This window comes from Glutamicibacter sp. NPDC087831 (assembly GCF_044742845.1).
Classification (GTDB): domain Bacteria; phylum Actinomycetota; class Actinomycetes; order Actinomycetales; family Micrococcaceae; genus Glutamicibacter.
Window position 1 is genome coordinate 339,448 of sequence record NZ_JBIUVH010000002.1, and the last position, 114,209, is coordinate 453,656.

Annotated in this window: 102 protein-coding genes and 3 pseudogenes (2 of these 105 only partly in view); 67 read left to right on the forward strand and 38 right to left on the reverse strand. The window is 61.5% G+C overall.

What is annotated here, in order from left to right; genetic code table 11:
* From ACIOJF_RS08065 to ACIOJF_RS08095, 7 genes and pseudogenes are all read left to right on the forward strand, one after another.
* On the forward strand, nt 1-505 hold the 3' portion of the coding sequence (locus ACIOJF_RS08065; RefSeq protein ID WP_286134069.1) for a 2-hydroxy-3-oxopropionate reductase. Its footprint begins 407 nt before the window's first position; 505 of the gene's 912 nt are visible here — the last part of the coding sequence; its start codon lies off the left edge, out of view; it ends in the stop codon at nt 503-505.
* A gap of 267 nt (nt 506-772) precedes the next feature.
* On the forward strand, nt 773-2,566 hold the full coding sequence (gcl, locus tag ACIOJF_RS08070; protein ID WP_105656403.1) for a glyoxylate carboligase: 1,794 nt from the start codon (nt 773-775) through the stop codon (nt 2,564-2,566).
* A 151-nt stretch (nt 2,567-2,717) separates the two neighbouring features.
* The gene (allB, locus tag ACIOJF_RS08075) at nt 2,718-4,097 is read left to right on the forward strand and encodes an allantoinase AllB (RefSeq protein WP_105656402.1); all 1,380 of its coding nucleotides are present in this window, start codon (nt 2,718-2,720) and stop codon (nt 4,095-4,097) included.
* Between the two features lie 249 nt (nt 4,098-4,346).
* The gene (locus tag ACIOJF_RS08080) at nt 4,347-4,664 is read left to right on the forward strand and encodes a hypothetical protein (protein WP_105656401.1); all 318 of its coding nucleotides are present in this window, start codon (nt 4,347-4,349) and stop codon (nt 4,662-4,664) included.
* Between the two features lie 426 nt (nt 4,665-5,090).
* Nucleotides 5,091-6,144: pseudogene (locus ACIOJF_RS08085) on the forward strand (IS3 family transposase).
* A gap of 130 nt (nt 6,145-6,274) precedes the next feature.
* Nucleotides 6,275-6,715, forward strand: coding sequence for a hypothetical protein (locus ACIOJF_RS08090; RefSeq protein WP_146112961.1), 441 nt, complete (start codon nt 6,275-6,277; stop codon nt 6,713-6,715).
* Nucleotides 6,716-6,947: 232 nt separating this feature from the next.
* Complete coding sequence (locus ACIOJF_RS08095) at nt 6,948-7,286, forward strand: hypothetical protein (protein WP_146112222.1); 339 nt, start codon at nt 6,948-6,950, stop codon at nt 7,284-7,286.
* A gap of 463 nt (nt 7,287-7,749) precedes the next feature.
* Here the strand turns inward: ACIOJF_RS08095 and ACIOJF_RS08100 are convergent, their stop codons facing one another.
* From ACIOJF_RS08100 to ACIOJF_RS08115, 4 genes are all read right to left on the reverse strand, one after another.
* Complete coding sequence (locus ACIOJF_RS08100) at nt 7,750-7,977, reverse strand: hypothetical protein (RefSeq protein ID WP_105656397.1); 228 nt, start codon at nt 7,975-7,977, stop codon at nt 7,750-7,752.
* Nucleotides 7,978-8,139: 162 nt separating this feature from the next.
* On the reverse strand, nt 8,140-9,090 hold the full coding sequence (locus ACIOJF_RS08105; protein ID WP_286134068.1) for a class C sortase: 951 nt from the start codon (nt 9,088-9,090) through the stop codon (nt 8,140-8,142).
* Between the two features lie 96 nt (nt 9,091-9,186).
* Nucleotides 9,187-10,683, reverse strand: a complete 1,497-nt coding sequence (locus tag ACIOJF_RS08110) for a SpaH/EbpB family LPXTG-anchored major pilin (RefSeq protein WP_181148774.1) — start codon at nt 10,681-10,683, stop codon at nt 9,187-9,189.
* Nucleotides 10,684-10,814: 131 nt separating this feature from the next.
* The gene (locus tag ACIOJF_RS08115; protein ID WP_105656395.1) at nt 10,815-13,043 is read right to left on the reverse strand and encodes a SpaA isopeptide-forming pilin-related protein; all 2,229 of its coding nucleotides are present in this window, start codon (nt 13,041-13,043) and stop codon (nt 10,815-10,817) included.
* Between the two features lie 968 nt (nt 13,044-14,011).
* Between ACIOJF_RS08115 and ACIOJF_RS08120 the strand changes: the two genes are divergently transcribed.
* From ACIOJF_RS08120 to ACIOJF_RS08140, 5 genes and pseudogenes are all read left to right on the forward strand, one after another.
* The gene (locus tag ACIOJF_RS08120; protein ID WP_105662320.1) at nt 14,012-14,293 is read left to right on the forward strand and encodes a hypothetical protein; all 282 of its coding nucleotides are present in this window, start codon (nt 14,012-14,014) and stop codon (nt 14,291-14,293) included.
* Between the two features lie 871 nt (nt 14,294-15,164).
* Nucleotides 15,165-15,848, forward strand: a pseudogene (locus tag ACIOJF_RS08125) (sigma-70 family RNA polymerase sigma factor); the annotation flags it as partial.
* 258 nt (nt 15,849-16,106) lie between these two features.
* Nucleotides 16,107-17,453 (forward strand): hypothetical protein, encoded by a 1,347-nt coding sequence (locus tag ACIOJF_RS08130; RefSeq protein WP_402741647.1) that lies wholly within the window; start codon nt 16,107-16,109, stop codon nt 17,451-17,453.
* Between the two features lie 71 nt (nt 17,454-17,524).
* On the forward strand, nt 17,525-18,055 hold the full coding sequence (locus ACIOJF_RS08135; protein WP_105658909.1) for an ASCH domain-containing protein: 531 nt from the start codon (nt 17,525-17,527) through the stop codon (nt 18,053-18,055).
* Between the two features lie 102 nt (nt 18,056-18,157).
* Nucleotides 18,158-18,454: an antibiotic biosynthesis monooxygenase gene (locus tag ACIOJF_RS08140; protein ID WP_105658910.1), complete on the forward strand. Its 297-nt coding sequence runs from the start codon at nt 18,158-18,160 to the stop codon at nt 18,452-18,454.
* A gap of 73 nt (nt 18,455-18,527) precedes the next feature.
* Here the strand turns inward: ACIOJF_RS08140 and ACIOJF_RS08145 are convergent, their stop codons facing one another.
* The gene (locus ACIOJF_RS08145; protein WP_105658911.1) at nt 18,528-19,925 is read right to left on the reverse strand and encodes an MFS transporter; all 1,398 of its coding nucleotides are present in this window, start codon (nt 19,923-19,925) and stop codon (nt 18,528-18,530) included.
* Complete coding sequence (locus ACIOJF_RS08150) at nt 19,922-20,356, reverse strand: MarR family winged helix-turn-helix transcriptional regulator (RefSeq protein WP_105658912.1); 435 nt, start codon at nt 20,354-20,356, stop codon at nt 19,922-19,924. Before ACIOJF_RS08150 ends, ACIOJF_RS08145 begins: the two co-directional genes overlap by 4 nt.
* A 472-nt stretch (nt 20,357-20,828) precedes the next feature.
* Here ACIOJF_RS08150 and ACIOJF_RS08155 point away from each other — a divergent pair, with 472 nt between their 5' ends.
* From ACIOJF_RS08155 to ACIOJF_RS08165, 3 genes are all read left to right on the forward strand, one after another.
* Nucleotides 20,829-21,479, forward strand: coding sequence for a cyclodeaminase/cyclohydrolase family protein (locus tag ACIOJF_RS08155; protein WP_105658913.1), 651 nt, complete (start codon nt 20,829-20,831; stop codon nt 21,477-21,479).
* A complete protein-coding gene (locus tag ACIOJF_RS08160; RefSeq protein ID WP_105658914.1) occupies nt 21,476-22,363 on the forward strand; it encodes a bifunctional 5,10-methylenetetrahydrofolate dehydrogenase/5,10-methenyltetrahydrofolate cyclohydrolase in 888 nt (295 codons plus the stop codon). Before ACIOJF_RS08155 ends, ACIOJF_RS08160 begins: the two co-directional genes overlap by 4 nt.
* A 487-nt stretch (nt 22,364-22,850) precedes the next feature.
* On the forward strand, nt 22,851-23,567 hold the full coding sequence (locus ACIOJF_RS08165; protein ID WP_105658915.1) for an NADPH-dependent F420 reductase: 717 nt from the start codon (nt 22,851-22,853) through the stop codon (nt 23,565-23,567).
* A 180-nt stretch (nt 23,568-23,747) separates the two neighbouring features.
* Here the strand turns inward: ACIOJF_RS08165 and ACIOJF_RS08170 are convergent, their stop codons facing one another.
* The 3 genes from ACIOJF_RS08170 to ACIOJF_RS08180 are packed head-to-tail and all read right to left on the reverse strand — an operon-like array spanning nt 23,748 to nt 29,003.
* Nucleotides 23,748-26,267, reverse strand: a complete 2,520-nt coding sequence (locus ACIOJF_RS08170) for an FAD-dependent oxidoreductase (protein ID WP_402741436.1) — start codon at nt 26,265-26,267, stop codon at nt 23,748-23,750.
* A 43-nt stretch (nt 26,268-26,310) separates the two neighbouring features.
* Nucleotides 26,311-27,702, reverse strand: coding sequence for a flavin reductase family protein (locus tag ACIOJF_RS08175; RefSeq protein WP_105658917.1), 1,392 nt, complete (start codon nt 27,700-27,702; stop codon nt 26,311-26,313).
* On the reverse strand, nt 27,699-29,003 hold the full coding sequence (locus ACIOJF_RS08180) for an SRPBCC family protein (protein WP_105658918.1): 1,305 nt from the start codon (nt 29,001-29,003) through the stop codon (nt 27,699-27,701). Before ACIOJF_RS08180 ends, ACIOJF_RS08175 begins: the two co-directional genes overlap by 4 nt.
* Nucleotides 29,004-29,154: 151 nt before the next feature.
* Between ACIOJF_RS08180 and ACIOJF_RS08185 the strand changes: the two genes are divergently transcribed.
* The 3 genes from ACIOJF_RS08185 (at nt 29,155) to ACIOJF_RS08195 (ending at nt 33,518) form a co-directional block, all read left to right on the forward strand.
* Complete coding sequence (locus ACIOJF_RS08185; protein WP_402741437.1) at nt 29,155-30,093, forward strand: LysR family transcriptional regulator; 939 nt, start codon at nt 29,155-29,157, stop codon at nt 30,091-30,093.
* A gap of 128 nt (nt 30,094-30,221) precedes the next feature.
* Entirely contained in the window at nt 30,222-31,436 is a 1,215-nt protein-coding gene (gene fdhA, locus ACIOJF_RS08190; protein ID WP_133833949.1) for a formaldehyde dehydrogenase, glutathione-independent, read from the forward strand.
* A 210-nt stretch (nt 31,437-31,646) separates the two neighbouring features.
* Nucleotides 31,647-33,518, forward strand: coding sequence for a BCCT family transporter (locus ACIOJF_RS08195; protein WP_402741438.1), 1,872 nt, complete (start codon nt 31,647-31,649; stop codon nt 33,516-33,518).
* A gap of 27 nt (nt 33,519-33,545) precedes the next feature.
* Here ACIOJF_RS08195 and ACIOJF_RS08200 read toward each other — a convergent pair whose 3' ends face one another.
* Entirely contained in the window at nt 33,546-34,214 is a 669-nt protein-coding gene (locus ACIOJF_RS08200; RefSeq protein ID WP_402735475.1) for a GntR family transcriptional regulator, read from the reverse strand.
* Nucleotides 34,215-34,664: 450 nt separating this feature from the next.
* Here ACIOJF_RS08200 and purU point away from each other — a divergent pair, with 450 nt between their 5' ends.
* From purU to ACIOJF_RS08230, 6 genes are all read left to right on the forward strand, one after another.
* A complete protein-coding gene (gene purU / locus ACIOJF_RS08205) occupies nt 34,665-35,537 on the forward strand; it encodes a formyltetrahydrofolate deformylase (RefSeq protein ID WP_105658923.1) in 873 nt (290 codons plus the stop codon).
* A 295-nt stretch (nt 35,538-35,832) separates the two neighbouring features.
* Nucleotides 35,833-35,961, forward strand: coding sequence for a hypothetical protein (locus ACIOJF_RS08210; protein WP_286134668.1), 129 nt, complete (start codon nt 35,833-35,835; stop codon nt 35,959-35,961).
* Complete coding sequence (locus ACIOJF_RS08215; RefSeq protein WP_402741439.1) at nt 35,958-37,505, forward strand: sodium/proline symporter; 1,548 nt, start codon at nt 35,958-35,960, stop codon at nt 37,503-37,505. Before ACIOJF_RS08210 ends, ACIOJF_RS08215 begins: the two co-directional genes overlap by 4 nt.
* The gene (locus ACIOJF_RS08220) at nt 37,498-37,992 is read left to right on the forward strand and encodes a hypothetical protein (RefSeq protein WP_332488091.1); all 495 of its coding nucleotides are present in this window, start codon (nt 37,498-37,500) and stop codon (nt 37,990-37,992) included. The genes ACIOJF_RS08215 and ACIOJF_RS08220 overlap by 8 nt, the downstream gene beginning before the upstream one ends.
* Before the next feature lie 69 nt (nt 37,993-38,061).
* Complete coding sequence (locus ACIOJF_RS08225; RefSeq protein WP_402741440.1) at nt 38,062-39,138, forward strand: M14 family zinc carboxypeptidase; 1,077 nt, start codon at nt 38,062-38,064, stop codon at nt 39,136-39,138.
* Nucleotides 39,139-39,286: 148 nt separating this feature from the next.
* Nucleotides 39,287-40,510, forward strand: a complete 1,224-nt coding sequence (locus ACIOJF_RS08230; protein ID WP_402741441.1) for an amidohydrolase family protein — start codon at nt 39,287-39,289, stop codon at nt 40,508-40,510.
* A gap of 15 nt (nt 40,511-40,525) precedes the next feature.
* On the opposite strand, the gene ACIOJF_RS08235 is transcribed toward ACIOJF_RS08230, so the two are convergent.
* The gene (locus tag ACIOJF_RS08235; protein ID WP_402741442.1) at nt 40,526-41,017 is read right to left on the reverse strand and encodes an Lrp/AsnC family transcriptional regulator; all 492 of its coding nucleotides are present in this window, start codon (nt 41,015-41,017) and stop codon (nt 40,526-40,528) included.
* A 67-nt stretch (nt 41,018-41,084) separates the two neighbouring features.
* Here ACIOJF_RS08235 and ACIOJF_RS08240 point away from each other — a divergent pair, with 67 nt between their 5' ends.
* Entirely contained in the window at nt 41,085-41,735 is a 651-nt protein-coding gene (locus tag ACIOJF_RS08240) for a LysE family translocator (RefSeq protein WP_105658928.1), read from the forward strand.
* A 52-nt stretch (nt 41,736-41,787) separates the two neighbouring features.
* A complete protein-coding gene (locus ACIOJF_RS08245; RefSeq protein ID WP_402741443.1) occupies nt 41,788-42,720 on the forward strand; it encodes a 2-dehydropantoate 2-reductase in 933 nt (310 codons plus the stop codon).
* A gap of 61 nt (nt 42,721-42,781) precedes the next feature.
* Here ACIOJF_RS08245 and ACIOJF_RS08250 read toward each other — a convergent pair whose 3' ends face one another.
* Genes ACIOJF_RS08250 through ACIOJF_RS08265 form a run of 4 tightly spaced genes read right to left on the reverse strand, consistent with a single transcriptional unit; the run spans nt 42,782 to nt 47,438 of the window.
* Complete coding sequence (locus ACIOJF_RS08250; RefSeq protein ID WP_402741444.1) at nt 42,782-43,609, reverse strand: class II fructose-bisphosphate aldolase; 828 nt, start codon at nt 43,607-43,609, stop codon at nt 42,782-42,784.
* Between the two features lie 20 nt (nt 43,610-43,629).
* On the reverse strand, nt 43,630-45,009 hold the full coding sequence (locus ACIOJF_RS08255; RefSeq protein ID WP_402741445.1) for a GntP family transporter: 1,380 nt from the start codon (nt 45,007-45,009) through the stop codon (nt 43,630-43,632).
* Between the two features lie 58 nt (nt 45,010-45,067).
* The gene (locus ACIOJF_RS08260; RefSeq protein ID WP_105658932.1) at nt 45,068-45,961 is read right to left on the reverse strand and encodes an NAD(P)-dependent oxidoreductase; all 894 of its coding nucleotides are present in this window, start codon (nt 45,959-45,961) and stop codon (nt 45,068-45,070) included.
* A 28-nt stretch (nt 45,962-45,989) separates the two neighbouring features.
* Nucleotides 45,990-47,438: a four-carbon acid sugar kinase family protein gene (locus tag ACIOJF_RS08265; RefSeq protein ID WP_402741446.1), complete on the reverse strand. Its 1,449-nt coding sequence runs from the start codon at nt 47,436-47,438 to the stop codon at nt 45,990-45,992.
* A gap of 168 nt (nt 47,439-47,606) precedes the next feature.
* Here ACIOJF_RS08265 and ACIOJF_RS08270 point away from each other — a divergent pair, with 168 nt between their 5' ends.
* Nucleotides 47,607-48,308, forward strand: a complete 702-nt coding sequence (locus ACIOJF_RS08270) for a FadR/GntR family transcriptional regulator (RefSeq protein ID WP_402741447.1) — start codon at nt 47,607-47,609, stop codon at nt 48,306-48,308.
* A 234-nt stretch (nt 48,309-48,542) separates the two neighbouring features.
* Here ACIOJF_RS08270 and ACIOJF_RS08275 read toward each other — a convergent pair whose 3' ends face one another.
* Nucleotides 48,543-49,460: an LLM class flavin-dependent oxidoreductase gene (locus tag ACIOJF_RS08275; protein WP_402741448.1), complete on the reverse strand. Its 918-nt coding sequence runs from the start codon at nt 49,458-49,460 to the stop codon at nt 48,543-48,545.
* A 282-nt stretch (nt 49,461-49,742) separates the two neighbouring features.
* Here ACIOJF_RS08275 and ACIOJF_RS08280 point away from each other — a divergent pair, with 282 nt between their 5' ends.
* Complete coding sequence (locus ACIOJF_RS08280; RefSeq protein ID WP_105658936.1) at nt 49,743-50,243, forward strand: hypothetical protein; 501 nt, start codon at nt 49,743-49,745, stop codon at nt 50,241-50,243.
* 306 nt (nt 50,244-50,549) lie between these two features.
* Nucleotides 50,550-51,053 (forward strand): DUF3253 domain-containing protein, encoded by a 504-nt coding sequence (locus ACIOJF_RS08285; protein WP_105658963.1) that lies wholly within the window; start codon nt 50,550-50,552, stop codon nt 51,051-51,053.
* Between the two features lie 645 nt (nt 51,054-51,698).
* Here the strand turns inward: ACIOJF_RS08285 and ACIOJF_RS08290 are convergent.
* Together ACIOJF_RS08290 and ACIOJF_RS08295 are read right to left on the reverse strand one after the other, a co-directional pair.
* A complete protein-coding gene (locus ACIOJF_RS08290; RefSeq protein ID WP_105658938.1) occupies nt 51,699-52,181 on the reverse strand; it encodes a hypothetical protein in 483 nt (160 codons plus the stop codon).
* Nucleotides 52,182-52,316: 135 nt separating this feature from the next.
* A complete protein-coding gene (locus ACIOJF_RS08295; RefSeq protein WP_402697681.1) occupies nt 52,317-52,760 on the reverse strand; it encodes a hypothetical protein in 444 nt (147 codons plus the stop codon).
* Nucleotides 52,761-52,967: 207 nt separating this feature from the next.
* On the opposite strand from ACIOJF_RS08295, the gene ACIOJF_RS08300 reads away from it, so the two are divergent.
* Together ACIOJF_RS08300 and ACIOJF_RS08305 are read left to right on the forward strand one after the other, a co-directional pair.
* Complete coding sequence (locus ACIOJF_RS08300) at nt 52,968-53,516, forward strand: MarR family winged helix-turn-helix transcriptional regulator (protein ID WP_105658940.1); 549 nt, start codon at nt 52,968-52,970, stop codon at nt 53,514-53,516.
* Between the two features lie 284 nt (nt 53,517-53,800).
* Nucleotides 53,801-54,100 carry a hypothetical protein gene (locus ACIOJF_RS08305; protein WP_105658941.1) on the forward strand — a complete coding sequence of 100 codons (300 nt, stop codon included), beginning with the start codon at nt 53,801-53,803 and terminating at the stop codon, nt 54,098-54,100.
* A gap of 88 nt (nt 54,101-54,188) precedes the next feature.
* Here the strand turns inward: ACIOJF_RS08305 and ACIOJF_RS08310 are convergent, their stop codons facing one another.
* Complete coding sequence (locus tag ACIOJF_RS08310; RefSeq protein WP_402741449.1) at nt 54,189-54,449, reverse strand: GlsB/YeaQ/YmgE family stress response membrane protein; 261 nt, start codon at nt 54,447-54,449, stop codon at nt 54,189-54,191.
* A 178-nt stretch (nt 54,450-54,627) separates the two neighbouring features.
* Here ACIOJF_RS08310 and ACIOJF_RS08315 point away from each other — a divergent pair, with 178 nt between their 5' ends.
* Entirely contained in the window at nt 54,628-56,514 is a 1,887-nt protein-coding gene (locus ACIOJF_RS08315) for a glycerophosphoryl diester phosphodiesterase membrane domain-containing protein (protein WP_402741450.1), read from the forward strand.
* 10 nt (nt 56,515-56,524) lie between these two features.
* Here the strand turns inward: ACIOJF_RS08315 and ACIOJF_RS08320 are convergent, their stop codons facing one another.
* Nucleotides 56,525-57,757, reverse strand: coding sequence for a glutaminase (locus ACIOJF_RS08320; protein ID WP_402735485.1), 1,233 nt, complete (start codon nt 57,755-57,757; stop codon nt 56,525-56,527).
* A gap of 25 nt (nt 57,758-57,782) precedes the next feature.
* On the opposite strand from ACIOJF_RS08320, the gene ACIOJF_RS08325 reads away from it, so the two are divergent.
* The 3 genes from ACIOJF_RS08325 (at nt 57,783) to ACIOJF_RS08335 (ending at nt 59,607) form a co-directional block, all read left to right on the forward strand.
* On the forward strand, nt 57,783-58,199 hold the full coding sequence (locus tag ACIOJF_RS08325; protein ID WP_388025881.1) for a cold shock domain-containing protein: 417 nt from the start codon (nt 57,783-57,785) through the stop codon (nt 58,197-58,199).
* A 191-nt stretch (nt 58,200-58,390) separates the two neighbouring features.
* On the forward strand, nt 58,391-58,711 hold the full coding sequence (locus tag ACIOJF_RS08330; RefSeq protein WP_105658946.1) for a putative quinol monooxygenase: 321 nt from the start codon (nt 58,391-58,393) through the stop codon (nt 58,709-58,711).
* Between the two features lie 95 nt (nt 58,712-58,806).
* Nucleotides 58,807-59,607 (forward strand): IclR family transcriptional regulator, encoded by an 801-nt coding sequence (locus ACIOJF_RS08335; RefSeq protein ID WP_388025876.1) that lies wholly within the window; start codon nt 58,807-58,809, stop codon nt 59,605-59,607.
* 17 nt (nt 59,608-59,624) lie between these two features.
* Here ACIOJF_RS08335 and ACIOJF_RS08340 read toward each other — a convergent pair whose 3' ends face one another.
* Together ACIOJF_RS08340 and ACIOJF_RS08345 are read right to left on the reverse strand one after the other, a co-directional pair.
* Entirely contained in the window at nt 59,625-61,211 is a 1,587-nt protein-coding gene (locus ACIOJF_RS08340) for a GMC family oxidoreductase (RefSeq protein ID WP_105658948.1), read from the reverse strand.
* Nucleotides 61,208-61,657, reverse strand: a complete 450-nt coding sequence (locus tag ACIOJF_RS08345; protein ID WP_286134671.1) for a hypothetical protein — start codon at nt 61,655-61,657, stop codon at nt 61,208-61,210. The genes ACIOJF_RS08340 and ACIOJF_RS08345 overlap by 4 nt, the downstream gene beginning before the upstream one ends.
* 416 nt (nt 61,658-62,073) lie before the next feature.
* Here ACIOJF_RS08345 and ACIOJF_RS08350 point away from each other — a divergent pair, with 416 nt between their 5' ends.
* From ACIOJF_RS08350 to ACIOJF_RS08360, 3 genes are all read left to right on the forward strand, one after another.
* Nucleotides 62,074-62,862, forward strand: coding sequence for an SDR family NAD(P)-dependent oxidoreductase (locus tag ACIOJF_RS08350; protein ID WP_105662356.1), 789 nt, complete (start codon nt 62,074-62,076; stop codon nt 62,860-62,862).
* A gap of 661 nt (nt 62,863-63,523) precedes the next feature.
* Nucleotides 63,524-64,870, forward strand: coding sequence for a hemolysin family protein (locus ACIOJF_RS08355; RefSeq protein WP_402741451.1), 1,347 nt, complete (start codon nt 63,524-63,526; stop codon nt 64,868-64,870).
* Nucleotides 64,867-65,910 carry a hemolysin family protein gene (locus tag ACIOJF_RS08360; RefSeq protein WP_402741452.1) on the forward strand — a complete coding sequence of 348 codons (1,044 nt, stop codon included), beginning with the start codon at nt 64,867-64,869 and terminating at the stop codon, nt 65,908-65,910. The genes ACIOJF_RS08355 and ACIOJF_RS08360 overlap by 4 nt, the downstream gene beginning before the upstream one ends.
* A 209-nt stretch (nt 65,911-66,119) precedes the next feature.
* Here ACIOJF_RS08360 and ACIOJF_RS08365 read toward each other — a convergent pair whose 3' ends face one another.
* Complete coding sequence (locus ACIOJF_RS08365) at nt 66,120-67,901, reverse strand: ABC transporter ATP-binding protein (RefSeq protein WP_402741453.1); 1,782 nt, start codon at nt 67,899-67,901, stop codon at nt 66,120-66,122.
* The gene (locus ACIOJF_RS08370; protein WP_402741454.1) at nt 67,898-69,643 is read right to left on the reverse strand and encodes an ABC transporter transmembrane domain-containing protein; all 1,746 of its coding nucleotides are present in this window, start codon (nt 69,641-69,643) and stop codon (nt 67,898-67,900) included. The genes ACIOJF_RS08365 and ACIOJF_RS08370 overlap by 4 nt, the downstream gene beginning before the upstream one ends.
* A 133-nt stretch (nt 69,644-69,776) precedes the next feature.
* On the opposite strand from ACIOJF_RS08370, the gene ACIOJF_RS08375 reads away from it, so the two are divergent.
* From ACIOJF_RS08375 to ACIOJF_RS08395, 5 genes are all read left to right on the forward strand, one after another.
* Nucleotides 69,777-70,766 (forward strand): ABC transporter substrate-binding protein, encoded by a 990-nt coding sequence (locus ACIOJF_RS08375; protein WP_402741455.1) that lies wholly within the window; start codon nt 69,777-69,779, stop codon nt 70,764-70,766.
* A 143-nt stretch (nt 70,767-70,909) separates the two neighbouring features.
* Nucleotides 70,910-71,785 carry a siderophore-interacting protein gene (locus ACIOJF_RS08380; RefSeq protein ID WP_105658956.1) on the forward strand — a complete coding sequence of 292 codons (876 nt, stop codon included), beginning with the start codon at nt 70,910-70,912 and terminating at the stop codon, nt 71,783-71,785.
* 5 nt (nt 71,786-71,790) lie between these two features.
* Entirely contained in the window at nt 71,791-72,900 is a 1,110-nt protein-coding gene (locus ACIOJF_RS08385; RefSeq protein ID WP_332595367.1) for an iron chelate uptake ABC transporter family permease subunit, read from the forward strand.
* Nucleotides 72,897-73,997, forward strand: a complete 1,101-nt coding sequence (locus ACIOJF_RS08390; RefSeq protein ID WP_105658957.1) for an iron chelate uptake ABC transporter family permease subunit — start codon at nt 72,897-72,899, stop codon at nt 73,995-73,997. Before ACIOJF_RS08385 ends, ACIOJF_RS08390 begins: the two co-directional genes overlap by 4 nt.
* On the forward strand, nt 73,994-74,881 hold the full coding sequence (locus tag ACIOJF_RS08395; protein ID WP_286134397.1) for an ABC transporter ATP-binding protein: 888 nt from the start codon (nt 73,994-73,996) through the stop codon (nt 74,879-74,881). Before ACIOJF_RS08390 ends, ACIOJF_RS08395 begins: the two co-directional genes overlap by 4 nt.
* A gap of 237 nt (nt 74,882-75,118) precedes the next feature.
* On the opposite strand, the gene ACIOJF_RS08400 is transcribed toward ACIOJF_RS08395, so the two are convergent.
* Nucleotides 75,119-76,348, reverse strand: a complete 1,230-nt coding sequence (locus ACIOJF_RS08400) for a CynX/NimT family MFS transporter (RefSeq protein WP_402741456.1) — start codon at nt 76,346-76,348, stop codon at nt 75,119-75,121.
* Nucleotides 76,349-76,698: 350 nt separating this feature from the next.
* Between ACIOJF_RS08400 and ACIOJF_RS08405 the strand changes: the two genes are divergently transcribed.
* Both ACIOJF_RS08405 and ACIOJF_RS08410 read left to right on the forward strand, forming a co-directional pair.
* Nucleotides 76,699-77,130, forward strand: coding sequence for a transporter substrate-binding domain-containing protein (locus ACIOJF_RS08405; protein ID WP_332727624.1), 432 nt, complete (start codon nt 76,699-76,701; stop codon nt 77,128-77,130).
* Entirely contained in the window at nt 77,127-78,089 is a 963-nt protein-coding gene (locus ACIOJF_RS08410; protein WP_105658959.1) for a cation diffusion facilitator family transporter, read from the forward strand. The genes ACIOJF_RS08405 and ACIOJF_RS08410 overlap by 4 nt, the downstream gene beginning before the upstream one ends.
* 119 nt (nt 78,090-78,208) lie before the next feature.
* On the opposite strand, the gene ACIOJF_RS08415 is transcribed toward ACIOJF_RS08410, so the two are convergent.
* The 4 genes from ACIOJF_RS08415 to ACIOJF_RS08430 all read right to left on the reverse strand — a co-directional run bounded on the left by ACIOJF_RS08415 (nt 78,209) and on the right by ACIOJF_RS08430 (nt 81,500).
* Nucleotides 78,209-78,649, reverse strand: a complete 441-nt coding sequence (locus tag ACIOJF_RS08415) for a hypothetical protein (protein ID WP_105662366.1) — start codon at nt 78,647-78,649, stop codon at nt 78,209-78,211.
* Nucleotides 78,650-79,350: 701 nt separating this feature from the next.
* On the reverse strand, nt 79,351-79,554 hold the full coding sequence (locus tag ACIOJF_RS08420) for a cold-shock protein (protein ID WP_105658961.1): 204 nt from the start codon (nt 79,552-79,554) through the stop codon (nt 79,351-79,353).
* Nucleotides 79,555-80,019: 465 nt separating this feature from the next.
* Nucleotides 80,020-81,117, reverse strand: a complete 1,098-nt coding sequence (locus ACIOJF_RS08425) for a fatty acid desaturase family protein (RefSeq protein ID WP_402741457.1) — start codon at nt 81,115-81,117, stop codon at nt 80,020-80,022.
* Between the two features lie 146 nt (nt 81,118-81,263).
* A complete protein-coding gene (locus ACIOJF_RS08430; RefSeq protein WP_105658704.1) occupies nt 81,264-81,500 on the reverse strand; it encodes a hypothetical protein in 237 nt (78 codons plus the stop codon).
* A 921-nt stretch (nt 81,501-82,421) separates the two neighbouring features.
* Here ACIOJF_RS08430 and ACIOJF_RS08435 point away from each other — a divergent pair.
* Nucleotides 82,422-83,450 carry an iron-containing redox enzyme family protein gene (locus tag ACIOJF_RS08435; RefSeq protein ID WP_181149062.1) on the forward strand — a complete coding sequence of 343 codons (1,029 nt, stop codon included), beginning with the start codon at nt 82,422-82,424 and terminating at the stop codon, nt 83,448-83,450.
* A complete protein-coding gene (locus ACIOJF_RS08440; protein ID WP_402741458.1) occupies nt 83,447-83,662 on the forward strand; it encodes a CDGSH iron-sulfur domain-containing protein in 216 nt (71 codons plus the stop codon). The genes ACIOJF_RS08435 and ACIOJF_RS08440 overlap by 4 nt, the downstream gene beginning before the upstream one ends.
* A 179-nt stretch (nt 83,663-83,841) precedes the next feature.
* Here the strand turns inward: ACIOJF_RS08440 and ACIOJF_RS08445 are convergent, their stop codons facing one another.
* Complete coding sequence (locus ACIOJF_RS08445) at nt 83,842-84,216, reverse strand: ArsR/SmtB family transcription factor (protein ID WP_402741459.1); 375 nt, start codon at nt 84,214-84,216, stop codon at nt 83,842-83,844.
* A 141-nt stretch (nt 84,217-84,357) separates the two neighbouring features.
* On the opposite strand from ACIOJF_RS08445, the gene arsB reads away from it, so the two are divergent.
* Genes arsB through ACIOJF_RS08460 form a run of 3 tightly spaced genes read left to right on the forward strand, consistent with a single transcriptional unit; the run spans nt 84,358 to nt 87,311 of the window.
* On the forward strand, nt 84,358-85,413 hold the full coding sequence (arsB, locus tag ACIOJF_RS08450) for an ACR3 family arsenite efflux transporter (protein WP_402741460.1): 1,056 nt from the start codon (nt 84,358-84,360) through the stop codon (nt 85,411-85,413).
* A gap of 11 nt (nt 85,414-85,424) precedes the next feature.
* Entirely contained in the window at nt 85,425-85,838 is a 414-nt protein-coding gene (locus ACIOJF_RS08455) for an arsenate reductase ArsC (RefSeq protein WP_402741461.1), read from the forward strand.
* A gap of 42 nt (nt 85,839-85,880) precedes the next feature.
* Nucleotides 85,881-87,311 carry an FAD-dependent oxidoreductase gene (locus tag ACIOJF_RS08460; protein ID WP_402741462.1) on the forward strand — a complete coding sequence of 477 codons (1,431 nt, stop codon included), beginning with the start codon at nt 85,881-85,883 and terminating at the stop codon, nt 87,309-87,311.
* Nucleotides 87,312-87,485: 174 nt separating this feature from the next.
* Here ACIOJF_RS08460 and ACIOJF_RS08465 read toward each other — a convergent pair.
* Nucleotides 87,486-87,797, reverse strand: a pseudogene (locus ACIOJF_RS08465) (transposase); the annotation flags it as partial.
* Between ACIOJF_RS08465 and ACIOJF_RS08470 the strand changes: the two are divergent.
* Nucleotides 87,797-88,477 carry a hypothetical protein gene (locus tag ACIOJF_RS08470; RefSeq protein ID WP_402741648.1) on the forward strand — a complete coding sequence of 227 codons (681 nt, stop codon included), beginning with the start codon at nt 87,797-87,799 and terminating at the stop codon, nt 88,475-88,477. The pseudogene ACIOJF_RS08465 and the gene ACIOJF_RS08470 overlap by 1 nt on opposite strands.
* Before the next feature lie 5 nt (nt 88,478-88,482).
* Here ACIOJF_RS08470 and ACIOJF_RS08475 read toward each other — a convergent pair whose 3' ends face one another.
* A complete protein-coding gene (locus tag ACIOJF_RS08475) occupies nt 88,483-89,259 on the reverse strand; it encodes an SDR family NAD(P)-dependent oxidoreductase (RefSeq protein WP_402741463.1) in 777 nt (258 codons plus the stop codon).
* A 218-nt stretch (nt 89,260-89,477) separates the two neighbouring features.
* On the opposite strand from ACIOJF_RS08475, the gene ACIOJF_RS08480 reads away from it, so the two are divergent.
* From ACIOJF_RS08480 to ACIOJF_RS08490, 3 genes are all read left to right on the forward strand, one after another.
* Nucleotides 89,478-91,091: an FAD-binding oxidoreductase gene (locus ACIOJF_RS08480; RefSeq protein ID WP_402741464.1), complete on the forward strand. Its 1,614-nt coding sequence runs from the start codon at nt 89,478-89,480 to the stop codon at nt 91,089-91,091.
* Nucleotides 91,092-91,214: 123 nt separating this feature from the next.
* The gene (locus ACIOJF_RS08485) at nt 91,215-92,585 is read left to right on the forward strand and encodes an MFS transporter (protein WP_402741465.1); all 1,371 of its coding nucleotides are present in this window, start codon (nt 91,215-91,217) and stop codon (nt 92,583-92,585) included.
* 309 nt (nt 92,586-92,894) lie between these two features.
* Nucleotides 92,895-93,830, forward strand: a complete 936-nt coding sequence (locus tag ACIOJF_RS08490) for an MBL fold metallo-hydrolase (RefSeq protein WP_402741466.1) — start codon at nt 92,895-92,897, stop codon at nt 93,828-93,830.
* A gap of 53 nt (nt 93,831-93,883) precedes the next feature.
* On the opposite strand, the gene ACIOJF_RS08495 is transcribed toward ACIOJF_RS08490, so the two are convergent.
* Both ACIOJF_RS08495 and ACIOJF_RS08500 read right to left on the reverse strand, forming a co-directional pair.
* Nucleotides 93,884-94,828 (reverse strand): helix-turn-helix domain-containing protein, encoded by a 945-nt coding sequence (locus ACIOJF_RS08495; protein WP_402741467.1) that lies wholly within the window; start codon nt 94,826-94,828, stop codon nt 93,884-93,886.
* A 165-nt stretch (nt 94,829-94,993) separates the two neighbouring features.
* A complete protein-coding gene (locus ACIOJF_RS08500; protein ID WP_402741468.1) occupies nt 94,994-95,908 on the reverse strand; it encodes a LysR family transcriptional regulator in 915 nt (304 codons plus the stop codon).
* Nucleotides 95,909-96,049: 141 nt separating this feature from the next.
* Between ACIOJF_RS08500 and ACIOJF_RS08505 the strand changes: the two genes are divergently transcribed.
* The 6 genes from ACIOJF_RS08505 to ACIOJF_RS08530 all read left to right on the forward strand — a co-directional run bounded on the left by ACIOJF_RS08505 (nt 96,050) and on the right by ACIOJF_RS08530 (nt 101,516).
* Nucleotides 96,050-97,309: a cytochrome P450 gene (locus ACIOJF_RS08505; RefSeq protein ID WP_402741469.1), complete on the forward strand. Its 1,260-nt coding sequence runs from the start codon at nt 96,050-96,052 to the stop codon at nt 97,307-97,309.
* A 29-nt stretch (nt 97,310-97,338) separates the two neighbouring features.
* Nucleotides 97,339-97,662: a 2Fe-2S iron-sulfur cluster-binding protein gene (locus ACIOJF_RS08510; RefSeq protein ID WP_105658716.1), complete on the forward strand. Its 324-nt coding sequence runs from the start codon at nt 97,339-97,341 to the stop codon at nt 97,660-97,662.
* Nucleotides 97,663-97,664: 2 nt separating this feature from the next.
* Nucleotides 97,665-98,900 carry an NAD(P)/FAD-dependent oxidoreductase gene (locus ACIOJF_RS08515; RefSeq protein WP_402741470.1) on the forward strand — a complete coding sequence of 412 codons (1,236 nt, stop codon included), beginning with the start codon at nt 97,665-97,667 and terminating at the stop codon, nt 98,898-98,900.
* A gap of 126 nt (nt 98,901-99,026) precedes the next feature.
* Complete coding sequence (locus tag ACIOJF_RS08520) at nt 99,027-99,608, forward strand: TetR/AcrR family transcriptional regulator (RefSeq protein ID WP_402741471.1); 582 nt, start codon at nt 99,027-99,029, stop codon at nt 99,606-99,608.
* 265 nt (nt 99,609-99,873) lie between these two features.
* Nucleotides 99,874-101,094 carry an acetyl-CoA C-acyltransferase gene (locus ACIOJF_RS08525; protein WP_402741472.1) on the forward strand — a complete coding sequence of 407 codons (1,221 nt, stop codon included), beginning with the start codon at nt 99,874-99,876 and terminating at the stop codon, nt 101,092-101,094.
* Entirely contained in the window at nt 101,091-101,516 is a 426-nt protein-coding gene (locus ACIOJF_RS08530; protein WP_402741473.1) for a hotdog fold thioesterase, read from the forward strand. Before ACIOJF_RS08525 ends, ACIOJF_RS08530 begins: the two co-directional genes overlap by 4 nt.
* A gap of 128 nt (nt 101,517-101,644) precedes the next feature.
* On the opposite strand, the gene ACIOJF_RS08535 is transcribed toward ACIOJF_RS08530, so the two are convergent.
* Nucleotides 101,645-102,973, reverse strand: a complete 1,329-nt coding sequence (locus ACIOJF_RS08535) for an NADH:flavin oxidoreductase (protein WP_402741474.1) — start codon at nt 102,971-102,973, stop codon at nt 101,645-101,647.
* A gap of 303 nt (nt 102,974-103,276) precedes the next feature.
* On the opposite strand from ACIOJF_RS08535, the gene ACIOJF_RS08540 reads away from it, so the two are divergent.
* From ACIOJF_RS08540 to ACIOJF_RS08560, 5 genes are all read left to right on the forward strand, one after another.
* Nucleotides 103,277-104,254: an ABC transporter substrate-binding protein gene (locus ACIOJF_RS08540; protein ID WP_402741475.1), complete on the forward strand. Its 978-nt coding sequence runs from the start codon at nt 103,277-103,279 to the stop codon at nt 104,252-104,254.
* On the forward strand, nt 104,211-105,065 hold the full coding sequence (locus ACIOJF_RS08545) for an ABC transporter permease (RefSeq protein ID WP_402741476.1): 855 nt from the start codon (nt 104,211-104,213) through the stop codon (nt 105,063-105,065). Before ACIOJF_RS08540 ends, ACIOJF_RS08545 begins: the two co-directional genes overlap by 44 nt.
* On the forward strand, nt 105,062-105,823 hold the full coding sequence (locus ACIOJF_RS08550) for an ABC transporter permease (protein ID WP_402741477.1): 762 nt from the start codon (nt 105,062-105,064) through the stop codon (nt 105,821-105,823). Before ACIOJF_RS08545 ends, ACIOJF_RS08550 begins: the two co-directional genes overlap by 4 nt.
* Nucleotides 105,824-105,837: 14 nt before the next feature.
* Complete coding sequence (locus ACIOJF_RS08555; protein WP_402741478.1) at nt 105,838-106,623, forward strand: ABC transporter ATP-binding protein; 786 nt, start codon at nt 105,838-105,840, stop codon at nt 106,621-106,623.
* 270 nt (nt 106,624-106,893) lie between these two features.
* Complete coding sequence (locus ACIOJF_RS08560; RefSeq protein ID WP_402741479.1) at nt 106,894-108,027, forward strand: MBL fold metallo-hydrolase; 1,134 nt, start codon at nt 106,894-106,896, stop codon at nt 108,025-108,027.
* Between the two features lie 74 nt (nt 108,028-108,101).
* Here ACIOJF_RS08560 and ACIOJF_RS08565 read toward each other — a convergent pair whose 3' ends face one another.
* From ACIOJF_RS08565 to ACIOJF_RS08575, 3 genes are read right to left on the reverse strand one after another with little or no spacing between them, the layout of a single operon-like run.
* A complete protein-coding gene (locus ACIOJF_RS08565) occupies nt 108,102-109,121 on the reverse strand; it encodes an ABC transporter permease (RefSeq protein ID WP_402741480.1) in 1,020 nt (339 codons plus the stop codon).
* Nucleotides 109,118-110,077, reverse strand: a complete 960-nt coding sequence (locus tag ACIOJF_RS08570) for an ABC transporter permease (RefSeq protein ID WP_402741481.1) — start codon at nt 110,075-110,077, stop codon at nt 109,118-109,120. Before ACIOJF_RS08570 ends, ACIOJF_RS08565 begins: the two co-directional genes overlap by 4 nt.
* Nucleotides 110,074-111,585, reverse strand: coding sequence for a sugar ABC transporter ATP-binding protein (locus ACIOJF_RS08575; RefSeq protein ID WP_402741482.1), 1,512 nt, complete (start codon nt 111,583-111,585; stop codon nt 110,074-110,076). The genes ACIOJF_RS08570 and ACIOJF_RS08575 overlap by 4 nt, the downstream gene beginning before the upstream one ends.
* A gap of 329 nt (nt 111,586-111,914) precedes the next feature.
* Here ACIOJF_RS08575 and ACIOJF_RS08580 point away from each other — a divergent pair, with 329 nt between their 5' ends.
* Nucleotides 111,915-112,967 carry a substrate-binding domain-containing protein gene (locus ACIOJF_RS08580; protein ID WP_402741483.1) on the forward strand — a complete coding sequence of 351 codons (1,053 nt, stop codon included), beginning with the start codon at nt 111,915-111,917 and terminating at the stop codon, nt 112,965-112,967.
* A gap of 12 nt (nt 112,968-112,979) precedes the next feature.
* Nucleotides 112,980-114,209, forward strand: the 5' portion of a protein-coding gene (locus tag ACIOJF_RS08585) for an MFS transporter (RefSeq protein WP_402741484.1). The gene runs 132 nt beyond the window's last position; the window shows 1,230 of its 1,362 coding nt (coding positions 1-1,230); it begins with the start codon at nt 112,980-112,982; its stop codon lies beyond the right edge, outside the window.

Genomic DNA, 114,209 nt, shown 5'->3' on the forward strand with positions numbered 1-114,209 from the left:
CGTGCTGTCCATCATGGTCGGCGGCGAGCAGGCCGACTTCGAGGCTGCCGCCCCGGTCCTGGAAGCTATGGGCAAGACCATCGTGCTGGTGGGCCCTTCGGGCTCGGGGCAGACGGTCAAGGCGGCCAACCAGCTGATCGTCGCCGCCAACATCCAGGCCCTGTCCGAAGCCGTGGTCTTCCTCGAAGCCTATGGCGTGGACACCGACGCGGCCATCAAGGTCCTCGGCGGCGGCCTGGCCGGCTCCAAGGTGCTTGACCAGAAGGCCCAGAAGATCCTGGACCGCGAATTCGCCCCGGGCTTCCGCCTGGCCCTGCACAACAAGGACATGGGCATCGTGACCTCCGCGGCCCGCGAAGCAGGCGTCGTGCTGCCCCTGGGAGCATTGGTCGCCCAGCTGGTCACCTCCACCGTGGCTTCCGGCGACGGGGCACTGGACCATTCGGGCCTCTTCCGCGGGGTGCAGCGCCTGGCCGGAAAGATCGACGCCCCGGTCCCTGCCTAGCACCACCAAATCTTCCTACGGCGGGGACAACTAGGTAACCCGCTTCTTCAGCTAGCGGCCGCGCAATACCGGCTACGCTCCGGTGCCGCCGGACCCCTGGTACACGGCAGGGGCCCGACGCGCCGTATCCGCTGCGCAATGGGCTTTGTTCCAGTTCATCGCCGCTAGCTGGTGCTCAAGGAAGCGGCGTTGTGGTGACTCATGCACCTTGGCTTCCCGCCGTAGGTATCCTTCTTTTCTTCTTCTCGTTCCAAAGGACGTATTCCCATGCCTAAGATGCGCGCAATCGACGCCGTCGTCCAGATCCTGGCCAAGGAGGGCGCCACCGAGGCGTTCGGCCTGCCAGGAGCCGCGATCAACCCGCTGTACTCGGCCATGAAGGCTCACGGCGGCATCCGCCACACCCTGCACCGCCACGTCGAGGGGGCCAGCCACGCCGCCGACGGCTACTCGCGGGCCACTGGCAAGATCGGCCTGTGCCTGGGCACCTCCGGTCCTGCCGGCACCGACATGATCACCGGCTTGTACGCCGCGATCGCCGACTCCATCCCGATGCTGTGCATCACCGGGCAGGCCCCGACCAATGTGCTGCACAAGGAGGACTTCCAGGCCGTGGACATCGAGTCCATCGCCAAGCCGGTGACCAAGTACGCCTCGACCGTGCTGGAGCCGGGACTGGTTCCGGGCACCTTCGCCAAGGCTTTCCAGATCATGCGCTCGGGCCGCCCGGGCCCGGCCCTGATCGACCTGCCGATCAACGTGCAAATGGCCGAGATCGACTTCGACATCGATGCCTACGAGCCGTTGCCGGTGGAAAAGCCGAAGGCCACGCGCGGCCAGGCCGAGAAGATCGTGGACCTGCTGCTCTCCGGAAGCAAGCCGATCATCATCGCCGGCGGCGGCGTGATCAACGCCAACGCCAGCGCGCAGCTGGTCGAACTCGCCGAGGAATTGGACATCCCGGTCTCCCCGACCCTGATGGGCTGGGGCGCCATCCCGGATGACCACCGCCTGCAGTCGGGCATGGTCGGCATCCAGACCCACACCAAGTACGGCAACCAGACCTTCCTGGAATCGGATATGGTGCTGGGCCTGGGCAACCGCTGGGCCAACCGCCACACCGGGGATCTGGCCACCTACCGCGCCGGACGCAAATTCATCCACGTGGATATCGAAGGCACGCAGATCGGCCGGGTGTTCTCCCCGGACCTGGGAATCACCTCGGATGCCGGGGCCGCCATCGAAGCCATCCTGGAAGTCGTGCGCGAGCGCAAGGCCGCCGGCACCCTGCCGGACTACTCGGCCTGGGCCAACGAGGCCACGGCCCGCAAGTCCACCGGGCACCGCAAGACCAACTTCGAGAACGTGCCGATCAAGCCGCAGCGCGTCTACCAGGAAATGAACGCCGCCTTCGGCCAGGGCACTACCTACGTGTCCACCATCGGGCTCAGCCAGATCGCCGGTGCGCAGATGCTGCATGTCTACAAGCCGCGCAACTGGATCAACGCCGGACAGGCCGGCCCGCTGGGCTGGACCGGACCGGCCGCCCTGGGCGTCGTGCGCGGCAAGCCGGGGGAAAAGGTCGTGGCCCTCTCCGGAGACTACGATTTCCAGTTCATGATCGAGGAGCTGGCCGTCGGCGCCCAGTTCAAGCTGCCGTACGTGCACGTGGTGGTCAACAACTCCTACCTCGGACTGATCCGCCAATCGCAGCGCGCCTTCGAGATGGATTACCACGTGTCCCTGGGCTTCGATAACATCAACTCCCCGGAAACCAACGGCTACGGCGTGGACCATGTGAAGGTCGCCGAGGGCCTGGGCTGCAAGGCCGTGCGCGTCGAGGATCCGAGCCAGCTGGCTGCCGGATTCGCGCAGGCCAATGCGCTGGCCGAAGAGCACCAGGTGCCAGTTGTGGTGGAAGTGATCCTGGAAAAGGTCACCAACATCGCCATGGGCGCGCAGCTGGATGCCGTCAATGAATTCGAAGACCTGGCCTTGGACGCCGCCGATGCACCAACCGCGTTGGTGCCGATGGCAGCCTCGGCCACCGTGGGTGCGTGAAAGGGCAGTCGTCGCTGACCTGCAACCCGCAAAGTTTGGCGCGGGGCACCGGTTCACCAATACGGGTGTGCCCCGCGCCACAACAACCTAGACTTGGCATAGAGCTGCCGAGCCCCAAGAACACCTAGCAATTAACGAGTAGGAACGCCTCATGAGCATCAACGAAGCTGTTGGCCGCACATCGTCCCAAGCCACCGAAACCACCTATGACCTGGTGCTGCGCGGGCAGCAAGTGCTGGCCGGGCAGGAAATCGCCCCGCGGGAAATCGGTGTGCGCGACGGAAAGATCGTCGCCGTGCAGGAATTGGGTGCTGGACTGGCCGCAGAGCGCGTCATCGAGGTGGCCGCCGACGAGGTCCTGCTGCCCGGACTCGTTGATACCCATGTGCACGTGAACGAGCCAGGCCGCACCGAATGGGAAGGCTTCGAGTCGGCTACCAAGGCCGCCGCTGCCGGCGGGGTGACCACCATCGTGGACATGCCGCTGAACTCCATCCCGCCCACGGTGAACCTCGAAGCGCTGGAAATCAAGCGCGCGGCCGCTTCCAAGAACGCCTATGTCAACGTCGGCTTCTGGGGCGGTGCCATCCCGGGCAACAAGAAGGATCTGCGCGAGCTGCACGAAGCCGGAGTCTTCGGCTTCAAATGCTTCCTGCTGCATTCGGGCGTCGACGAGTTCCCGTCCCTGAGTGTTGGCGAGATGGAAGAGGACATGGCCGAACTGGCGTCCTTCGACTCGCTGATGATCGTGCACGCTGAGGACTCCGATATCATCGGCAACTCCCCGCAACCGGTGGGCGGCAAGTACGCCGGCTTCCTGGACTCGCGCCCGCGCGATGCCGAGAACACCGCCATCGCGCAGGTGATCGAACGCGCCCGCACAACCGGAGTGCGCGCCCACGTGCTGCACCTGTCCAGCTCGGATGCGCTCCAGATGATCCGCGAGGCGAAGGCCGAGGGCGTGCTGCTCACCGTGGAAACCTGCCCGCACTACCTGACCTTGCTGGCCGAGGACATCCCCGACGGCGCCACAGCCTTCAAATGCTGCCCTCCGATCCGCGAGAATGACAACCGCGAGCTGCTGTGGAAGGGCCTGGAGGAAGGCATCATCGACTGCATCGTTTCGGACCATTCCCCGTCCACCATTGACCTCAAGGATGTGGAGAACGGCGACTTCGGCGTGGCCTGGGGCGGGGTGGCCTCGCTGCAGCTGGGCCTGCCCCTGATCTGGAGCGAGGCGAAGAAGCGCGGACTGAAGCTGGAACAGGTCGTGCAGTGGATGGGCCTGAATCCCGCGAAGCTTGCCGGACTGGGCTCCAAGGGCAGCATCGAGGTAGGCAAGGACGCGGACTTCGCGGTCTTCGCTCCGGAGGACACCTTCGAGGTGGACGTCCAGAAGCTGCACCACAAGAACCCGATCTCCCCGTACCAGGGCAAGACCCTGAACGGCGTAGTCCGCCGGTCCATCATTGCCGGGACCGATGTGGATTTCCAGAATCCAACGGGTCAGCTGATCCGCCGCGAGAGCTAGGAACCGGTACCTCGCAAAGCCCCTGTCCGCAGGACGGGGGCTCTGCTGCGCCGTGGGCAATAATAGCCCCGGCGTGCTTTGGCCACCACAGATTCGCAGTGTATTCACCGGTGGTACGCAGGCTATTTCCCTGGCGCATAACAAACAGGTATCGATTGGATGTGGCGTTAAAGGATTGGGCTGCCCAGCTCATAGACTGTCAGCACTATGGGGATAGAGCAGCCGTCACTCTGAATACAGGAAATGGGTATGAACGCGATTACTGCTGCTTCGATAATGAGCAAAGAAGTCGACGATCTGGCGTTGGGCGAAGTGGTCCAGGCGTCGCTGGTCTTCGGCGCAATCCTCATGGCTGTGCTCCTTGCCTTCGGGCTCAAGACCTATGCCCATTGGCGCCGTCATGCCAACGGCACTCCAGCTGATCAGCGTCCGGCCGAGCGTGATGAGGCTCCGAGTCCAGCAAGCGGTACCCGGAAACTTCCAGCACCGCGGATTGAAGTGCTTTCGGCGCTCGGGGACCTGCGCCGGACCGGGGCCTTGAAGCGCGGTTTAGAGGACAGCAGATGAAGACAGGGATTCGGCCGGACGCAACGGGATAGTTAGTCAAAGACGAGATTGGTAGTCTCAAGCCCATGCAGGGCCGCACTTGGCTTGGCCCACGCGATAACGGGCTGGAGGTATAGCGGTGGTTGAAGCAACCCGGGTGCACCCGGCCTTGCCACGCCTCTTGCTGGTGCGCGCAGCGCCCGAAACCGGGCGGATCTGGTTCGCGAAATCCTGGATGGGGACCGGAAGGGTGCCGTCCATGATTTCTCGGAGCGGCCATTCGAGGTGCTGGAAGAACTCGAGAAGATTTCCCTGCTGCTAGCCCGAGACCCGCAACTCCATGCCGCAGTGGTGCTTGCACCGGGGCATACGGTGTGCTGAGGGTTTGGTTGACACTTCGACCGCATGACCAAGCTTTGGTTATGCGCAAACGAAGGAACAAAAGCCATGCCAAGAATCTTCACCGAAGAATTCAAGAAGGCCGCAGTCGCTCTCGTCGAATCAGTGATGTCGCAGAAGCAAGTCGCTGCGGATCTGTGAGTCTCAAAGACAGCACTGCAAACTTGGGTTCGCGATGCCCGCTACCAATCCCACGGATTCGCCCCATCCTCCGATGCTGACGAATGCAAAGAAATGATCCAGGCTCTCAAACGGATCCGGGAGCTCGAATTGGAGAACGAAGTGCCGCGCAAGGCTGCAGCTTACTTATCCCAGCCGCACATCCGTTGCCCAATATATTGGGCCCGTTCGTCCAAGAATTAGTCGCCAGAACAGGCAGTAAACGCATTTCTGTGGCGGTGACGCGCCGGGTCTTGGGATTCAGCACCCAGGCGTATTACAAGTAGCTGAAGAGCCCCGTCTCTGAGCGGCGGGTGTGGAGGCTGTGTCGTGAGGCTGCAATCCGCTTAGTGATCAGTCAACACAAGCGCAAGCACGTTCCGGCAGGCCCTGTGGTGCATGATGACCTTAGTGCAGCGGAACTTCACCGCCGAGCGGCCCAACCAGTTGTGGTTGACCTATATCATCGAGCACCACACGAGTGAGGAAAAGCTATACCTATGCGCGATCAAAGACGTCTTCATCAACCGGATCGTTGGCTATTCAATGGATTCGCGGATTAACGTCCAACTGGCTGTCAACGCCGTGGAAATGGCAGTGGCGCACCGAGGCCATCCGTGTGGGGTCACAGTTCACAGCGACCGTGGCAGCCAATTCCGATCCAGGAAATTCACCCAGGCTCTCGAGCGTCAGGGGCTGGTTGGTTCGATGGGCAGGGTTGGGGCAGCTGGTGACAATGCGGCTATGGAGTCGTTCTTCAACATGCTGCAGAAGAACGTGTTGGACCGTCGCTGGTGGTCCTCCCGCCAGGAACTTCGTCTGGCCATTGTTGGGTACCTGGAGGGGAGGTATAACCGCAAGAGCAGGCGACGAGGTTTTGGGGAAAATGACCGCGAGCCAGTTCGAGGCTACAATGTTCGAGTCTGTCGCTCTGGCAGAATAAACCTTCGTGTCAACCAAACCCTCAGCAGACCCCGCAGCAGGGCTATTCCTCAACCTGCGAAGCCCCTGGTGGTTTCAACTTTGGTGACCTGGAAGCGGATGAATGGGCACACCTCATGCCCAATTCGAGGATGACCTCTCCATTCGGGCCGCGTGCGTGCCCGCTGGCCAGCTGCTGTGGCATGCCTTTCCTGATGATGCAGGAAGGCGTTTACCTGGCAGGATCAGACCCCTACTTCCACGATCCCACGGACATGAAAATCACGTATGCCAGAGTCGGCAAGATCGACAAGCTCTACGACTCCAATGGCAACTACATCGTCGCCCAGTTGACCGAAGCATTGTATTCGGAATTCGAGTTCCACGAAGCCCAAGGTCACTCCCTGCTGGTCAAAACCGGGGATGTGGTGAGAAGGGAAAACCGCTGGGCAAACCGGGTGCTACCGGCAATTCCAGCGGCATCCACGTCCACCTCCAGACCAACAACCCGAAAACTTCAGGTTTCGACCGCCCAGCAATCAACAACGGCAATACCTATGACCCGGTATCGATCCTTCGACAGCAAAAAGTGAACATCCAAAGACCCCCCCAAACTCATGAGCCTCGCCCTGGTGGCGGCACGCGTTACAGAGCTGGCCGGATGCACCAGTGCGGGAACAGACGCCGAACCTATCAGTTTCCCGCCCATGACGGCTATGCGGACACCAACTGCCAGTAGCCCCTCCCTAAGCAGCGGCCCCAAGCACGGGGATGCTGTGGATGATCCCGCCAAAATCGAATTGACCAAGCAAAGCAGCAATGTTCATGACCACCTGGAAACCGAACAAGGATTTCAACCGCACCGCAGCTGAACTGCGCGCCCGCAAGCTCATGACCAGCGAACGGCCCAAAGAGGTCATCGGCTCGGAACGGCCCTCAACCGGTGTTGAATGGTTGACAGCCGCAGAAAAGAAGGCGACCAGCAAGCCCTCGGTGAAGCTGATGGCAGAGCGCCACGAGCCAGACCGTTGCGGTCACCGCCACCTGGCAATGGGTCGCCAAGAACGGAGTATCCTGGGCTGGGGAGGGAATCAGACGTTCTTCTCCACTTTCACCGACACCGCACCGTACAAGGTTCACGACTACGTTTCATTGAGCAAATAAGCAGCCTGGACGGCGCTGCCGATTTGCCTCTTGGAAAAGACAAAGCGACATGAGAACTACAGAAAGATCCTGCGGGCCCGCATTCTCGAGGTTCTATGCGTTACGACATGCACCGCTGGCAGCAAAAATGGTACGGAATCCTCCGCTTATCGTGCGGTCCAGCATGTCGGCAAACCGAAGATACGGATTTACAGCTAGGCTAGTTTCGTTTGCTAGATTTTCAGATCCAACCACTGGGCGGCGAATCGTTTTTTCCCCCAAGAATAACGATTCCCAGTGGGCCCGCTGGTTTTCCCCAAAAACTTGCGGGTTGCTTTCCTTGCCGATGAGAAGACCCCGCGTGCATTGACAGCGGGGGTCTTCTCATCAAGGGACTGATGCTGGTTATGCAGCCACACACCCAAGAAGTGTTCTTCTTCAGCATTACAGGCCGTAGATTCCCAAGCAGACCATTTGCTGGCATTCAGTCTCCCAATACCAGTGTGGCATCACCATTCGGCGATTCTTCCCATGCTTCTTCGACCACCTGGATCAAATGAGTGACGGAACTAAGGATTGCCGGTGATTCCGATGGGCCCGATAACAAACCATCTCTGTATCTTTTCAGCGCTTCATACAAGGCGTAGCTGGAATCATCATCTTCCATCCGGATAGTGAGCGAGTATGGAACGAAATGCTTGTCAGAATCCATGATTCCTGCTTGATTGTCGTGTCGGAGAACTATCCGCGGCGTATTTGATTGGATGGGCGCTCAGCCGAGATACCGAAGACGTATCTCTCGTGAGAGGTTTGGCTGTTATCGGAATACTTCTAACTCTGCATGCTGTTGGAAGCCGTAAACAGCAAATGGTACTCATGTGTTTTCTTCAGCCATGCGCTTCGAGGCGCGGGTATGTCTGTTGGCCTGCGCGTAGCCAGCGCGCCAGACGAATGCAACTGCCGCTAGAAGCACAGCGCTCAGGACTACGGCCCACCACGGAAAGCCAGGTAGTTCGGATTTTTCTGCTGCGGCGAGTTCATCTGCTGGTGGAGTCGGTGTTACTCGCACTGCATTGACGAGAATCCTGTGGCTGTTCAGCCCGAGAGGAGTGCAGGTAACAAGTGTCAGCATGTCGGTATTGGCGACAGGGAGTATAGCTTCGGTTTCGTCTGGGTCAATGACCACCGTTTTTACAACTTCGTAGGTTAAAGTCTGATCGAGCACCGAAACAGTTAGGCGGTCTCCGATCTGTGCCCGATCCAGATGGGTGAATAGCGTAGATTCCGGTAGTCCGCGGTGCGCTGTCAATACAGAACGGGTTTCATTTCCACCGACCGGCAGCGAAGTTCCCTCCAGATGGCCAATGCCGCGTTGCAGTGTTTCGTCACTTGTGCCGTGGTAAATAGGAAGGTCAATGTCGAGAGATTCATATCGAAGGCGCCCCATGAACCCGTTGCCGGTGGTGTCCAGCATTGAATCGTAGTCCAACTTTTCTTCAGCGACGTTGATATCACTGCTGGCGATGTTCTCATTGGCCCGGTATACCGCGCCACTAGCTAAGGCGTCATTGTACTCATGGGCGCGGCTAATCTGTTCTGCCCGATATGCTGCGTCATTGGTCGGAGCTTCTCGCATCTCGTTGAGCGCCATCTCAGTCACGCGGGACTGCTCGCGCTGCGAGAACCATGACGCCGTGCGAGGATACATGAAAGTCATGACTCCTGCGAGGATCAGGATGGCCGCGAGGCTCTCCAGCCAGGGCAGCTTCCAACTCCGATGGCGCCCGCTGTGCGGTGCGTGACGCCTAAGTCTCGATGTACTCACTAGTTTTCCTCATAGGTGGTGAAATAGATTTGGCGGCGGCACATGAATGCACCGCCGCCAAATTCTGGGCCTTTATACGTTCAGGCCAGCTGGAGCTTAGGCATCCTGCTTGTTGTTACGGCGACGGGCTGCGAGGAGGAGTCCTCCGCCTGCCGCAACGATTACCAGTCCGCCTACGGTCAGCAGGATCGTGCCCTGAGCACCGGTCATCGGAAGATCTGGACCTTCAGTCTTGGCGTTCACCACGGTCATCGAATTGACATTGTTCTCACCCGGGGTGATGGTGACAGGATTGTCGATTGGCGTTGCGGTGTGGCCAGCTGGAACCACAGTTTCATAAACGCAGTAGTCCTTGGATGGGGCAGGCGCCGCTGGACCGTTGTCAACGTTGGTGATCCAAAGGCCCAGAGGGCTGCTGGCTGGGGTGGTGTGGCTCCACTGCACAAGACCGTTGGCATCGGAGGTGCCGGTGGCCACGGTGCCATTAGCTGGAGCTTCTGCCGGGCAGGTCTCACCGGTGAGGTTGAAGACCTGGAACTCAGCGCCTGCCAGCTTTAGCGCGTTGGGCTTGGAATCATCGGTCTTCAGAATCGAGAGTTGTCCCCAATAGGTGTAAGGAACTTGTTCGCCTGGAACCGTGGTGCCGTTGAAGGTGCTCTTGTAATCGTCGTTCGGGATAGCCCCGTTGCCGACAGAAATCACGGTGGTGTCGAAGCTAAGAGCGATGCTTTCGCCCATATTCGCATCGAGCACTGCGCGGCCAGCTGCGGTGAAGGTCCACACGGCGTTTCCAGTGACGTTGTAGTGGGTTCCTTGAACAAGTGGCGTACCTCCGACCGTGGCAACTGTCGAGTCAGCTACGTAGCGCAGGCGGGAATCGAGGGCGTCGCGAACGATGGCTTCAGTGAACTTCTCGCCATTGTTAAGGGTAGGTACTGGAACGTTCAGCGTCCAGGTCACATCGCTGCCTACGGTCAGTTCGGACTGTGCAGGATCGATGGTCTTGGTTGGTTCATCCAGGATCTGGTTCTTCGGGTCGGCTACTACGTTGTAGTTCCAGCCGCTGCCTTCGGCACCTTCAGAGGTAGGGATCGAAACATAGAAGTCCGGGACCTTGGAGACGATGTTGTTTTGGCCTGGGTCAGTTTCGCGAACGAAGTAGACACCTAAGTCCAAGTTGAAAACAGTAGAGCCATCCACTGTCGACTGGGCAACATCGGTCCCTGAAATCAAGCAGTACGGCGCGGAAGGAGCAGCTGGTGCTGAGTTGAACAATCCGTTCAAGCCGTTCCAGTCGGTAGCCGCAGACAGATCGATTGGATCACATGAATTCCCTGCGTTGAGCTTACCGACCTGCTGCACGGTGAATTCAACCCCATCAAGCAAGTTTTCGGGGTCAGGAGTTTCCTCAGTACCAACTGGTGAACCCGAATACTTGTTCACCGTCAGGGTGCCGCTAGACGGAGCGCCCGGCTGGTCGGGGCCCACAGCTGCAAAGGCAGGTGAACCAAGAAGCAGCAGCCCGCTAGCTGCGATCGAGATGGCTCCAATGGCGGCGGTTGCGCGCCTTAGGAGCGGATTCTTAACGGTCATTGTTTTTCCGTTTTCCTTTCGTTCCCTCACCGCGCATCGGGTTCGGGTGGACTGATGAATTGTTCTTCGAGTGGATTCGAGATGAGGGATTAGTGTGCGCATGATGCGGGTTTTACAAGGAGGTATTGATGTTATGAAACCCCCTGACGGCGTTTGCGCAGACGGATAAGCCCTGCACCAACAAGACCCGCGGCCAGGATCCCGCCACCGAGCATGCTGTAGAAATCACTGCCTAGCCCGCCAGTCAGTGGTATTGCCGGGCCCTCGCGCCGGGTGTTCTCAATTGGGCCGAGGTCGAGAGTCAGGGTATCGGCAGATACTTCAAACACGAGTGGGTTTTCGAGTGGGTAATAGCCAGCTGGTGCTTTGGTTTCTTCCAACTGGTATTCTCCCCATGGCAATTCAGGTATCTTGAAGCCGCCTGCCCGCGGATCACGGTCTGCACCGGTGCACGAAGAAGCTTCCTGCGCGGTGCAGTCCTGGATTGCTAGCCCCTGCCCGCCATTGAAATTCGATGGCCCGGTGAGCGTCCACTGCGATCCGGAGAGGGCCTTGCCGGCCTCGTCGATCTTTTCCCAGAGAACTGCTCCGCTCTTGGGCTTATTGGTGAAGGTGCATTCAGCAACGTCACCTGGTTTAAGACCTGTCAGGACTGAAGCCGCTGAAGAGAGGCTTTTTTCTGCTTTGGCTCCGCCGGCACTAGTCACCGAGCACACACCGCTGACGAAGTCGTACCCGGTCTGCATGGTCTCGCTGATAGTCACGTTGGCAGTGGCCGTAGGATTGTTCGGAAAATTAATAGCCCATGGTGTCGCGACCTCGCCATCGGCACCAGTCAGCGCGGTTGGCGGGGTGCTGATGCTGGTTCCAGAACTGCTTCCGGCTGCCAGGGTGGCGCCTACGGTCCAGTTGTTGGCTGGTTTAGGGTTCTGTCCCTTGAAATCCTGAAGGTGCTTTCCGATTGATACGCTTGCCGGTTTCAAGCTGTTGACGAACGTGCAGTCAACTACGTCCCCGGGAACGATTCCAGCTGCAGGATTGTTGTCCGGACCGGTCAAAGCGATAGTCGTTTTGGTTCCGTCAAGCTTGGTCACGTCGCATTTTCCGCTAGCGAATTTGTAACCGTCCTGCATGACTTCGCGTACTTTCAGGTCAGCTTTGTGGGTGCTTGCACCGAATTGGAAACGCCATGAGGACGATCCTTCCGCATTCGTCTGCTGCGTAGTTGCTGATGGGCTAGAAGATACGGAGCCGGTTACAGATTGCGCAGCAGCGCCTACAGTCCAGTTCCTTCCTGGCTGAGGGTTCTCACCTTTTGAGTCGGTGACTTGCTTGTGGACGTTCACTTGCGCGATGAGCGGTGAATTGTAGAACCGGCATTCCACTGCTTGGCCGCTGGAAGGAATCGTGATTTTTCCTGCAGTACCTGTGCCTTGAACGGTTTGAACGCCATCGACCAGACAACGGTAGCTAGAGGCGTAGTTGCTTAGGGTTGTGGTTCCTGCGGCGGTTTCCGCGAAATGCAGTTCGACATTGCGTACAGTCGGCAGGGGACCAACACGCTCGGGCTGCTGCCCATTAGCGTTGCCAGTAGTTGTTGCCGTGCCGATGACAGTGCCGCTAGCGCTTCCCTGGCGTAGGGACAAACCGAATTGATCACCTGATGCTACACGTCCACCTTCAACAAACTTCTCAATGGTGATGGTCGGCGGTGATCCGCATGATGCGAGGTCCGTACTTCCGCCGAAATTCGAGCTCACGACGGTTTTCGGATTGCTCCACCCAGGCATGTCATAAGATTGCACAATATCGCCCGAGCTCAGATAACCCTTGCCGTCGGCGTCGAAGGCCACACCGTTGACGTTGGTCGTGGTGTTATTAACCGTGTTACTGACTGACGAAGTGATAATTCCGCCATTCGCAGACGCCAGATTAGCTGCCGTCACAGAGTATATGGTCGCAGTGCTTCCGGAGCCACGGACAACGAAGAGGTTTCCGTTCGCATCGAAACCCATGTCGCCGTTCGCCGCAGCGGTGGATCCAGTATCTGTAGCGATCCGCCCTTTGTAAGAGATCGCATTTGTCGCAGGATTGTATTCCCATAGCTGGAATGACCGTGTGCTATTGCCGGTAGGGGTGTAGCCGCCGATGTAATAGCGACCGGTGCCCAGATCGACTGCTCCTGCAACGAATACTGCCGAACGATTCAGTGTGCTGGAGTTTACCGCAGCGCCGGTGGTGGACCAGGAACCTGTGTTGACGTCGAAACGGTAAACCGTGGCACCTAGCGTGTCCGTGCTGCGGTGGTAAGCGAATACTGTGGATCCGCCGGCACCGATTCCTAGGCCGTTCATCTGCATGTTTGCCTGGTTGACAGCACTGCCCAGGTTTGAAACAGCTCCACCTGGTGCGACGGCACGGATTTGTCCAGCAGAGGTCAGCCCGTAGACATATCCGGGACCACAGATTGGGGAATAGGTTGCCGCAGCTCTAAGAGCTCTGGACTCCACTACGGAAGCACCCGACTCTTTGGCTGTTGGTTCCGAAGAACTTGGCTCTGGCTCCGGGTCAGTGGTTGACTCGACCGACTTCGAGCTGGAGGGGGACGGCGCTGGTGTTTCCGAAGGATTGTTCAGGAGAGCCGAGGGGAGCGATTCGTCGGTTATACCGGACGACTCTTCCAAGGAGGAGCCCGATGGCTGCGCAGATTCGGAAACTTCAGGGCCGGCAGTGGACGCTGGACTCTGGGATGCCATTACTGAAAGTTCGCCAGTGTCGGAAGTGGTGCTGGACAATGGCGTGGCAAATGCGGCCCCGGAGTGCTGAAAACTTAGGCTTCCGATTGCAACGAGAGCTGCGCAGAAAATGAGCCAGTTCCGAGCTCTTCGGTGCTGAAGAACATCCCGGCCTTGGGAGTTTCTTGGCGCTGGCAGGCCGCTAGGCAACTTGGTTCTGCCGTTACTTTTGCGAGTGCGACGATTCTCGTAGTGCTTGCCCAGCATTTATCGTTCCCCAACTGATGAAAGGCGTGGGGAAGAATGTCACTAGGAAAAGGAAACAAAACCAGAGAGAACTCGCATTAAGCGTTTAACGAAAAATCCCCAAGGTAATAAATCCAGGCCCCCACACCTGAATGTATGATTCGGGATCAACCTACCAAGGAGTTGATGAATAGTCATCTTTGGACTTAGTAACATTTCGTAATAAAGTTTGCTCTCATGCATTTCGATGGGTGCATTCGGGGCCGCTATCCTAGGCCCGACCAAGGGCGTCGATGAGTTGTCCGGTGTCCAATTTGGCATAGCCTCCGCCCACGTCGGATTAACTGGTGGATGGACGTTCTCGCAGCTATTTCTACTTCCTGAGAGGGGCATCCTTCCGAAAACTGGCAAGCATTTCGGTGTGGAAAGAGGGTGGGCTTGATACCAGGCTTGTCGAGCTGGTTAGTGAAGTCGTTCGGCGCTATGTGCGCGATGGCATCAACGTCACCGAGCTGATGTTTCCCAGTTGCGCGTTCGGCGATGAGGACTTGGAGAATTTCGCGAAGTTCAGCGAGTGCCCTGATTGGCCGAGGTCGGCTGACGGAACGATCGATTCTATGTCAGATTAAATCTACCTATAGCGGTCAAACCCGGTCACCTCCATCATGAAGAAAGTGGCTGGAACTCTGGACGAAGCCGGTCCGGTGCTCACCATGGATGTGCGATCACCTGCCAACGAAGATCCGAGGGGGACGTCCTGATCCCGGCCAAGATTACGGGCAGCTTCTGAACGTTGTTGACCGCCTGAACATCTGGAATTTTCGGGGCATCGCATCGTCCAATCGGGTTTCGACAGACGAATTGGTGTAGCGGTACATGAAGCAGGAACCTGAAAATTATTCCTTGGAAATCGGGCGTTGGGAAGGCGCAGGCTCCATGCACAGCAGATCCGTGAGCAAGGAACTGCGAAATGCCGAGGGCCATTCGTTGCTGCATGTCTCCGCTACGCCACTTCGTTGATGGACGACAGCGTGGGGTCCGCATTGGAGGGGGCTTCGAGCCAATTTCCTGCTACTCGCCAGGATGCGGACCAGCCGTGGAATCTATACGAACTCCGGCTCGAAGAAAAAATTCCAAATTAATACGGATTCTTGCGTCATGATTCCCTTTTCCGCGTATCTAAGTGGTGTAGGCGCTGAACTGGGCAACAAGGAATTATGAGGTTTCGAGACGTCCAGTTGTCTTATGGGGAAGGTGCTGACGGGTGGGCGAGTTGCAAGTTTGGGGGATGGAACTCGCCCACCTTTCGGGATTTTCAGGTCCATTTCACAGATATATTGGAAAAATCCTGATATGTTCTAGAGGATGAAAGTGGCGCCCAAACTCGGGCGGCATCGTCGACGGGGCGCAGGTTGCCGTTAGTCGGCCCCAGGGGTTGGGGAATCTTTGGGGGGCGGCTGCGAGCACCTGCCTTGTCGCACGAAACGTTATGGGGACGTAGTGACAATTGATTCTGGGGCACGCTTTACTGAAGTCGGCGATGCAGATTTAATTCGTGGTGTTAGGACAGGAAGCCGCGAAGCCCAGGAGCACCTGTATCGACGGCACAAGCAAGTGGCGCTGAATGTAGCGTTCAGGCATACGAACTCTCCTTCCGACGCCGAGGATGTTGTCTCTGAAGCTTTCTTGCGGGTCTTCCGCATCATCGAGCGTGGGGCAGGACCGGATGAGTTCTTCCGCGCCTATTTAATGACTGCGGTATCCCGTGAAGCTTTTTCCAGGAATAAGTCGGCCACGAAGCAAATTGCTGTCGAGGATGTCCAGGAATTCCTTCCAGGCGATGCACACGCGGACGAAGCGATGGAACGCCATGAATCCAACTTTGCCATCGCTGCGTTCAATGCCTTGACCGAACGCTGGAAGACGGTGCTATGGCTCACCGAAGTAGAGGAGCTGCCGCCGAGAGACGTCGCGCCAATTCTAGGAATGACACCCAACGCGGTTTCAGCATTGGCGGTACGGGCGCGCGAGGGATTGCGTGAAGCCTACTTGGCCGCGCACATGAATGGTCGGTCTGGGGTTCCTGCAAATTGCGCCGACATTCGAGAGCATTTGCCTGCCTTTATCCGAGGTACGTTGGGGATCCGGAAGGAGCGTGATGTCAAAGAGCATTTGAAATCGTGCCCGAACTGCGCAGTAGTGTTCGGGGAATTGAACGAAATCGGTGCCACGTTGCGCGCTTATGTCCTTCCTCTGTTTGTTGGCGGGATAACTGCGCTGGGGATTCCTGCCTCGGGAGGTATTGCTGGAATGGGATTTTCAGCTGCCTCAGCAACGGTGTCTGCGGGAGCTACTGCTGGTACAGCATCCGCTGATGCATCGGGCGCCGGATTGAGCATAACGGGAGGAAGCAGCCTGGCCGTCACTTTGGGCATTGGGTTGGTGAGCGTCGCCGTAACCGCGTCCGCTATCGGCCTGATACCGAAACTGATTGTTCAGGAGGAAAGGGAACGGGCCGCACCGTCCAGCGCGGACCAGACCCAGCCGCAGGTGCAAGGTGTTGAAGCCCCGATAGCTGGGGCCCAGCCACCCGTCGTAATGAGTCGTGCCATGTTCTTGCGAGACATGATTGCGCAGACTGTTCCTGATGCGAAGGACGCACCAGCAATCACGAACCAAGTGGAGTCGCCATTCAGTAATCCATTTTCTCCGCTGACACGTGTGCCAGCGGCTATGCCGTCGCCTGAAGAGATCTCTGAATCTACTCTTGATTCGACTCCGGAACCAACTCCGGAACTGACGGTGGAGCCTACTCCGGAACCAACCCTTGAGCCGACGGTGGAGCCGACTCCGGAACCGACCCTTGAACCGACGGTGGAGCCGACGGTGGAGCCTACTCCGGAACCGACCCTTGAACCGACGGTGGAGCCGACGGTGGAGCCTACTCCGGAACCGACGGTGGAGCCGACGGTTGAGCCGACTCCGGAACCGACTCCGGAACCGACCCTTGAACCGACGGTTGAGCCGACTCCGGAACCGACCCTTGAACCGACGGTGGAGCCGACGGTTGAGCCGACTCAGGAACCGACCCTTGAACCGACGGTGGAGCCGACGGTTGAGCCGACTCAGGAACCGACCCCTGAACCAACCCCTGAACCGACGGTGGAGCCGACTCAGGAACCGACCCCTGAACCGACGGTGGAGCCGACGGTGGAGCCTACTCCGGAACCGACCCCTGAACCGACGGTGGAGCCGACGGTTGAGCCGACGGTTGAGCCGACTCAGGAACCAACCCCTGAACCGACGGTGGAGCCGACGGTTGAGCCGACTCAGGAACCAACCCTTGAGCCGACGGTGGAGCCTACTCCGGAACCGACCCCTGAACCAACGGTGGAGCCGACCCCAGAACCATCCCCTGAGCCGACGGTGGAGCCTACGGTTGAGCCGAGCGCTGAGCCGGAAGACGGCCAGGCCGGTTCTGAATTCCAGGTCGCCATGACGCAAGAGGAAGGCGGATTCTTTGCGAATTACACCTTCGATATCAGCGGAGCTTCGGAAAGCGATCCCATAAGTTTCGAGGTGCGGCTCAACTGGCTTTGGCTGGATAACATGACCTACGAGGGGAATTGCATTCCCTCGAACGTAAGAGCCAATTCATTCAGGCTTACCTGCGAAGGCCCAGCAACGTTAAAGTTGAAGCAGTTCTACCTGCTTGGAGACCGGGCTATCGCATTTGAGAGCCGAGGGAACTCGAAGGAGAAGTTCGAATTCAAGATTCCAGGACTCTAGACGCAGTCCAACCGTCCTCCCATAGCCATTCCAGGGCCATGCGGAATGTCCTTCGCGGCTAGGATCGACACATGGCAGAAAATTCCATGCCTGAGCTGCCTCCCGTCGATGCAGAAGCTGCTGAACAGATGTGGTTTGAGTATCTGGCGAGCAAAGGGATTCCGCGGGCCGATGCACCGCACCATGTCGCCGAATCCTTCGGGGACCATCCCGCGCTTGCTGATGAGCTTCTGGATGAAATGCTGCACGGAACCAAGCGAGCGACTTCGTCTCTGGCTAGCGACTACGTTTATTACAACGAACGTGTCCCGCAACCTGAAGACCACTGCATTGTCTGCGATGGCCAAGGGCAGCCGCGAGCAATTTTGCGCGTGCTTTCCGTCGAGCGCTCCACGTTCTTCGAGGTAGGCGCGGAGTTTGCCGCGGCCGAGGGAGAAGGGGATCTCTCGTTGGAATACTGGCGCGCAGAACATAAGAAATTCTGGCGCCGTACGCAGAAATCCATAGGAATCGATTGGAAACCTGAAGACACCGCCAAAGCCGGGGGAGAGTTGGTCTTGGAACGCTTTGAAATTTGCTGGCCAGAGGAGCATGCCGACTAGCCGGTCGAACTTCGTCACGCTGGCCTGCGGTCGAGAATACGCAGGCGTAGGGTGGATGCAGTGGGTTTCCCGTGAACGAAGCCCGGACAAGAAAGGTTGAATATGTCGATTGTCGTCATCAATGCCCTATCGGTTCCCGGCGAAGCTGGACCGGAACTGGAGAAGCGTTTCGCTGCTCGCAAGCATTCGGTGGATTCTTCACCGGGGTTCGAGGGGTTCAAGCTGCTGCGTCCGGTCAACGGTGGAGACCAGTACTTCGTTTACACCCAGTGGGCAACCCGCGAGGACTTCGAGAACTGGCGCACGCAGCGCGCTGACGCGGCGCATGCTGGCAGTGGCGCCAAGAAGCCAGTGGCCAGCGGCGCTGAACTTCTGGAATTCGAGATCGTCGAACTCTAAGTGTTGCAACAGGCGGAAAACGTCTCGATACCATCATGGTATCGGGGCGTTTTCTGCATTCAGGGCTCTTTGCCTACCTGCGTCCCTTGAGCTGGCGTCGTGCGGAATCGGCCAGCAGCGCCGCGCCGAGGGCGATGCAAAGCAGTGCGCCGATCAGGAAGGTCATGTTGATGCCTTCGGGACCAGCCTCGCCGTTGAGCCCCGGGTGGGTGGCGATAATGGCGGCGGAAATCGCCGTGCCGAAGGATGAGCCTACGGTACGCAGCACCTGGTTGAAACTTACCGAGCTGCCTAGCTCCTTGGCCGCCACGCTGCGGGCGATCAACGCCGGCATGGCCGCATAGCTTGCACCCATGCCGATGCCGAAGACCAGCATGCTAAACAGGATCTCCCAGAGCGCCGAGTGGAGCAGCCAGAGCATGGTGCCCGCAGCGGCCATGATGATCGCTCCAAGGGGGAGCATGACCTGGATGCCAACACGTTTTGCCAGTATGCGAACTGTGCGGTTGGCGGCCAAGCTGCCTACCGAGAGCGGGAAGATGACAAATCCTGCCCAGAAGACCGGCAGGCTCAGCCCGTAGCCAGTTGCCGCATCTGCCTGGGCTACCAGTGATGATACGGACATGCCGATATACAGTGCGGCGCCCAGGGCGATGGCCGAGATATTGGCCAAGAGGACTTCGCCCTGCTTGAGCGTGCGCAGATTAATCAGCGGGTGGCCAAGGCTGTTTTCCACCCTCACCCAGATGATCAGCACGATGACCGAGAAAGCGCCCAAAGCAAGCGTTGCAGGTGAAGCCCAGCCCCACTTGGGCCCCTCGGATATGGCCAGCAGCAGGGAGGTGAGCCCCAGGGCCAGCAAGCCGGAGCCGGTGTAGTCGAAGGGACGTTGCTCGGCCTGGGTATCGGGGCCTGCAGGAACAACTTTCCACACCACGCAGATGGTGGCCAGCACGAATAGCGCACCGAACCAGAACGCGTAGGAGTAGTCGAAAATGCCAGCGATGATGCCGGTCAATGGATAGCCGATGCCGATTCCGGAAGCAACCGTCACCGACAAGGTGGAGATGGTGTTCTGCAGGTGCTCGGCCGCTACATAGCGCCTGGCGATGGCGATGGTGACCGGAACAATGCCGTAGGACAATCCCTGGAGCACGCGTCCGGCAAGGAACACGCCAAAGCTCGGTGCGGACGCTGCCATGACAGAGCCTACGAACATGGCCGCCAGCGAGACGAGCAGCAGCCGCTTCTTATGCGGTCCATCGCTGAGGCGTCCCATGATGGGTGTTGCCACGGCGCCGGCCAGCAGATTCACGGTGAGCATCCACTGGGCGGCGGCAATATCGACATTGAACCGCAAGGAAATCGAGGGGACCAGCAGCATGCCCAGCGAGGAGACGATTGCCGTGGCCAGCGCGGCGAAGACCAGCGTGGGCACCAGCGGGCTCTGGTTGGATGCGTTGCGGCTCATGGGCGGACCGCGGTATTGATTTTCTTGAGCGCGGGCAAGGCGGAGCGGATCAGGGAACGGTCCTCCTCGCTCAGGTTCTCGCCCATGGCTTGGAGCAGCGCGGTCCGGCCGAGCAGGATTTCCTGGTCCAGCTTTTGGCGGCCGTCATCGGTGAGCTGGAACCAGAGCTTGCGGCGGTCGGCCTCGTCCCGGTGCCGCTCGATCAGTCCGAGGCCTTCCAATTCCTTGGTCGTCAGCGAGATGGCCTGCTGGCTGACCCCGATGGCCTGGCTCATCCGGGCGGCACTGGCCCGGCCTTCGGTGGCCAAGGTGTGCAGGATTCCCAGTTTGCCCGGGGAGATGGATCGTGCCGTGCGTATCAGGCTCAGCAATGGCGAAAGCACCTCGAGCATTTGCTGGGGAAGGTCTGCGGGCTCGGGATCAATTTCCATAGCTATAGAATACAATTAACTTGTACAAGCTTCTTGTGGAATGCTCGTGAGGCTGCACACTGCCCCGATCCATCGGGCGCGAGAAGGCGGTACTCGCTCGCTTGGCCCCGTGGCTCGCAGGCATGTCGCCGTAGTAAGTGGTTGTCGTTTTGGTGCGCTCCTGATGGATTCCGGCTCGTGCCGCGCACTCCTGGCCCTGCGCCGGGACCGCGTGTGCGCCGCAGGGAAAATGCCTTCCGGACCCTGTTGGCCGGCATGTGCAAGACCTGGATGGGCTAGCGGGGGATCCGGTCGCGTGGCGCTTGGATGCCGGGGGTGTTCCGGGCGGCAGAAAACCCTTGACCGGCGTTCGGTAGGTGCTCTAGGCTTCAAGATAACCTGATATACCAGTCGGATACTAAGGGGTTCCGGCGGCCTGGACCGTGGTCCTGCGCGCCGGAAATCCCGCCGAACGGTGCAGGGATCAACTTCCATGCGTCCCGAACGAGGGGAAACCCCATTGATCTCCAATGAAACTGTCAGCAGCTACCTTGAGCGGCTTGCCTCGGGCGCCCCGACGCCAGGAGGGGGCGCGGCCGCGGGCCTGCATGCGGCGCAGGGCGCGGCATTGGTGTCCATGGTTGCCGAATTCACTTCCGGACCGCGGTACGCGGACGTCCAGGAGCAGGCCCAGCAGATTTCCGAGCATGCCCGGCTGCTGATGCGCCAGGGGCTCTTCGCCGCTCAGGAAGACGAAAGGCTGTTCGGCGCCCTGGGTGCCGCGTACAAGCTGCCCAAGGAAAGCAGCGAGCAGAAGTCGGAGCGCAGCGCGGCAATTCAAAACGCCACCATCGCCGCCGCCGCACCGCTGGTCTCTACCGTCGAGGCCTCCATTGAGGTCATCAAGCTGGGCCAGCGCCTGCTGCCCATTGGCAACCGATCGGTTCTCAGCGACGTGGCCGCCGCGGCCGAAGCTGCCCGGGCGGCCTTGGCTACCGCGCTGGCCACCCTGGAAATGAACATCAGCTCAATCAAGGACATCGCCCAGCGCGACCGGCTGGTCCAGGCGGCCAGCCAGGCCAGCGAGGCGATCGCCCACGCCGAAGAGCTCAGCGCGCACGCCCGTGCGGTGGTGGCAGCATGACGGCACGCAATCTAGCCGGGCAGCCGGTGGCTGAAGCGATCCGCGCCCGCACCGCAGAACTGGTGGTGCGCATGGCCAGCGAGGGCACCAGTGTCCGGATCGCGGTCGTGCTGGCCACCGATAACGAGGCCACCGCCTGGTATGTGCGCTCGATCGAACGGGCCGCCGCGCAGCTCGGGGTGGACTGCCAGGTCGTGGATCTGACCGGGTCCGGCCAGGAGCAGCTGTCCGAAGCGATCACCGCTTTGAACGAGGACAGCTCGGTGCACGGAATCATCTTGCAGACCCCGTTGCCGCCAGGGGTGGATGCCGCGGCGCTGGTGGCGCTGATCGACCCGGCCAAGGACATTGACGGGGCCAATCCGCTGAGCCTGGGACGGCTCAGTGTCGGCCAGCCGGCCTTTGCCCCGGCTACCGCACGCTCGGTCATCGAGATCCTGGAGCACTACCGGATCCCGCTGTCCGGGCAGCATGTCGCGGTGGTCGGACGCTCTGCGGTGGTGGGCAAGCCGTTGGCCCAGCTGCTGCTGCAGCGCGATGCCACGGTGAGCATCTGCCATTCGAGGACCGTCGATCTGGCCCAGTTAACGAAGTCCGCCGCGGTGGTCGTCATGGCCGTGGGCAAGGCGAACCTGCTTACCGGCAGTGAGGTGGATGAAACCTCCGTGGTGATCGATGTCGGAACTAATGTCAACGCTGAAGGCAAGCTGGTGGGGGACGTCCATGCGGCATCGGTGCGCCCGCTGGTGCGGGCCCTGAGCCCGGTTCCGGGGGGCGTGGGCACGGTAACCACAGCGTTGCTGGTCCTTCATGCCGCGCAAGCCGCGGAGGCAAGCCTGCAGGCGGCCCCGGCGAAGGGAGCGCGCATGGCCGGACGCCGGTAGCTGGCTGGCCGGTGTTCCGGGTTCCGCTGCGGGCAAGCCAGCGTGCAGCGGAACCCGGAATGCCGGAACCGCAATTGCCATGGCGAAGCGAATTACGTGCACAGTGCACGCCGGAGGGGAACATGAACTGGGATCTGCCGCCGGCCAGATGCACCACGTGCCGCCGCCGCATCATCGATTGGGAGGTTGATGATGCGGTGGCTTTCTGCTGCCCGCCGGTTTTAGTTCGCCCGGGTTAATGCCGCTGGCCTGGCGATTTCTCCCCGGGCTCCCTTGCGTCTACCTTCGCTCGGAAACGGGCGCCAGGGCGTTCAAGGCCGCCTCGGATGCGGCCCCGCTGGGAGCGTTGCCGCGCAAGCACTGGATAGCTTCGCCAGTATGTCACGTAGGGAATTTTGGTGCCCGGAAGGCAGTTCAACCAAAGGGGATAGCTGCTGCGAAGAGCGGCAGGCACCCGCAATGCCGGACTTTGCTGAAGGGAAATGGAATGCCAACGCTGGGAATCATCGGAAGCGGGAATATCGGATCTGCAATCGCCCGATTGGCCGTTGCCGCGAATGTGAACGTGGTGATTGCGAATTCCCGCGGAGTCCAATCGCTGCAGGAACTCGTGGCCGAGCTGGGGCCGCTGGCCGCAGCCGGCACGGTTCAAGAGGTGGCCGAAGCGGGCGAAGCCGTGGTGCTGTCCATTCCGCTCGCTGCGGTACGTGAGCTGCCAGCCGGGTTGCTGCGCGGCAAGACAGTGCTGGACACCAGCAACTACTATCCATCCAGGGATGCACGCATTGCCGAACTCGACAGCGGGACGATGACGACCAGCGAACTGGTGGCGAGCTGGCTCGATGGTGCTCGCTATGTCAAAGCCTTCGGCAACATCCTGGCCCACCACATTCCGCTGCTGGCCCGTCCCGCCGAGGCTGCTGGCCGCTCTGCGCTTCCCATTGCCTCCGATGATTCCCAAGCGAAGGAGCAAGCAGCGGCAATCATCGAACGCCTCGGCTTCGATACGCTGGACGCGGGCGCGCTCGCGGAAACGTGGAAATTCGAGCCCGAATCCGCCGGATATACGCGCATCTACCTGGCGGATTCCACGACCCCGGATGACCAGCTGCTTTCCTCGATTCCAGCGCCAACACCAGCGGACCAGGTCAAGGCAGCACTGGATTCCGCGGCTCGCGTGAATGTTGCCGAACGCGCCTTCTGAGCGGCCCGTTGCCCTCCAGCGGAAGGCCATCCGCGGCCGCTATCGGCAGGGCACCCCTATTAAGAGGCATGAATGCATGGCGTACCGCCTCGGCGTGCAGGCAGCCACGCAGGTTAACGACGACAGGCCGGGCACCGCTCGCATGAGCGGTGCCCGGCCCCGGGTACGTGCGTCTAGCCGCTAGCTGGCCGAAGTGGCCAGCGAAACTCCGCGCAAGCGGTCCATCTGCGGATCGTACAGCGGATCATCGACCACGGTGGCGGCAATCTGCTTGCCGAAGTACTCGATCGCCACCGGGTCTCCGGTTTCCACCGAGATCGGCAGCCACGCGTAGGCGATCGGCTTGCGGACCGTGTATCCGTAGGCGGCGCTGGTGACGTAGCCGGAAGGCTTGCCATCCACGTAGACCGGTTCCTTGCCCAGGACCATGGACACGCCATCATCCACGGTCAGGCAGCGCAGGCGCTTGGTGGCCGCCGCGGCACGTTCGGCCAGCGCCGACTTGCCCACGAAGTCCGCGGTCTTGGCGGCCTTCACCGCGAAGCCCAAACCGGCCTGTTCCGGTTCGTGCTCGCTGGTCATATCGGTGCCGAAGGAACGGAAGCCCTTCTCCAGCCGCATGGAGTTGAACGCCTCGCGCCCGCCGGCAATGATGCCGTGCTCCTGCCCGGCTTCGAAGATCGCATCCCAGAGCTTGGCGCTGACATCCGCCGAGGCGTAGAGCTCCCAGCCGAATTCGCCCACGTAGGACAGGCGCATCGCGGTGACCGGGATGCCGGCGATGGAGATCTGCTTGGTGCGGAAGTACTTCAGCCCCTCGTTGCCCATATCGTCGTCGCTGATCTTGGCCATGACCTGTGGGGCCAGCGGGCCCCACAGGCCGATGCAGGAAGTCCCGGCGGTGATATCGCGAACTGCCACCCACTGGCCCGGGTTGGCCTCATTGAACTTGCGCGCTTCGCGGTCCAGGTAGGCGACATCCACGTTGGAGTTGATGCCGGCCTGGTAGACCTGTTCGGAGAGCCGGGCCACGGTGATGTCGCTGGTGATGCCGCCGGCATGGTCCAGCAGCAGGGTGTAGCTGACCATGCCCGGGGCACGCAGCATATTCGCCGTGGTCAAGCCCTGGAGCATCGGCCCGGCACCGGGGCCGGTGACTTCCACGCGCTTGAGCGGGGTCATGTCGAACATGGCCACCGCGGTGCGGGTCTTCCAGGCTTCCACCGCGGCAATCGGCGAGTGGAATTTGCTTGACCAGCTGTCGCGCTCCGGGGCCGCCCACTCCGCCGGCAATTCATCGAGCAGCGCGGCGTTGGCCTCGTACCAGTGCGGGCGCTCCCAGCCGGTGCCCTCCAGGAAGAAGGCGCCCAGCTTCTGCTGGCTGGAGTAGAACGGGCTGGTGCGCACGGCGCGGGGCTTGGTGCGCGGTTCCAGCGGGTGGCGGACATCGTAGATTTCCACGAAGTTCTGCTGCGAGGTCTCGCTGACGTACTCCTTGGTGGTTTGCACGTCCTCGAAGCGGTTCAGGTCGCAGTCGCTCAGGTCCGTCGTGGAGGTGCCGGTGGTGATCAGCTCGGCCACGGCCTTGGCGATGCCCGGCGCGTGGGTGACCCACACGGCCTCGGCCGCGAAGAAGCCGTCCACTTCCCTGGACTGGCCTACCAGCGAGCCGCCGTCCGGGGTGAAGGAGAAGATGCCGTTGAAGCCGCGCTGGATCCGGGTATTGCGCAGATCCGGCAGCAGCTCCTGGCTGGCTTCCCATTCGGCGGCGAAGTCCTGCGGGGTGAATTCCAGTGAGGAAGGCATCCGCTCGTGGGTGATCTCTTCCGGGCGGTAGGCCTGCAAGGTGTCCAGGTCCACCGGCATCGGGCGGTGGGCGTAGGAGCCGATGCCGATGCGATCTCCCCACTCGCGGTAGTAGAGGTCGCGGTCCTGGTAGCGCAGGATCGGGCGGCTGGCACCGGCCGGCAGCTCGTTCACTCCGGCCAGCGAGGGCGCCGGGGTGCTCCAGGCGAACTGGTGGCCCAGCGGCAGCAGCGGGATCGAGGTGCCCACCATCTTGCCGATATTCGGTCCCCAGAAGCCCGCGCAGGAGACCACGATGTCCGCCGCGAAGCGCTCCTCGCCGCAGATCACCGCGGCGACCTTGCCGCCGGAGACCTCGATATCGGTGACGATGGTGCGGTCGCGGAACTCGACTCCCGCGGCCTTGGCGCGTTCCATGACCAGCGCGGTGCCCTTGGCGGCCAGGGCCAGCCCGTCGCCCGGGGTGAACAGCCCGCCCAGGACCTTCTCCGGGTTGAGCATCGGGAACTTCGCCAGGCAGGCGGCGGCGTCGATGACTTCGGCGTCGACCCCGTAGGAGCGGTTCCAGCCGGCACGGCGATGCAGGTCAGCCAGGCGCTCATCGGTGGTGGCGATTTCCAGCCCGCCCACCGGAAGGAAGGAGCCGCGCCCGTCGGCGCCCACCAGGCCGGTGAGCTTCTCGATGGTGTACTGCGCGAATTCGGTCATGGACTTGGACGGGTTGGACGAGAAGACCAGGCCCGGGGCGTGCGAGGTGGAGCCGCCGGGAAGATCCAGCGGACCCTGCTCGATGACCAGGGTATTGGTGTGGCCCAGCGCGGCCAGTTCGTCTGCGAGGTTGGCGCCGACGATGCCGGCGCCGATGATGAGGATCCGAGGGGAAAGACGGGACATGGGGACTCCTTGAAAGCTGATGGTGTGGTGGTGGCCGGCGCGGCTAGGCGTCGATGACCAGATCCGATTGGGCGGTGGAGCAGCAGGGCAGGAACTTCCCGGCCGCGATTTCACGGGCGCGGATGCCGCCCTGGTGGTTCATCGCCACCTCGCCTTCGAGCTTGACGACCTTGCACGAGCCGCACATGCCCTCCTGGCAGTTGGCGCCGATGCGCACCCCGGCCCGCTGGGCGACACCCAGGATGTGCTCCTGGGAACTGATCCGGACATTCACCGCGGTGCGCAGGAAGGTCATGGTCAGCTCGCCTTCGCCCACGGTGGGGAAGGAAGCGGTATCCGGCGGGTCCTGCGCGGGAACCAGCGGCGCGGCTGGCGGCAGCGGGGCATTGGAATCGACCGCCACCAGCTTCTGGCCGCTGGCCTCGATGGTGCCGCTCTGGTCGTACTCGGGTTCGTACATCCCCAGCTCCGGCGGCTGGCTCTCGTAGAACTCCTCCACGGATTCGGCCACCTCCTCGGCGATGGACCCGGCCAGAGCGATTTCCTCCTGGTATTCGAGCAGCGTCTTGCGGTCCCCGGAGAAGAACTCCATGAACACCGAGGTGTCATCCACCCCGGCCTCGCGCAGCAGCTGGGTGGCCGAATTCAGGTACCCTTCCGGCCCGCAGGCGAACACCTTGCGGCCATTGGCATCCGGGGCCACCGCGTCGATCATCGCCGTGGTCAGCCGCCCGGCAAAGCCCTTCCAGCTCTTGGGCTTGGCCCGGTCGCCCAGCGAGTAGAACACCTTGATCCGCGAATCGACCTGCGCGATGTATTCCAGCTCGGGCCAGAAGGCGAAGTCCCCGGGCACGGTGCCGTGGCAGAGCACCACCACATCGGCCTGGCCGGGCAGCGAGTGGATGGTGCGCACCATCGACATGATCGGGGTGATCCCGGCTCCGGCCGCAAGGAACAGGTAGCGGGCGCGCCGGTCGGAATCGCCCAGGTGGAAGGCGCCCACCGGGCCGAGCATCTCCAGCACCATGCCCGGACGCAGGTTCTCATGCGCCCAGGAGGAGACCAGGCCCTTGGGATCGCGCTTGATGCTGACATTGAAGGTCCAGGGCACGGTGGGCGCGCTGGAAATCGAGTAGCTGCGGTCCACCGGGTCCTGGTCTTCGCCGTGCACCGGGAAGGCGACGTTCAGGTACTGCCCGGCGCGGAAGGCCAGCGGGGCGCCGTCGGCGCGGCGGAAGACGAAGGTCATCAGCCCGCCGGCTTCCTCGATGGTCTGCACGCATTCGGCCAGGAACTCCTGGGGGTGCCATGGTCCCAGCGCGCGGGCCGCGCTCGCCGGGCCTTCCTGGGAACTGAGGACCCGGTTCCACGGCATTTCCAGCCCGCGGATGCGCTGGGCCGCTACGCTCGATGCCAGCTGGGCGCCTGCGCTCATGCCAGGTGCTCCAGCACGCGCTGGGTGTACCAGTTGATGAACGCCTCGACCTGGTATTCGCTCTTCATGTACGGGCCCGGCTGGTAGGCGGGGCTGGCTGCGCCCTTCTGGCACAGCTCGACGAAGGCCTTGTCCTGCAGGTTGGTCTGCTTCCAGGTGTGGGTGAGCTTCTCCAGATCGTAGTCGTCTCCTTCGACCGCGTCATCGGCCACCAGCCAGGTGGTGCGCACCAGGGTCTGGTGCTCGTTGATCGGGAAGGCGGCGAAGGTGATCACGTGGTCGGACTGGAAGTGGAACCAGCTGTTGGGCTGCAGGTGCATGGAGCAGCGGCCCAGCCGGAAGTCGCGCAGCTCGCCGAGCAGCTTCTTGGACAGGCGGTGCCCGTCGGCGGAGAAGGATTCCCCGTCGCCGTCCAGGGATTCGCGGGAGATGCGGATGCCGGCGATGCGGGTGTCCAGCTGCTCCACGACCTCGTAGGGCAATCCGTAGCGGCGGCAGCGTTCCTCCAGGGCCGCCTGGGCTTGCTGGTTGCGTTCCCATACCTCTTCCAGGTGCGGCGGAACGGTGTCGTCGCTCAGCCCCCAGGTGGGGAACAGCGAGCAGGCCAGCTCGGGGTGCCCGTCGCAGTGGTAGCACTCGCGGTTGTTCTCCATCACCAGCTTCCAGTTGCCCTCCTCGATGATGTCCTGCTGGTAGGCGACCTTGGCGCGGGCGATATCGTGCGGGGCCAGGTAGGGCTCGAAGATGCCGGCGACCTCGTCGAAGTCCGCCGGCGGGTCCTGGGCCAGGGAAACGAAGACCAGCCCGGCATGGACCCGGCCGTGGGCGCGCTTGAGCGCGAAGCAGCTCTTGTCGAACTTGCCTTCGCCCGGGGCGGAGGCGTGGATCAGGTCCCCTTCGGGGGAGTAGGTCCACGAGTGGTAGCCGCAGACCAGGTTCCCGGTGCTGCCCGAAGCTTCGGTGAGCACGCGGGCGCCGCGGTGCCGGCAGACGTTGTGCAGCACGTTGACCCCGCCCTCCTCGGTGCGCAGCACGATCAGCGAATGCGGACCGTAGTCCACGGTCACGTAGTCCCCGGGCTCGGGGATCTCGGCAATGCTCGCGGCGAACAGCCAGTGGGTCCCGAAGATGGCCTGCATTTCGACATCGAATACTGAGGGGTCGGTGTACAGCGGGGCTTCGAGCGAGTAGCCCTTGCGCCGGTTGCGGAAGAGTTCGGTGATCTCGGCGAGCTGTTCTTGGTTCACCGACGTAGCGAGCTTCCCACGCGTAGTGCGCGGTGCGCTTACCGAAGCGGTCATCTGTTACTCCTTGGAACACGACGCGGCTGGCGTCCTCGGGCTGTGGTTGCGCGGGCCGATGTGAGGCCGGTCACCGCATGAATCGAGACTAGGAAGAAATAGTCGGCAAGAAAAGCGCAAGAAATTGAACGGAACCGTGCACAATTGGTGCATGATCGATCCACGCTTCGCCACCCTGCGGGTCTTCTCCTCCACGGGCTCGGTAGCGCGCACCGCGGAACTGACCGGCTACTCGGCTTCGGCGGTCTCCGCGCAGCTGCGCGAACTGCAGCGCACCCTGGGCATCAAGCTGATCACCAAGGAGGGCCGCGGGGTGCGGCTGACCTCCGCGGGCCGGCATTTCGTTGCGGGCCTGGACGGGATTGTGACGCAATGGGAGCTGCTCGCGGCGTCCGCGCGCAACGCCTCCGGGCAGGTGCAGGGGCAGTTCGGCCTGGGCGGTTTCTCCACCGCTGCCGCGCAGCTGCTTGCCCCGCTGGCCGCGAACCTGCGAGCCACTCGGCCCGATACCGAGGTGCAGCTGATCGAAGCGCAGCCGCAGCGCTGCCTGGACTTGCTGCTCGCGGAGCGGATCGACCTGGCCGTGATCGTGGCCAGCCAGACGTCCGGGGGTTCTGCCGCCAGGGACCGGTTCGAGCAGACCGTGCTGCTCGATGACCCGCTGGATGTGGTGCTGCCCGCCACGCACCGGCTGGCGCAGCACAAGTCCGTGGCCCTGGAGGACCTGGCCGATGACCCGTGGATCTCCGAATCCGGGCAGTCGGTCTACCGGGCGCTGTTCGTTGCCGCCTTCACTTCGCTGGGGGTCACCCCGCATATCGCCCACGAGGCGGTGGAGTGGGAAACCATGATCGCGTTCATCGGGGCGGGCCTGGGTGTGGGGCTGCTGCCCCGGCTGGCCACCCTGGGCGATGCGCAGAATGTGGTGCGCCGCCGGATTTCCGGGGCGGCCAAGCCCTCGCGGCGCATCGTGGCGGTGACCCGCAAGGGCAGCCGCGGCTCGCCGCTGATCGAGGAATCCCTGGAAATCCTGCAGCGCACAGCCAAGGACATCATTTTCCTGCGCTCGGCCGAGGAACTGGACGGGTAGCCGGCCGCTGGCGGGCTGCCGGACCCGGCGGATTTCTCGCCGGGCTATTGACATGGATCACATCCAGTGGTCAGACTTGGGCACATCCGATTTGGTATCCAACTGATATTTCAAGGAAGTGGTCCGCTATGGGCAACTTGGCAGTAAGCTACGCCGGGGCAGGCAAGGTCGAGCTGATCGACACCCCGTACCCCGAATTCGAATTGAAGGACGGGCCCGGGGTCCACCCGGCAAACGTCGGGCGGCAGGTGCACCACGGGGTCATCCTGCGGACCATCGCCACCAACATCTGCGGTTCGGACCAGCACATGGTCCGCGGCCGCACCACCGCCCCCGTCGGGTTGGTGCTGGGCCACGAGATCACCGGCGAAGTGGTGGAAGTAGGCCGCGATGTGGAATTCCTCAAGGTCGGCGACGTCGTCTCGGTGCCCTTCAACATCTCCTGCGGCCGCTGCCGCAACTGCAAGGTCGGGCAAACCGGCATCTGCCTGAACGTCAATCCCGACCGCCCCGGCTCCGCCTACGGCTACGTGGACATGGGCGGCTGGGTGGGCGGCCAGGCCGAATACGTGCTGGTGCCCTACGCGGACTGGAACGCCCTGAAATTCCCCGACCGCGACCAGGCCATGGAGAAGATCCTGGACCTGGCCATGCTCTCGGACATCTTCCCGACCGGCTACCACGGAGCCATCGGCGCCGGGGTCACCGTCGGCTCCACCGTCTATGTCGCCGGCGCCGGCCCGGTGGGCCTGGCCGCGGCCACCTCCGCGCAGCTGCTGGGTGCGGCCACCGTGATTGTCGGGGACCTGAACGCCGACCGGCTGGCCCAGGCGCGCAGCTTCGGCTGCGAAACCGTGGACGTCTCGCAGGGCGACCCCGCCGAGCAGATCGCCCAGATCCTGGGCGTGCCCGAGGTCGACTGCGGCATCGACGCGGTGGGCTTCGAAGCGCGCGGGCACGGGCACGACGCTGGCAAGGAGCAGCCTGCCACGGTGCTCAATTCGCTGATGGAAATCACCCGTGCCGGCGGCAGCCTGGGCATCCCGGGGCTCTATGTCACCGGGGATCCGGGCGCCGAGGACGAAGCGGCCAAGGTCGGTTCGCTGTCCATGCGCTTCGGCCTGGGCTTCGCCAAGTCCCACACCTTCGTCACGGGCCAGTGCCCGGTGATGAAGTACCACCGCGGGCTGATGCAGGCGATCCTCTCGGACAAGGTCTCGATTGCCAAGAACGTCAACGCCACGGCCATTGGCTTGGACCGGGCCCCGCAGGGCTACGCGGCCTTCGACGAAGGCGCCGCGCAGAAGTTCGTGCTCGACCCGCACGGGCTGATCAGCGCCTGATCCGCGCTTGACGCGCATTTAACCGCTGCCCGCCGTGCCGGCCGGGAACAATTCCCGGCCTGCACGGCGCACTTCCGGCCGGCTCTTGAGCCCGGCCGATTTGCCGGCCCCGGCCACCACTCACGAGCAACCCCGGGACCCCGGCTGATTCGGCGCGCCCGCATTCCCCTGCCGGCCCGCCACCTATTGCCTTTATTGAAGGAAACCGAAATGAAACGCACTGAGCAACCCGTGAACGACCTGGTCAGCGAGCTGCACTCGGCTCGCCGGCGCCGGCCCAGAAGATACCTGTCCTCCGGCACCGACTACTGGGTCTTCGGCATTGCCGGACTCCTCGCCCTGGCGTTCATCGCCTGGGGCTTCGCTTCGCCCGAAGGGCTGGGCTCCGCGGCCGGGAAGGCCCTGGACTGGGTGATTACGAACACCGGCTGGGTCTTCGTGATCGCCGCGACCGTTTTCACCCTGTTCGTGCTGGTGGTCGCGGCCAAGAGCTTCGGGCGCATCCCGCTGGGCAAGGACGGGGAGAAGCCGCAGTTCAGCACGGTTTCCTGGATCTCGATGATGTTCGCCACCGGCATGGGCATCGGGCTGGTCTTCTACGGGGTGGGCGAACCGCTGTACTTCTACATGTCTCCGCCGCCGGAAACCGTGGGCGGGCAGACCTCGGCCGCGGTGGGCACGGCCATGGGCACCACCATGTTCCACTGGACGCTGTTCCCCTGGGCCATGTACGCGATTGTCGGGCTGGGCATGGCCTACGGCAGCTTCCGGCTGGGCCGCCCGCAGCTGTTCTCCTCGATGTTCACCTCGATCTTCGGAGAAAGGGTCGTCCACGGCTGGGGCGGGAAGACGATCAACATCCTGGCTATCCTGGCCACGCTTTTCGGCTCGGCCTGCTCGCTGGGGCTCGGCGCGCTGCAGATCGGCGGCGGCATCCAGTCCGCCGGGCTGCTGTCCTCGGTGGGTTCGGGGGTCCTGGTACTGATCATTGCGGTGCTCACCGCCTTGTTCGTGGCCTCGGCCGTCTCCGGAATCGAGCGCGGCATCCAGTGGCTGTCCAATATCAACATGGTGCTGGCGGTGATCCTGGCGCTGATCGTGTTCATCGGCGGGCCGACGCTGTTCATCCTGAACGTGATTCCCAATGCGGTGGGCTCCTTCATCGCGGATCTGCCGGAAATGGCATCGCGGACCGCGGCTTCCGGGGATGGCGACATGGCCGCGTGGCTTTCCTCCTGGACCATCTTCTACTGGGCCTGGTGGGTTTCCTGGACCCCGTTCGTTGGCCTGTTCATCGCGAGGATCTCGCGCGGGCGCAGCATCCGCCAGTTCGTCACCGGGGTGCTGCTGGTACCTTCCACCGTCACGCTGTTCTGGTTCGCCATCTTCGGCGGCGGCGCCATCGGCCTGCAGGAGCGGGCCGAGCGCAACGGGGACTTGGGCCAGGCGCTGGCCCAGATGGTGGACGGGGCCCCGGACATCGACTTCAACTCGGTGCTCTTCGAGCTGCTGGGCGCACTGCCATTCCCCGAATGGTTCTCCATTGCGCTGATGGCTCTGGCCGTGGTCCTGATTGCCATCTTCTTCGTCACCGGGGCGGACTCCGCCTCGATCGTGATGGGCGCGCTGAGCGAACGCGGCGCGCAGGAGCCCTCGAAGAAGTCGGTGGTCTTCTGGGGCGTCTCGGTGGGAGCGGTGGCCGCGGTCATGCTGCTGGCCGGCGGGGACCATCCGGCGGCGGCCCTGAACGGGCTGAAGAACATCACCATCGTCTCGGCGCTGCCCTTCGTGCTGGTGATGCTGCTGCTGTGCGTGGCGCTGTGGAAGGACCTGTGCCGTGATCCGCTGGTGCTGCGCGGCAAGGTGGCGATGGAGGTGCTGGAGCAGGCGGTGGATGACGGAATCGACCGCCACGAAGGCGAGCAGTTCAGCCTGATGACCAGGGAGAACTCCATTGTGGCCGCGTCGGGCCTGCCGGCTGGAGACCGGCCGGAGCCGGTGGCCCAGGAGCTGGAAGCCCCGGTGCGCGAACCGCAGCCGCGGCCCGAAACTGATCTGGAACCCGAGGGCGCCGGCCGCTAGCGGCCGGTTCGCGTCCCCGGCATCCAGCTAGGGTGCGCGGCGCAGGGCCTGCTCGAAGTGGGCCACATGCTCGGAGACCAGCCGCGCTGCCAGCTGCGCGTCGCCGTCGAGGATGGCGCGCAGCAGGGCCGAATGCTCGGAAATGTGCTCTGCGATCGGAGGCATCTGGTCGATGACCAGGCACCAGATCCGGGTCACCAGATTATCCAGGCGCACCAGGGTTTCCTCCAGGTACTTGTTGGCCGCCGCATTGTAGATGAGCCGGTGGATGCGCACATCCAGCAGCAGCAGCGAACGCTGGTCCAGGGCGGGATCCAGGGCATCGATCTGCTGCAGGTAACTGGCCAGCTGCTCGCGGATCTGCGGGTCCTTGTTCGCGGCCGCGTTGCGCGCGGCCAGCGGCTCGAGCACCTGGCGCATTTCGGAGATGTAGTTCAGCTCATGGAAATCCACGGCCGTGGCGAAGGTGCCGCGGCGCGGATAGGACACCACCAGATGGTCGGTTTCCAGCCGCTTGAGAGCCTCGCGCATCGGGGTGCGCCCAATGCCCAGTTCTTCGGCCAGCTGCGGCTCGTGGATCGGGTGCGTCGGAGCGATTTCGAGCAGCACCAGCCGGTCGCGCAATGCGTTGTAGGCTCGATCAGCCATCGAGCCTTGCTCGGTGGCGGCGCTGGTCAGTTCGGTGGGCCTTGGCATATCGCTCTCTATCACTGTTCAAAAATCAATTGCCGACACCCAAAGAGTATCGCCCCGGCTTCGATTTGGGCGCTTTTCCTGTGCCGATGCGCTCAACAGCCCTTGGCTTGCCGGCCAGCGGCAGAGCGGAAAACCGTACTGGGGGCGCTGGGAAAGGCGCCAGGAAGAACCGCCGGAAAAGTTGTTGACGCTGTGCTGAAGCACACATAGTATTGTGATCATCAATTGATATATCAGTATCCGGCCAGAGGTTGGCGGGTCTGCCCGCAGCTGCTTCCGAAGGCAGGGGCGGCGCGCAGTTCCGCTGGGAAAACTCAGTCCGGACGGCTTTGAATCCGCGGCGCAGAGCACTGCGCGGAAGCCAGGTGCAACCGCATGAAAATCCCCCGAAAAACCACTACGAGCCATGGCGAAGCTAATGCCATCTCGGCGAAATCAAGGAGCGGCACGATGACCGAACCGAACAACAAGTATGTCCTGACCCTCACCTGCGCCGAGCGCCCGGGCATCGTGCATGCGGTCACCGGGTTGCTGCTCAAGCACCATGGCGACATCCGGGAGCTCAAGCAGCATGACGACCAGCTTTCCGGGACGCTCTTCATGCGCATCGAATTCGAGGTCGCCGCGGCGGAGGATATCCCCGCTGAGATCGCCGAACTCGAGTCGGGTCTCGGCCAACTCGCCGATGAGCACCAGGCGACCTGGGGTTTGCGCCCGGCCGGCAACAAGAAGCGCGTGGTGGTGATGGTCTCCAAGTTCGGCCATTGCCTGCATGACCTGCTGTTCCGCGCCCGGATGGGGGAGCTGCCGGTGGAGATCGCGGCAGTAGTCTCCAACCACCCGGACCACCGGCAGCAGGTCGAGTGGAACGGGATTCCGTTCTTCCATATTCCTGTCACCCCTGAGACCAAGCCCGAAGCCGAGTCCAAGCTGATGGACCTGGTGGAGCGCTTCGAGGTGGATCTGGTGGTGCTGGCCCGCTACATGCAGGTGCTCTCCGATGACCTCACCCGCAAGCTCACCGGCCGGGCCATCAACATCCACCATTCGTTCCTGCCCTCTTTCAAGGGGGCCAAGCCCTACCACCAGGCCTTCGAACGCGGGGTGAAGACCGTGGGCGCCACGGCGCACTACGTGAATTCGGAGTTGGACGAGGGGCCGATCATCACCCAGCGCGTCCAGGAAGTGGACCACAGCTACGCGCCCGAGCACCTGGTGGCCGCCGGACGCGATACCGAGTGCAAAGCCCTGTCCGATGCGGTGCGCTGGCACTGCGAAGACCGGGTCTTCCTCAGCGGCTCGCGCACTGTGGTGCTGCGCTAGCACCCTCCGGGCCAAAGGCCCCGGCGGGGATTCTACGGACATCATATGACGATGCCCGCCGAACCCGGCCGGGGCCTTTGCTGTTGCCCGCCGTTTGGGCCCGGAGGCGCTCGACCGGAGGCGCAAAGGCCGGGAAGACAGTGCGGTCGAATGCAGGGGCACGGAAGTTTTCCCAAGTTAACCTAGGAATTATCCTTGTCTTGGCCACTGGGGCTATGCAAGGCTATGGATCAAGCGGGTGCTTGTGACCCAGCTCATGAAATAAGAACCAGCGGCTCCCAGAAGGAATGTGTCGATGTTTGGACTACCGGCGTTCACGACCATGGTCATCATCGGGGTTCCGGCCCTCTGGGTGATCTACACAGCTGTTTTCCTGTGGCTCAGCCGCGGCTGGAAGCGCGAGGATGCGAAGGAGCAGCAGTGAGCATCGAGATCCTGTTCCTGGTCATCTATTTCATCGCCATGGCCGCCATCGGCTTCTGGGCGATGAAGCGAGGCAAGCAAGATGCCGAAGGGTTCCTGCTCGGCGGACGCAGCCTCGGCCCCGGCGTCACCGCGCTGCGGCTGCAGAGTTCTTCCATGTCCGGCTACATGTTCATGGGTGCCGGATCCATGGGCTACACCCAAGGCTATTTCAGCATGTGGTACGCGCTGGGCGACCTGGGCGGCGGCATCCTGAACCTCTCGGTCCTGGGCCGGCGCATGCGCAAGCTATCCCAGATCCTGGGTTCCATCACCTCCATCGAGTACCTGGAGCACCGCTACCCCTCGAAGTGGATCCGGCTCATCGCCGCTCCCGTTGCGCTGTTCTGCATGTTCTTCTACGTCCTGGCCCAGTTCATCGCCGGCGGCCGCGGATTGGAAATGGTCTCTGGGGTTTCCTTCCCGGTGGCCTTGGCGATCGCCATCGGCGTGATTGTCCTCTATACCTTCCTTGGCGGCTACCTGGCTGTGGCCTACACCGACTTCGTGCAGGCCATCATCATGGTGGTCGGCATGGTCTGGATCCTGGTTGCCACGCTGATGGCCGTGGGCGGTTTCACCAAGGGCAATGAGACTGTGGGCGGGATCAACCCCAACCTGCTGACCATGTGGGGAGCGGATCTGGGCTACCAGGGACAGTGGGGAGTCATTCTCGGTGCGCTGCTGGTCTTCTCCATCGGCTACATGGGCTGGCCGCACGTGGTGGTCAGCCACATGGCCATGAAGAAGCCATCGGTGGCACGCATCGCAGGGGTCTACTCATTGGTATTCAACCTGCTGTTCATCCCCGGCCCCTACCTGGTGGGCCTGTTCGCGCTGATCCTGCTGCCCAACCTGGCCAACCCGGAAACCGCGATCTTCGAGGTCGCCGACGCGGTGCTGCCGACCTTCGCTGTGGGCATCGTCATGGCAGCGATCATGGCAGCCATCATGTCCACCGCCGATGCCCTGCTGCTGCAGGCCGGCACCATCGCCAGCCAGGACATCTACGCCCGGTTCATCAACAAGAAGATGAGCGATGCGCAGATGGTCTGGGTCTCGCGGATCACCGTGCTGGCCCTGGCCATCATCGGCTATGGCATTGCCGCTTTTGATCCTCCCGCGGTGGCCGCCGTGGTGATCTTCTCAACGACCGTGCTGGGCAGCGCCTTTGTCCCTTCCTATATCTGCGCGGTGTGGTGGAAGAAGGCCAATACCGTTGGCGCGATCTCATCGATGGCCGCCGGCACCCTGGTCTCGGTGCTCTGGCAGGTGTCCGGCGCGCCGGATGCCACCGGCATTGATCCGATGGTCACCGGCATCCTGGCATCCACCGCGGCCATGGTCATCGGCAGCCTGGCCAGCCAGAAGTCGCATCCCGTGCCGGAGCATATTGGCCGGGCCCTGGATGAGACTGCGAAGATCGGCCCGATCCCGAAGAAGATGCTCATGGGCCAGGATGCACTGCTGGCCAGCCAGGCGGAAATGGCGGCCCGCGGTGAATGAACTGGTGCTGAAAACCTTGGTCGATGACCAGGACGCGCAACGCATCCTTGCCGCCAAGGCGCCAGGGCTGAGAGTCGAGTCGGCCAAGCTGCGCCATCATCCCTTTGCGGGGTTCATCTTCGAGGTGCCGCAGCTGGCCGGGCGGTCAGGGCAGGCGCACGCCTTGGTGGACTACTACTCGGGCAAGGCCTTCGTCTGCGATCCGTGGCAAGCCGAAGATGCGGAAACCGGCCAAGTGCTGGACCGGGTGGCTGATCCGCAGTGGAACACCATCGATTTCGACACCGCACGCCGGCGGGCCAAGGCCCTGCTGTCCACCGCGGCGCTGCGCCGGGCCCGGCTGGCCTGGCGCGGCGGGGTCCGGGAAAAGAGCAGTGTCGCAAAGGTCTGGAAACCCAACTGGATGATCGAAGCGAGCCTGGAGAAAAAGTCCTACCGCGTCATGGTGGACGGACTGAACGGCGGCTACTTCATCATCGGCAGCTGAGACTGGAAACGCCGGAGGACGGCGCAATGACCAAGATCCATCCCACCACAGGAAGACATCGGAGATTCAATGAAGAATATGCCAAAGCAGTTCCCCGCTCAGTTGCTGAAGAAGGGCTCCTGCATCGTTGTCGGCTCGGCACTGTTCCTCGGCTTGGGGCTTGTCCCGGCCAATGCCGTAGGCAACGGGCCGGACTACACCGGAAATGAAACCATCAACACCTCGATCCTGCATACGCACGAGTCGATGGCCGCCGAACTGCGCAAGCAGGATGCCAAGCAATCGGCGATGGAACTGGAAGTCATCGGCCAATCCGCCAAGGGACGCGATCTGTTCCTGGCCAAGTACCTTTCTAACCCGGAAAATCCCACGATCATGTTCCTCACCCAGCAGCACGGCAACGAGCAGCTGACCACCGAGGGGACCCTGGAAGTGATCAAGCACCTGGGCTCGGGGCGGATGAAGGAGGTGCTCAAGGACGTCAACATCCTGGTGGTGCCGATGCTGAACCCGGATGGCGCCATGGGCGATGTGGACTTCCCGCTCGATGACTACATCGCCTCGGGGGACCGGCACCTGACCCGTTACAACGCCAACAACGTGGACATCAACCGGGACCACGTGGCCAAGACGCAACCGGAAATCCAGGCGCTGCACAACAATGTGCTCTCCGCCTACGGCATCGACTACATGATCGACCTGCACCATCAGGGCACCCGCTCGGCGGTGGACGGCAAGCTGGTGTCCGGCTCGATCCTCTACCCGACGACCCCGGACGTGCCTGAGGAAGTCCGCGAGGGTTCCAAGCGCCTGGGCGCAGTGGTCTACCAGAATGTCGACCGGACCGGCTGGGGCCACTTGGGCAAGTACGTGGGCGGGACCGCCAACACCATTGCGCGCAATGGCATCGCGGCCGAATACGGCATTTCCACCTTGCTCTTCGAAATGCGCGGCATGAGCGATCACAGCAACCCGGATTATGTCCTGGGACAGAAATCCAATGGCTACTTGCGCCAGCAGACCATCCTGACCCTGGAGAGCACCATCAAGGCGGTAGCCGATGGCTCCGTGGAAACCATGGATACCTCCTTCTGGGACAGCCTGCCGGAGCAGTCGACGTTGCCCGGAGAAGAGGCTGACGAATAGCCGATCCAGTTGATGGCGGGCCCGCAAGGGCCCGCCATTGTCCTGCCTGGAGCAGGAGAACCGCGCTCGGCCCGAAGCGCTGCTGGCCCTAGGGGCGCATGCGGTACGTTTCTACTAGCACTGTCCATACCGGCAAGGAAGCTGAACCATGCTCATCCGCAATGCCCGCCCCTGGGGCGGTCCGCCCAGCGACATCCTGATTGGCGACGGCAAGATTTCAGCGATCTCCGTGCACGACCCGCAGCAGGTGCGCAACCTGGCAGATGTCGATGGCCGGGGGCGCATCCTTCTCCCCTCCTTCTCCGACGTGCATGTGCACCTGGATTCCACGCGCATCGGCCTGCCCTTCCGCGAGCACACTGGACGCCCGGGGGTGTGGGGCATGATGAGCAACGACCGCGAAAACTGGCGGGATGCGGAGATCCCGCTGCCCGAGCGCGTGGCCGGAACCCTGGAACGGATGATCGCCCGCGGCACCACGCGGGTGCGTTCCTTCGCCCAGGTGGATGTGGATTCCAAGCTGGAGAAATACGAGGCCGTGGTGGCCGCGAAAAAGAAGTTCGCCAACGAGGCCGAGGTGCAGATCATGGTCTTCCCGCAGGCAGGGATCCTGCGCGAGCCGGGTACCGTCAAGCACCTCGAGGATGCGCTGGAAGCCGGCGCCGATGCCATGGGCGGCATCGACCCCTGCGCACTGGACCGCGACCCGGTCCGCCACCTCGACGTGGTGTTCGGGCTGGCCGATAAATACCAGGTGGACATCGACGTGCACCTGCACGAGCCCGGTGCGCTCGCCGTCTTCTCGGCAGAGCTGATTGCCGAACGCACCCGGGCGCTGGGCATGCAGGGCCGGGTCAACCTGTCCCATGCCTACGAGCTGGGCAGCGTCAGCGAGGCTGCCAGCCGCCGGCTGATCGACACCTTCGCCGAGCTGGACATCTCGCTGACTTCCGTTGCGCCCAGCACCTCCAATCATCTGCCGCTGGTGGACCTGGTTGGAGCCGGGGTGCGCTTCGGCCTGGGCGAGGACGGGCAGCGCGACTACTGGAGCCCCTACGGGAACTGCGATCTGCTGGACCGGACCTGGCAGCTGGCTTTCGTCAACGGGTTCCGCCAGGACGAACTGATCGGGCATGCGCTGGCCGTGGCCACCATGGGCGGTGCCTCGATCATGGACCGCTCGGTGCCGCGCCTGGCTTCGGTGGCCGACCGCCCAGGGGTGGCCGTGGGGGACCGGGCCGACCTGGTGCTGGTGGATGGCGAGAGCATTGCCTCCACCGTGATGGACCGGGGCACCGACCGCACCGTCATCCACGACGGGCGGGTGGTGGCCGAAGGGTTGAAAGTGCTCTCGGTCGAAAAACCGTACTGACGGGACGTGCTACCGCTAGCGGTGGCGCAGCGAAGCCACCCACGGCTCGCCGAAGATCAGCTGGGTGCGGCAGTGCGCCACCTGGGGCAGTGCCAGCAACTTGTCGATGATCAGTGTCTGGAGCTCAGTGCTGTTGGCCACCGCGACATGGACCAGATAGTCCTCGCTGCCGCTGACGTTGTACAGCGCCAGGGTTTCGGGCAAAGCGAGGGCCTTCTGCACGAAGTCGTTGGCGGTGTCGCGGGCGTGCGGACGGATCTGGATTCCCAAAAACGCCTGCTCGCCTTTGCCCAGCAGGCTAGGCAGTACATGGGCGCGGGTAGCCACGATGGTGCCATTGCGGCGCATGCGCCGGATCCGCTCCAGGCAGGTGCTGGGCGCGACCCCCACCTCGGCCGCGATCTGCTTGTTCGGCATCGTGGCATCAACCTGCAGCAATTCCAGTATTGCCCAATCTACCGAATCCAATTCGGGAGATTTGATTGATTTCATTTCTGAGTCACTCATGGACTGATTCTAGCGAATTTGACCCCTAGTCTGAATCTGGAATAGCAGTTGAGGCTGGAGGGATGGCATGGGGATCGAATCATGGGTGGCATTTGCCCTGGCGCTATTGGTGGCGTTGGCAGTGCCCGGCCCCGACCTGGCCCTGGTGGTGCAGGCGGCCACGCGCTCGGTCCAGCAAGGCGTGTCCACGGCTGCAGGAGTAGTCACCGGGCTGATGTTGCATGCGCTGCTGGCGGTGGCCGGGTTGACCGCGCTGCTGATTTCGGCGCCAGGGGCCATGGCCGCCGCCCAGATTCTGGGTGCCGTGGTGCTGCTGTGGATGGGGGCCAGCATGCTGCGCGCCGGATTGCCTCGGGCGGACAGCACCGTGCCGGCCCAGACCCCACAGGCCCGGAGCGGCTACGCCCGCGGGCTGCTCACCAATGCAACCAACCCCAAGGCACTGCTGTTCTTCGCTGCCATCCTGCCGCAGTTCATCGGGCAAGCCGAAGGCGCCTCAGTCCGGACCGCGTTGCTTTGCGCGACGGTGGTCCTCGGGGCCGGTCTGTGGTGGGCCGGGGCCATCACGGTCATCCGGTTCTCCGGAGTGCATCGATCGCCATCCGCCGGCCGCATCGTGACCTTGGCCGGCGGGGTATCCTTGGTGGCAATTGCCCTCGGACTGCTAGCTGCCGCGGTGCTGGGGCTGGCTGATCCGATTGCCGGATGGCACCGGTAAACCACGAAATCGATAGGGCGCTCATCGGCTGCCTGTTGGAAAGGAAGAGCAAATGACCCGCATTCTGATTGCCGGTGCCGGTGCGACCGGCGGCGCGCTGGGAGCACGCCTGCTGGCGGCCGGAAGGGACGTGACTTTTCTGGTGCGCGAACGCCGCCAGGCCCAGCTTGCCGATCATGGGCTGCGCTTCAGCGCCCCGGATTCCCAAGGTACCTGGCCGGTTCGGGCAGTCACCGCTATCGCGGGTGAAGAGCCCTTCGACCTGGTGATCGTCGCGGTCAAAGCCCCGGCGCTGGCCTCGCTGATCCCGGAACTGGCCGGCGCTATGGGAAATCGCACCCGCATCCTGCCGCTGCTCAACGGAATGGCCCATATCGACGCCCTGGAGCAGGCCTTCGGCGGGCGGGTGCTCGGCGGCATTGTGAAGATCGTTGCCACGCTGGATGAGCAGGCAGTCGTCCAGCAGCTGACCGGCCTGTGCCAGCTGGGTCTCGGCGGTCTGCACGGACAGGAGATCCCCGAGCCGATCATCGAGGCTCTTGATGTGGGTGGCATCGAGCTTGGAGTGCTCGACGATGTTCTCGCCCGGCTCTGGGAGAAGTGGGCTTTCATCGCCGCGGCCGGGGTGATCACCTGCCTGTTCCGCGGGAATATCGGCGATATCCTCGCCGCCGGGGGAGAGCCCAAGATCCGCGAAGCCGTCGGCGAATGCGAACGGATCGCGTCCGCGGCCGGCTATCCGGTCAGCGAGGCGGGGCATGAGCAGTCCATCGGGCTGCTGACCGAGCCGGGCAGCTCGTTCACCGCCTCGCTCTACCGCGACCTGGGCCACGGCACTCCTGTCGAGGCCGAGCACATCATCGGGGATCTGGCCGCCCGGGCGCAGCAGCTGGGTGTGGCCGCCCCGCTGCTGGATGCCGTGCTGCTCCAGCTGCGCACCCACCAGCAATCGCTGGACCGTGCCGGCACCTCCGCCACCGGATAGACTGAAGGCCGCGGTGCCGGAACCTGAAAGTCCCTGCGCCGCGGCCTTCGAAGGCAGCAAGCTATGTGGCGCGCAGCGCGACGAACGTCGCCGAAACGACCTCGGTGACCGCGCGCTCCCAGTCGCCGAGCAAGCCCAGCACGTTCTGCCCATCGGAACGGCGGCCTTCCAGCTGCCCAGCCAGTGCGGCCAGCGTCGCGGTGCGCAGCTCGGTGTTCAAATTGACCTTGCCCACCGCGAAGGAAATGGACCGCGAGAGGTCCGCAGGCGCGATGCCCGACGCCCCGTGCAGCACCAGCGGCACCGTTGATTCGGCGTGGATGGCTTCAAGCACATCCCAGTGGATTTTCGGTTCGCCCTTGTACCGGCCATGGACATTGCCGATGGCCACGGCCAGCAGCTGCGCGCCGCTGTCCTGGACGAACCGGGCCACCTGCGCCGGATCGGTCAGCTGGGAGGCGCTCTGCTCAAAGGCCTTGTCCTCGTTGCCCGGCAGGGCACCCAGCTCGGCTTCCAGCACCACCTCAGGGCCGATCAGCGAACGAACCTGCTGGACGAAGGCGGTATTCTCCTCCAGCGTCCCGGCCGAGCCGTCGGCCAGCACCGCGGTGGCGCCGGCTTGCACCGCCCGCACGATCAGCTGCGCGTCGCTGGCGTGGTCCAGCTGGATGGCTATCGGAACGGCGGCCTGCTCGCCCAGGGTGCGCAGGGCGGAGATCAGCCGCAGGCCCGCGGTGGAGCTGGCGGCCTTCGGCGCGACATTCAGGATGACCGCGCGGTCCTGGGCTTCGGCCTCGGCGACCACGGCCAGCGCGGTGGTGAAGTCGTAGCAGGTGAAGGCGGGGACGGCGTGCCCTGCGGCAATGGCCTGGGCGGCCATCTGGTTCATGGGGGTGAGCATCGGGATGATTACACTCCTGCAGCGGTGATGATGGCGTAGGTAATGGCGGTGAGCGCGAACCCGGCCACGCCCAGCACCGTGGTCAGCACGGTCCAGGTGCGCAGGCCCTCGGCCACGGACAGGCCCAGGAAGCGGGTGACAATCCAGAAGCCCGAGTCGTTCACGTGGCTCAGGCCGAAGGCGCCGAAGCCCACAGCGACCAGGATCAGCACCGTCTGCACGGTGGAGAAATCGCCGGCTTCCACGGCTGCGGCCAGCAGGCCGGTGGTGGTGATAATTGCGACCGTTGCAGAGCCCTGCGAGGCGCGAAGGATGGCGGCCAGGATGAAGGCCATCACGATGATCGGCAGGCCGGCCGCAGCCAGGGACTGCGCCAGCACGGTGCCGATGCCCGATTCGGTGAGCACCTTGCCGAACACCCCGCCGGCGCCGGTCACCAGGATCACGATGGCCGCCGGGGCCAGGGCCGAATCCATGACCTTGCCGGTCTGCTCGCTGCTCCAGCCGCTGCGCACGCCCAGCAGGTAGTAGGAAACTAGCACGGTGACCAGCAGCGCGACAGCAGGGGATCCGACAAAGCCCAGGATGTTGGCCGCAGTGGATTCAGCGGCCACCAGGGAACCGCCCACGGTGCCGAGCATGATCATCACGATCGGCAGCAGGATCATGGAAATGACCATGGACGAGGTCGGGGCCTTGGTCTTGGCCAGGGTGGTGCCGGTTCCGGAAGCGCCGAAGGATTCGAACTGCTCTGCGGTTTCCGGAAGCATCGGGATCTCGCGGCGGTTGATGCGCTTGGCCACGAAGTAGCTCAAGACGCCCAGCGGGGCGCAGAACGCCAGGCCCAGGATGGTGGCCCAGCCGATATCGGCGCCGAGGATCTCTGCGCCGCCGACCACACCTGGATGCGGCGGAACCACTACGTGGATGGCCAGCATGATTGCGCCCACCGGCAGGCCGATCTTCACCGGCGGGACGCCCAGGGCCTTGGCGAAGCCGTAGATGATCGGCACCAGCACGATGAAGCCCACGTCGAAGAACACCGGAATGGCCAGCAGGAAGGCCGCGGTGGTCAGCGCGGCGATCACCCGGCGCGGGCCGAAGAGCGCGGTGAAGCGGGTGGAAAGCACCTGGGCTCCGCCGGAAATCTCAATGACCTTGCCGAGCATCGCGCCCAGGCCCACCAGTACGGCGACGCTGCCCAGCGTGCCGCCCATGCCCTCGGTGACCAGGCCGGCCACCTCCTGGATGGGGATGCCCGCGGCCAGGGCCACGAGCATGCTGACCAGCAGCAGGACAATGAAGGCGGGCATCTTGAACTTGATGACGCCGAGCAGCAGCAGGGCCACTCCGGCCACTGCGATCAGTAGCAGCATTAGCGGGCTCATGGGTTGTGTCGTCTCCTTTGACGCGGTGCGCGGGTGTCGAACTCGCGCGCTGATGACTTTACTGGGCAGCCTTCGGGGCTACGACCTTGATGACAGCGGAATCGTCGGCCGCGGCCAGCTCGTGGGCTTCGCCCAGCAAGTAGAGCTGTTCGGCCGCCGAGGCCACCGGGGTGGACAGGTGCAGGGAGCGGGCCGCGGAGGTCACGATGCCCATGTCCTTGACGAAGATGTCCAGGCGCGAGAGCACTTCGGCACCATCCTCGGAGTAGGCCTCGAGCATGCGAGGGCCGCGGTTGCCGAGCATGAAGGAGTTCGCGGCGCCGGCCTGCAGCGCTTCCAGGGTGGTGGCCTGGTCCAGGCCGAGCTTGTCCGCCAGGGCCAGGGCCTCCGCGGCCGCGGCGATGTGCACGCCGCACAGCAGCTGGTTCACCGTCTTCAGGGCCTGGCCATCGCCGGGCTTGTCGCCCACGATGCTCAGGGTGGAGGCCAGCAGCTCCAGCACCGGGCGGACCTTCTCCAGCTGAGCCGGCTCGGCGCCGACCACGATCAGCAGGTCGCCTTCGCCGGCGCGCACCGGGCCGCCGGAGAGCGGCGCGTCCACCAGGCCCAAGCCCAGTTCGGCCAGGCGCTTGGCGGTGGCGGGCACTGCTTCCAGGCCAACGGTGGAGGTCAGGATGACCACTGCGCCGGCTTTGAGCTGCCCGGCCACGCCCTGCTCGCCGAAGAGCACGGCATCCAGCTGCTCGCCGTTGCGTACTGCCAGCAGCAGTGCATCAGCGCCGGTGACCGCTTCGCGGGCGGAAGCGAAGGTAGTGATGCCCGACTGGCTGGCCAGGGCCATGCGTTCGGCCGAGATGTCGAATCCGTTGACTTCCAGCTTGGTGGCCAGGCGGGTTGCCATGGGCAGGCCCATGGCGCCCAGGCCGAGGACTGCAACTTTGGTAGTGCTCATTGGGATCTCCAGGAAATTGTAAAGATGGTTAGAAAGTGGCGCTCAGCTTGGCGGTGACGGCGGTCAGCGAGCTGTCGTCGCCCACGTTGCCGGCGAAGACGATGTAGGGGATGCCGGCGGCAGGTCCGTCCACCGATTCCCAGAGCGAGACAATGCCCGGGAGCATCGGCCCGCGCACGATGGCATGGCGGATTTCCAGGCCATGGGCGGCGACATCCGAGGAGGTGATCCCGCCCTTGGCGATCACGAAGCGCGGGGGAGTGGCGTGCAGGATCAGGTTGACGACCGAAACCACCGCAGCGCTCACGGTGCGGGCGATCTCCAGCGACTGCGCCGCGTCATCGGTTTTCACCAGCTTGCGCGAGGTGTGCACGATGACATCCTGGGTGGCCAGGGCGGCGCTGATCTGCGCGGCCTTGCCCTTCAGGTAGGCCTCGGAGCCGTCGGCGAGGATTTCCGGGACGTCCAGCTCGATCACCGTGGCATTCGAGTGCCGGCTGGTCAGGTCGGCCAGCTGGCGGGTGGTCACGCCCACGTGGGAGCCCACCACGATCAGCCCGCCGGCGGTGCGCCGCTCGGCGCCGTTGCCCGCGTAGATCTCCTCGGCGGACAATGGCTGGCGCTGCTGCTGGCCGATGCGGGCACGCACGAAGGGCGGGCCCACGCGGCACAGCACGCGGGTTCCGGCAGCTTCGGCCTGCTGCAGGCCCTCGGACAAGGCCAGCAGGTCGTTTTCCGTGACGATATCCGCGGTGGCGACCTGTGCGTTGGAAGCTTCGGCCAGGCGAGTGGCGATGGAGGAAGCGCCGGAACGGATGGTGTCCAAGTCCAGGACCATCACGTCCTTGGCCGCGATGCGCCCGGCGGTCTTCTCGGCGACGTAGTCCGGCAGATAGCTGGTGCTGAATCCGAAGGTGGCGTCTTTGGCAAACTCAGTCTCGCTGACCTTGGCGACCTGGCCATCGATGGTGCGCATGTAATGCTCGCCGGCCACGGTGATCCGCCCGGCTTCGCCGAAAGCAGGAACCATCAGCACGGCATCCACCGAGGAATCCGGATCCACGGCCGCTGCGGTGGCGGCCAAGGTGTCGGTTTCCAACGGGAAATGCCCGCGCAGGGTGGAGTCGCTACGGCTGACAAAGGACACCGACAGGCCGGTTTCCGCCGCTGCCTGCAAGGCGGCCCGGGCCACCTGCTCATTGCGCAGTGCGGCGTCGGCGGCGTCCAGGGAGCGGGTGTTGGTGAGCACGTAGACGGCCAGCGGGCGTTCGCCATCCAGCTGCAGGGCGAAGGCCCAGCGGAAGTCCTCGACGTCCCAGCTGGTGAGCACCGGAAGGTTGCTGACCGATTGGGTTCCGGTCGGGTCGTCATCCAGGACCACCAGCACGCTGCCGGTGAAGCGCGCGGCCTCGGCGATTTTCGCGGGCGCGATCTCGCGCTCCGGGAGGTATCCGGCGAGCAACTCGGACTCAAGCATGGTCAAGGACTCCTTTGTCATTGGGCAACGTCTCTGCATCATAGGTAAGATGTCAGACATCTGTCATGACGATTAGTGTTACATGGATCGCGGTCAGCCGCAACTGCCTGCGGGACATAGACTGGACAGGTCTTTGGCGGGATGAATTGTCCCGGGGATGGAGGAAGCATGGCCCGGAAGTCATTGGTCGTAGAGGTCGCCGACAGCGTCTTGGACCGCATAGTCAGCGGTGAACTGTCGGTTGACGAGTTGATTCCTGGCGAGCTGGAACTCTGCGAGACCCTGGAAGTCAGCCGGATGACGGTGCGCGAAGCGATCAAGACACTCGCGGCGCAGAACATCATCCGCGTCGAACGGGGCCGCGGGACCTATGTGAATCCGGTCAACATGTGGAACTCGCTGGAGGCGGTAGTACGCGCCACAACCGCCGGCGTGGGGGCGGCCGCGGCCGCCGTGCAGCTGATCGAGTTGCGCCGCATGCTGGAAACCGGCGCCTGCGAGCTGGCCGCCTCGCGGATCACCGAGGAGCAGCTGGCAGTCATGGGCGAACTGCTCGAAGCCATGCGCGCCGCACACGCGGCCGCCGATCTGGACGGCTTTGTCGAAGCGGACCTGGAATTCCACGACGTGATCCTGCGGGCCTCGGGAAATGTTTTCGTTTCGGCGCTCTACGAGCCGCTGGGCCGAGTGCTCTCCTCACGGCGGCGTGAGACCAGCGCCTTCGCGCAGATCCAGCAGCACGCCATCGCCGAGCATGAGCACATCCTGGTTGCGCTTCAGCGGCACGACAGCTCCCAAGCCCGCCAGGCAATGGACAACCACATGCAGCAGACCCTCGATGACCTGAACACTTTCGTGCTCAATCGATAGCAACCCAGCCAGTTTTCGTTTGGCGCCGCGGAACGGGCAAGCGAGTTGAAGGTGGAGCTGTCCGTGTCGCCGAGCCGGCCAATTAGGAGAATCCTCTGTTCAAGGCGCTAGGCGAAGCAGGCAGAGGCTCGGCACCCTGGCAGGAACGCGGGATCCCGGGATACGGGGTGCATCCCTGCGTGCTGGGCCATGAACAGCTGACCGGGATGCACAGCAATGACGCAGAATCCGAGATCAGGCGTTGAAACTCTCGGCGAGCAGGCGATAGGCATCCAACCTGTCTGCCGGGTCGCAGACCAAGGTATTGAGCATCAGCTCATCGGCGCTGTGCTCTTCTGCCAAGGCCAGCAGCCGGTCGCGGACCTGGTCCGGGGTGCCTACGATCAGCGCTTGGCTGCGCTCCTTGGCACGGGCCCGTTCCTGCGCATTCCACGGGTGGCTCGCCGCTGTTGCCGTCGAGGGGATCGGTCCATCGTGGCCGAGGTCCTTGCGCACGCGCCAGAGCAAGAGCGCATTGGCCAGGGCCTGCGCCTTCTCTTCGGTTGAGGCGGTGGCAAAGCGAACGGCCAGCACGGTGTGGGCGGCGTGACCCGCATTGGCCGAGGCCTCGCGGTAGGCCCGGGTGGCAGGCTCGCCGCCAGCAGGGCGCAGGAAGTGCCCATGGACGTAGCCCGCCCCGAGCATTCCAGGCAAGGGCGCGGTGGAACCGCCAGCGCCCAGTACCCAGACGCGGCCTGCCGGTTCGGTATCCGAGGGCTCATGGACGGCGTCCGAATCATGCACCAGGGCGGCAATCTTCTGCGCGTAATGCGGGTCCGAGAGTGCAGCGCGGCCCACGCCGATGTCCACCCGGTCCGGGTGCACGGCGGCCAGCAGGCCCATGGCTTCGGAGACCTTCTGCGCCTGGTAGTACGGCAGCAAGATGGCACCGGTGCCGACCCGAATGGTCTCCGTGCGTTCCAAAGCCAGCGCGGTCATCATTTCCGGGGCGGCACTGGCGAAGGATTTCGAGTGGTGGTGCTCGGCAAACCAGATGCGGTGGTAGCCCAGCGCTTCCGCATCCTGAGCCAATTGCAGGCCGCTGGACAAGGCCTGGCCTGCGGTGGGGGCATGCTCGGTGAGCGGGACCTGGTCAAGTATGGAAAGCCTCATGCAGGCAGGCCTGCTTTGCGATTCTCCGGGGCAAGCTGCAGCTGCATGATCATGTCCTTTCAACGGCGAGGGTCCAGTCAGTGAGCTTACCGCGTTGCGCAGGGCAGCGGGGCATCCAAGACGCGGCAAGCAGGGGAGCGCTGGCGATCCTTGCCTCCACCCTGAGGGGGGGAGGCGGGGCAACGGATATCATTCCCGGTCGGGAGGACATCGCCGGCGCGCGGAACTAGTGTTGACACGTAGAGAAAGCAGCAGCTGCGTCCACCTGAGAAAAGGAATCCCATGCACGGCACTTCGCGTTCAGCATCCAACCGCACTTCGACCTGGCTGGCGGCCAGTTCCGCAGCGCTTGTCCTCGGCATGGGCCTGACTGGATGCGGCGCCATTGAAAGCTTCGACAAATCGACTGCGGATGCCTGGGCGGTGACCTACGAGATCACCGTGAGCGGGGAAGCCGCCGATGCGCTGAGTGATGTGTCCTACCTGGACTCGCCCAGCCGCGGCGAAGACTCGGCCGAAGTGACCGAGCAAGCGGTGGCCACGACCAGCGGTGCTGGCAAGAACAGCGAATCAATCTGGACTGCGCAGAGCGTCATCACGGCCGAAAAGGATGCAGCCATCGCGGCTACGCCTGCCGCAGGCAGCACCGCCACCTGCCGGATCCTGCTCGACGGGGTAAAGGAGATCGCGGCGCAAACCGGCAAGCCCGGCGAACGCGTGGAATGCGCCGTAACGACCCCTGCCTTCGGGGAAAAATTGAACCCGGCATCAGCCAAACCATGATCGGAGCGGGTATCGGAAGCATTTGATGAGTAGTTGGCGTGCTCCGAAACCAAGTGAGCATCCCCAGAGATCGGGGGAGTGCCAGCGCCTATCTGGCACTAGCCACGAAGATAAAATGCGAAGCCCTGCAGCTATCAAACAGCTGTAACCCTGCGGCAGTCCGCGAATGCAATTGCCCTTCATCAAGTTAATTTTCGACGATTTATAGAAAGCAAATTCTCTAGTAGTTGACTCATTCGCCATATGATGCGATCAGCACGACGGTGCGCTTCGGGAGTCGGACTTTGAATGGAGATGGGGTATAGGATGGCACCTTCAGAGAAGCCAGTACAAACCACCACCGACGGGCGCTACCTGATAATCAAGGGGCGGCGGTGGAGAGCCAGTGATCCCTCGATCCCTGCGAAATTACGACAAGAGCTGGTCAACGAGCTGATGTCAGCCCGCCGGGCAGTCAAGCAAGGCGAAATCGGCGCTAGCAAGCGTGTGAATAATGCCAAGCTCGCACTGGGCGAACGTGGACAGCCGTGGTGGGAGGAGCCGGAATCGGATTCAATGGGAGAGCGAATCCGCGCGACCATTCGCAGCTTGCTGAGCCATAGGGCAAACACGTCAATCTGCCCGAGTGATGTTGCACGCATAGTGGGCGGGCCGGACGAAGGGTGGCGTAAGTACATGGGACAAGTGCGCCAGATTGCCGCGGCATTGGCCGTGCAAGGTGAAGTCGTTGCAACTCAAAATGGCGAGCCCGTGGAAGCTGACGGTGTCAAAGGGCCAATTCGGATTAGACGCCGACACCCAGGCGAATAAAATTGCCCGATCTCTAGGGGAAGAACCGAGAATATGCTGGCACCGAGGTCTTCATGCCCGGTGAAGAGGGAGTGCTTCGGGCAAGGAGCCGACCCTCTAGACGCCGTGCTCGGTGACCATGAGCCGGCTGTGGTCGCTAAGCTATCGACCGTAATGCTGGAGCGCTTTAAAGAGGCAGTAGCTGTCGTCTTCGCGGTCAATATCGAGCATAACTCGGTTGGGGATGAACTTTTTCGCTGAGCTCCTGGAATCCGTCCTTAAATGTTTAACTGCCGAAGTTCCAACGAAAGGAAGCAGTCGACTGAAGTGGACGCTGCGTCCCAGGTAACTTTACGTGCTGATGGTGAGCATTTCTTAATGATTTTCACGAAAAGGCGTCATTGAAAGGGAACTGGCAGACAGAAGATCCCGGTTCGAAGGCTACGAAAGGGGAGCATCATCGCTTCATGGGTAATGCCATCACGCTTTGTGCACTTTGTTGTGGCTTAGTGGCTGTTCTGGATCCTGGTATCCGCAACCCTGGATAGAGGACCAAGGCCAACAACTAGCCCCCAGAAGAAGCCCGGTTCTGGCCCATTAGCGGTCCAACCCAACATGGGTATTGACCAGCCATGAGAATGAGCCAGGACCGCTGGGCTGAAGGGCTTACTGGCTGGCGCCCGCCGCGACGGGCGCTTCTGCGTGGCAGCGTTCCGGGAGAGGATATCGAGCCGGTGAGGTGGTTCGCGACTGCATAGCGGGGCAGGCTGGGATCTTGTGGGCGACGGCAGTATTCTTCCAGAATTTCACACGGAACTCGGCAATGAGCTCGGTCGCCAGGCGTTCGAAGAACTCTTCCATGGTGAGTCGATCAGCGCAGGCCCTGGTGACTTTCAGTGCTGCTTGGGGGACGGTGACATGCATCATGTGCAGTTCTTCGGTTTGCGGATCGAGCATGGCCACCAGCACTGCACGGCCATGGATTGATGCCATGCCCATGGCATCGTTGAGCGATTCGGCAGGCTGCGTCATGACGATCGGCATTCCCTGCGCCCAGCCGTAGTCGGACAGGTGGGACTTGCCTTCACGGGTGGCGAGAAAATCAGCGACTCTGACTGCGGTTCGGGTTCGTGCGATTCGACCTGGCATTTTAGATACTTCCCTTTCGTGCACTGCTCATGAAAAATATCGATGTGGACGTAATTCTCCGCAGTGAGATGCGCTTCGGAAAGGTCCCGTCGTTTTGGTGGTGCCGCTCTTGGCGTGCGGCGGGTGCTGCAGATCCTAGGCCATGCTCAAATCTGCATGGGATCCATCTGATTCACTTCCCAAACTGGTAGGTTCGAACCCTAAACCAGTGGTGGGGGCCAGCGAAGGTGCGGCGGAAGGCTGATCGAGCCAATGGGCTGGGAGTCCAGCTTCGGGCGCGTGCTCTGGTGCTGCGAGCAGGCTCTCCTTGCCGGCGACGGCGAACTGCAGATTCTTCACCTCGAATCGGACACCGAGCGCTGTCTCCATCTGCGGCATGAGGGTGTCGTTGACATATTGCATCAGCGAGGATACGTCCCGTTCACTCTTCGCGGTGCAGGCCAAATTCACGACCAGCTGCTCCGGGGACCCGGTAATGGTGCATATTGCTGAATGCACCGCGTCCCGGCTCCGACATTCTTCAGAGGCGAAGGCGGCGATCTTGTGGATTCGCGTGGTCCACGAATTGGTGTCATGCATCGTTGTTTCTACGGGAACTGCTAAGGATTCTTTCATCTTTCACTCCGGTACTGATAGCTGTTTCGTAGTAGAATATCTTTAGACAAGCTAACTATTAGATAGGTTACATGATTTTTTCTGTGTTGAGCAAGCTGGACCTCGCGAAGAAGGGTATTGGAACCCCAGGGGTTGCGGGCATGGCGTTCGCATCCGGCGGAAGGAGTTTTCATGAGTAGGTATCAAGCCAGTGGGTATTGGTACGGCGAGGGCCGTTCGGTGCCCGAAGCGGTGGATTTGCTGAATCTGATGCGCAAGTACCGTGAGGCGGAGCGCAAGATGCGAGCTGCGACCCGCGGTTCGATGGGAATGAATGAGACCGATATGTCGGCGCTGCGCTTCCTGCTCGCTGCGCACCGTAAGGGGTTGGTTCCCCGCCAGCGGGATTTTGCTGAGGAACTGGGGATCTCCAATGCCTCGGTGTCGGTATTGATCGACCGGTTATGCCGCGATGGGTATGCCGAGCGTATTGTGCATCCTGCAGATCGGCGGTCTGTGGGAATTGTGCCCACTGACTACAGTGATACGGACGTTCGAGGAACGCTGCATCGGATGCATGAGCAGATGATGGATGCCGTATCCACGCTCTCCGAGGCCGAGAGGGTTGCGGTTGCCAAGTTCCTGAAGGCCATGATCCGCAGCGTCGAGATCGAGGACGAGCCAAGCCAGCCTTCCAGGGGGAAATCTCAGATGGCGGAGAGCACCGCGTCTTCCCGGTAGGTGCAGAGCGCATAGCACCGCTTTATCCACGCTGGAAGATCTGACCGATACCTTAGTTAGCAGACCGACCAAGGGATAGTAGCCCGTTTAGTTTCCTTCAGTGATTTTGATTCTCCACGTGCTCCAGTTGAGTGATCGTCTGACGCGCGAGGGGCCTAGTTCCTGTGTTTTTGAAGACAGGTTTCTGAGGAAAACCTTGTGGTAGCTGTCGCAGGCAACTTGGACGCGTAAGTTAGACGAAACCAGAAAGTATTTAGCCTTTCTAACAAGTTAGGATGATGCAAATGCCACGAAAGCACGTTGATGTAAGTGTCAGTCATGCTGAGTTCGAGGATCTGAATAACGCTCTGGAGGACCATCGAGATGGTTTCAAGAAGATGGCCGAAGAAGCGACTAATGGCTTCGGCTTAGAGCCGGCCTACTGGGAAGGGCGGGCCCAGGAAGTCGAGGGTCTACGCGAGACGATTCACGAGCACAGTACTGACGAGCTCGAACAGAGCGAGTCTTCCACCAAGGAAGCGGACACTGGCCCCGAGGTTGATTCGGCTCGGGATCGGGACTTTGAATCCGATTCTCGCCAGTGAGCATCCGGCGCAGGCATGCGAGAGGCACTTCCTCATACGGCAACGGTCCACCACTATTCCGTGGTGGACCGTTGCTTTGCAGGTGCAGTTAGGCACGCTTGCGCGTGAACAATCCCCAAATCACCAATACGATCAGCGACCCGCCGATGGCCAGGAGCCAGCTGGACAGGGACCAGAACTGGTCCACGCCTTCGCCGAAGACTGCTGAGCCGATCCGGCCACCTACGATTGCGCCGACGATGCCCAGCAGCAAAGTAGCGAGCCATCCGCCGCCCTGCTCTCCGGGTTTGATGGCCTTGGCAATAGCACCGGCGATCAGTCCCAAAACGATCCAACTTAAAATATCCATGGGTTCTTCTCGACTAGTTCGTATTGGGTCTTGCCCGTTGGCGGTGACACTCGCCCCTTGTCCAGCAAGCTACCCGCAGCTGCCATCCAGCAGGCGCACAGCGAACGGCACGTGGCGGCGATAGAATTGCAAGGAGCCGCCGAGGTGTACCCGGCGGGCGGGAAGGCAAAGCAAAGCAGTGGACCCAAGGATTTCATCGCGCAAGGACAGGCAGAACTTTCCTGCCGCTGCGCTGCCCTCGGGCCGCGGCCTGCCTGCCCTGAGGCAGATCCTCGGTTTCCTGCTGCGCGTGCTGAAGCTTGGGCACGTGCGCGTTTTCCGCTACCTGGCGGTGATCACCACCTTGCAGGCAGCTAATGGCTTGCTGGTCATCCCTGCGATCAAGTACCTCTTCGGCCTGACGCTGGAAATCAGCAAGCTGAACAACGTCACCGACCGGACCTACACCGTGCTGCTGGCCCATCCGGTCTCGGTGCTGCTCCTGCTGGCCATCGCGGTGCTGGCACTGGGCGCGGTGAGCGTGCAGTTCGTAGCACTGATCGTGATGGTCAACCGCCAGCAATCCGGGAAGCCTCCCAACCTGCGGGCCGAGTGCCGCGAGACCGCCGACTGCCTTGGCCGGATGCTGTCCTACCCCTCGCCGCTGATGATGGTGTACTTTTTCCTCGCCCTGCCGCTGGGCGGCTTGGGCCTGTCTTCGGTGCTGATCCAGGGTGTGGGGATCCCGCCCTTCGTGACCCGCGAGTACCTCAAGGCGCCGCTGAGCACGGGGATCTACCTGCTGATGATCGGGGCGATCATCTACGCCAACCTCCGCCTGGTGCTCACCTTGCCGCTGCTGGCTGTCGGGCCCAAGCGGCCGCTGGCTGCCTTGGGCACCAGCCTGAAGGCCACGCACCGCAACAGCCTGCGCTACCTGCTGCTGATCGGGATCCCGCTGGGAGTTCGCGCCCTGTGCGCCTCGCTGCTGGTCGAGGCGCTGGTATGGACCTCGGATCTGGCCGCCAGCCTGCTCGGCGTGCAGAACTCCGCGCTGGTGGCGACCCTGTGCATCGGCGTGGGACACACGCTCGGTTTCCTGCTGATCGGAGCCGCGACCGTGGTGGCGATCCAGATTGTGGTGGCCCTGAGCCGCGAGCACCTGGCACTGCCCGTCACCCTGCAGGAGCGCTCGCAGCGGCATCGCAGCGCGCAGTCGCGCGCACTGAAGGCCACCGCCGGGACCGCGGCCGCGGCCTTGGTGCTTTCAGCGAGCTTTGCCGCATCCCCTGCCTTGGGGCAGACCGCAACGGGAGCCGGGGACGCGCAGATCCTGGCCCACCGCGGCTACTCGGCGGGCGGGGTGGAAAACACCTTGGGAGCCCTGGAAGCCGCGGCAACGCATCAGGCCGACATCGTCGAGGCCGATTTCCAGGAAACCGCGGACGGGCATTTCGTAGCCAGCCACGATACCAACCTGCTGGTGGTCGCCGGGGTGAACCGGAACATCCACGAGATGACCCTGGCCGAAGTCCGGAAGGTCACCGTGCGCGAAGGCGGCTTCGCCGACCGCATCCCCACCATGCAGGAGTACCTGGAGCACGCCGATGAGCTGGGCATCCCGGTGCTCGTGGAGCTGAAGGTCACCGGCCACGAATCCAAGGGCTACCTGGAGCGCTTCCTGGCGCAGCTGGACGCTACCGGGACCACCACGCAGAACATCTACCATTCGCTCAGCCCCCGGGCAGTCAAGGAAATCAAGGCGCAGCGCCCCGAGCTGCGGGTCGGGCTGACCGTGGCCATGAGCGTGGGCGGGCTGCCGAAGGCGAACGCCGATTTCTACACCCTGGAGCAGGCCTCCTTCACCCGCGAATTCCTGGAGCAGGCCCACGCGCTGGACCGGGAGGTGTATGCCTGGACCGTTAATGACGAGTCCACCATCCGCGAGCTGCTGGGCCTCGGCGTGGACGGCATCGTCACCGACAACGTGGAACTGGCCATCCGGGACCGCTACCTGGTGGCCAACAACCCCGCCACGGAGTACCGGGTGGGTTCCGCGCTGGCGTACCTGGACATCTTCCGCTAGATTCCGGCGCTCAGGGCGTCTCCGGATAGGTGCCATCGCCCAAATCCGGATTTGCCAGCGACTGCAACGGATCATGCAAGAACACCCGACGCCCTTCATTGCGCAGCCGGCGCAGCCCTTCCAAGGTCATTCGCCGGGCCACATCGGTGAAGGAGAAGACCCGGGAAATATCCACATGCACGTCTCCGTCGAAACGCGACTCGGACATGATATCGAGCAGTTCGGCAGCAGCGGTGAACTGCACGTTGCCCTGCAGCGAGAAGGTCTCGCGCGTGCCGCCGCGCTGCACGTCGATGACATCGAGCCGGCCATGGCTCGGGGCCAGCAGGTGCATGCCCATGTCCGTGGACAGCCGCTCGAAGGCCCGCCGCGCCCGCTGGCTGTTGCCGTGCGAATCCAGCCGCGGCGAGAACGCGCCGATGCCCACCTGGTCCGGCAGCACGCCCACCAGCCCGCCGGCCACCCCGCTCTTGGCGGGGATCCCGACGCGGGTCAGCCAGTCGCCGGCCCCGTCGTACATTCCGGCCACCGCCATCACCGACATCACCTGGCGGGCCGTGGCCTCGTCCATGATCCGCTCGTGCGTGCACGGCTGCACCCCGCCATTGGCCAAGGTGGCGGCCATCGCCGACAGATCCGCCACGGTGACCAGGATGGAGCACTGGCGGGTGTAGCCGGTGACCACCTCATGCGGGTCATCGCCGATGATCCCGTGCTTGCGCAGCATGTGGGCCATGGACAGGTTGTGGTCCGCGGTGCCCAGCTCCGAGTTGAAGACCGCTTCGTCGATGCGCAGCCGGCGCCCGGCCAGTGCGGAGAACAAATCCAGTGCCCGGTCAACGCGCTGCTCGCCGGTGGCGTCGGCGCCGACCATCAGGCCGTGGGCGGCGATCGCCCCGGCATTGATCATCGGGTTCTTCGGCCGATTGGTGCCATCCTCCAGCGACAGCTCGTTGAAGGCCTCGCCCGAAGGCTCCACCCCGATATGTTCCAGCACATGCTCCAGCCCGCGGTCCATGATGGCCGCCGCGTAGGCGAAGGGCTTGGAGATGGACTGGATGGTGAACTCGATCCCGGCATCCCCGGCGCTGTAGGTGCTGCCCATGGCGGTGGTCACGGCCAGGGCGAAGAAATCCGGATTGGCGTCGGCCAGTTCGGGAATGTAGCCGGCGCGCTGCCCGGAGGTGTCGTCGCGCAGCGCATCGAGCACTTCGTGGAGGTAATCGGGAATCGGATTCTTCATGGTGCCATTTCCTCTTGGATCTCGGGTGGATTCTGCCATTGTTCCGGTTACGGCCCACCCTATCGGCAAGAGCGCCCTATGCCGTGTACCCATGCTTACGGCCGGTCAGAAAGTGCCTGCAGAAGTTGCTGGAATTCTGGGACGTTCAGCCGCGCAGGGCTTTGCCGTGCGGGGACTTCTATGGGGACAGAAAGCTGGCCCCGATCATAAGGAGAGAGATCATGAAATGCAGGCTGATCATGCGTGCAATTTCGGATTCATCCAGCCTTCTGGCGGATTTGCCGATGCCTTCGCGCATTGCAGTGCAATTCAGAGCTTCGGATTCATGAGCGTCGAAGAAGGCCAATCAGTCGAATACAAGATTGAAGCGGGACCGCCGAAGGATGCCGTGATGGGCGATGAGGATCTGGCCGGCAACCACTCGCTGCTGAGGCTGCTCTGATTTGGATTTCACTGCCACTATCGCGCCTGGAGTCTCGGACAGGATGGCTGCTGCAGGACACTGTTGTCCTCTTGGGATTGCCGCATTCTCGCCTGTCGATAATGCGTATAGGCCCAGCCGCGTGGCACCGGGGAAACTGGCAGTAGGCCCTGTTTCTGCAGGGATGTGCTGCTTACCGAAAGGACGTCATCGTGTACTTTATTGTCGTTAAATTCAAAGTCAAGCCGGATTGCTCAGACCGCTGGCCGGATCTGGTGCGCAGTTTCACCGAGTCAACCCGTGCGGAACCAGGCAACCTTTGGTTTGATTGGTCGCGCAGCCTTGAAGACCCCAACGAATTCGTTCTGGTTGAAGCCTTCCAGGACGACGCAGCTGGAGACCACGTGGGCAGCGACCACTTCAAGCAGGCCATGATCGACATGGCGCCGGCCCTGGTTGAAACTCCGCGCATTGTCAGCCGGCAGATCGAAGGCGATACCTGGGACCGCATGGGCGAATTGGAAATCAGCTAGCAACTTTTGCGATGAACCCTGAAATTGCTGGGGCAAGGCCAGCGGCAGCTGCGACTCATATTGAAGTTCCCAGCTCACCTCGACAAGATGGGGTTATGGGATATAACGATTCACTAGCTGGCCTTGCTTCAGTTCAAAAAGCATTCGCCTTGCTGGACGTGGTGGCCGCGCATAACCGGGGTATGGCTGCCAAGGAGATCGCTGCAGAACTGCAGATGCCCTTGCCTACCGTTTATCGCCTGCTCAAGACCTTGACCGTGTCGGGCCACCTGGTCCACCTGCGCGATGAAGGGCTCTATGCCCTGGGCTACAAGCTTCACGCCCTGGATAACTCGCTGCGCCGGCAGGTAGGCACCCCGCCTTCGGTGGCGCGCTTGATCCGCGAATTGCATGTGCGGGCCGATGCCGCCGCCTACTACGCAGTGCACCGCGGAGAAGATATCGTGGTGGCCCACGTCGTTGAGTCGCCACTGCGCCCGCGCATCACCCCCATGGGCTTCGGGTTCAACAATGGTGCCCATGCGACCGCCTTCGGCAAAGTGCTGTTGGCGGCCATGGATGCCGAACGCTGCCACGCCTACCTGGACAAGCACGGCATGCCCGGGATGACCTCCGCGACCATCTGCGATCCGCAGGTCTTTGCCGCAGAACTGGACGCCGTACGCGAGACCGGCATTGCCATCGAACGCGAAGAATTCATCCGAGGCGCCTCCTGCATGGCCGCCCCGGTAACCACGGGCGCCGGGCAAGTCATCGGATCGGTGGCAGTTTCCATGGACCCGGCCGAATTCCAGACCCGCCACCGAGACGTCTCCGTCCTGCTGCGCGATGTGGCTTCGCGGGTGAGCCGCGCGCTGCGGGGCACCTCGATGCTAGGCGCAGCTTGCGCCGACTAACGAGGTGCCCGGACAGCCTACAACTTGGCCTGGGCCATTTGCTCGACGATGTACTCGGCCTGGCGGATGGCCAGCGCCACGATGGTCAAGGTCGGGTTGGCCGCGGCTCCAGTGGTGAATTGCGAGCCATCGGAGATGAACAGATTCGCAACATCATGGGCCTGGCCGAAAGCGTTGACCACCCCGTCTTCAGGACGCTGGCTCATTCGCGCCGTACCGAGATTATGCGTCGACGGGTACGGGGGAGTGTGGTGCGTGGACCGCGCGCCCACTGCCTCGAAGAGCAGCGAACCCTGCTGGTAGCCGTGCGTTCGCATGGCGAGGTCATTGGAGTGGTCGTCAAAATGGACATTCGGCACCGGCAGGCCCAAGCGGTCGCTCACCGTGTTGTTCAGCGTGATTCGATTGCTTTCCTGCGGCATATCCTCACCGGTAATCCACATGCCCGCAGTGTTCAAGTAGTCGTCCAGCAGCGTAGTGAATTCCGGTCCCCAGCCGCCGGGCTCCACGAAGCTGGCGAGGAACGCCGGCCCCAACGCGATGGTTTCCATGTAATAGCCACCGCAGAATCCGCGATCCGGATCATGGCGGGATTCGTCGGCAATCAGCCCGGCCATCGTCTCGCCCCGGTGCATGTTCACCGGCTGGTCGAACTTGGCATAGACGCTGCCGGTGGTGTGGCGCATGTAGTTGCGGCCCAGCTGGCCCGAGGAGTTCGCCAATCCATCGGGGAACAGCGGCGAAGCTGACAGCATCAGCAAGCGAGGGGTTTCAATGGCGTTGCCGGCCACCGCCACGATGCGTGCTTTTTGGCGCTGCGGGTTCCCTTCGGAATCTATGTAGATGACTCCGTCCACCTTGCCGGCAGCAGTATGGGTAACTTGAACAGCATGCGATTCGGGACGCAAATCCAGCAGGCCGGTGCGCAGCGACTTCGGGATTTCCGAGACCATTGTGGACCATTTGGATTTGTTCTTGTCGCCCTGGAAGTTGAACCCATCCTGGATGGATGCTGGGCGGCCGTCGTAGGGTTCGGCATTGGTTGCGTAGGGCCCGGTGGCATACTGGCGGTAGCCCAGGCGCTGGGCTCCATTGGCAAAAACCTTGTAGTTGTTGTTGGCCGGCAGCGCGGGACGCCCGTGGCGGTGGGTGCTGCCCATCTTCTGCTCGGCACGGTCGTAGTACGGTGCCAAATCGTCCAGGGTGATGGGCCAGTCCAGCAGGTTGGCCCCGTCGACCCGGCCGTAGGTGCTGCGCGCCTTGAACTCATGTGCCTTGAATCGCGGGGTGGCCCCGGACCAGTGGGTGGTGGTGCCTCCGACCGCCTTGACGATCCAGGCCGGCAGATTGGGGAAGTCGCGGGCCACGCGCCATGACCCCGAGGTGGTCCGCGGATCCAGCCAAGCCATCTGGTTGAAGGCGGCCCATTCGTCCTGGTGGTAGTCCTCATTCTTCAGATACGGGCCAGCCTCCAGCATGACCACCTTGACTCCCTTGGAAACCAGCTCATGGGCCAAAGTTCCGCCGCCGGCACCGGAGCCGATGACGACAACTACCGAGTCGTCGTCATGGTCGTGCACTGCCGATTGCTCTTCGGTGCTCATCGGGTTGTCCCTTCCTCGAGGATTCCTGAATCACCCAGGACGTTGTCCACGGGCTTGCTGCTGGTTTCCGGTGCGTAGGCTTTCACGGCGTAGGGAAGCGGGCCCTGGTCTTGTACGGGCTCTCCGCTTTCCTCGATGCGCGGTTCGGGCAACCAATTCAGATCATTGAAACCGCGGTTCACGTAGCCGCCCTTGGAGAAGGATTCGCCTTCGTAGCCCAGGGCCTGATGCACTTCGGGGTCATCGTAGAAATTGAGGACTACGGTGCGGCGGATGAAGGCGAAGAACTCCAGATCCGCGATGCGCTTGAGCACCGCCAGTGCACGGTCATCGGGAAGATCCAGGAAATGCTCTTCGCTGAGCGTATCCAGGGTCATCAAGCCCTGGGTCAAAGCCATGCGGAACCAGCTGGATTCGGCTGAAGCCTCGATGATTTTCTCTGTCATGCGCTCGTAGGGCCCATCCGGGAACTGCGGGTGCGGAAACGAAACCCGAATGATCCGGGTCAAGATCCGCCGAGCCTCATCCGAGAGCTCCAGGGCGTTGAGAGATGAATATTTTGCTGGGAACACCATTGTTGTCACCTCGATTATTAGACGGTTAGGTCAGTTCCTGCGCTGATTCTGCAGGGAAACCGGCAGTGAAGCCTTACTTGGATTATGTAGTGCACGTCACAGTGCTGCCAGCGTCGTTATCGGCTGGTGAGAATGGCCCGGCAACTCGCTCGGCGCCACGTTGCGGGCATTATCGCTCTGCGAGAACGAAGCTATCCCCGGAGCGAGCGCGGGCCCCAAGCTGGGCAGACTCGACGGGCCAAGGGGCCGCTTCAAAGTCCGAGCAGCATCTAACAGGAGGAATCACCATGGCAGGATCCACCGCAGGGGTCGCACTCATCACCGGAGCAGGACGAGGGATTGGAAGGGCCATCGCCGAGCGCCTGGCTGATGATGGGCAGGACATCATCGTTGCCGATGTCCCGGGAGCCCAGGAGAACGTGGATGAGGTCATCGCCGCCGTCCAGCAGCGCGGGCGCCGTGCGGTCGGGGTAGCCGGAGACGTGTCGAACCCCGAAGACGTGGAACGGATGATCAAGGAGGGTACCGAAGTCTTGGGCGACCTGACGGTGTTCGTGGCCAACGCCGGCATTGCGCAGGTTGACGAGATCCTGGACGTGAAACCCGAGGCGTTGGACCGCATGCTCGACGTGAACATCAAAGGCGTCTTCTATTCCTACCAGCTGGCGGCCAAGCGCTTCATTGAGCAGGGCAGCGGCGGGAAAATCATTGGCGCGGCATCCATCGTTGCTTTCCGTCCGTTTCCCATCCTCGCCTCGTATTCGGCCACCAAATGGGCGGTGCGAGGACTGACCCAAGCGGCCGCCATGGAGTTCGCCAAACACAACATCACCGTCAATTCCTATGCGCCGGGCGTGGTGGGAACCGCGATGTGGGATTTGATTGACGAGCGGCTCACGGCGCGTGAAGGAACCCCGAGGGGCAGTGCCCTGCAGGCGCAGGTGGACAACATTCTGGCTGGCCGTGTTTCCGAGCCGGAGGACGTCGCCAAGCTGGTGAGTTATTTGGCAGGGCCGGACTCGGACCACATGACTGGCCAGACTGTCTTGATCGATGGCGGCATCAACTTCTCCTGACGCATGGGCATTGACGAGGTTCGCCATGGAGCACTGTAGCTCCGCGGCGAACCTCTTCGCTGTTGGGTGAGCCGGCAAGCGGCCGGCTCAGTGCCCACCGCCCAGGCATTTGCGCATCTTCAAGCAAGCGGTAGTCAGCCCTTCGACGTCCGCATTCTTGGGAGCCGTGCCTGACGATGACGAAATTCTGCGGGTCTTCGGCCTAGTTGAACTGCGTGTCCAGGTCGTTGGAAGAAGCTAAGAGCAATACGCCAGTGAGCCACGCCCGTCAGGAACCGCCGAAGACGGTAGCGCCCGGAAATAGAGCTTCTCCTTCTTGGGCGCCATGCGCCGGACCAGCGTATTTCGCGGACTTAAAAGAAGCCAATGGATCTGAACCGAAGATACAGGTTTGTTGAATCTCCGGCATAGCCGATCAGCTCGGCTGCCGGTAATCTTGTGAAATCTCTATGCAAGAGCAGGGGATTGGGCAAACAATTGTACGGTTCAACCAATTTGGCGCGCAGCATGCCGGATAATTGATGGAACACAGCAGGCCGGAGGAAGATACTCCGGTCGGAAGGGAATGATGGACGCTTCAGGCGACAGTAGATCTCATAGTTCCAACCCTCTGCCCGGAAGGCATGCCGGCCAGGCTCCGCAGGTCAGGGGGTGCATGTAATTGGAATGGATCTCGCTACTCATAGCGCTTCTCCTCATTCTCGGTTGCGGATTATTCGTTGCCGCTGAATTCGCGCTGATCACGGTTAACCGGAATCAGGTCAAGCAGGCCGCCGCGAACGGCGACCGCCGTGCCTCCGGTGTTCTCAAGGGCATGGAAACATTGTCCACCCAGCTTTCGGGCGCCCAGCTGGGCATCACGCTTACCAACCTCGGCATCGGCTTCCTCGCCGAGCCGGCCATCGCGGCCCTGGTCGTCGGGCCGCTGCAGAACTTCGGCCTCGACGAAACCCTGGCCCGCTCGGTCTCCATTGCCATTGCGCTGATCCTGGCCACCATCTTGACCATGGTCTTCGGCGAATTGGTTCCCAAGAACCTGGCCATTGCCAAGCCTTTCGAAACAGCCAAGGCCGTGGTGGGGTTCCAGCGCGGCTTCAGCGTCGTGACCAAGCCCTTCCTTACATTCTTCAACGGCAACGCCAACTGGATTGTCCGCCGCTTCGGCATCGAGCCGCAAGAAGAGCTGGCCTCGACCCGCTCGGCCGAGGAACTGGTGGCCTTGGTGGGGCACTCGGCCCGCGAGGGACTGCTTCCCTCGGAAACTGCCGAAATGCTGCGCCGGACCGTGGCCTTCGGCAACCGCCGGGCCCATGATGTGATGACCGCCCGATCGCGGATGATCACCGTGACCGCCCAGGAGACGGTGCACGAAGTGCTGGAGCTTGCCGCGCGGACCGGGCATTCCCGCTTCCCGCTGGTGGACGAGGGCGGGCACCGCGTGCTGGGCATGGTGCACATCCGCGCCTTGCTCGCCATCCCCTACGCGCAGCGGCAGCAGTCCGCGGCCGGGGACAGTGCAGAAGATGCCTTCCTGGTCCCGGATACCATCGAGCTCGATGAGCTGATGGACCAGATGCGCAACGGCGGGCTGCAACTGGCGGTACTGATCGACGAGACCGGCGACGTCGCCGGGATGCTCACGCTGGAAGACCTCGTGGAGGAAATCGTCGGCGAAGTGCGCGATGAGCACGACCCGGAGGATTCCACCATCCAGGTGCTCTCCGGGAACTCCTGGCGGCTGGATGCGGCACTGCGGCCGGATGAGGCCAATGAGCTGCTGGGCTGCCAGATCCCCGAGGACTCGGACTACGAGACCTTGGCAGGAATGCTGACCGTGCAGCTGGGCAAGTTCGGCGAGGTGGGCGATGTCGTGCGCCTCGTGGTCCCGGGCGAGCCCGGTGGACCGCATAAGGAACTTGAATTCACCATCCACGCCACCGATGGGCAGCGGATCGCCAGTGTCGATGTGACGGTGTCCGAGCAGGCAGAAGGGGAGGACGCGCGATGAGCGACCTTATGGGAATTCTGGTGACGGTCGCGCTGCTGGCAGCGAACTTCTACTTTGTCGGCGCCGAATTCGCGCTGATCTCCGCACGCCGGAGCATCATCGAGCCCAAGGCCATGGACGGCAGCCGCAGCGCCAAGATGACGCTGTGGGCCATCGAGAACGTTTCGCTGGTCATGGCCGGTGCCCAGCTGGGCATCACGGTCTGCTCGCTGGCGCTGGGCTATGTCACCAAGCCGCTGGTGAAGTACGCGGTGGCCGGGCCCTTCGAAGCCATCGGCGTTCCGGCAGGCATGATCGACGCGCTGTCCTACGCGATTGCGCTGATCGCGGTGACCTACCTGCACGTGGTGCTTGCCGAGATGGTGCCCAAGAACATGGCGTTGGCCGGACCCGAGCGCATGGCGCTGATCCTGGGCCCGAGCATGGTCATCCTGGTCAAGGTGCTGCGCCCGGTGCTGTGGCTGATGAATGCCATGGGCAACCTGGTGCTGCGGATCTTCGGCGTCGTTCCGAAGAACGAAGTGGCCAGCACCTTTACCCGCGACGAGGTCTCTTCCATGGTGGCCGAATCCCGGGAGGGAGGCCTGCTCGATGCGCATGACGAGCAGCTGCTGCTGGGCGCCTTGCACTTCGATGCCCGGAGCATCGAGTCCGTGGCGATCAGCTTCGAGAAGGTGCAGACCTTGCCGGTGGATGCCACGATAGAGCAGATCGAGGCGGCGGCCGCGCATGGCTTCTCGCGCTTCCCGCTGGTGGACGCCGGCGGCACCCCGGTGGGCTATGTCCACGTCAAGGACGTGCTGGGCGCCGACGCGCAAGCCCGGACGCGGCCGCTGCAGCCCAGCGGCATCCGCGAGCTGCCGTCCTTCGGGCAGCAGCAGAGCGTGCGCACCGCGCTGCAGGAAATGCAGCTCTCCGGAGCCCATTTGGCCCTGGTGCGTGATGGCGAATCGGGCAAGGTCACCGGCATGGTGACCTTGGAAGACATGCTCGCAGAGCTGGTCGGCCAGATCAGGGACGAGCACCGCAGCGCAAGCTAGCCGCGCAAGCCGGACAATAAAGCACCGGGCAGGGGCTGGAGGCAGGATGGGACATCTCGGGCCTCCAGCTCTGCTCGTCCAGGGCATCACGGCGCCTTGGCACAGGGGGAATCCTGCGCGAGAGCACCAGCGCCGCCCCGAGCGGTGCGAAGCCCGTAGCCAGCAGCTATTCGACGTCGGACTGAACATGGCTGCCAGGAGAACGTGAACTATCCTTCCCACGCGGCCCAGAGCTGGGCATAGCGCCCACCGGCTGCCAGCAATTCCTCATGGCTGCCATCCTCGATAATCTGACCGTGCTCCATCACAATGATCCGGTGGGCCAAACGCGCTTGGGAGAGACGGTGGGCAATCACCAAGGCGGTGCGCCCGGCAGCCAGCGCGGCGGCGGCCATGTCCAGGGTCCGCGAATTGCTGGATCCGGACTCGGCCGTGGCCTCATCCATCACAATGATGCGCGGGTTGAGCAGTGCAATGCGGACCAACGCCAGGTGCTGTTGTTCGTGGGCCGTCAATTGATGCCCATCGGAGCCGAGCAGGGTATCAAGGCCTTCGGGCAGCGCATTAATCCAGCCAGCGTGACAGGTTTCCAACGCCTGCTGAATCCGGGCATCGGTGCACGGCGCCGTGGATCCCAGCAGCAAGTTCTCCCGGACGGTTCCCGCAAAGACATGGGTCTCCTGCGAAATTAATGCGATGTTGCGGCGCAGGGTCGCGGTGTCCAGGGCGGCCAGCGCGGTTCCATCCAACGCGGCGGTGCCTGAGCTCGGCTCGATGACGCCGGACAAGATCTTGGCTGCTGTGGATTTCCCGGCGCCGGTCGAACCGACCAAGGCGACGCACTGGCCATCGCGCAGATGCAGGTCGAGATTGCCCAGGACCTGCGGGCCGGTCTCAAAACGGTGGCTGACACCACTTAGAATCAGTCCCTCGGCAGGGGAAGAAGCTGAGGGAACCGCGGATCTGGCCAGCGGGGTGCGCCGAGCGGCCAGCAACACTCCGGTCACCCGGCGCAACGCGATCCCCGCTTCCTGGAGCATGTCGAACAAGGTGACCACCTCGGAGATCGGGTCGAACAGCCGATGGTAGAGCAGAGCCGCGGTGGTGACAGCGCCAACCGTCGCTGCATTGGCCTGGACCAGGAAGAACCCCGAGGTCAGCAGCGCGGCCATGGTGATGAATTCGGCCCGGTTGTTGCGTGCGAAGTAGCGGGTCAGCATGCGGAAAACCCGGTCCGCGACGTGGCGTGAATCGTCGCTTGCGTGTTCAAGGGCATCGATTTGCGTTTGCGCCCAGCCTTGCGAATGCAGCATAGCCCGGCCATGGAATGCGTTCAAGAAGGTATTGGTGCGTCGAGCGAGGATCTCGCGTTCTTCGCGGTAGAGCGGTGCGCTGCGTGGCAGGTACCAGCGCAGCGAGAGCAGGTACATCGGGACAGCGATCAGCCCGGTGAGCCCCAGCACCCAGTGCAGGGTGAACAGCCCTGGAACCGACAGCACCAGCAGCGTGCCGGCGGACAACAACGCGGGCAGCAGCCAGGCTACTGCCTGGGAGATCAGGCGCGAGTCATCCGAGACACGCGAGACAAGCTCGCCATCACCGGCGCGCTCCAGGATTCCCGACTCCAGGTGGAGCGCGTGCTCTACCGCGTCCTCGCGCAGCGTGGCCACCGTCGGCTCAGCAATGCGCGCGTACAGCACCCGGGCGTACCAGGTCAGCAGCGCGCCGCCGAGCAAGGAGGCGGCAATGGAGGCCAGGCACCACACCAGGGCGGAGCCCGGTGCGCCGGTGCCCAGCGCATCCACCAGGATGCCAATGGCAAACGGCGGGACCATGGCCGTTGCGGAGGCAGCCAGGGTGATCACGGATGCCCAGGTGATCAGCAGGCGGTGCGGGCGAAGCGTTCGCCGCAGTGCCCGCCAGGCCGCAGCGGCGCTGGCGGTCGGCAGGGCGGGAGCGGAGGGTTCTGCCCGGTCGTGAACAGCGCTCATCGGCCGACCACCTTTTCATAGGTCGTATTTTCTGCAAGTGCGCGGTGGGTGGAACGCGTGATGCTTCCATCGGCCGCGAGGAAAAGCACCTCATCTGCGGCATGCAGCAGGGTGGGGGATGTGCTCAGCACCAGCAAGGTGCCTGCCCCGGCTCCGTTGCTGGCGGCATGCGCGCGCAGCTGGACCAGGCCCTGGGCGATGTTCGCCTCGGTGACCGAATCCACTGCGCTGGTTGGATCGTGCAGCACGCGCGCCAACGGTCCGCCGGATAATGCGCGGGCCAGTGCGATGCGTTGACGCTGGCCGCCGGAAAGGTTATGTCCACGGCCCTGGACCTGGTGTTCGAGCCCATCGGGCAGCGTGCCCAGCAGCTCGTCGACGCCGCTGGCGCGCAGCAGCAGCTGCAGGGTCTGCGGGTCGGGCAGCGCTGCGTCGCCCACAATGTTTTCCTTCACGCTGCCCTCGATGAGGTGCGCCTGATGCGGGGCCATGCGCAGCAGCTGCGGCAGGTAGGCGGGATCGATCTGCGCGGCGTCGATTCCATCAACCAGCAGCCGCGCGGCCGCCGCCGCTGTACCTTCGCGGACTGCCGCGGTGCCAGGATTTTCCGAGCCTTCGCTGAGCAGCTTGGCCAGCCGGTGGCGCATGCTGTCGTTGGCGCAGACCAGCACGGTGAACCTGCCGGGCACGAAAACCAGCGGGCGTTCGCCAAGCCCGGGCACATCCAAGGCAAGTGCTGCATCCGGCTGGGCCGCCGGACGCCGGGTTCCGGGTTGCCGCCCGCCGTCGGCCAGCAATGCGGCAACGCGATCCGCCGCGGCGATGGACCGGGTGCCGGCTTCCACCGTTGAGACCAGGGTGCCCAGCGGCGTGGACAAGAACTGGGCCACGCCCAGCACACCCAGCAAGGTGCCGATGCCCATGGCTCCTTCAGCAACCTGCCAGGCGCCCAGGCTGGCGGCGGACAGCAGGACCAGCCCCGAGATCAATACCTGGGCGCCCTCGATCCGTCCGGTGGCCGAAGCGGAGGCCACCCCCGCGGTGGCGGCGCTGCGGCTGGCGGCACGGTAGCGCTCGGATGCCTGGTCCTGGCCGCCGATGCCACGCAGTACCTGGACTCCTGCCATGAGATCGGCGGCCGCCGCGCCGGATGCGGCGATATCGGACTGCAACCGGTCGCTGGCCCGGCTCAATCTGGGGGTCAGCCAGCGCAGGGCGGCCATGCCCAGTGGCGTGATGGCCAGCACCGCCAGGCCAACCCAGAGGTTGGCCCAGAGCAGGTATCCGGCGCAGACCAGCAGGCCCGCCAAGGCGCTGAAGCCCAGGGAAGCCTGGCGGATGATCGTCGCGGTGACGGTGGTGTCCACCGAGGTGATGGCAGCAATTTCCCCGGGCATCCGTGCGGTGGCAGGCCGATAGCCGGGGTCCAAGACATGCTCGGCGATCCGGGTTCGCATCAGGTGCACCTGGCGGTTCATTCCGGAGTTGCCCAGCCGTGCACCCAAGCGGTAGCCGGAGGACAGCATGAGGAAGCACAGGCCGAGGGCGGCGAGCCACACCACCAGCAGCGGCAAGCTTTGCCCGGCGATGGCGTGGTCGATGGTGGCACCGACCAGCGCGGGGACAAGCGCTTCGCCCGCTGTCCAGCAGGAAAGGAGGGCGATGGCGCCGATGATGCGGCCGCGTTCGGCTCGCAGCATGCCGCGCAGCAGAGTGCGCCCGGTGAGCATAGATGAGGACATGCTACCCATAATATGCTATTAATTATTTTCGTAACTCACATAGGTTAGCCTATGCTCAGTGCCGATTTGTGGTGCGCTCCGTGGGACCTCGCAGTCCACGCACCCGGCGGCCGACCGTTTAAGGATCACCCGCATGACCCGCAAGATCACTCGCACTTTGTTGGCCCCAGCCGCGCTGCTTGCCGCCACGGCCTTGGCCCTGACCGGCTGCGGCCAGTCCTCCGAGGCCTCCCAGGCGCCATCGTCCCCGGCGGCCGAAGGAACCCCGCTGAAGACCGTGGACCCGCAAGGCCACGAAGTTTCGCTGGAGCAGCAACCCGCCGCAGCCCTGGGTTTCTACACCACCGACGTGGATATCCTGACCATCCTGGAGGTGCCGCTGGCCGCTGAACAGCCGATTCGCGGCGACTCCGGCTTCACTACCTTCCCGGACTACTTCGACCAAGAAGCCTTGGAGGGGGTCACCCCGTTCGCCAACTACCCGGAATTCAACTACGAGCGCGTCCTCGGCGCCGCCCCGGACTTCATCCTCAACGGCCTAGGGTATGACGCCGAGGTGCATGAGAAGCTCGCGGCCATTGCCCCGACCTACACGACCAACGCCTTTGACGGCGAAACGTGGCAGTCGCACTTCGAGCGGACCGCCAAGGACCTCGACCGGCAGGCCCAGTACGACCGGTGGCTGCAGGACTACCAGCAGGCGGGTGCCGAAGCCAAAGCCGCTATCGACGAAGCCGGAAACGGCGACCTGACCGTCGCCACCCTGGGGTACTGGGATGGCAAGGTCAACGTCGACTGCTACGCCTACCTCGAATGCGGAGTCTTTGACACCATTGGCCTGGAGACCACCGAGTTGAGCCGCGAAAAAGGCCTGTCGCTGAGCTTGGAGGAACTGGACCGGCTCAAGGACGTGGACGCGGTGTGGATGTCCACCGGCGTTGGCGAGGATGCGAAGGCCGAGCTGGACAAGTCCATCGCCTCCATGGCCAAGTCGCCCTACTGGAAGGATCTGCCCTTTGTGAAGAATGAGCGGATCTACATCTACAACATGGAAATGGCCTACGGTTCGCCGTCGGGCGCCACAGCGTTCCTGCAGCAGGTCCGCAGCGACCTCGCCGGATAATCCAGCCATGGCCGCATCCGTCCGGCCCCGTCAAGTTTCCCGGCCGGACGGATACGGCCATTGCCTGCGCCTGAGCGCAGCTCAACCACCCCTCCTGCGTTCGCACTTCAAGCAGCCGACGCCCCCAGATTCAGGATCCTTTCATGGAAATTTTTGAAGCAACCGTGCAATCCACCCGCCTGCTCTCGCCTACGCTGAAGCGGCTGCGCTTCGCGGTGCAGGGCTTCACCAGCACGGGGGTCGGCGACGAATATGTTCGCCTGTTTTTCCCGCATACCGAGGACCGCAGCCTGCTGTGCCTTCCGGTAGCCGATGGGGATACCTGGCGCACGCCTCCGGGGCAGCCGGACGCGCCAATGCGCACCTACACCATCCGCGACTGCGGCGAGGGGTGGATCGATATCGATTTCGTGGTCCATGACGGAGGCATTGCCGCCGCGTGGGCACTGGCCGCCGAACCAGGAGACCGGATCGGCTTGAACTCACCGACCGGGCTGTACGATTGCCCGCCGGAAGCAACCTCGCAGGTGCTGATCTGCGACCTGACCGGGCTGCCGGCCGCGGTACGGCTGGTGGAACTGACCGGTGAACAGGTGCGCACCGAGCTGGTGGTGGAGATCCCGGATGAGGCCTCGCGCCTGGACCTGTCGGGTTTGCCGAACCTGGGCGTGCAGTGGATTGTGGCCGGAAACGGCGTGGCCCCCAGCGTGTTGCCCAAGGTGGCACGCAAGGCGGTTGAGGCGGCGGCCGGATCGGAAACCCGCCCGTACGTCTGGGTGGCCGGGCAATCCGCTGCGCTGCGTGAGATCCGCAAGATGCTGCACCGGGAACTGCGGTGGCCAAGCACCCAATACAAGGTGATTGGCTACTGGGTCGAGCAAGCCGAGAAGTGGCGTGCCCAGTGGGATGCCTTGGATGCCGGTATAAAGGAGGCCCTTGATGCCCTCTGGGACAGCTTCGAAGACCACGACGAGGCATTGATCGCATACGAGTCCGAACTTGCACGCCTGGGGCTCTGAGCACGGTGGCAACCACACGGGACCCCGGGCTGTTGCTGGCCCCACCCGGCGCAGCACCACCGGGCAGCGCGGCCGGTACCGATGCGGACCAACGGCACCGGGTGCTGGTGGGTTCACCGGGAGCCAAGCTGGTATGGCTTGCCGGCCTGATTGCCCTGTTGGCGTTCACGGTGCTGTGCTCGCTGGCCTTCGGCAGCCGCCAGATCGACCTGTCCGTGGCCTGGCAGACCATCACCAATCCCTCCTTCAATACCGATGAGGCGCAGGTCATCCGGCAGTTGCGGGTTCCACGTACGGCCCTGGGCGTTCTGGCCGGGGTCGCGTTGGGCGTAGCCGGGGCCCTGATCCAGGCGCTGACCCGCAACCCGCTGGCGGATCCAGGCATCCTGGGCGTCAACGCCGGAGCCCAATTCTCCTTGGTGATGGCAAGTTTTGCTTTCGGTTCGCTGAGTGTGCTCGGTGCCATCTGGTGGGCCTTGGGCGGTGCGCTCGCCGCAACCTTGGCGGTATACGGATTAACCCTCTCCAAGGGAGGACGCGCCGCCGACCCGTCGACCTTGGTGCTGGCTGGTGTGGCCTTCGGCGCGGTGCTGTCGGGGATCACCACCGCGCTGGTGCTGCTGCGTCCGCAGATTTTCGACATGATGCGGGTATACACCGCAGGAAATCTCAACGGCCACGAGCTTCCAGCAGTGCTGCTGATTGTCCCCTTCGTGGCAGTGGGCCTTGCCATCGCGCTGTGCTGCGCCGGGTCGCTGAATGCGATTGCCCTGGGGGATGCTCCGGCCAAGGCGCTGGGCGTGCGCATCGCCCCGGTGCGGATCGCGGTCATCGCCGCGGTGACATTGCTCTGCGGCGCGGCAACCGCGCTGGCAGGCCCGATTGGTTTCGTCGGGCTCATGATTCCGCACGTGGTGCGCTGGCTGTTTGGCGTGCAACAGGGCTGGATCCTGATTTTCACCATCGTCCTGGCCCCTGTGCTGCTGCTTGGTTCCGACATCCTGGGCCGGGTGATCCTGCCCAATGCGGAGGTCTCGGCGGGAATCATCACCGCCTTTGCCGGTGCACCTGTGCTCTTGGCCTTGGCCCGGCGCAAGAACGCGAGTACCCTATGAGCCTCAAGCCCCTGATCCCAGCACCGGCTGAGGCAGCCGGTGCGCGTGTGCAAGGGTGCCAGGTGCCAACCGGACGACGGGAAGTGCGGATCGGTCGTGGCCGTTGGAGTTGGCGGCTTGATCGCACCTCGCTGCTGGTGGGTACGGCCCTGGCCCTGTGCGGGCTGCTGGTTGGGCTCATATCCCTGGCCCTCGGGGATGTGCGTGTGCCGATGGACCAGGTGATTCCCGCGCTGCTGGGAAACTCCGAGCACCGTTATGAAGTGGTGGTCCGCGACTGGCGGCTGACCCGGGTGGTCCTGGCACTGGCATTCGGATTCGCCCTCGGAATCTCTGGTGCACTCTTCCAATCGTTGACCCGGAACCCCCTGGGCAGCCCGGACGTGATTGGCTTCAGTTCGGGGGCTTACACCGCGGCGCTGGCGCTGATGCTTTTCACCACCGCGAGTGCCGCACAGATTGCCGTGGGTTCCATTGCCGGAGGCCTGGCGGCCGCGGCATTGGTTTTCATGATCGCCAGCCGCAACGGGACCACAGGGTTCCGGCTCATTGTGGTCGGTATTGGCGTTGGCGCCATGCTGGCCTCGGCCAACACGTTCATGCTGTTGGCAGCTCAACGCCAGGTAGCCATGTCTGCAGCGGTATGGGGTGCTGGTTCGCTGAACTCGGTCGGCAATGCCGTAGTGGGTCCTTCGCTGCTGGGCATTGGCATTTTCGCGCTTGCCGCGGTTCTGCTGCAACGCCATGCCCGGATCCTGGAATGCGGGGATCCGCTGGCCATTTCGCTGGGCGTGAATGCCAAGCTGGTGCGCGCGTCGATGGTGGTTGTAGGAGTTGGCCTGGTGGCGGTGGCCACCGCGGCGGCTGGGCCGATCGCCTTCGTGGCCCTGGTGGCCCCGCAGATCTCGGCCCGGCTCAGCGGCCGTGCCGAGCTGGACCTCGTTCCGGCTGGATGCTTCGGAGCGTTGCTGCTGGTGTCGGCGGACACCGTGGCACGCATAGCTTTCATGCCGATCCAGCTGCCGGTCGGCATTGTGACCGTCTGCCTTGGCGGAGTGTATTTGATTTGGCTATTGATAAGGGAGAGTCGCGCATGAGCGCATTGGGAACCGAACCCGCTCAGCAGGCAGCCGACGCGGTAAGAGCGGGCATGGTGGCGCGGAAGCCAGCGCCTCGGCTTGAGGTGCAGGGGGTGCAGCTGGGATATGGCCGTGAGCCAGTCATCGATTGCCTCGATGCGTCCTTCGAAGCGGGCAAATTCACCGCGATCATCGGGCCCAACGGCTGCGGCAAGTCCACGCTGCTCAGCGCGCTGGCCAGGTTGCTGAAGCCCATGGCCGGCCGGGTGCTGCTGGATGGCAACCCCATCGCATCCTACAAGCCCAAGGCCTATGCACGGGAAGTGTCGCTGTTGAGCCAGCAAGCCATCGCTCCCTCGGGGATCACCGTTGCCCAGCTGGTAGCCCGCGGCCGCTTCCCGCATCAGAAGCTGCTGGCCCAGCATAGCGAGCAGGATGAAGCGGCGGTCCACGCTGCACTGGCCGCGACCGGAACCCTTCCCTTGGCCACCCGCCGGCTGGCCGAGCTTTCCGGCGGCCAGCGCCAGAGGGTCTGGGCGGCCACCACCTTGGCCCAGCAGGCACCCATTCTGCTGCTGGATGAGCCGACAACCTATCTGGATGTCGCCCATCAGGTGGAGCTGCTGGACCTGTTCGCCCGGCAACGCGATGCGGGAAAAACCGTGGTCGCGGTGCTGCACGACATCAATCAGGCAGTGCGATACGCCGACACCGTGGTGATGATGCGTGGCGGAAAGATACTGGCTTCCGGCGCACCAGAAGATGTCATTACGGCGCAGAGCCTTGGCGAGGCATTTGGCGTGCACTGCGAGATTCACCCCGATCCGGTGACATCCGGTCCGATGATGGTCGCCGTCCCCGGCAGGCTGCGTCACGAGTCCGCGCCGAAATCAGTCGATTGATAGCTCGGATCCGGGGTAGCCCACGGCGCAAGATGCTGCCATGGGCAAGAACCCGGTCGCTTGGTTGAGCCTTGGTGGGGGAGTTTAGAGACCATCCCATGAACCGGGCTGGATACGAGCCTCCTGACTGCTTGGGAACCGGTCCGGATAGCCGGGGCTCTTGGTGCGCAAGTTTGGCTGACGGGGTAGTTCCCGCAGCCTTTTGTGCAGTGGTCAAGCGCCGCGGGCTGGCATCAGCTACCGGGATCGCCGAGCGCACTCGAAGGGCGAGTTCTTACGCGAAAGCAGCAAGGTCAGCATTGCCCCGAGCAGCGCGAAGCCTGTGGTCAGCAACCAGGTGGCATTCCAGCCGCCGGTGATTGTGGCCACGGATGCCAGCAGCATCGGGCCGGTGAAGTTGCCGATGTTGAAGATCTGCTGGGTCAAGCCCATCGAGGCAGGGGCCGAACCGCCGGGCGGAGCCAGATCGACCACCACGCGGGTCATGGTGGTCGGGATGGCCGCTCCGGCCAGCGAGAAGAAGCCAACGCAGATCATCTGGATCCACAGCAACCCAGGCGGGTAGTCGAAGGCGAAGGTGCAAAACGATGCCAGGGACATCAGCGCGAAGCCGGCTAGCAGCAGCGTGCGCCCATTGGCGCCACGCTGGAGCAGCCCTCCGCAGAGGATCGCGCCCACCGCGTTCAGCCCGCCCACCACGGCGGAAGCCAAACCACCGGCCACCGGATCCAGGCCGAATTCCTCGTAGATGGTGGGCAGGAACCCCACTACTGCCATCCATTGCACCGTGTAGCAGCCGAAAATCAGGCCGCTGATCCACACGCGCGATGCCCGGGCGGTGATGGCGATGCGCCGGGCGGCCTCACGCAGGGCCGCCGATCCGGCGGGTTCATCCGCACCCACGAACTTGAGGATCAGCGGAATCGGCAGCAGGGTGATGAACGCGAGGATGCCCCACCACAGGTGCCATGACAGGTGCTGGAGCACCAGCGCCGTGGAGAAGACCCCGATGAAGGTGGCCATGCCCATGTAGGCGGCCCACCACCCCACGGCCATGTTCAGGTTCCGGATGGGGGCATGGAGGCGCACCAGCCCCGGCCCCATGACGGTCGCCATGATCACGCCCGCCCCTTCCAGGACGCGGGTGGCCAGCAGCAGCGGCGCGCTGGGGGACAAGGCGCCCAGTGCGCTGCCCAGCACCAGCAGCAGCAAGCCGAGGATCAGCGTGCGGCGCTGGGAGATGACTTCCGAAAGCAGGGAAACGGCCAGGCCGCCGGCCATGCCGGCTACCTGCACCACGCCCAGCAGCACGCCGGAGAAAATCAGCGAGAAGCCCAGTTCGTCCTGGATCACGGTCAGCGCGGGGGCGAGCTTCCAGATGTGCAGGCCGGCCATCACGCCGGAGGCTACGATGATGATCCAGGCCGCGTTGGTCCGTTGCTGGACTTGTTCCATTTTGGCTTGCACTGCCGCCGATGCCTCCTCGCATAGGACGCGCCAACTGGTGCTCGGCGCTATTGTCCACTTCGGATTGTGGCACGGGCCGGGCAGCGATCCGGCATTCGTGTCATTGAACGGGAATCCCTGCCGGCGGCACTCCGGGCTGGATCCACTAGCCCAGGGCGAATTCTCCTTCGGCAGGTTGCAGGTGCGAGCTGAGAGTTCGCCGATATTTCCCGGGCGTTGCATTGCAGCACGAGTCCTCGGAGTAGTTTGGAGGCCAACCCGGCCGATCAAGCTCAGGAGGAATGATGTTCCGGCACAGTTCGTCCCGCACCCGGCAAGTGGAGGCAGCAGCGGCTCTTGGATGCGTCTTCATGGCGACAGCCTGCTTCCCAGCGGTGCCGGTGGACCCCGAAGGAACCCTGGACACGGTTCGTTCCGGGACACTTCGGGCCGGAGTATCTCCTGCTTCGGATTTCGTGGAAATCCGGGATGGAGTACCCCAGGGCGCCGAACCAGCGCTCATAGAAGACTTTGCCCAGCATGCAGGTGCCGAAATCCAATGGACCATTGGTGGCGAAGAACAGCTAGTGAAGCAGCTGGAAGCAGGCCAGCTGGATTTGGTGGCGGGAGGCATCACCTCCAAGACGCCGTGGTCGGAAAAGGCTGGAGTCACTCGTCCCTACACGACCGCCATTGACGCCAAGGGCAAGGAAAGGAAAATAGTCCTGCTCGTGCCTCCAGGCGAAAATGCTTTCCTGTCCGAGCTGGAGTACTTCCTGGACCAGACGCAGGAGATGCCATGAGAAACGCTGCCGGAACGCACTTGCCTCCCGAGCAACGCGAACTCTTGGCGCGCGCTGCGAAGCTCGAGTGGATCAGCATCGGATACACGGCGCTCACCATTACCCTTGTGGCACTAGTGGTGGGAAATTCGCAGGCCATGCGCACAGCGTGGATCGAAGACATGCTCTCAGTCCTGCCGCAGCTGGCCTTTTTGGCATCACTGCAGTTCACCCGGAGGGCTCGTCGGCGCTCGCACCCCTACGGCTACCACCGGTCCATGGGAGCCGGACATCTGGTCGCAGGAGTGGCGTTGCTCGTCGTCGGAGCGATGCTCGCGTACGAATCGGTATCGGCTCTGGTTAAACTGGAGCACCCGACCATCGGAACCATGAACCTGTTTGGCCATACGGTATGGCAAGGATGGATCATGATGGCGGTCATGGCCCTGATCGCGGCACCGGCCGTGGTGCTGGGACGGTTGAAAATCAAGATTGCCCAACCGCTGCACAATAAGCTGCTCTACGCCGACTCCAAGATGGCCAAGGCCGACTGGCAGACCAATGCTGCTTCGATCGTCGGTGTCGCCGGAATCGGCGTTGGATTGTGGTGGCTTGATTCCACCGCGGCTCTGGTGATCGCTGCCGGCATTCTCAAGGACGGCTGGGACAGCACGAAGTCCGCAACCTCGGATTTGCTGGATCGCCGTTCCAAAGGTGTCGACGGCACGGATCCACACCCGCTGATCCCGGCCATGGAGGTACAGCTCCATTCCCTGGACTGGGTTCGCACTGCGGGATTGAGGGTCCGCGAACTCGGCCAGGTCCAGCACACGGAAGCGTTCATCGTTCCGGAATCCGAAACCGTGACGCTTGCCCAATCCGAGGAAGCGCGGAAAGTGCTTGAGGGAACCGACTGGAAAGCATATGACGTGGTGGTGACGATAGTTCCCGAGCTGCCTGAGTTCCTCAAGCAGGGCTGAAATTCGAGGTCTAGGCCCCCGCCTGGAGCGCAGTGGAAGCACGGCGATCCGGCGAGGAAAACCGGCGAGGCAGGGTGCTGGCGCTGGAGCTAGCAGCCCGCCTCGGCTGCCCCGCCGGACTAGCCGATATCGGTGGGTGACGTGGCTACTTGGCCAGGCCAGTCGTTGCGCACAAAGCAGGGAATCTCATGGATTGCCGCGCTATGGGACCAGAAAGCGACGCGAAAGGGCATCATTTTCTCCGTGTGCTGCCGGGAGCAGAGTTCGCTGATGGTGGTTCCAGCTGGCAAATGGGGAACTTTGGGAAACAGCGGGCTGGGTACCGTGATGTGCCATAGCTGCAGGTCATCGGTTTGGTCATCGTCAAGAACCATGAGTACAGCCCGGCCATGGACCGATACGAAGCCCATTACTTCATCTACTGGATCAGTGCGTTGCGCGAATACCACGGGCATGCCCTCCATCCAGCCGTACGCAGTGAGATGGGTTCTGGCCTCGGGGCAATGCAAAAGTTTTTCGACGCGGTGCATGGCGCGCATATTTAGTTCAGGCATGTTCATTTAATCCTCCGCTGATGGCAGCTCTCCGAAAGGTGACCGCCCACGAAGTTCTGCGGCATAAAGCCGCGGAATCCCCCGGGTTTCGCCTTTGGCGCTCGGTGTTCATCGTGGAGTGTTCTTCTGATAATACATCTTGTTTCCAACCGCCGAGCGGCGCCTTATGTGGACACATGCCCAATGTGGTGCAATTCGCAGGTTTTCAAGTGGGATGTCCCTGCGCAAGCAGTGGAGCAGAGATCCATTTAGCAGAACGAGATTGCCGGGTTAACTAGAGTCGAAGAATTGAATGAATAGCGAATGGGCACTTTCCTGTTTCGCCTCTTAAAGCTGTGGATCGAAGTAATTCTGCACTCAATACCCAGAGCGTTTTGGACCGCGCAGGTCCCGGAAAAGCTTCAGATGCCTGAAGCGGCGCGTATCAACGAGCCGGTCAAGTGCTTGGAAGGAATATAACTGTAGGCTATATAACCCTCGTTGGTCTCGCTTGGCTTGAAATCTTTCGTTAGTCCGGCTCATGATCGAAGCGTTGCGTCTAGCCCGGTGTTGGTCTTGCTCTTCAGGACCGTGTCGGGTTGCTGGGTGCTGATCTTTGGCGTAAAAAGGTACGGTCGTTGCAACGCCTGATTGTTCAGGATGTTGCAACGACCGTTAGAACCCGTCGACCGCCTGCCCCGCTTTTGGGGTGATCGGCCTAAACGCGCTTAGCGTGCCTGGATGTCCGCAGCCTGAGGTCCCTTTGGACCGGATTCAAGCTTGTATTCGACCGATTGTCCTTCTTCAAGATTCTTGAATCCGAAACTCTGAATTGCGCTGTAATGCGCGAAAACGTCAGCGGATCCATCAGAAGGCTCAATGAAACCGAAGCCCTTTTCGGAGTTGAACCACTTTACAGTGCCAGTAGCCATGTGTATTCCTAAATCGTAATTCGCGATATGTCGCGATTTGAGCTTGTGCCACCGTAGCAGCACTGAAGCCATTATTTTTGTTGCATCCCGTGAAACTTAATCAAGCATGAATAGCTTGGAGAGCCAGAACATCGAATTCTGAGTTCTGGAGTAAGAATTCACTGGAGACGCATGTAATAGCGGTCGAAGAGGTTCTATAGAAACGCAGTTTCAAACCGACTGCCCCACCACGGAAGTGGGGACGAATATTTCAAGTGACGCGATTCGCTCTCATGGGAAAAGATACCGAGGAAACGCTTATTAAAAATCCAAGGGAGGAACAATAGGAATTTTCAATTTTCCTTATTGGCTCTAATATCTAGACTACCATGAGTAGCTCACTTAATCTCGCCGGTTTGCTGTGAGGGGAAGTCGAAGTCCTGCCCGGGACGCCGATTTCGTTGTTCTGTGCCTGCAGCAAAACCGTTATGGGATTCGGTATCCGGAGATCATTGGGCACTCGAAAGGATCCCGGGCCGATAGCCCGACCTTGTTCAGGTAGGTGATCACCTGTGCGTAGGATTCGCGGACACTGGCCACGGTGTATGGCACCTGGTGCTCGTCGCAGTACTGGCGCACGATGCGCGAGACGCCGGCCAGGTTGGCGCGCGGCATGGACGGGAACAGGTGGTGCTCCACCTGGTAGTTCAATCCGCCGTAGACGTGGGAGAGCACGCGGTTTCCCCAGCTGGACTTGGCCATGACATTGCGTCCGGTCAGTACCTGGCGGGAGAAGAAGTCGATGCGGGCGTCCTGGGGAACCATCGGCATGCCCTTGTGGTTCGGGGCGAAGGAGGCACCCATGTAGACGCCGAAGACTGCCAGCTGCACGCCGAGGAAGGCGAAAGCCATGCCCACTGGCAGGAAGTAGAACACGATCGCCAGGTAGATGGCGATGCGCAGTGCAATGCCGGTCATCTCGCGCTTGCGGTTCTTGACCCGGCCGGCCTTGAACAGGTACTTGATCGAATGCATATGCAGATTCAAGCCCTCAAGGGTGAGCAGCGGGAAGAACAGGTAGCCCTGGCGGTTGGTGATCCACTTGAGCAGGCCGCGCTGGCGCTTGGCGTCCTCGGTCTGGAAGGAGATGGTGTCCCACTCGATGTCCGGATCCTTGCCCACGGTATTGGGGGTGGCGTGGTGCTTGTTGTGCTTGTTCATCCACCACTGGTAGCTGATGCCCACGACGATATTGGCCAGGAACTGGCCCAGCTTGTCATTGCGCTTGTGCGAAGCCAGGATCTGGCGGTGTGCCGCCTCGTGCGCCAGGAACGCGAATTGGGTGAGCAGCAGGCCCAAGGCTGTGGCCATCAGCAACTGGAACCAGCTGTCGCCTAGGAGGATGAAACCGGTAACGGTGCCGGCTAGCAGCACCGTCAGTACGATGCCCAACCCGAAATAGTGCCCGCGGCGGCGACCGACCAGTCCAGCTTCGGTGACCAACTTCTTGACGTGGAAGAAACTTTGAGGATCACCGGGTTTAACGGTGGGTGCTGGAACGTCCAGCAGAGAACTGCGAGGCAAATATAATCCTTGATTGAAAGAGCTCGCTGCGTCGTGAACAATAAATTACCCGACCGAGCCTATTACCCCCATTCTACTCAGGTTCACGGCCGCTCTCGCTGTTCTTCCGCTGTCAGATTCTGCTCTTTCACATATTTCTTTGAGTTCTATCCAGCTTTGAGAGCCAGTGACGCTGCGATGCGTGTGAGCGCTTCCTCGTTGCCGATCTGCAGCAGCTCAGCGATCATCGCGACCATTGCTTCACCTAGCCGTGCAAGGATCGCCACGGCTTGCGTGTTGCCTCCTTCCAGCTCGGAGGCGATGATCAGGAAGGCTTCTCGGTCTTGGCGGACCAGTGATGTCAGTAGTGCGATACCTAGTGCTGCTTCAGGGCTGTTGCCCATGAGATATTCCCATCGATGAAGATAAATTCGGATGTTTCTTCCGTACACGCGGCGCAACGTCGGCAGCATCTTGAGCCTAGCAGGGTATTGAGGGAGCAGCTTCTCGTTATACAGCGCCTGCCAAGCGCCCAGCGCTGGAGCCCGAATAATCGATCGCAGTAGGGCCCATGGAGCAACTGTAGTAACTCTGTGAAACTTCCAGTGCCTCTGAAGTGCCCGGGCCCACTGCTTCAAAGCTGTGATATTAGTGGCTTAGGGGCATGACTCTCCTTGATTAGCGAGCACGGACCTGACGACCAGTGCGGCCCTGAAAGTTCGTTATTAGAAAGTGCGAGCGAGTGATTGATGCCAAGTAATTGGTCCCTTGCTGGAGTAGCAGACGGGCCTACTCGATACTAAAGTGGCAACGCGACAGCCCTAGGGAACCTGTTTTTCATCTTGGGGAAATGAACGAGTCGACACCTAGCAGTTGGGTGTGGATATGGAGCAAAAGATTCTGGACCGGGTTTGTTGTCAGAGGTGCGAGCAACTTCTGGGCGCCAGTATTGTCGGCAGTTTTACACGGCATGACCTGCTTACTTGCCAGATTGAATGTGCCAATAAGAGTGGGCGGCGACAGGTGCTCCCTGACGACTCCGGTAAGTTCTGCCTCTAATCGGTTGCCATCATGATCCCAACCCAATCCCGGTCGTAGCTCCCACTGGCTATGGAAAAGCTGGGACAAGACATCATGTCGAGATTGGCCGGCCGACAGCCCTATGTTCCTCAGGGATAAGGTGCTGTCGAGAACATAGCTGGGGAGCACGATCAGGGGCTACCTTGGCTTTTCCTCCCAATGGTGGTTATATCCCGGGGATGCTGGCACGATCATTCTACTGCCACTATTGCTGACCGTGCGATCAGTGTGAACGAAGGAGCATCATGCATCTGCCCGTACCCCGCGGAGACCTGTCCCAAGCGCTGAACAATGCGTTGCTGTGCAACCCCTCGGAGGAATACGCGGCCTATCTGGCAACGGTCGCAAGAGATCGGTTGGCTGCGGCTTCGGATGTGCTGGATGACGGGGACCTGCAGCTGAGCCTTTTCGTGCTCTACGAACTGCACTATCGGGGATTCGAAGAAGTCGATGACCGCTGGGAATGGAACCCCGGGCTCATTTCGCTTCGGGCCCGGATCGAGGAGGGTTTCGAGCAAGCGCTGCGCGAGGCGGCAGGCCCGATTCCAAGCGTGGAACCCAGCTCCGCGAAGGTGGCCCAAGCCCTGTTCGAGCTCGCAGCTGATGATGCTGGACCGTCGGTCTCGAAATTCATCCAGCGCAAGGCCACTGCCGGCCAAGCAGGCGAATTCCTGATTCTCAAGTCGATCTACCAGCTCAAGGAAGCTGATCCGCATACCTGGGCGATCCCGAAACTCGAAGGCCGTGCAAAAGCCGCCATGGTGGAGATCCAGGCTGATGAATACGGAAATGGGCAGCTGCCGCGAATGCATAGCGAGCTGTTCAGGCAGACGATGAAGGGCCTGGGGTTGCGTGATGATTTCGGCGCGTACGTGGACCGCATTCCGGCGGTGACGCTGGCGGCAGTGAACATGATTTCGCTCTTCGGCATGCACCGGCGCCTGCGGGGAGCCATCACTGGCCACCTGGCGTTGTACGAGATGACTTCCTCGATACCCCAGGCCGCTTATGCCCGCGGGTTCCGGCGCTTGGGATATGAATCCCCGGTGACCGATTACTTCGATGAGCATGTGGAAGCTGATGCGGTCCATGAGCAAATCGCCGGCCGCGACCTGGCGGGCGGACTGGCTGAAGACGAACCGGATCTGGTGCCCGACATACTCTTCGGAGCCCAAGCCGCGGCAGCGGTTGACGCGTTGGCCGGCGCGAAGTACCTGGACGCGTGGGAAGCTGGCAGATCGGCGTTGCATGCCGGAGCGGGGGCAGTGGTATGAGCGAGGGGCACAGCGCTTCGGAAGTGGCCATGATTACCGTTTGCCCGCAGGGCCCCTTGCTGCTCAGGGGAGATTTTGAAATCGTGGATGCCGAGGGGCAATCCATCGAGGCCCGGAAAGGGCCCGTCGCGCTATGCCGCTGCGGGGGCTCTGCCATCAAGCCTTTTTGCGATGGCACGCACAAGCTCATGAAGTTCGAGCGCCCGAAGTAGGGCACTGGATCCTGAAATGGGCTATTGCGCATCTGGTCCGCAGCGGGCCGGCGCTGCCGGCACCTGCATCGTTTGATGCCGTTTGCCGAGCTGCCTGCGCGGACGCGGGAATGCGGCTAGTTGGTGGATCCCGGATGGCGCGATCCCAGCCGACTGGAATGCAGTTGCGTCAAGCCTGTCTAGGGCTTGGCAACCAAGCTGGAGCCCAGGGATTCCAGGGCGCCGGGGACCACGGAGTAGTACGCCCACACCCCGCGCTTTTCGCGGTGCAGGATTCCGGCCTCCACCAGGATTTTCAGGTGGTGCGAGACCGTCGGCTGCTTGAGGCCCAATGGTTCGGGCAGGTCGCAGACGCACGTCTCGGCCGATTCGCTGGCGGAGACGATGGACAGGATGCGCAGGCGGTTGGGATCGCCCAGGGCCTTGAAGCGCAGCGCCAACGCTTCGGCCTGCCCGGCGTTGAGGATTGCCTCGCCTTGGGATGGCGTGCAGCAGGCGTCGGCTGCCGGTACTGGGGAAGTTCCTCCGGCAGGATTCACGGTGGCTGTGCTCACGGGCCTTGGCTCTTTTCTTCTGGCGCCAGAGATTGACAAACGTCGATATGTTTCATCATACTCAAAACATCGACAATCGTCGATGCCTATTCTTGGAGTGATGAATCAGTGGCACCCGCGCCTGCGCTAGACACTGCCCCCGTGGCGGCAAAACTTTCCTTCCTGGACCGCTACCTGGCCCTGTGGATCCTGCTGGCCATGGGCGTCGGCTTGGGTCTGGGCCGCATCTTCCCTCAGCTGGGCGAGCTGCTGGACCGCTTCACCGTGGCCGGGGTCTCGGTACCCATCGCCATCGGCCTGCTGGTCATGATGTATCCGGTGCTGGCCAAGGTCCGCTACAACGAAACCGGCCGCGTGCTGGCCGACAAGAAGCTGATGATCACCTCGCTGGTGATCAACTGGGTCCTGGCCCCGGCGTTCATGTTCGTCCTGGCCTGGGTATTCCTGGCAGACCTGCCCGAATACCGCACCGGCCTGATCATTGTGGGCCTGGCCCGCTGCATCGCCATGGTGTTCATCTGGAATGATCTGGCCTGCGGGGACCGGGAAGCGGCCGCGGTGCTGGTGGCCATCAACTCGGTCTTCCAGGTCATCGCCTTCGGTGCCCTGGGCTGGTTCTACCTGCAGCTGCTGCCATCGTGGCTGGGGCTGGAAACCACCAGCGCCGAGTTCTCCATTGCCGCCATCACCGCCTCGGTGCTGGTCTTCCTGGGCATTCCGCTGGTGGCCGGCTACCTGACCCGCACCCTGGGCGAAAAGGCCAAGGGCCGCGACTGGTACGAGGGAAAATTCCTGCCGAAAATCGGGCCGTGGGCACTGTACGGGCTGCTGTTCACCATCGTGCTGCTCTTCGCATTGCAGGGCGATAACATCATCTCCAAGCCCCTGGATGTGCTGCGCATGGCGATCCCGCTGCTGATCTACTTCGTGGTGGTCTTCGGCGCCGGAATGCTCATCGGCCACTGGCTGAAGCTGGGCTACCCGCGCACCACCACCTTGGCGTTCACTGCCGCCGGCAACAACTTCGAGCTGGCCATCGCGGTAGCCATCGCCACCTTCGGTGCCACCAGCGGCCAGGCCCTGGCCGGCGTGGTCGGCCCGCTGATCGAGGTGCCGATCCTGGTTGCCTTGGTCTACGTGGCCCTGTGGGCCCGTAAATTCTTCCCGGCTGTAAGCACTTCCACTACTTCTTCCTAAGGACAACACCCATGACTGCTGCCGAAAAGCCTTCAGTTCTCTTTGTCTGCGTGCACAACGCAGGACGCTCCCAGATGGCCGCGGCCTTCCTCTCCCACCTCTCCGGAGGGCGCATTGAGGTCCGCTCGGCCGGATCCGCCCCAGCCGACTCGGTCAACCCGGCCGCCGTGGAAGCCATGAAAGAAGTCGGCATCGACATGTCGGCGCAAACCCCGAGGGTGCTGACCACCCAAGCCGTGAAGGACTCCGATGTGGTGATCACCATGGGCTGCGGAGATGCCTGCCCATTCTTCCCGGGCAAGCGCTATGAAGATTGGAAGCTGGAAGACCCCGCAGGGCAGGGCATTGACGGTGTGCGGCCAATCCGTGATGAAATCCGTGCCCGGATTGAGAACCTCATCGCCGACCTGCTGCCGGCCAGCTAAGCGCAGACCGTCTCCAGAATTCCAGTAGCCAAGGAGAAACCCATGCAGGAGAACCTTCCAGTCATCGTCATCGGCGCCGGCCCCATCGGCCTAGCCACCGCCGCCCACCTGCGCGAACGCGGGCAGGAAGTGCTTGTCCTGGAAGCTGGGGACAGCGCAGGCGCCGCAATAGCCCAGTGGTCCCACATCAAACTCTTCTCCCCATGGCGCTTCAATATCGATGCGGCCGCCCGCCGGCTGCTGGAAACGCGCAGCGAGGGATACGCCGGGGGCTGGGAAGCACCGCGGATCACCAAGCTTCCCACCGGCGCGGAGTTGGTCAGCGAATATCTCCAACCGCTGGCCGCCCACCCCCAACTGTCACCGCGCATCCGCTACGGCCACCGCGTGGCGAAAATCAGCCGCGTGCTGGCCGACGGCCGCGGTGCCGACAAGGCACGCACCGCGCACCGCGATGAAGCCCCGTTCCTGGTGCGCACCGAAACTCCTGGCGGCCCGGTGGATCTTCTCGGCCGTGCCGTGGTTGATGCCAGTGGCACCTGGAACCAGCCAAGCCCGGTAGGCCGGGCCGGAATCCAGGCCATCGGCGAAGCGCAGGCGCGCGAGCGCGGCTTCCTCATCTGCGGGCTGCCTGATCCGCTGGGCGCCGATGAGCAGGAGCTCGCGGGCAAGAAATTGCTGGTGCTTGGCGCCGGGCATTCGGCGGCGAATACCGTCATTGCCCTGGGCCGGTTGCAGAAGAAGTTCCCGGACACCCGGATCCTCTGGGGCCTGCGCGGGGCGGCCAACCCGATCCGGCTCTACGGTGGCGGAGCTGCTGACCAGCTTCCAGCCCGGGGCCAGCTGGGCACGTCGCTGCGCCGGCTGGTGGAGAACGGCAACGTGGAACTGCTGGAAAATGTCTCCGTCGCTTCGATGAGCGCGGGGGAGCGGCTGTCCGTATCGTTGGCTGACGGACGGGAGCTGGGCGTTGACCGCATCATCGCGGCCACCGGTTTCCGCCCGGATCTGCAGATGCTCTCCGAACTGCGCCTGGACCTGGATGAATGCGTTGAAGCCCCGCGCCAGCTCGGGCCATTGATCGACCCGGAATTCCACAGCTGCGGAACGGTCAGTGCACATGGCGAAAAGCAGTTGGCGCACCCGGAAAAGAACTTCTACATCGTTGGAATGAAGAGCTATGGGCGTGCTCCAACCTTCTTGATGGCTACCGGCTATGAGCAGGTGCGCTCCATTGCCGCCGCCTTGTCCGGCGATACCGCCGCGGCAGGGCGGGTTGAGCTGGATCTTCCGGAAACCGGGGTCTGCTCCACGGATCTGGGCGGCTCCTGCGATGCCCCTGCGGCCAGCGGTACCACCTGCGGAACCGAGCCTGCCGAAGCTGCCGGCTGCTGCAGCTCGCCACAGCCGGTGAACTTGGGCTTGCCCACTGGAACGCTGCACGGCAATACCGAGTTGACACGGGCAAGGTAACGGGATTCCATCCTTGCCTGGCCCAGCGAACGACTGGAAGTCACGGGACTATTCATAGATCGTGCATCAGCAAAACCGCCCCGCTGCGGTTCTGCTGATTTTGTACGCCCGGCATGGGCATTTACTTGGAGGTGAAAGTCCTCTAAAGGAGAAGGACTCTTCAATCATTGTTGAAGCACTGAAGATTCTGAAGATACGACGGACGAGAGAGCGTTTGATGCATCGACGGATCTCCCGATCAGTTTTACCCTCAGCTCGACGCTTTTCAACATAGTTGCGTATTTCCTCATCATAAGTCATACGCGTCACTGTTGCTAAGTACAGGGCTGAATTCAACGACCGATCGCCGCCACGATTAAGCCGGTGTCTGATTGTGTTCCCCGACGACGCAGGAATTGGATTCACCCCAGCCAGGCAGGCAAACGCCGCCTCATCACGCACTCGCCCTTCACGAGACCACGCGACGAAGCACTTCGCCACGGTGATTGCTTGAAGCCGATGTCGCGCAATGGTCCGGTTTTTGGGAGGATCTTGCCGCCTTGCCCGCGGGGGATGAGTCCTTGACGTGGAAATCCGATCGGCTGGGCGCCACGGGAGCGGCGCCGAGTGGCTCGGTATATCCGTACCACCAGAAATTGATCCGCGGAGAATGGCTGAATCAAATTCTTGCAAGCAATCCGGAAGGCGAACATGAATCCGTAGCGCAGATGCTCAAGCGACGCGGCATACAGCTGCGCTGCGAACCCGGTCGGAGCCTGCTGGACGGTTGCGGGATGACGCTTGCCCAGGTGGCTTTCGTCAAGACCCGCAGCGATGGGCTGCCGCTAGTGGGCCTGCATATGAACAGAACCCAGTGCCGCTCAACGTCGGCGGACTTCCTGGTGGATCCATTGCTCCTCCAAACAGGCACACCACGAAGAGAGCGCGTCGCGCTTAGCGCGTTTTTGGTGGGGGCTTATTGCATCGAGGAAGAGCTGATCCTACGGCGTCGTTTCGAATTCCCCCAGGGCGTGGCCGCAGGAGACCTCGTGGTATTTCCGAATACTGGCGGATATTTGATGCACATCATCGAGAGCGGATCCCATCAGCTGCCCCTAGCCAACAACCTTCGGCGCAGTGGCCAGGGGTGGGTTCGAGATGATATCGACTCGATGATTCTGAGCTGAAATTCCTACATCACCGCGTGGGCTCCGCCGTCAACCACCAGATGTGAACCAGTGACCCACTTGGCCTCATCTGAGGCGAAATAAAGTCCGGCGTACGCAACCGCCAGTGGATCGCCCGGCTTGCCGGAGATCGTGCGTTCAACGATCGGCGCTACCGGTGCTTTATCGCCCAGCTCGGCATACATGGCCAGGATCGGTGGGGTGGCCATGACGCCGGGGCTGACGCAATTGACTCGAACGCCCACCGCGATACCCTCCGCGGCTAGCTGCTTGGTCAACGCAATGACTGCACCCTTAGCGGCGGCGTGAGCTGCCTGCGGCAAGGCGCGCGCGCCTTGGACTCCGGCCACCGAACCGATATTCACAATTGCGCCACCAGATTTGGCCAAATGCGGCCACGCGCTCTGGCAGGCATGCCAGACCAGATCCAGTTCGTTCTGGATGGTGAAGCGGTAATCCTCACCGTTCATTTGGGCGAAGGGCGCAAATTTAGGCATGCTCGCATTGTTGTAGAGCACATCAACCTTGCCGAAGCGTTCGACGGCGCCGTTGATCCAGGCATCGATTGCCTCGCGCTGGCCCAGATCCACCGGAGCGCTGGAATCGATAGTGCCACCCTCGGCTTCGATGAGCCGAACCGTTTCCGCCGCGCTTTCCTCGTTGAGATCACAACCGACCACTGTGGCGCCTTCGCGGGCAAAAAGCCTTGCGGTTTCCCGGCCCATGCCACCGCCGATACCTGTAAGCAGGACAATTTTTCCAGCTAGACGACCATCTGTCATGATGATTTCTCCATTTACTTAGATGCCTGTAGTTGACCTTATGCAATCACCTTCTTTTTACCGGTGGAACCCACAAGGAACCGATGGTGCAGTGCGTGCACACTTCTGTGCACGCACTGCACCATCGAGTGAGAGCTGCCCCACACAGGGCCAAGCTGGAGCACCATGGAACTCACACAATAGCTTCACCTTCAGCGCTATTTAGGAGACCTGAAAAGATGAGCAATACCTCTGAGACCACTACCCGTCCGCTTCCTCCGGGAGTCACCGAAGCCGACCTGGACAACGCCTTGGCAGCTTTCGCCGAGGCCATCGGAGCCGAGAATGTCGCTACCGAGGCCGAATCCCTGGAAGACTTCCAGGATCCCTTCCAGGTCCCGGGCACTGCCACCAATGTGCCCTCCGGCGTTGTCAGTCCCCGGAGCACCGAGGACGTGCAGGCGATCGTGAAGATTGCCAACCAATACAAGATCCCGCTGTGGCCCATCGGCCGCGGCAAGAACAACGGCTACGGCGGTGCGGCACCGCAGGTGCGCGGCTCGGTGATGCTCTCCTTCCGGGAGATGAATAAGGTCCTGGAGATCAACGAAGAACTCGGCTACGCCATCGTGGAGCCGGGCGTGAGCTGGTACGACCTGCATGACGCCATCGAGGCCGGCGGGCATAACCTCGTGGCCTCCATCGTGGACATCGGTTGGGGAGGGGTCGTCTCCAATACGCTGGAGCATGGGCTGACCTACATGCCGTACTCGATCGACCAGGCCTCGCACTGCGGCTTCGAGGTGGTGCTGCCCAATGGGGACCTCATGCGCACCGGCTCAGGCGCCATGGACAACAACCCGACCTGGCCGCTGTACAAGCGCGGCCTAGGCCCGACCTCTACCGAGATGTTCATGCAGTCGAACTATGGCATCGTCACCAAGATGGGCTACTGGCTGATGCCCAAGCCTGAAACGTACATGCCATTGTGGCTGCGCGTCTGGGATGAGGAGCAGATGCCCGCGGTGGTCGATGCGCTGCGCGAGCTCATGCTCGACGGCACCATCGACATGCGCCCGCAGCTGTCCAACACGCTGTGCATGGCTTCAATGCTCACCACCCGCGCCGAGTGGTACGCCGGCGAGGGCCCGATGCCGGAAGAGGTCATCGACAAGATTGCCAAGGAGATGGGACTTGGGCGTTGGATGATGCGCTTTGCGCTCTATGGCGACGAGGCCGTGGTCGACCATAACTTCGCCAAGCTTGAGGCGCGTTTCCTGCAGATCCCGAGTGTTGACTTGGTGGGCCAGAAGCATGGGAAGGAAGCCTGGGAGACGCTGCCCAACCCGCACGAGCGGGTGCAGATCGGGGTGCCGAGCCAGGACCTGTACAAGATGGCAGGCTGGTCCGGCGGCGAAGAAGGCGGCCACGTCGATTTCTCGCCGGTTATTCCGCTCACCGGGAAGAATGCGATTGCCGCGCAGAAGATGATGCGGGAAATGTGTGCCGAGGCGGGACTTGATTTCCTCGGCGGCATGCTTCCGATCAATGCGCGGTCGACCACGTTCATCAACGTGATCGCCTTCGATACGAAGAATCCCGAACAGGTCGCCAATGCGTATGCCCTGGCCAAGCGGATGGTGGCTGAGGCTGGCAAGCGCGGTTACGGCGAGTACCGGGCGCACCTGTCCTTCATGGACCTGGCGGCTGAGCAATTCGGCTTCAACGACCACGCGCTGCGCCGCTTCAACGAGCAGATCAAGGACACGCTTGATCCGATTGGGATCATCGCTCCGGGCAAGTCGGGGATCTGGGGCACTCGCCTGCGCGAAGCCGGCTACCCGCAGGCCTAAGCGAACTCAGGGTGCTAGCCCCTGCCGTCAGAGTGGGGGCTAGCACCCTGACGTTTTCTCATCAGTAATGAATTTCGGGCAGCAACGACGCTGCCCACGAACTTGAAATAATAGGAGCAATACGTGGCAGATTCTGAAAGCCCGGCGCCGGAAAGCCAAAACGACGTGCGACCTATTCACCCTGATGTCAAAAGCGCACGGCGGCGAGCATTTCTGGGCGCAAATGCTGGACATGCAATCGAATTCTATGACTACGGTGTTTATGGATTTCTGGCTGCCTACATGGCGGCAAACTTCTTCCCCAGCACTGATCCGGTAGCTGGACTTCTGGCTTCCTTTGCCGTGTTTGCCCTGAGTTTCTTTATCCGTCCGCTTGGTGGGCTGGTTTTTGGTCCAATGGCCGACAAAGTTGGGCGCAAGAAAACCCTTCTGACGGTGCTGTTGATGATGTCAGGGTCAACATTTCTGATCGGGCTGCTTCCTACTTATCATCAGATTGGAGTACTCGCCCCAGTTCTGCTGGTTCTGGCACGATTGATCCAAGGCCTTTCGGCCGGTGGCGAAGTAGGCACAGCCACCGCGTTCGTGGTCGAATACTCGGGACCAAAACGCCGTGGCTATTCGGTGAGCTGGTTGATGCTGACCGCGGTACTTGGTTTCCTAGTCGGGTCGGCTACTTCGAACGGACTGGCAAATGTTCTTGGTGACGAATCCATGTCGCAGTGGGGTTGGCGTATCCCGTTCCTCTTGGCTGGACCCTTAGGCGCTATCGCGATCTATATTCGGCTCAAGCTCGAGGATAGCCCGGTATTTCGGGCTTTGGAATCCTCCGGTGACATCGAAGAGAGCCCGATTCGGGCGGCGTCGAGAATGCCCCGGGTGCTTATGCTGACGTTTGCTTCCATCGTCATGCATGCGTCGATTTTCTACCTGGTATCAAGCTACCTGGGCGTACATTTGCGTACTGTCATGAATTTTGATTCCGGCATGGTGCTCTGGGTATCGGTGGGCTCCTTGTTCTATGCCGCACTGCTGATGCCTATTTTTGGTCACCTGTCAGATCTTGTTGATCGTCGTAATCTTCTCCTTGCGGCATCGATCGCTGGCTGCATCACCATGCCCGCATTCTTTTTGCTGTCACCGGGCGCATCCAACCCTGTATTTTTCTTGTATCTCTGGGCTGTTGTCACGAATTTCGGCCTCTTTTCTTCCTCGGTCAATGCATTATTGGCAGATCTGATTCCCGCGAGAATTCGTGCCACGGTGGTAGCTTTTTCTTTCAATACTCCGATTGCGCTCTTTGGCGGGACAACGCCGCTTATTGCCACATGGCTCACCGACGTGACGGGTGATGTTACATCGCCTGCATGGTACTTCCTAGGCACTGCGCTGGTCACGACAGTGGCACTGCTGGTGATCAAGAAGAGGGATTTCATCCAGGAACCCGCGGTATTGGGAAACATCGTCAAAGCTGAGCATAGATTAACGAGCTGATCCTGTATCCAACACTTGGTTAGCTGCAACGTTCGTTACTACTGAGGAACAAATATGTGTGTTGATATACCGAATGAAATTCGTGCAGGCATTGGCCGACGTAGTCTCATGGCCGGGCTCGGCCTAGGCGCCGCAGGACTTGCACTCACTGCTTGCACCCCAAGTGAGACAAAAGCGGCGCAAGCCGGAGAGCAACGGCAGTTTGCCCCGGTGCCGAGCGTCGGCGCGAGAACTCGACTCGTCCTACTTGGTACGGCAGGCGGACCTACCCAGTTCCCGGGTAGCGAACATGCAGGCATAGCGTCCGCGTTGGCAGTTGGCGATCGCTACTACCTTATCGATACGGGACATGGAGTACTTTCGCAGTTGCACAAGGCAAATCTAGGCCCAGAGCATGCCTCGGCCCAAGACGGACCGCTTGACGTATTGGGAGGTATATTCCTGACGCATTTGCACTCGGACCACGTGGTGGATTTAAACAATATCCTGGTCAATGGAATATATAACGGTTTGCAGAGCGTGGAAAAAATTCCTGTTTGGGGTCCCGGCAATCGCAACGCGCTGCCACCGTTGTTCGGCAAGGGGCCTGCACCTTCGCCAATCAGTCCGGCCAACCCAACGCCGGGTACCAAGGAAATGACCGAACTGATGGTGCAGTTATTTGCCACGGATTTGAATGACAGAATCTTTGACAACAGAAAACCTTCACCCGCTCAATTATGGGAGGGCATGGATGTTCCCGTTCCAGAAAAGTACCTGGGCAACCCCAATGGTGCCCCGGCTCCAAGCATGGAACCGTTCACGTTTTTCGAGGATGACCGGGTTAAAGTCTCCGCCATTCTTGTGAATCATGCCCCGGTGTTCCCGGCATTGGCCTACCGCTTTGACACGGACGACGGATCGGTAGTGTTTTCCGGGGATACTGCCAGATGCTCGAATCTCATCCGGCTGGCCCAAGGTGCCGACGTGCTGGTGCATGAGGTGATCGATGAGGATTGGGTGGCCCAATTGTTCCCTGAACCACGTGATGAAGCAACCGAGGGTTTGTATCAGCACCTATTGCAGGCACACACCCTGAAGACCGAGGTTGGACCTATTGCCGCCGAAGCGGGTGTGGGCACTCTTGTGCTCTCGCACCTTGTCCCTGTGGTGCAATCCGAATCCGTGTGGGCAGCCTGCGCCAAGGGATTTGACGGTCAGCTGGTTGTTGGCCGCGATTTAGATGTCATTGACGTTGGAAAGTAGCGCAGACAGTACTCGCCAATGCCTCCGGGCTAGGTGACTGAGAAGATTTCACGCTAAGCAGCTAGCCGGGCATCCCGTGGTGAGTAACCATGTACTTCGCGGAACGCCCGGCTGAAGCTTGCCGGGTGCAGATATCCCCATTTGGCCGCAATCGAGGCAACGGACCTTTCCGGGAAACGTCGTAGTTCCCCGGCGGCGCCTTCCAGACGGCGTTCGCGAATCCATGCCGAGACGCCTAGCCCGGTTTGCGCGAAGAGCTTGTGCACGTAGCGGGTCGAAACGTAGTGGGCCTGTGCGATCAGTTCGGGCCCGAGCTGCGGATCGTGGAGTTGGTCCAGCGCGAAGCGTTGCATCTGCGCCAAGAGGGTCTGCGGCCGGGTGGCTAATGCCGAAGGGTTTTCTCGTTGGAACAAGTTGGCCAGCATGGGCAGTAGCATTTGTGCGGCGCTTGGTCCGTCCCGTTCATCCAAGTTGCCGCCGAGCGCGGTGCGTGCCAGGTTCGCCAAGAACGGTGCCGTCAAGGTAGTGAGGCCACCTCTACTGCCGCCGCCAACCCGAATGGCGGTCTGGCCGACGATGGTTTCAGCCCGAGTACCAATGAACCACTTGGGAACGCTGAATACAAGCACCTCGAAGTCCCCGCGGCTTTCAAAGATTGAGGGAGTTGAGGTGTCTTGGCAGGCTAAGTCGCCGGGTCGCAGCAGGCATTGGCGTTCATCTTGCCCTATGAGAATCTCGCCCTTAGTGAGCAAATAGAGCAAGATGCTTTCCGGGTCGGCTGCAGCGATCATCTGCTGGGTGCGTGCCACCCGGTGTGCGAGTCCTTGGATGGACTGCACTGCCACCGAGCCAAGCTGGCCGCTGGCCAAGCGTGCTTCGAAAGACGGGGACACAAATTTCTCGACGCGCATGGGGAAGAAGCGTTCGGCAATCCCTGCGGACCAGTAATCCCGGCGCTCGGCGGCGGGCACCGAACGGGTGTCGAGTACGGCGGTCATCGTTGCGCCCCGAAGGAAAAAATGAGCATGGTTGCCATGACCTTTCCCCAAAAAGTTCGATTCGTATCGTTTCGATTGTAATTCGGGTCACACGATAAAGCAATGAGTGGGCCCTGGACTCAGCGCGCTTTGAGGAAAATTTGTCTTTGAGTTGAACGGGGATAGTCAGCTTGGTTCGCTGGCCTCCAACGCCTCGATGGCATAATCGATGACGGCTCGGGCGCGGGCGCTGGGTGTAAATCCTGTCGGCCAGACGGCAACCACCGAGGTCACTCCGCTGCGCGGATTTAGGTGGCGCGTCACCAGGCCCAGCCCCTCGCTCGACACCGGGATCTGGTTGGGACGTGACATCAGCAGGCTGTAGCCAAGGCCGCGCCCGACCAATGCACGCACGAGGTCGATCTGCGGAACGATGGCGCCGAATATCGGGGTCAGCTCGCGCTGGGAGAACATCAATTGCGTGTAATCAGAGCTTGGGGCGGTATCGAGCATGATCAACGGCTTGGCTGCCAAATCGGCCAGATCGATAGACTGCGCACTAGCCAGCGGATCGGACTGCGCAAGCACCGCCATCACTTCAGTTTCATAAACAACACTGCGCTGCAAAGTTGCCGGCAACCCGATATCGTAAACGACCGCAACATCGAGCGAACCGTCCGCCAAGGCGGGCAGAAGGTCGGAGTGGTCTCCTACGGTGATGCGGATTTCCACTTCAGGGTGCAGTCTTGCAATCCCTTCCAGTACCGCTGGCAGGACGTTGCTGGCTAATCCCGTATAACAGCCCAGTGAGACCGGGCCGCGCAATTCACCGCTGACTTCGGAGAGCTCTCCAGCCAAGGAATCAGTGGCACGCAAAATTTCGCTGGCCCGCGAGGCGAAATGCGTTCCGGCGGGGGTGAGGTACATGCCGCGCGCCTTGCGCCGCACGCAAAGCTGCTCACCTACGGCCGTTTCCAGTTCGGTGATCGCGTGAGACAGCGCAGAATCTGACATGTGCAGGGACTGCGCAGCGGAGCTCAAAGTCTGGTGCTTAGGCAGCTGGGCAAATAATTCCAATTGGCGCAGGGTGAATTTAGCCAACAGCTATTTCCTAACTAATCGAAGAAGTATCGCTAATATTCGCAGTTTACTGTTGGTTAGTCCGATGTGACACTTAGTGAAACAACGAACCCAGGCCCAAGCTAGGAGCCAACCATGAGCGCGAACACAGCCCGTTGCCCAATGGGACATGGAACTACCGAACTGCCCGAACAAGCCGAGAGTCGCCCGTCGCATGTAGGCGGCGTACAACATTCTGGAGCAAAAGAGGTTCCGGTAGTCAATTGGCTTCAACCGGCGCAGCTGCTCGCAGATCCGTATGGGAGTTATGCCCGGCTGCGTACCGAAGCCCCGGTCGCCTGGGTGCCGATGCTCAACAAATTCCTCGTCACCAGTTATGCCGGATGCCATGAAATTGAGCAGGATCAGAGCATCTTCAGCGCTAATGTCTCCGGATCAACCATGAATCGTGCCATCGGAGCGCACCCGATGCTGCGCAAAGATGATCCGGAACACGCCACTGATCGACTTGCGGTCAATCCGGTACTGCGACCGAAGAACATCAAGGAAGCCTGGGCAGAGGTGTTTGCCCGCAATGCTGATATCTACCTCGATGAGTTGGAGGACGTTGGTCCGGATAACGCCGATCTTAACCGCGACTATGCAGCCCCGTTGGCCGCCAAAAACCTCGGAGATTTGGTGGGTTTGAAGGACGTCGATGTTCAAACGGTACGCACCTGGTCGCACGACTTTATTGCCGGGATAGGAAATGTCTTAGATGACCCGGAGATCTGGAGGCGTTGCGAGTCATCCACGGAGCAAGCCGACGCGCTGATCAACGAACTCATTCCGCACTATCAACTGCACCCCAATGCATCCATGCTTTCGGCCTGGGCCAACAGTGGTTTACCCGATGCAAATATCGCGGCCAACGTGAAGCTAAGCATTTCCGGAGGCATGAACGAACCGCAACATATGGTCACCAATATCGTGTGGGCACTGAGCAACCATCCCGACCAACGAGAGCAAGTCCTGGCTGATCCTACGCGGTGGGCCGCGGTCTTTGATGAGGCCGTGCGTTGGCTCTCTCCTATCGGCATGTACCCACGAGAAACCACCGTGGACACGGTGTTGGAAGGGGTTAGGATTCCGGCCGGCTCGGGTATCGCAGTGGTGGTTGCCGCGGCCAACCATGACCCTGCCCAGTTCGGGGAAAACGCGGCGGACTTTGATATCAACCGGCCTAAAAAATCAAACCTCGCCTTTGGTGCTGGAGTGCACCTGTGCGCGGGGCATTGGGCGGCGAAGAGTGCCATTGGCCAGATCGCCGTGCCGAAAGCCTATGAACGGTTCCCCGGGCTGCGCATTGAAGAATCTCGCCCAGGGCAATGGGCAGGGTGGGTCTTCCGTGGGTTGACCAGCCTTCCGGTCACCTGGAACTGAGCAACCAAGAAACTTTTAGAGGAGCAAACATGCCTAGCATTACCTTTACCCAGCCAGACGGAACCGCGCAACGACTCGAAGTTGAGCAGGGAACCACCTTGATGCGCGCTGCGGTGAGCAATGGAATTGACGGAATCGTGGGGGAATGCGGCGGACAGGCGATGTGCGCAACCTGCCACGTGTACATCCGTCCGGAATATGCGGACGCACTTCCCGAACTCGGAGCGGACGAGGACGAAATGCTTGACTGCACTGCGGCAGAACGCACTGAACGTTCACGGTTGGGCTGCCAGATCAGCACCGGGGCATCGCTGCCCGAAATTATTGTTGATATTCCCGCGGGCCAGGTGTAGTCATGAGCGTAGTAATCATAGGCGGCGGTCAAAGCGCGCTGCAGGTTGCAGATTCGCTGCGCGGCAACGGATATACCGAGCAGATCACAATTGTTGCCGATGAGGCCGGGCTTCCATACCAACGGCCACCGTTGTCCAAGGACTTCCTCTCTCCGCAAGGCACACCCAAGCCATTGCCGCTGCGTGGTGAAAATTTCTTTTCGCAGAAAAGCATCAACCTGCTCGACGGCGTTAGCGCCATCGACATCGACCGCCCGAACCGCCAGGTGGCACTGTCCAACGGAAACTCCCTAGGGTATACGCATTTGGTACTCGCTACCGGTGCGCGTAACAGGCTCATTGAATGTCCGGGTTCGAAGCTCGATGGCGTGCATTCGCTGCGCACGTTGGACGATGTACAGGATCTGCACGCTGCGTTGCCCGCGGCCAAAAATGTGGTGGTCGTTGGGGCGGGATTTATCGGGCTCGAATTTGCTGCGGCCGCCAGAGCCCACGACTGCCATGTGACGGTGCTGGAATTCGCCGCACGCCCAATGGCCCGTGCGCTCAGTGAGCCGATGAGCCAGTGGTTCGCGCAAGCTCACCGGGACCTTGGTGTCGAGTTGCGGCTGAACGAGGGAATCGAAAGTTTCGAAGCGGCGGGTGGGGGAGAAGTGATGGCTGCGGTCTCGAGCACCGGGCAGCGATACCCGGCGGATCTGGTGTTAGTGGGCGTTGGAGTTTTACCCAACGTAGCTCTGGCTGAAAATGCCGGGTTGGAGACCTCGAACGGAATCGTGGTGGATCAGTGCCTGCGCACCTCGGATCCCAGCATCTTTGCCTTGGGCGACTGCGCCAATTTCCCTAATGTGCATTCGCCGGGCCGAACACGGCTTGAATCGGTGCAAAATGCTACGGACCAAGCTAGGCATTTAGCCGGCAGTATTCTCGGCGACGAGAGCCCTTATGCGGATCTCCCATGGTTCTGGTCCACCCAAGGACCTTACCGCTTACAAATAGCTGGCCTCAGCCAAGCTGGCGACGATACCCTGGTGCTCGGCGATCCCCGGACCGCGAAATTTTCGGTGCTGTGTTTCCGAGGTGAGGCCTTGGCGGCGGTCGAATCGGTCAACTTGCCGGCAGATCATCTGGCAGCCCGGAAGCTGATCGGAGCAGGAACCCGCATCACCCGCGCCGAGGCCGAAGAAGCAGGATTCGCGCTGAAAAATCGGGCGCGAGTCATTGCAGGAGCCGTCTGATCGGATTATCGCTGATGTTTGGTTTGGGTTCTTCCTTGTGGAAGCCGACGGAAGCTTAAAATCTTGGAAGCGCCAGAGTGATTGTGTACGTTTCGTATTGAATGCGAAAACGCGTATGGTTGTGCCATGGCAATTAGAAGTGAAGGTAGTCGTCGAGCGATTCTCGAAGCAACCATGAAGTTGCTCGACAATTCAGGGTCCGCCGGTGTTTCCGTTCAGAAACTATCAATCGAGCGTATCGCCCGCGAGGCCGGAGTCAGCAAAACCACCATTTACCGTTGGTGGCCTAGCAAGGTTGCGGTGGTCATTGATACGTTCTTGGATAATCACGTAGCTCGCACTCCGGTTCGTGAAGATATCCCGGCTATCGATGCTCTGCGCGAGCACCTCAAATCCTTGACGGAGGTCTACGCCGGCGGCGAGGGCCGCCTGGTGGCCCAGCTCGTCGGTGAGTGCCAGCAGGATCACGCGGCGCTGACTGAGTTCAAGGATCGTTTCTGGAATCCGCGTGCGGCAGCGGTAAGTGCGCTCATTGAACGGGTTATGGACGAGGGTGCGATGCGCTCGGACCTTGATCCGATGATGGTGACCGAGATGCTTTATGCTCCGGTGTATTTCCGACTGCTTGTTGAGTCTGGACCTCTGGACGCGGCCGCGGTTACCGAGATTTTGGAAACCGCCCTGGAGGGTCTCGCGGTGAGAAAATAAGACTCAAGAAATCCCTGCACCTTCACGAGCTCAGCTCGTGAAGGTGCAGGGATTTTTTCATGAGAAAAGTAGTTCACATTAGCCATAAACGATCATTATCCTTGTGGGATACGATACGGTTCGTATATATTTATTTCAGAGCGCATGGATGGAACTTTTTTTACTCTATGGCGCAGGCCTGAGCTATTTTCATGCCAATCAAAACATTTCACGCGGGCTGCGGAGCTGAACCAGGCACGCTGCCGCCATGAAAGGAATCGTCAACGTGAGTACAGCCATTGCAGCGAATGATGCGGTGATAGTCGCCTATAGCAGGACGCCTATCGGTCGTGCACGCAAGGGTTCCCTTGCGGGGGAACGCCCGGAAGATCTTGGGTTAGCCGCAGTGCGCGGTGCTATGGCCAAGCTCCCGCAGCTCCAGGGCGAGCACATCGCCGACTCCTACTTCGGCTGCGCCATGCCGCAGGGCGCGCAAGGGGACAATGTGGGCCGCCGAATTATGGTGCTCGCCGGACTGGACAATGTACCCGCGGCGACGGTGAATCGATTTTGCGCATCCTCGTTGCAAGCTATCTCTATGGCAGCCCAAGCGATCCGTTCAGGGGACGGAGAGGTGTTCGTGGTCGGAGGCGTTGAATCAACGAGCAGCACCCCACCGATCACCGACTCTCCATACCCCGGGTTCGCGCAATCCGCCCACCGTGCTGACGAGCTCTTTGAATCCGGTGCGCAGTGGAGCGACCCGCGAACCGCAGGCCAACTGCCTGATATTTACATCTCCATGGGCAAGACCGCAGAATTTGTTGCCCGGAAAACCGGTACGACAAGAGCGGACCAAGATCAATGGGCGCTGACCTCTCAATTACGCGCTTCCCAAGCAGTTAAGGACGGGTACTTCGCACGGGAAATCACGCCGTTCACCACCGTTGCCGGCATGCTGGTGAAAGATGATGACGGGCCGCGGCCGAGCACCAGCTTGGAAACGCTATCCGGACTAAAGCCGGTATTCCATGAATCCGGCACAGTGACCGCCGGCAATGCAAGCCCGTTGAACGACGGAGCCTCCGCGTTAGTCGTGATGAGCGCACAACGCGCGGATGAACTGGGATTGACCCCGCTGGCACGTATTCTGGGCAGCGCAGCCAGCGGACTGTCCCCTGAAATTATGGGTCTAGGACCTGTGGAGTCTTCCCGGCGCCTGCTTCAGCGACTGGGCTTGGGAATCAATGACATTGACATTGTGGAACTCAATGAGGCATTCGCCGCACAGGTAGTTCCTACGGTGCGGGAATTGGGTGCCGACCCGGAGAAGGTCAACCCCTTTGGCGGTGCCATTGCTCTGGGTCACCCATTTGGTGCCACAGGTGCCAGGCTTGTGGGCACTCTGGTCAATGGATTGCAAGCCAAGGATGGAGCTCTCGGTTTGGCGACGCTTTGCGTGGGTGGCGGCCAGGGGATGGCGATGGTTGTGGAGCGTTTATCATGAGTCAACAAGCCCAGATTGCCGAACCGGCACACTCGATGCTTGCCGCAGACAAGAGTCTGGAACGGCTTGGGATCCGCGTGTTGAGCGCCAGCAAAGGGCGCGCCACCGCGGTTTTGCAGGTGGAAGCCGATATGGCCAACGGACACGGCATTGCCCACGGTGGCTACGTTTTTGCCGTGGCGGATACCGCATTTGCCATGGCTGCGAACACCTTCGGCGCGGGCATTGCCACGGCCGAGGCCGATATCTCTTATCTCAGCCCGGCCCATATTGGCGAAGAGCTGGTGGCGCAGGCCGAAGTGACTTTCCATGAAGGGCGGCGAATGATTGTCGACGTCCTGGTGCGTGCCGGAAAGCGAACTGTGGCGGTTTATCGGGGCAGTGGACGAGCATTGCGCACGGGGACCGAACCGACTATGTAATGTCCAACGACAAGGCACCCGAGGAATGCTCAATCTCCTCGGGTGCCTTTTGTACTTCAATGACCAGAAGCACATAGCAAAACTGCGCCCGAGTTCCGTCTGGAATCCGGACGCAGTTTCCTAGTGGACTACTTCTTGGCGTCCTTGGACACCTTGGCGTTGGCCAGCTTGTCGGCAAGTCCCATCAGCGACGGTGACCCTGCTGCGGCAATGACAAAGGCATCTACCGGACGCTTCAGCTTGGTAGCCAAGGATTCTTCGGCACCGTCCAGTGCAGCTTCACGACCCATGGCAGGGTTCAGGTGGCAACGAACCGGGACGTTGAGAATCAATCGACGCAAGCATGAATTGTCATGGTCGCACCAGTTGATCTTTTCCTGTTGGCCTTGGAGTACCTTATTGGGGAATTCGGGGTCGGCCAGCAGCTGGCGGGCGAGCATAATTCCGTCGGCATAGCCGTCCTCGATTGCTTGCGCAGCCTGCTGCGGTTCGTAGGTGTTGCTGAGCAAGAGCGGAACATTCGGCAAATACTTGCGGAAGATCTGCGGCTCGCTGTGCGCCAGCATCTGTCCTGAAGAGGACGGGAGATTGTCGTCCATAGACTCGTAATTCGCATCGGTCAGCGCGATGTACCCGACACCTTCCTTGACAACATAGGTCATGACCTCGGCAAAACCTTCCGGGCCCTGCCCATCGGGCAGATGGTCGTTCACGCTCATGCGTACGCCCACCGGGTAGTCGGGGCCGACTTCGGCACGTATCGCTCTAATAGTGTCCGCAAGGAAGCGCGCGCGGTTCTCCGCGCTGCCACCGTACTCATCGCTGCGCCAGTTGGTGCGGGGGGAGAAAAAGGATGAGTAGAGGTAGCGCATATGGGCACCGATCTCGATGCCGTCGAAGCCCGCTGCCTTGGCGCGCAGTACCGCGGCGACGGTCTCGTTCTGGACCTCGCGCAGCTCTTCCTTGGTGATTTCTTCAGGCGTTGGATTGGTCCGTCCGCCGGGGATGTACATTCCATGGGGCAAGCGTGGTGCTGCCATGCGCACCGGCTTCGGACTGGCGGCGCGGGTGGTGCGTCCCTCTCCCGGTACTCCCATGGCGCCGAAGGCCGGGAAGATCTGCGCGAAGAGGGGCACATCGTACGCGTGGACCGCGTCTACCATCTTCTTGAGTCCTGGAATGAACCGGTCATGATCAAAACGCATGAGTGGCTGGAAGGGTGCCTCCGCATATCCGCTTTCGGTGGCCACGGTGCCGCCAACGATCAGCAGACCCGCGCCGCCCTTGGCGCGGGTGGTGAGGAAAGCGATGGTCTGTTCGCTGGGACTTCCGTCCTTGGTTGGCTGCAGCACTGCCATCGGGCTGAGCACAAAGCGGTTCTTGATCGTCAGCCCGTCGATTTTCCAGGAGCTGGAAAGAACCTTGGAGGCGGACACGGTGCTGGTCTCGGTAGACATTTTTCTCCTTGAAAGGACTGCAAACGTTCGGAAAGCTCATCAGTAATTAAATTCGACTCGTTTCGTATCGTATCGCGCTTGTGACCTGGTGCATATCATTTTCGAGAATTTTTCAGACTGTGACTTGCTGAAGACTTACGCTCAGCTGGCAGAAAATGGGCCAACGAATCGCCGACTTGGGGTAATGGTCTCGATTCGCCGGAGGGGCAAGGGGGTCGACGTTGACAATGTGCCCTACGCCACTTACGGTTCAATACGAATCGAATCGTTTCGTATCTTGTAATAGTTAATGAGGGAGTACCTATGTCCAGATTCTCCAAGCCACTAGCCGCTCTTTCGGCGTTGACCGCCGGTGCGCTATTGCTGACAGGTTGCTCCGGAGCAGCCTCGTCGCAGGGCACCGAATCACAAACAGTGCCTCTCACCGTGGGAATCACTCCCATCGCCAACGCCGCACACGTCTATATCGCCGAGGAGCAAGGCTTCTTCGAGGAAGAAGGACTGGACGTCACGCCAACGACGATCCAAACCGCGGCTACGGCAATCCCTTCGCTGTTCAATGATGAACTTCAAATTGCGCTGATGGCTTCGGTTCCAACGGTGACCGCGGCATCTAAAGGATTGCCCATTAAAGTTGTGGGTGGGAGCGACAGGTACCCGCAAGATGCAAAGAACGATACGACGGCGCTGATTGCCTCGGCGGATGGCGGCGTCGAGTCGTTGAAGGACCTAGCCGGAAAAACCGTGGCGGTTGTCGGACTGAAATCCACCCCCGAACTAGCCTTGCGTGTGCTGCTCAAGAACGCAGGGGTCGATCCGGACGGGGTCAAGACCGTGGAAATCGGTTACCCAGATATGGTCCCGGCTCTTGAAACGAACCGCGTGGACGCAGCCTTCATTGTTGACCCTTTCCTGTCCAAGGCAAAAGCCGCCGGGTTGGAATTGCTCGGCCATCCATTCACCGACGGTATCGGTGGGATGACCGCCTTGCAATGGGTAGCCAGCGATGCCTTTACCAAAGAACACCCCGAAACCATACAGAAGTTTACTCGGGCCATGGACCGGGCGGGGAAATACGCGAATGACAATCCAGAAGCCATCCGTGAAGCCCTTCCAAAGTTCACCGCTCTGACGCCAGAGCTTGTCAAGAGCTCTGTTCTCCCGGTGTACGACTCAGCACTTCAGACCGCCGACATCCAAGCATTTGTCGAGCTCATGACCGAGGAAGGATTTATCGATGACGGTTACAACCCGGAAGATCTCATCTGGTCTGCAAAGTAAGAGTGATACGGAGCTGAAATCCGGCAAAATTGTTCGCGGCCCACGACCGAGGTCTATAAAGCTCCTTTCTCAGCTGTGTGTTTTTGTGCTGATTTTAGGGATCTGGCAGATTGCTGCGATGTCCGGACAGCTCGGTGCGGTACCTACGCCGTTGATTGTCGGCGGTGCGGTGCTGAGCCTGATCGTGGACGGTTCGGTATGGTCACCGCTCGCTGAAACATTGATCAGCTGGTTCGTCAGCCTGGTGCTCGCAGTGGTGATCGGTGTATTCCTAGGTTTCCCACTGGGCATAAGCAAAGTGGCCTACCGGCTATCGGTCTTTACCCTAGATTTTCTTCGTACCATTCCTGCTTTGGTGTTTGTCCCGCTGGTGGTGCTGCTTTATGGTTCTGGGATCGAGAGCACGATCCTGCTGGCCTTTGTTGGAGCCGTGTGGGCGATGATCATGCAAACCATTTACGGGGCCCGCGACTTGGAGCCGGTGGCAAGGGACACCTTCCGATCCTTTCAGGTCAGACGCTGGGATACCGTACGCCACCTGTTGATCCCCACCGCGCTGCCCTACATTGCCACCGGAATCCGGTTGGCAGCGGCCATCTGCCTGCTGATTTCCATCAGCGCGCAGATTGTCATTCCGGCAGGCGGGTTTGGAGAACAGATTGTGGCAAGTCAACTCGGTGGTGCGATTGCCCAGATGTTCGCGTACATCTTCTTGTGCGGTGTCCTCGGTGTAGGAATCGATGCGGTGTTTGCCTACTTTGAACGCCGGGTGCTGGCTTGGCATCCTTCCCACCGAAAGGTTTTGTCATGACACGGCGGATTTTCTTGCCCGCGCTGTCCGTCCTGGTTCCGGCGTTGCTAATGGCCTTGTGGTGGGCGCTGAGCGCGCAAAGTACCTCGATTTTCTTCCCTCCTTTATCAACAATCTGGGAGACCTTCAAGGAATTGTGGCTTTTTGACCTCGTTGGGGAGCACGTGGTGCCTAGTCTCTATTCGGTACTGGTGGGGTTGGGAATATCTATTGTGATCGGTGTGAGCCTGGGAATCATCCTCGGGCTCAATGAAGTGGTGGCAACAGCGGTGGGACCGCTGTTGCAGTTTATGCGTTACCTGCCGGCGGTGGCTATGTTGCCGCTTGCCATTCAACTGATGGGCATTGGCCCGGACATGCGCGTGCTGATAGTGGTGCTCGGTGCGCTCTGGCCGGTATTGCTCAACACAATTGACGGTGTGCGCGGGGTGCATCCAGCACTGAAAGATGTGGCTAGGTCCAACCGGTTGCGGCCTTCGGACTGGGTCCTGCGCGTGGTCGTCCCCAGCGCGGCTCCGCAGATCTTCGCCGGAATCCGAGCAAGCCTGGCGGTATCGGTCATTTTGATGTTCGCCAGCGAACTGCTTGGCGCGTCCCAAGGCATTGGTTACTTCATTCTCCAAGCCCAACGACAGTTCTCTTTGCCCGAGATGTGGTCCGGGATGATCCTGCTGGGCATCATCGGTTATCTACTAAATGTCATCGTCATGTTTGTCGAGCGATATGCGCTTGCCTGGCATCACCAATCACGAAGTTGAAAGCAGGTCTTCAGATGAAAACCACTACGAAGAAAATTCTTGAAGCAGACGGGCTTGGCAAGTCATTTGGTGCTAACCAAGTCCTTTCAAACGTCACCTTCTCAGTGGACCAAGGGGAATTTGTGTGCATAGTGGGCCCATCCGGCACGGGCAAGACCACGCTGCTACGTGCCTTGTCCGGATTGGGACCTGCCAATAGCGGCGAGGTTCGGGTCAATGGACGGGTGGTAGTGCAGCCACCTGCTGAACTCTCTGTGGTCTTCCAGGATTACAGCCGTTCGCTGATGCCGTGGATGAGGGTGCTCAAGAATGTCGAGCTGCCGTTGCTCCGACTCGGGCTATCCCGCACGGAACGTCGCGCTCGTGCCGAGCAGGCACTAGCCGATGTGGGTTTGGGCCATGCAGCACACCTATACCCGTGGCAGATGTCCGGCGGCATGCAGCAGCGTGCGGCCATTGCCCGTTCCTTAGCTTATAGACCCGAGATTTTGATCATGGATGAGCCGTTCGCCTCGGTTGATGCGCAGACTCGTGCGGATCTTGAAGATCTGATGCTTGATATTCGTAACCGGCTGGGTGTCACTATCGTTTTGGTGACGCACGATATCGATGAGGCTGTTTACCTGGGAGACAAGGTCATTGTGCTCTCCGGGCGGCCGACTTCTGTTTTTGCTTCCGTCGAGATCCCTTTGGGCTCCGGGCGTGACCAAATCGCCACCAAGTCCCGTCCGGAGTACTTGGAACTACGCGCAGAAATACACCGCATGATCATGCGGAAAACTGAACCCGCAACTCGCTGATCCTAAGCTATCGAGGTTGTACCCAGCCATCTGCAACGCCAACAATGCCCGCCTGTGAAACCCGGCGGGCATTGTTGAATCTGAGAGAACAAACTAAGAGTGAGGACCGGGACATTGTGGCCCCGGCTAGGGAAAAACTTCTATCTACACCAATTATCAATCGGCCCAACAAGGCCAGACAGGGGAACCACTATGTGTGATGTCTTATCCAAGGCTTTAGGCCGGCTGCCGGATACCTCCCGGCGCCGGTTCCTGCAAGGAGCCGGACTGTTGGCGGCCAGCGGAACCTTGGCCGTCAGCGGAATGCCGGCGGCGAGCGCCACTCCCGTCGCCACTACGCGAGGAAAAAACCAGTTTCGCACCAGAGTCGTGTTGCTGGGCACCTCCGGCGGTCCTCCTATGGTCAGTATGAAGCGGTACGGAGTGTCCACCGCGGTCGTTTACAAAGACCGGGTGTATCTGGTGGATCTGGGGCTGGGCTCGCAGATGCGGCTTTTGGAAGCGGGGCTGGGCGCCGAAGGCTTCGGTGGTCGAGCGTTCTCCCGCGTGCGCGGGATCTTCTTCACCCACCTGCACAGCGATCATATTGCTGAGTGGCCCGCGGCGTATGCGGTTGGCAGTATGAATCGGATTGGACTTGAGAATCCTGAACCGATCCACGTGTTCGGTCCAGGTGATCGGGGAAGCCTTCCGCGAGTCTTCCCGCCGGGACGCGAGGAACCGGATCTGTATAATCCCGAAAACCCAACGCCGGGCACCGTGGCGATGACCGGATATTTGCAACAGGCTTTCGCCTCGGATTTTAATGACCGTGCCCGAGACAGCAACTTCGACCGGCCCGAGACTACATTCTCCATACATGATATCGACCTGACCGGAATTTGGGATGTGGATTCGGAAGGCATCCCACCACGGTTATCGGCTCCTATCCAAGTTTGGCGTGACGGCGAGGTCACGGTGTCCGCGACATTGGTTGACCATCGGCCCACGGCACCAGCTTTTGCCTATCGTTTTGACACGCCGGACGGTTCGGTGGTGATCTCGGGCGACACCGGGGTGAGTGAAAACCTCATCGATTTGGCACGTGATTGCGACTACCTAGTACACGAGGTCATCGATCCGCAGTTCGCCGAGGACCTTGCGGCGACGTTGCCTCCAGAAATTGGACCGGCAGTCCGCGAACACCTGCTCAAGTCACACACGAGCATCGACCAGGTTGGCCGTGACGTGGCGGAGGTTGCAGGAGCCAAGCATCTGGTGCTGACCCATCTCGTTCCCGGTGACACGCCTGTGTCGAGGTGGCGTAAGGCATCGCGCGGGTATTCGGGGCGACTCACTGTCGGTGCCGATCTCATGAGCTTAGGTGTGGGTTCTCCTGGAGGATCCCGAGAAAGCAGCAGTTAATCCACAGTAGGCGGTTCCCCGGCCAAATGGCCGGGGAACCGCCTACTGTGCTGTCTGGAGTCAAATCTTTTGGCTTAAAACCTGTTGCGTACGTGCCGTTCGCGTCCATAGAGCGAAACCACGGCAAGGATGATGACCCCGAACACGATGCGGCTTTGCGCCTCGGACAATCCATTGCTCACAATGATCGTTGAGAGCAAGGTGAGAATCAGTGCGCCCAGCAGCGTGCGGGTATAACTGCCGTGGATTGAGCCGAAGATCGTTCCACCAACCAGCACCGCCGCTAGTCCGGAAAACAGGTAGGGATCGCCGATGGTCTGTGACCAGCCCGAACCATAGGCGGCAATGAATATCCCGGCAAGTCCAGCGAAAGCACCGGAAGCGGCAAAGACCAGAACCCAGACGATTGAGGTTCGTATTCTTGTCAGCCCCGCGGCTCTGAAGTTAACTCCCGTCGCATAAAGCCGGCGTCCTGCGGTGGTGCGGTTCAAGAAGACCCACAGGGCGACACCGAGCAGCAACACGATCAGAATGATTGGTGGGAACGGAAGCCCGAAGGTCGTTGCGCGAAGGCTGGCCAGGGAACGCAGCGAATCATGGGGTACCGAGGAATAATCGCCATCCGCCAAGAACAGCGTGGCGCCGGTTAGCGCTGCGCCGGTGCCCAGAGTGACTACCAGTGGTTGGACGGCAAAACGATGGCAGATCCAGCCAATCAGGGCGCCGATGCCGCCACACACGAGGATGGTGAGCAGTATTGCCAGCATTGGCGACAGGCCCAGTTTGCCCGTGGCATTGGCTGCCATGAAGGCGCCAAAGAGTATGTAGCCAGGCGTTGCAAGATCCAATCCACCAAGAATGACGACCAATGTTTGGCCCATCGCCGCTAGTGCCAGCAAGGATGCGATCAACAGCAACGAGGTCACCGAACGTGGGTTGAAGATGGCGGGAATGCTGATCAATAGCCAAGCCGCCAAGACGAGTAAGGCCAAGGCTTGCAATACTGGCAGCTCAACAAGTATCCGCTTGATCTTCGGGCCGAGGCGTCGTTCTGCCGAGGCCGTTTGCTTTCTGATGGTGGTGCTCTCGCTCATGATCGAACCTTCTTTAACCGTGGAGTAAGTAACGTGGCTCCCAAGACGACACCTACGACGAGCAGAGCGCCGTAGGCGAACTGAATCAGGCTAGGTGCGACGCCGGAGGCGGTCAGCAGCTGTTGGAGCAGGTAGATGCAGATGGCCCCGAACAGTGCGCCGAGCAACCCGCCTCGGCCGCCGGCCAGGCTGGTCCCGCCAAGCACCGCCGCCGCCAATCCCAGCAGCGCGTAGGTGGTGGCCAAGGAAGACTGTGAGGACTGCACAATGGCAGTTAGCGCGATACCGGCGATACCGGCGAACAAGCCGCCTACCGAGTAGGCGAGAATGCGCACCGCGGTGGTATTCACTCCAGAGCCGAACGCCGAAATATCACTTTCGCCCGTGGCCAGCAGGTTGCTGACAAAGGCAGTACGGCGCAGTCCAAACCAAATCAGAGCGGCGGCACCGATGGAGATCAGTGCGCCAGGAATGATTCCGACGCTGCCTGCGAAAATCTCGGTCCAGTTATCCGGCGCTGCAATCGGGTTTTGCGCGATGGTCAGCGACAATCCGATGAGCAGGAAAAGCATTCCGGTGGTGGCGACCACGGGGTGCAAGCGCAATACTGCGATCAGTACCCCGTTGATTGCCCCAATGGCTGCGGCCAGCAATAGCACGAGGGGCGCAGCCACCTGCCAGTTGCCCAGCCCCGCGGGAATCAGGATGGCGACAAAGAAGCAATTGATGAAAGTTGCCAGCGGGCCCACCGAAATATCGATGCCTCCGGAAAGAATGGCCGGTGTTGAGGCAAACCCTACGAGGACAAATGGGGCCAGTGTGGAAAGCGTGGCGGGAAGCCGTTGCGGAGATAAGAAGGACGGGGAAATAAGTAGGTTCAGTACCAGCAAAACGAGTGCAAGCAGCAGCGCGAAGGCGAAAGGCCAGCGTTGGAGGAGCTGTTGGACGCGGCTCATGAGTGCACCTCTGATTTCTGGCCGAAGTAGGCCGCGACGATTGATTCGGTGGATAGCTCGGGATGGGCGATTTCGGCAAATACTTGCTGATCGCGGAAGACCAAAACTCGGTCCGCCAGGTCAACGAGTTCGTCGACTTCACTGGAGAGCACCACTACGCTGAGCCCTTCGGCGCTGAGTCGGTCCAAGATTGCATAGATCTCCCGCTTGGTGCCGATATCTACTCCGCGAGTCGGGTCGTTCAGAAGCAATACCTTGGGGTCGGTGGCGAGCCATCGGGCGAGCAAGACCTTTTGCTGGTTGCCTCCGGAGAGGGTGGAAATCGCGTCTTTGGCGGTGCCGAAGCGAAGTGCCAGCGATTGGGCGAATGCGTTGAATCTCTGGGAGATGCTCTTAGTGTTCAGCAGCCCGCGGTGGCGATCTTGATGCAACGTGGGCAGAGCGAAATTCTCTTGGATGGACATCGACTCGAATAGCGATTCGCCGCGGCGTTCACGTGGCAGGTAAACCACGCCGAGGCGGTCGCCATTACGAGCAGTCAGCGGTGTCTGCGTATCTTTCTCCCCGATGCGCACTACCGTTCCCGGACCGGAGGCAACACCTGCGAGGCGTTTGATGAATAGATCTTGGCCGTGGCCTTCGAGCCCGGCCAGTCCCACGATTTCACCGGCGCGCAGTTCCAGATTGATGGCTGTCGACGTGGGCGTCAGCCGCAGGTCAAGACTTCGAAGGAGCAATTCTCCGGGCGTATGAGGTTGGCGTACCGTCACCTCGTGATTGGAGCGTCCGGTCATTTCGGAAATAAGGGCGTCGATTGACAGGTTGTCGCGTTCAACGGTGAGGACGCTGTTCCCTGAGCGCAGCACCGAGACTCGATCCGAAATTTCTGCCACCTCGTCCATCCGGTGGGAAATGAAGAGAATCGCGGTACCGAGTGTAGTGAGTCGACGCATCTCAGAAAAGAGACGGTCCCTGGTTTGTACATCCAAGGATGCCGTCGATTCGTCCAGCACAAGAACTTTCGGGCATCGGACCAGTGCCCGGGCGATGCACACCGCTTGACGTTCGGACAGTGAAAGTTGTCCCGCCGGCTGGTCCAAATCAATGTTTGGGACGATGCGGGTGAGTACTTCCTGGGCAAGCATGCGCTGTTTGGTGCGGCTTAATTTGTGTCGAAAAATGCCGTGTGAACCAAGCCAGACGTTGTCGAGTACCGTTTGGCTCCCGGCGGTTAAGACTTCTTGGAATACCGTAGCGATTCCCAAGTCCGCCGCTTGTTTGGGTGAGCGGCTGTAGACCGGTTCGCCATTAAAAGTCAGGGTTCCCGAATCTGGCCGGTGCACCCCGCCAATGATCTTTACGAGGGTGCTTTTCCCCGAACCGTTTTCGCCTAGGAGGGTGTGAATCTCACCGGGTCGGAGGTGGAGCTGGCCGTCGCTCAGTGCTTGTGTAGCGCCGAAGCGTTTGCTCACCCCCTTGAGCTCTAGGCCTGCTGGCTGATGTGTCACTGGTGGTCCCCTTTTGTGAAAATTTGTGATGCCCGCTACATTCGAAACTAGACGAACCGTACCGCATGTGTCTAGTCTTATGCGATACGCTACGAAGCGTTTCACTCGATGAGGAGTTCGATATGCAGAAAAACACCAAAATTCCACGAATCTCAAAGCTTGGGGCAGCGATTCTGGGAATTAGTGCCCTGGCATTGACGGGTTGTGCGGGAGGCACCAGTGCGGATCCTGCCGCCGACGGTGCGGCAGCAAGCAACCAATCCGGGCCTGTCGCAGACGGCGCATGTGGTTCGGTTCCCAAAGGTGCGGCCAATGATCCAAACGGCCTGTTGAAAGATTTCTCGCCAGAAATCGCTGAGGGGTACTCCCTGCATCCGGACGAGGTGCGCACGTCGGCGTGGGCCAACTACAAATCAAAGAAGACCGAGGGCTTCACCGCCGCCGTGGTGGGAATGCCACCTGCCAGCCCATTTGTTGCCTCTATGTCCGAGTCGATTCGTACAAGCCTGAAGAAGGCAGACATTGAGATCCTCGGCGAATTTGCTCCTGATGATCCCTCCAATGTGCCACTGCAACTCCAGCAGTTCAATGAGGCCCTAGCACTGAAGCCGGATGTCATCATCTATACAGCCATTGCTCCGGAACCATCGGTGGCACTGGCAAAACAGGCCTTCGATGCAGGTATCCCGTTGGTTGCCGCCCAGGTGCCTATCGACTCCGAATATGCTGTCACCGTAACGCGCAACGCCCCATTGGCGATTGCCGAAGTCACCGCAGGAACTATGCGTTCCATTGGGGGCAAGGGCGACGTGCTTCGAGTTGCCGGTATCCCAGGCATTCCAAGCTCCACCTTGGCCGATATTGGCATGGACGCCATTTTGGAAACTTGCCCGGATGTAAAGGTCGTTGGTTCGGTGACCGGATTCTTCCAGCCGGCCACCGCGCAGGCTGAGGTACAGAAGTTCCTTGCCACTAACCCGGCGGGCGTTGATGCGGTCATGCAGGCCGGAACCATGGGTGTTGGTATTCGCAATGCCTTTGAAGAAGCTGGCATGGACGTTCCACCGATTGCAGATGACGGTTCAAGCCAGGGCTTTGCCTCCTGGGCCTTGGCCAATCCCGAGTACCCATACTTCGGAACCACTACTCCATCAGTTCGCACCGGCGAAGTTTCCGTTGAGGTGGCCTTGCGCATTCTGAAGGGTGAAGGTCCGAAGATCAACCAGATTGTGGAGCCTTCGGTGCTTGTGACGCGCGAGAACCTTGAGCAGGTTGCTGACGCCACGTGGGAACCTAGCGATCTGACCGACCTGGCCGGAAGCCCGGATGACTATCTGCCCACCGAGAAGCTTGACCAGTTCTTCTCGAATCCCGGCAAATAAGGCGAACTAGGCATGAATCACGACACTGAAAATGTTGTGCCTGCTGCGCATGCACCCCGTGAGCGTCTGACTGGGCGCCACTGGCTCTACTTCACGATGATTACGCTGGTGCTGTTGACTGACGGCATGGACGTGACGATAGTCAGCCACGTTTTCCCCACGCTCATCAAAGATTGGGGAGTTTCGGTGGGCGGCGGCATCGCCTTCGTCGTCGCCGTGGGATTCCTCGCGATGGGGTTGGGCGCCATTATTTCCGGTGCCTTATCAGTGAGGTGGGGACGCAAGACTATTCTCATCCTCAGTGTCGTTATTTTCGGCTCTGCCACCGCGCTGGGAGGTACGTCCGCAGATTTTACGCAATTTGTCATCTGGCGTCTTCTTGGCTGTGTAGGAATGGGTGCCGCGATGGCCTCCGGCAACACCTTGCTGGCGGATCTGGTTCCGGCACGTAGTCGGGCCGCCCTGCTCGCAGCGGCCTATGCCGGTGTTGGACTGGGAACCACCGTTGGCGCCACCCTCGCAGGCTTCCTGCTGCCCACCGTAGGATGGCGGGCGCTGCTGATAGTTGGCGGCGTGATTCCCCTGGTGATTATCGTTGTACTGGCCTTCGTAGTACCCGAGTCACCGGCGCGCCGTGCGGCGAAGCTGGCTGGGACTATACCGGTGAAAGTGCTAGCAAAAGATCGGGTCTCGGTCCGCATTGCGCTGGGGAAGAAGTTTGTGACCACCACTTTGCTGCTGTGGATCTTTGGCTTCTTTTCGTTGGGCACTCAGCTGCTCATTGCACAGTATCTGCCTACACTGTTGCAGTTGCCGGTTCCTGGTTTGGACACGGTGCAAAGCAGCACCATTGTGGGCCTCTATGGGTTCACCAGCGTGCTGGGAAGTATCGTGCTGGGGTTGCTCCTGGCACGCGGCTCCCGATTCACGGTGATTGGTGGTGCTTTGTGTCTGGCCGCGGTAATGGCGCTGGTGGTTTCTGTGGTTCGTGAACCAAGTTTTGGTTCGTTGCTAGTCATTCTCGGTATTACCGGATTTATTTTGCCCAGTGCTTTCGGGCCAACTCGTGGAGTTCTTGCGGCCATGAGCTTCCCGGAGAGCGCGCGTGGCTTGGGCATGGGAGTCACTGAATTCGGTGGCCGTCTCGGCTCCGCGACAGGCGGGGTAGTTGGAGGAACACTGATCGCCACCGGTATGGGCTTGTCTGGTATCTTTTTGGTGCTGTTATTGCCCATCGGGGTC

Bases quoted from the DNA above. Each gene is read 5' to 3' on its own strand.
- gcl (WP_105656403.1), top strand. From the start codon at position 773: ATGCCTAAGATGCGCGCAATCGACGCCGTCGTCCAGATCCTGGCCAAG.
- allB (WP_105656402.1), top strand. From the start codon at position 2,718: ATGAGCATCAACGAAGCTGTTGGCCGCACATCGTCCCAAGCCACCGAA.
- ACIOJF_RS08080 (WP_105656401.1), top strand. From the start codon at position 4,347: ATGAACGCGATTACTGCTGCTTCGATAATGAGCAAAGAAGTCGACGAT.
- ACIOJF_RS08090 (WP_146112961.1), top strand. From the start codon at position 6,275: ATGACCTCTCCATTCGGGCCGCGTGCGTGCCCGCTGGCCAGCTGCTGT.
- ACIOJF_RS08095 (WP_146112222.1), top strand. From the start codon at position 6,948: ATGACCACCTGGAAACCGAACAAGGATTTCAACCGCACCGCAGCTGAA.
- ACIOJF_RS08100 (WP_105656397.1), bottom strand. From the start codon at position 7,977: ATGGATTCTGACAAGCATTTCGTTCCATACTCGCTCACTATCCGGATG.
- ACIOJF_RS08110 (WP_181148774.1), bottom strand. From the start codon at position 10,683: ATGACCGTTAAGAATCCGCTCCTAAGGCGCGCAACCGCCGCCATTGGA.
- ACIOJF_RS08115 (WP_105656395.1), bottom strand. From the start codon at position 13,043: ATGCAGATGAACGGCCTAGGAATCGGTGCCGGCGGATCCACAGTATTC.
- ACIOJF_RS08135 (WP_105658909.1), top strand. From the start codon at position 17,525: ATGGCAGAAAATTCCATGCCTGAGCTGCCTCCCGTCGATGCAGAAGCT.
- ACIOJF_RS08140 (WP_105658910.1), top strand. From the start codon at position 18,158: ATGTCGATTGTCGTCATCAATGCCCTATCGGTTCCCGGCGAAGCTGGA.
- ACIOJF_RS08145 (WP_105658911.1), bottom strand. From the start codon at position 19,925: ATGAGCCGCAACGCATCCAACCAGAGCCCGCTGGTGCCCACGCTGGTC.
- ACIOJF_RS08150 (WP_105658912.1), bottom strand. From the start codon at position 20,356: ATGGAAATTGATCCCGAGCCCGCAGACCTTCCCCAGCAAATGCTCGAG.
- ACIOJF_RS08155 (WP_105658913.1), top strand. From the start codon at position 20,829: ATGCGTCCCGAACGAGGGGAAACCCCATTGATCTCCAATGAAACTGTC.
- ACIOJF_RS08160 (WP_105658914.1), top strand. From the start codon at position 21,476: ATGACGGCACGCAATCTAGCCGGGCAGCCGGTGGCTGAAGCGATCCGC.
- ACIOJF_RS08165 (WP_105658915.1), top strand. From the start codon at position 22,851: ATGCCAACGCTGGGAATCATCGGAAGCGGGAATATCGGATCTGCAATC.
- ACIOJF_RS08170 (WP_402741436.1), bottom strand. From the start codon at position 26,267: ATGTCCCGTCTTTCCCCTCGGATCCTCATCATCGGCGCCGGCATCGTC.
- ACIOJF_RS08175 (WP_105658917.1), bottom strand. From the start codon at position 27,702: ATGAGCGCAGGCGCCCAGCTGGCATCGAGCGTAGCGGCCCAGCGCATC.
- ACIOJF_RS08180 (WP_105658918.1), bottom strand. From the start codon at position 29,003: ATGACCGCTTCGGTAAGCGCACCGCGCACTACGCGTGGGAAGCTCGCT.
- ACIOJF_RS08185 (WP_402741437.1), top strand. From the start codon at position 29,155: ATGATCGATCCACGCTTCGCCACCCTGCGGGTCTTCTCCTCCACGGGC.
- fdhA (WP_133833949.1), top strand. From the start codon at position 30,222: ATGGGCAACTTGGCAGTAAGCTACGCCGGGGCAGGCAAGGTCGAGCTG.
- ACIOJF_RS08195 (WP_402741438.1), top strand. From the start codon at position 31,647: ATGAAACGCACTGAGCAACCCGTGAACGACCTGGTCAGCGAGCTGCAC.
- ACIOJF_RS08200 (WP_402735475.1), bottom strand. From the start codon at position 34,214: ATGCCAAGGCCCACCGAACTGACCAGCGCCGCCACCGAGCAAGGCTCG.
- purU (WP_105658923.1), top strand. From the start codon at position 34,665: ATGACCGAACCGAACAACAAGTATGTCCTGACCCTCACCTGCGCCGAG.
- ACIOJF_RS08210 (WP_286134668.1), top strand. From the start codon at position 35,833: ATGTTTGGACTACCGGCGTTCACGACCATGGTCATCATCGGGGTTCCG.
- ACIOJF_RS08225 (WP_402741440.1), top strand. From the start codon at position 38,062: ATGAAGAATATGCCAAAGCAGTTCCCCGCTCAGTTGCTGAAGAAGGGC.
- ACIOJF_RS08230 (WP_402741441.1), top strand. From the start codon at position 39,287: ATGCTCATCCGCAATGCCCGCCCCTGGGGCGGTCCGCCCAGCGACATC.
- ACIOJF_RS08235 (WP_402741442.1), bottom strand. From the start codon at position 41,017: ATGAGTGACTCAGAAATGAAATCAATCAAATCTCCCGAATTGGATTCG.
- ACIOJF_RS08240 (WP_105658928.1), top strand. From the start codon at position 41,085: ATGGGGATCGAATCATGGGTGGCATTTGCCCTGGCGCTATTGGTGGCG.
- ACIOJF_RS08245 (WP_402741443.1), top strand. From the start codon at position 41,788: ATGACCCGCATTCTGATTGCCGGTGCCGGTGCGACCGGCGGCGCGCTG.
- ACIOJF_RS08250 (WP_402741444.1), bottom strand. From the start codon at position 43,609: ATGAACCAGATGGCCGCCCAGGCCATTGCCGCAGGGCACGCCGTCCCC.
- ACIOJF_RS08255 (WP_402741445.1), bottom strand. From the start codon at position 45,009: ATGAGCCCGCTAATGCTGCTACTGATCGCAGTGGCCGGAGTGGCCCTG.
- ACIOJF_RS08260 (WP_105658932.1), bottom strand. From the start codon at position 45,961: ATGAGCACTACCAAAGTTGCAGTCCTCGGCCTGGGCGCCATGGGCCTG.
- ACIOJF_RS08265 (WP_402741446.1), bottom strand. From the start codon at position 47,438: ATGCTTGAGTCCGAGTTGCTCGCCGGATACCTCCCGGAGCGCGAGATC.
- ACIOJF_RS08270 (WP_402741447.1), top strand. From the start codon at position 47,607: ATGGCCCGGAAGTCATTGGTCGTAGAGGTCGCCGACAGCGTCTTGGAC.
- ACIOJF_RS08275 (WP_402741448.1), bottom strand. From the start codon at position 49,460: ATGAGGCTTTCCATACTTGACCAGGTCCCGCTCACCGAGCATGCCCCC.
- ACIOJF_RS08280 (WP_105658936.1), top strand. From the start codon at position 49,743: ATGCACGGCACTTCGCGTTCAGCATCCAACCGCACTTCGACCTGGCTG.
- ACIOJF_RS08285 (WP_105658963.1), top strand. From the start codon at position 50,550: ATGGCACCTTCAGAGAAGCCAGTACAAACCACCACCGACGGGCGCTAC.
- ACIOJF_RS08290 (WP_105658938.1), bottom strand. From the start codon at position 52,181: ATGCCAGGTCGAATCGCACGAACCCGAACCGCAGTCAGAGTCGCTGAT.
- ACIOJF_RS08295 (WP_402697681.1), bottom strand. From the start codon at position 52,760: ATGCATGACACCAATTCGTGGACCACGCGAATCCACAAGATCGCCGCC.
- ACIOJF_RS08300 (WP_105658940.1), top strand. From the start codon at position 52,968: ATGAGTAGGTATCAAGCCAGTGGGTATTGGTACGGCGAGGGCCGTTCG.
- ACIOJF_RS08305 (WP_105658941.1), top strand. From the start codon at position 53,801: ATGCCACGAAAGCACGTTGATGTAAGTGTCAGTCATGCTGAGTTCGAG.
- ACIOJF_RS08310 (WP_402741449.1), bottom strand. From the start codon at position 54,449: ATGGATATTTTAAGTTGGATCGTTTTGGGACTGATCGCCGGTGCTATT.
- ACIOJF_RS08320 (WP_402735485.1), bottom strand. From the start codon at position 57,757: ATGAAGAATCCGATTCCCGATTACCTCCACGAAGTGCTCGATGCGCTG.
- ACIOJF_RS08335 (WP_388025876.1), top strand. From the start codon at position 58,807: ATGGGATATAACGATTCACTAGCTGGCCTTGCTTCAGTTCAAAAAGCA.
- ACIOJF_RS08340 (WP_105658948.1), bottom strand. From the start codon at position 61,211: ATGAGCACCGAAGAGCAATCGGCAGTGCACGACCATGACGACGACTCG.
- ACIOJF_RS08345 (WP_286134671.1), bottom strand. From the start codon at position 61,657: ATGACAGAGAAAATCATCGAGGCTTCAGCCGAATCCAGCTGGTTCCGC.
- ACIOJF_RS08350 (WP_105662356.1), top strand. From the start codon at position 62,074: ATGGCAGGATCCACCGCAGGGGTCGCACTCATCACCGGAGCAGGACGA.
- ACIOJF_RS08360 (WP_402741452.1), top strand. From the start codon at position 64,867: ATGAGCGACCTTATGGGAATTCTGGTGACGGTCGCGCTGCTGGCAGCG.
- ACIOJF_RS08365 (WP_402741453.1), bottom strand. From the start codon at position 67,901: ATGAGCGCTGTTCACGACCGGGCAGAACCCTCCGCTCCCGCCCTGCCG.
- ACIOJF_RS08370 (WP_402741454.1), bottom strand. From the start codon at position 69,643: ATGTCCTCATCTATGCTCACCGGGCGCACTCTGCTGCGCGGCATGCTG.
- ACIOJF_RS08375 (WP_402741455.1), top strand. From the start codon at position 69,777: ATGACCCGCAAGATCACTCGCACTTTGTTGGCCCCAGCCGCGCTGCTT.
- ACIOJF_RS08380 (WP_105658956.1), top strand. From the start codon at position 70,910: ATGGAAATTTTTGAAGCAACCGTGCAATCCACCCGCCTGCTCTCGCCT.
- ACIOJF_RS08390 (WP_105658957.1), top strand. From the start codon at position 72,897: ATGAGCCTCAAGCCCCTGATCCCAGCACCGGCTGAGGCAGCCGGTGCG.
- ACIOJF_RS08395 (WP_286134397.1), top strand. From the start codon at position 73,994: ATGAGCGCATTGGGAACCGAACCCGCTCAGCAGGCAGCCGACGCGGTA.
- ACIOJF_RS08405 (WP_332727624.1), top strand. From the start codon at position 76,699: ATGGCGACAGCCTGCTTCCCAGCGGTGCCGGTGGACCCCGAAGGAACC.
- ACIOJF_RS08410 (WP_105658959.1), top strand. From the start codon at position 77,127: ATGAGAAACGCTGCCGGAACGCACTTGCCTCCCGAGCAACGCGAACTC.
- ACIOJF_RS08415 (WP_105662366.1), bottom strand. From the start codon at position 78,649: ATGAACATGCCTGAACTAAATATGCGCGCCATGCACCGCGTCGAAAAA.
- ACIOJF_RS08420 (WP_105658961.1), bottom strand. From the start codon at position 79,554: ATGGCTACTGGCACTGTAAAGTGGTTCAACTCCGAAAAGGGCTTCGGT.
- ACIOJF_RS08430 (WP_105658704.1), bottom strand. From the start codon at position 81,500: ATGGGCAACAGCCCTGAAGCAGCACTAGGTATCGCACTACTGACATCA.
- ACIOJF_RS08435 (WP_181149062.1), top strand. From the start codon at position 82,422: ATGCATCTGCCCGTACCCCGCGGAGACCTGTCCCAAGCGCTGAACAAT.
- ACIOJF_RS08440 (WP_402741458.1), top strand. From the start codon at position 83,447: ATGAGCGAGGGGCACAGCGCTTCGGAAGTGGCCATGATTACCGTTTGC.
- ACIOJF_RS08455 (WP_402741461.1), top strand. From the start codon at position 85,425: ATGACTGCTGCCGAAAAGCCTTCAGTTCTCTTTGTCTGCGTGCACAAC.
- ACIOJF_RS08460 (WP_402741462.1), top strand. From the start codon at position 85,881: ATGCAGGAGAACCTTCCAGTCATCGTCATCGGCGCCGGCCCCATCGGC.
- ACIOJF_RS08475 (WP_402741463.1), bottom strand. From the start codon at position 89,259: ATGACAGATGGTCGTCTAGCTGGAAAAATTGTCCTGCTTACAGGTATC.
- ACIOJF_RS08480 (WP_402741464.1), top strand. From the start codon at position 89,478: ATGAGCAATACCTCTGAGACCACTACCCGTCCGCTTCCTCCGGGAGTC.
- ACIOJF_RS08495 (WP_402741467.1), bottom strand. From the start codon at position 94,828: ATGACCGCCGTACTCGACACCCGTTCGGTGCCCGCCGCCGAGCGCCGG.
- ACIOJF_RS08505 (WP_402741469.1), top strand. From the start codon at position 96,050: ATGGGACATGGAACTACCGAACTGCCCGAACAAGCCGAGAGTCGCCCG.
- ACIOJF_RS08510 (WP_105658716.1), top strand. From the start codon at position 97,339: ATGCCTAGCATTACCTTTACCCAGCCAGACGGAACCGCGCAACGACTC.
- ACIOJF_RS08515 (WP_402741470.1), top strand. From the start codon at position 97,665: ATGAGCGTAGTAATCATAGGCGGCGGTCAAAGCGCGCTGCAGGTTGCA.
- ACIOJF_RS08520 (WP_402741471.1), top strand. From the start codon at position 99,027: ATGGCAATTAGAAGTGAAGGTAGTCGTCGAGCGATTCTCGAAGCAACC.
- ACIOJF_RS08530 (WP_402741473.1), top strand. From the start codon at position 101,091: ATGAGTCAACAAGCCCAGATTGCCGAACCGGCACACTCGATGCTTGCC.
- ACIOJF_RS08535 (WP_402741474.1), bottom strand. From the start codon at position 102,973: ATGTCTACCGAGACCAGCACCGTGTCCGCCTCCAAGGTTCTTTCCAGC.
- ACIOJF_RS08540 (WP_402741475.1), top strand. From the start codon at position 103,277: ATGTCCAGATTCTCCAAGCCACTAGCCGCTCTTTCGGCGTTGACCGCC.
- ACIOJF_RS08545 (WP_402741476.1), top strand. From the start codon at position 104,211: ATGACGGTTACAACCCGGAAGATCTCATCTGGTCTGCAAAGTAAGAGT.
- ACIOJF_RS08550 (WP_402741477.1), top strand. From the start codon at position 105,062: ATGACACGGCGGATTTTCTTGCCCGCGCTGTCCGTCCTGGTTCCGGCG.
- ACIOJF_RS08555 (WP_402741478.1), top strand. From the start codon at position 105,838: ATGAAAACCACTACGAAGAAAATTCTTGAAGCAGACGGGCTTGGCAAG.
- ACIOJF_RS08565 (WP_402741480.1), bottom strand. From the start codon at position 109,121: ATGAGCGAGAGCACCACCATCAGAAAGCAAACGGCCTCGGCAGAACGA.
- ACIOJF_RS08570 (WP_402741481.1), bottom strand. From the start codon at position 110,077: ATGAGCCGCGTCCAACAGCTCCTCCAACGCTGGCCTTTCGCCTTCGCG.